The 110,768-nt window shown below is 62.1% G+C and carries 105 protein-coding genes and 2 pseudogenes; 33 read left to right on the top strand and 74 right to left on the bottom strand.

The window, feature by feature from the left end; all coding sequences use genetic code 11:
* Positions 1–105: 105 nt before the first annotated feature.
* The 17 genes from IPI01_20000 to IPI01_19920 all read right to left on the bottom strand — a co-directional run bounded on the left by IPI01_20000 (position 106) and on the right by IPI01_19920 (position 15,255).
* Positions 106–642 (bottom strand): hypothetical protein, encoded by a 537-nt coding sequence (locus IPI01_20000; protein MBK7260039.1) that lies wholly within the window; start codon positions 640–642, stop codon positions 106–108.
* A 457-nt stretch (positions 643–1,099) separates the two neighbouring features.
* Positions 1,100–1,360, bottom strand: a complete 261-nt coding sequence (locus IPI01_19995; protein ID MBK7260038.1) for an oligosaccharide flippase family protein — start codon at positions 1,358–1,360, stop codon at positions 1,100–1,102.
* Positions 1,361–2,022: 662 nt separating this feature from the next.
* Positions 2,023–3,921, bottom strand: a complete 1,899-nt coding sequence (locus IPI01_19990) for a hypothetical protein (protein ID MBK7260037.1) — start codon at positions 3,919–3,921, stop codon at positions 2,023–2,025.
* Between the two features lie 187 nt (positions 3,922–4,108).
* The gene (locus IPI01_19985; GenBank protein MBK7260036.1) at positions 4,109–4,714 is read right to left on the bottom strand and encodes a T9SS type A sorting domain-containing protein; all 606 of its coding nucleotides are present in this window, start codon (positions 4,712–4,714) and stop codon (positions 4,109–4,111) included.
* Positions 4,715–4,730: 16 nt separating this feature from the next.
* Positions 4,731–6,074, bottom strand: coding sequence for a hypothetical protein (locus IPI01_19980; GenBank protein ID MBK7260035.1), 1,344 nt, complete (start codon positions 6,072–6,074; stop codon positions 4,731–4,733).
* 593 nt (positions 6,075–6,667) lie between these two features.
* The gene (locus IPI01_19975) at positions 6,668–7,024 is read right to left on the bottom strand and encodes a hypothetical protein (protein MBK7260034.1); all 357 of its coding nucleotides are present in this window, start codon (positions 7,022–7,024) and stop codon (positions 6,668–6,670) included.
* On the bottom strand, positions 6,996–7,988 hold the full coding sequence (locus IPI01_19970; GenBank protein ID MBK7260033.1) for an oligosaccharide flippase family protein: 993 nt from the start codon (positions 7,986–7,988) through the stop codon (positions 6,996–6,998). Before IPI01_19970 ends, IPI01_19975 begins: the two co-directional genes overlap by 29 nt.
* Before the next feature lie 12 nt (positions 7,989–8,000).
* Positions 8,001–8,867 carry a glycosyltransferase family 2 protein gene (locus IPI01_19965; GenBank protein ID MBK7260032.1) on the bottom strand — a complete coding sequence of 289 codons (867 nt, stop codon included), beginning with the start codon at positions 8,865–8,867 and terminating at the stop codon, positions 8,001–8,003.
* Entirely contained in the window at positions 8,860–9,444 is a 585-nt protein-coding gene (locus IPI01_19960; GenBank protein ID MBK7260031.1) for a class I SAM-dependent methyltransferase, read from the bottom strand. Before IPI01_19960 ends, IPI01_19965 begins: the two co-directional genes overlap by 8 nt.
* Positions 9,423–9,749, bottom strand: a complete 327-nt coding sequence (locus IPI01_19955) for a hypothetical protein (protein ID MBK7260030.1) — start codon at positions 9,747–9,749, stop codon at positions 9,423–9,425. The genes IPI01_19960 and IPI01_19955 overlap by 22 nt, the downstream gene beginning before the upstream one ends.
* Positions 9,750–9,870: 121 nt before the next feature.
* Positions 9,871–10,452 (bottom strand): glycosyltransferase, encoded by a 582-nt coding sequence (locus IPI01_19950; GenBank protein MBK7260029.1) that lies wholly within the window; start codon positions 10,450–10,452, stop codon positions 9,871–9,873.
* Positions 10,453–10,485: 33 nt separating this feature from the next.
* Positions 10,486–10,770: a hypothetical protein gene (locus tag IPI01_19945; protein ID MBK7260028.1), complete on the bottom strand. Its 285-nt coding sequence runs from the start codon at positions 10,768–10,770 to the stop codon at positions 10,486–10,488.
* On the bottom strand, positions 10,764–11,549 hold the full coding sequence (locus tag IPI01_19940; protein MBK7260027.1) for a hypothetical protein: 786 nt from the start codon (positions 11,547–11,549) through the stop codon (positions 10,764–10,766). The genes IPI01_19945 and IPI01_19940 overlap by 7 nt, the downstream gene beginning before the upstream one ends.
* Complete coding sequence (locus tag IPI01_19935) at positions 11,449–13,194, bottom strand: hypothetical protein (GenBank protein MBK7260026.1); 1,746 nt, start codon at positions 13,192–13,194, stop codon at positions 11,449–11,451. The genes IPI01_19940 and IPI01_19935 overlap by 101 nt, the downstream gene beginning before the upstream one ends.
* Positions 13,195–13,208: 14 nt before the next feature.
* On the bottom strand, positions 13,209–13,973 hold the full coding sequence (locus tag IPI01_19930; GenBank protein MBK7260025.1) for a glycosyltransferase family 9 protein: 765 nt from the start codon (positions 13,971–13,973) through the stop codon (positions 13,209–13,211).
* The gene (locus IPI01_19925; GenBank protein ID MBK7260024.1) at positions 13,952–14,311 is read right to left on the bottom strand and encodes a hypothetical protein; all 360 of its coding nucleotides are present in this window, start codon (positions 14,309–14,311) and stop codon (positions 13,952–13,954) included. The genes IPI01_19930 and IPI01_19925 overlap by 22 nt, the downstream gene beginning before the upstream one ends.
* Before the next feature lie 14 nt (positions 14,312–14,325).
* Complete coding sequence (locus IPI01_19920) at positions 14,326–15,255, bottom strand: glycosyltransferase family 2 protein (protein MBK7260023.1); 930 nt, start codon at positions 15,253–15,255, stop codon at positions 14,326–14,328.
* 395 nt (positions 15,256–15,650) lie between these two features.
* On the opposite strand from IPI01_19920, the gene rsmA reads away from it, so the two are divergent.
* The 5 genes from rsmA to IPI01_19895 all read left to right on the top strand — a co-directional run bounded on the left by rsmA (position 15,651) and on the right by IPI01_19895 (position 19,867).
* Positions 15,651–17,432, top strand: a complete 1,782-nt coding sequence (gene rsmA, locus IPI01_19915; GenBank protein ID MBK7260022.1) for a ribosomal RNA small subunit methyltransferase A — start codon at positions 15,651–15,653, stop codon at positions 17,430–17,432.
* Between the two features lie 183 nt (positions 17,433–17,615).
* Positions 17,616–17,927 (top strand): 50S ribosomal protein L21, encoded by a 312-nt coding sequence (gene rplU, locus IPI01_19910; protein MBK7260021.1) that lies wholly within the window; start codon positions 17,616–17,618, stop codon positions 17,925–17,927.
* A gap of 9 nt (positions 17,928–17,936) precedes the next feature.
* Complete coding sequence (gene rpmA, locus IPI01_19905; protein MBK7260020.1) at positions 17,937–18,191, top strand: 50S ribosomal protein L27; 255 nt, start codon at positions 17,937–17,939, stop codon at positions 18,189–18,191.
* Positions 18,192–18,220: 29 nt separating this feature from the next.
* Complete coding sequence (gene mdh, locus IPI01_19900) at positions 18,221–19,144, top strand: malate dehydrogenase (GenBank protein MBK7260019.1); 924 nt, start codon at positions 18,221–18,223, stop codon at positions 19,142–19,144.
* Positions 19,145–19,159: 15 nt separating this feature from the next.
* Positions 19,160–19,867, top strand: coding sequence for a hypothetical protein (locus IPI01_19895; GenBank protein MBK7260018.1), 708 nt, complete (start codon positions 19,160–19,162; stop codon positions 19,865–19,867).
* A gap of 3 nt (positions 19,868–19,870) precedes the next feature.
* On the opposite strand, the gene IPI01_19890 is transcribed toward IPI01_19895, so the two are convergent.
* The 19 genes from IPI01_19890 to IPI01_19800 form a co-directional block, all read right to left on the bottom strand.
* A complete protein-coding gene (locus IPI01_19890) occupies positions 19,871–20,296 on the bottom strand; it encodes an ATP-binding protein (GenBank protein MBK7260017.1) in 426 nt (141 codons plus the stop codon).
* Between the two features lie 8 nt (positions 20,297–20,304).
* Positions 20,305–22,254 (bottom strand): hypothetical protein, encoded by a 1,950-nt coding sequence (locus tag IPI01_19885; GenBank protein ID MBK7260016.1) that lies wholly within the window; start codon positions 22,252–22,254, stop codon positions 20,305–20,307.
* Positions 22,251–23,666, bottom strand: coding sequence for an MBL fold metallo-hydrolase (locus IPI01_19880; GenBank protein MBK7260015.1), 1,416 nt, complete (start codon positions 23,664–23,666; stop codon positions 22,251–22,253). Before IPI01_19880 ends, IPI01_19885 begins: the two co-directional genes overlap by 4 nt.
* On the bottom strand, positions 23,663–24,199 hold the full coding sequence (locus tag IPI01_19875; protein ID MBK7260014.1) for a DUF3267 domain-containing protein: 537 nt from the start codon (positions 24,197–24,199) through the stop codon (positions 23,663–23,665). Before IPI01_19875 ends, IPI01_19880 begins: the two co-directional genes overlap by 4 nt.
* On the bottom strand, positions 24,181–25,740 hold the full coding sequence (locus tag IPI01_19870; GenBank protein ID MBK7260013.1) for a hypothetical protein: 1,560 nt from the start codon (positions 25,738–25,740) through the stop codon (positions 24,181–24,183). Before IPI01_19870 ends, IPI01_19875 begins: the two co-directional genes overlap by 19 nt.
* Positions 25,741–25,816: 76 nt before the next feature.
* Positions 25,817–27,733, bottom strand: coding sequence for a glycoside hydrolase family 97 protein (locus IPI01_19865; GenBank protein MBK7260012.1), 1,917 nt, complete (start codon positions 27,731–27,733; stop codon positions 25,817–25,819).
* Positions 27,734–27,793: 60 nt separating this feature from the next.
* Entirely contained in the window at positions 27,794–28,534 is a 741-nt protein-coding gene (locus IPI01_19860) for a class I SAM-dependent methyltransferase (GenBank protein ID MBK7260011.1), read from the bottom strand.
* 40 nt (positions 28,535–28,574) lie between these two features.
* Positions 28,575–29,057, bottom strand: coding sequence for a DUF456 domain-containing protein (locus tag IPI01_19855; protein MBK7260010.1), 483 nt, complete (start codon positions 29,055–29,057; stop codon positions 28,575–28,577).
* A gap of 1 nt (position 29,058) precedes the next feature.
* Entirely contained in the window at positions 29,059–29,484 is a 426-nt protein-coding gene (locus IPI01_19850; protein MBK7260009.1) for a VOC family protein, read from the bottom strand.
* Between the two features lie 3 nt (positions 29,485–29,487).
* Positions 29,488–29,643, bottom strand: coding sequence for a hypothetical protein (locus IPI01_19845; GenBank protein MBK7260008.1), 156 nt, complete (start codon positions 29,641–29,643; stop codon positions 29,488–29,490).
* 23 nt (positions 29,644–29,666) lie between these two features.
* Entirely contained in the window at positions 29,667–30,167 is a 501-nt protein-coding gene (locus IPI01_19840; GenBank protein MBK7260007.1) for a hypothetical protein, read from the bottom strand.
* Complete coding sequence (locus IPI01_19835; protein MBK7260006.1) at positions 30,148–31,053, bottom strand: Gfo/Idh/MocA family oxidoreductase; 906 nt, start codon at positions 31,051–31,053, stop codon at positions 30,148–30,150. The genes IPI01_19840 and IPI01_19835 overlap by 20 nt, the downstream gene beginning before the upstream one ends.
* A complete protein-coding gene (locus IPI01_19830; protein MBK7260005.1) occupies positions 31,054–31,410 on the bottom strand; it encodes a hypothetical protein in 357 nt (118 codons plus the stop codon). It abuts the gene before it with no gap.
* Positions 31,407–31,847: a GNAT family N-acetyltransferase gene (locus IPI01_19825; GenBank protein ID MBK7260004.1), complete on the bottom strand. Its 441-nt coding sequence runs from the start codon at positions 31,845–31,847 to the stop codon at positions 31,407–31,409. The genes IPI01_19830 and IPI01_19825 overlap by 4 nt, the downstream gene beginning before the upstream one ends.
* 15 nt (positions 31,848–31,862) lie before the next feature.
* On the bottom strand, positions 31,863–33,479 hold the full coding sequence (locus IPI01_19820; protein MBK7260003.1) for a CTP synthase: 1,617 nt from the start codon (positions 33,477–33,479) through the stop codon (positions 31,863–31,865).
* Positions 33,476–34,132: a DUF502 domain-containing protein gene (locus IPI01_19815; protein MBK7260002.1), complete on the bottom strand. Its 657-nt coding sequence runs from the start codon at positions 34,130–34,132 to the stop codon at positions 33,476–33,478. The genes IPI01_19820 and IPI01_19815 overlap by 4 nt, the downstream gene beginning before the upstream one ends.
* A complete protein-coding gene (gene kdsB, locus IPI01_19810) occupies positions 34,129–34,893 on the bottom strand; it encodes a 3-deoxy-manno-octulosonate cytidylyltransferase (protein ID MBK7260001.1) in 765 nt (254 codons plus the stop codon). The genes IPI01_19815 and kdsB overlap by 4 nt, the downstream gene beginning before the upstream one ends.
* On the bottom strand, positions 34,890–35,183 hold the full coding sequence (gene gatC, locus IPI01_19805; GenBank protein MBK7260000.1) for an Asp-tRNA(Asn)/Glu-tRNA(Gln) amidotransferase subunit GatC: 294 nt from the start codon (positions 35,181–35,183) through the stop codon (positions 34,890–34,892). The genes kdsB and gatC overlap by 4 nt, the downstream gene beginning before the upstream one ends.
* Positions 35,184–35,186: 3 nt before the next feature.
* Entirely contained in the window at positions 35,187–35,912 is a 726-nt protein-coding gene (locus IPI01_19800; GenBank protein MBK7259999.1) for a 1-acyl-sn-glycerol-3-phosphate acyltransferase, read from the bottom strand.
* A gap of 443 nt (positions 35,913–36,355) precedes the next feature.
* Here IPI01_19800 and IPI01_19795 point away from each other — a divergent pair, with 443 nt between their 5' ends.
* The gene (locus IPI01_19795) at positions 36,356–38,611 is read left to right on the top strand and encodes an NADP-dependent malic enzyme (GenBank protein MBK7259998.1); all 2,256 of its coding nucleotides are present in this window, start codon (positions 36,356–36,358) and stop codon (positions 38,609–38,611) included.
* A gap of 261 nt (positions 38,612–38,872) precedes the next feature.
* On the opposite strand, the gene IPI01_19790 is transcribed toward IPI01_19795, so the two are convergent.
* The 14 genes from IPI01_19790 to IPI01_19725 all read right to left on the bottom strand — a co-directional run bounded on the left by IPI01_19790 (position 38,873) and on the right by IPI01_19725 (position 55,797).
* The gene (locus tag IPI01_19790) at positions 38,873–39,529 is read right to left on the bottom strand and encodes a hypothetical protein (protein MBK7259997.1); all 657 of its coding nucleotides are present in this window, start codon (positions 39,527–39,529) and stop codon (positions 38,873–38,875) included.
* A gap of 14 nt (positions 39,530–39,543) precedes the next feature.
* The gene (locus tag IPI01_19785) at positions 39,544–40,008 is read right to left on the bottom strand and encodes a ferritin-like domain-containing protein (protein ID MBK7259996.1); all 465 of its coding nucleotides are present in this window, start codon (positions 40,006–40,008) and stop codon (positions 39,544–39,546) included.
* A gap of 234 nt (positions 40,009–40,242) precedes the next feature.
* Positions 40,243–42,315, bottom strand: coding sequence for a S9 family peptidase (locus IPI01_19780; GenBank protein MBK7259995.1), 2,073 nt, complete (start codon positions 42,313–42,315; stop codon positions 40,243–40,245).
* Positions 42,315–42,863 (bottom strand): dCTP deaminase, encoded by a 549-nt coding sequence (locus IPI01_19775; protein ID MBK7259994.1) that lies wholly within the window; start codon positions 42,861–42,863, stop codon positions 42,315–42,317. The genes IPI01_19780 and IPI01_19775 overlap by 1 nt, the downstream gene beginning before the upstream one ends.
* Before the next feature lie 501 nt (positions 42,864–43,364).
* Entirely contained in the window at positions 43,365–44,732 is a 1,368-nt protein-coding gene (locus IPI01_19770) for an aspartate aminotransferase family protein (protein ID MBK7259993.1), read from the bottom strand.
* Entirely contained in the window at positions 44,729–47,170 is a 2,442-nt protein-coding gene (locus IPI01_19765) for an AAA family ATPase (protein ID MBK7259992.1), read from the bottom strand. Before IPI01_19765 ends, IPI01_19770 begins: the two co-directional genes overlap by 4 nt.
* Positions 47,170–48,387, bottom strand: coding sequence for a rod shape-determining protein RodA (rodA, locus tag IPI01_19760; GenBank protein ID MBK7259991.1), 1,218 nt, complete (start codon positions 48,385–48,387; stop codon positions 47,170–47,172). The genes IPI01_19765 and rodA overlap by 1 nt, the downstream gene beginning before the upstream one ends.
* 3 nt (positions 48,388–48,390) lie before the next feature.
* Positions 48,391–50,241, bottom strand: a complete 1,851-nt coding sequence (gene mrdA / locus IPI01_19755; protein MBK7259990.1) for a penicillin-binding protein 2 — start codon at positions 50,239–50,241, stop codon at positions 48,391–48,393.
* A gap of 2 nt (positions 50,242–50,243) precedes the next feature.
* Entirely contained in the window at positions 50,244–50,750 is a 507-nt protein-coding gene (mreD, locus tag IPI01_19750; GenBank protein MBK7259989.1) for a rod shape-determining protein MreD, read from the bottom strand.
* Entirely contained in the window at positions 50,750–51,577 is an 828-nt protein-coding gene (gene mreC, locus IPI01_19745) for a rod shape-determining protein MreC (GenBank protein ID MBK7259988.1), read from the bottom strand. Before mreC ends, mreD begins: the two co-directional genes overlap by 1 nt.
* Before the next feature lie 27 nt (positions 51,578–51,604).
* Positions 51,605–52,630: a rod shape-determining protein gene (locus IPI01_19740; GenBank protein ID MBK7259987.1), complete on the bottom strand. Its 1,026-nt coding sequence runs from the start codon at positions 52,628–52,630 to the stop codon at positions 51,605–51,607.
* Positions 52,631–52,635: 5 nt separating this feature from the next.
* On the bottom strand, positions 52,636–54,177 hold the full coding sequence (gene purH / locus IPI01_19735; protein ID MBK7259986.1) for a bifunctional phosphoribosylaminoimidazolecarboxamide formyltransferase/IMP cyclohydrolase: 1,542 nt from the start codon (positions 54,175–54,177) through the stop codon (positions 52,636–52,638).
* Positions 54,178–54,179: 2 nt separating this feature from the next.
* A complete protein-coding gene (locus tag IPI01_19730) occupies positions 54,180–54,818 on the bottom strand; it encodes a phosphoribosylglycinamide formyltransferase (GenBank protein MBK7259985.1) in 639 nt (212 codons plus the stop codon).
* Between the two features lie 40 nt (positions 54,819–54,858).
* Entirely contained in the window at positions 54,859–55,797 is a 939-nt protein-coding gene (locus tag IPI01_19725; GenBank protein ID MBK7259984.1) for an LD-carboxypeptidase, read from the bottom strand.
* 116 nt (positions 55,798–55,913) lie between these two features.
* On the opposite strand from IPI01_19725, the gene IPI01_19720 reads away from it, so the two are divergent.
* A complete protein-coding gene (locus IPI01_19720) occupies positions 55,914–57,638 on the top strand; it encodes a SpoIIE family protein phosphatase (protein MBK7259983.1) in 1,725 nt (574 codons plus the stop codon).
* Between the two features lie 65 nt (positions 57,639–57,703).
* Positions 57,704–58,594: a prohibitin family protein gene (locus IPI01_19715; protein MBK7259982.1), complete on the top strand. Its 891-nt coding sequence runs from the start codon at positions 57,704–57,706 to the stop codon at positions 58,592–58,594.
* Between the two features lie 200 nt (positions 58,595–58,794).
* Here IPI01_19715 and IPI01_19710 read toward each other — a convergent pair whose 3' ends face one another.
* From IPI01_19710 to IPI01_19695, 4 genes are all read right to left on the bottom strand, one after another.
* Complete coding sequence (locus IPI01_19710; protein ID MBK7259981.1) at positions 58,795–60,459, bottom strand: hypothetical protein; 1,665 nt, start codon at positions 60,457–60,459, stop codon at positions 58,795–58,797.
* 142 nt (positions 60,460–60,601) lie between these two features.
* A complete protein-coding gene (locus tag IPI01_19705) occupies positions 60,602–61,738 on the bottom strand; it encodes a hypothetical protein (protein MBK7259980.1) in 1,137 nt (378 codons plus the stop codon).
* Positions 61,735–62,097 (bottom strand): DUF4148 domain-containing protein, encoded by a 363-nt coding sequence (locus IPI01_19700; protein ID MBK7259979.1) that lies wholly within the window; start codon positions 62,095–62,097, stop codon positions 61,735–61,737. Before IPI01_19700 ends, IPI01_19705 begins: the two co-directional genes overlap by 4 nt.
* Before the next feature lie 92 nt (positions 62,098–62,189).
* Entirely contained in the window at positions 62,190–62,543 is a 354-nt protein-coding gene (locus IPI01_19695; GenBank protein MBK7259978.1) for a hypothetical protein, read from the bottom strand.
* Between the two features lie 391 nt (positions 62,544–62,934).
* Between IPI01_19695 and IPI01_19690 the strand changes: the two genes are divergently transcribed.
* The 10 genes from IPI01_19690 to IPI01_19645 all read left to right on the top strand — a co-directional run bounded on the left by IPI01_19690 (position 62,935) and on the right by IPI01_19645 (position 77,148).
* Complete coding sequence (locus IPI01_19690) at positions 62,935–64,284, top strand: NapC/NirT family cytochrome c (GenBank protein ID MBK7259977.1); 1,350 nt, start codon at positions 62,935–62,937, stop codon at positions 64,282–64,284.
* A gap of 8 nt (positions 64,285–64,292) precedes the next feature.
* On the top strand, positions 64,293–65,504 hold the full coding sequence (locus tag IPI01_19685) for a hypothetical protein (protein MBK7259976.1): 1,212 nt from the start codon (positions 64,293–64,295) through the stop codon (positions 65,502–65,504).
* Between the two features lie 395 nt (positions 65,505–65,899).
* A complete protein-coding gene (locus IPI01_19680) occupies positions 65,900–66,589 on the top strand; it encodes a DUF4405 domain-containing protein (protein ID MBK7259975.1) in 690 nt (229 codons plus the stop codon).
* Positions 66,582–66,752, top strand: a complete 171-nt coding sequence (locus IPI01_19675) for a hypothetical protein (protein MBK7259974.1) — start codon at positions 66,582–66,584, stop codon at positions 66,750–66,752. Before IPI01_19680 ends, IPI01_19675 begins: the two co-directional genes overlap by 8 nt.
* The gene (wecB, locus tag IPI01_19670) at positions 66,749–67,915 is read left to right on the top strand and encodes a UDP-N-acetylglucosamine 2-epimerase (non-hydrolyzing) (GenBank protein ID MBK7259973.1); all 1,167 of its coding nucleotides are present in this window, start codon (positions 66,749–66,751) and stop codon (positions 67,913–67,915) included. The genes IPI01_19675 and wecB overlap by 4 nt, the downstream gene beginning before the upstream one ends.
* Positions 67,916–68,020: 105 nt before the next feature.
* On the top strand, positions 68,021–71,689 hold the full coding sequence (locus tag IPI01_19665; protein ID MBK7259972.1) for a DUF2334 domain-containing protein: 3,669 nt from the start codon (positions 68,021–68,023) through the stop codon (positions 71,687–71,689).
* Entirely contained in the window at positions 71,622–72,026 is a 405-nt protein-coding gene (locus IPI01_19660) for a hypothetical protein (GenBank protein ID MBK7259971.1), read from the top strand. The genes IPI01_19665 and IPI01_19660 overlap by 68 nt, the downstream gene beginning before the upstream one ends.
* Positions 72,023–73,309 (top strand): glycosyltransferase family 2 protein, encoded by a 1,287-nt coding sequence (locus IPI01_19655; protein ID MBK7259970.1) that lies wholly within the window; start codon positions 72,023–72,025, stop codon positions 73,307–73,309. Before IPI01_19660 ends, IPI01_19655 begins: the two co-directional genes overlap by 4 nt.
* Before the next feature lie 183 nt (positions 73,310–73,492).
* On the top strand, positions 73,493–74,806 hold the full coding sequence (locus IPI01_19650) for a hypothetical protein (protein ID MBK7259969.1): 1,314 nt from the start codon (positions 73,493–73,495) through the stop codon (positions 74,804–74,806).
* Between the two features lie 209 nt (positions 74,807–75,015).
* Complete coding sequence (locus IPI01_19645; GenBank protein ID MBK7259968.1) at positions 75,016–77,148, top strand: hypothetical protein; 2,133 nt, start codon at positions 75,016–75,018, stop codon at positions 77,146–77,148.
* A gap of 196 nt (positions 77,149–77,344) precedes the next feature.
* Here the strand turns inward: IPI01_19645 and IPI01_19640 are convergent, their stop codons facing one another.
* The 20 genes from IPI01_19640 to IPI01_19545 form a co-directional block, all read right to left on the bottom strand.
* Positions 77,345–77,728, bottom strand: coding sequence for a DUF302 domain-containing protein (locus IPI01_19640; GenBank protein ID MBK7259967.1), 384 nt, complete (start codon positions 77,726–77,728; stop codon positions 77,345–77,347).
* Positions 77,729–77,743: 15 nt separating this feature from the next.
* The gene (locus IPI01_19635) at positions 77,744–78,127 is read right to left on the bottom strand and encodes a rhodanese-like domain-containing protein (GenBank protein MBK7259966.1); all 384 of its coding nucleotides are present in this window, start codon (positions 78,125–78,127) and stop codon (positions 77,744–77,746) included.
* Entirely contained in the window at positions 78,124–78,531 is a 408-nt protein-coding gene (locus tag IPI01_19630) for a rhodanese-like domain-containing protein (protein ID MBK7259965.1), read from the bottom strand. The genes IPI01_19635 and IPI01_19630 overlap by 4 nt, the downstream gene beginning before the upstream one ends.
* Positions 78,528–79,097, bottom strand: coding sequence for a methyltransferase domain-containing protein (locus tag IPI01_19625; protein ID MBK7259964.1), 570 nt, complete (start codon positions 79,095–79,097; stop codon positions 78,528–78,530). The genes IPI01_19630 and IPI01_19625 overlap by 4 nt, the downstream gene beginning before the upstream one ends.
* Positions 79,090–79,407: a rhodanese-like domain-containing protein gene (locus IPI01_19620; GenBank protein MBK7259963.1), complete on the bottom strand. Its 318-nt coding sequence runs from the start codon at positions 79,405–79,407 to the stop codon at positions 79,090–79,092. Before IPI01_19620 ends, IPI01_19625 begins: the two co-directional genes overlap by 8 nt.
* Before the next feature lie 50 nt (positions 79,408–79,457).
* On the bottom strand, positions 79,458–80,825 hold the full coding sequence (locus IPI01_19615; GenBank protein MBK7259962.1) for a sigma-54-dependent Fis family transcriptional regulator: 1,368 nt from the start codon (positions 80,823–80,825) through the stop codon (positions 79,458–79,460).
* Positions 80,826–80,848: 23 nt separating this feature from the next.
* Positions 80,849–81,289 (bottom strand): OsmC family protein, encoded by a 441-nt coding sequence (locus IPI01_19610; GenBank protein ID MBK7259961.1) that lies wholly within the window; start codon positions 81,287–81,289, stop codon positions 80,849–80,851.
* A gap of 188 nt (positions 81,290–81,477) precedes the next feature.
* Positions 81,478–83,298, bottom strand: a complete 1,821-nt coding sequence (locus IPI01_19605; GenBank protein MBK7259960.1) for a hypothetical protein — start codon at positions 83,296–83,298, stop codon at positions 81,478–81,480.
* Positions 83,299–83,364: 66 nt separating this feature from the next.
* A complete protein-coding gene (locus IPI01_19600; protein ID MBK7259959.1) occupies positions 83,365–83,793 on the bottom strand; it encodes a MerR family transcriptional regulator in 429 nt (142 codons plus the stop codon).
* 165 nt (positions 83,794–83,958) lie between these two features.
* Complete coding sequence (locus IPI01_19595; protein MBK7259958.1) at positions 83,959–84,534, bottom strand: DUF3365 domain-containing protein; 576 nt, start codon at positions 84,532–84,534, stop codon at positions 83,959–83,961.
* Positions 84,535–84,620: 86 nt separating this feature from the next.
* Positions 84,621–86,147 (bottom strand): sigma 54-interacting transcriptional regulator, encoded by a 1,527-nt coding sequence (locus IPI01_19590; protein ID MBK7259957.1) that lies wholly within the window; start codon positions 86,145–86,147, stop codon positions 84,621–84,623.
* Positions 86,148–86,248: 101 nt separating this feature from the next.
* Positions 86,249–86,794, bottom strand: coding sequence for a hypothetical protein (locus IPI01_19585; protein ID MBK7259956.1), 546 nt, complete (start codon positions 86,792–86,794; stop codon positions 86,249–86,251).
* Positions 86,787–87,311, bottom strand: a complete 525-nt coding sequence (locus IPI01_19580) for a DUF2085 domain-containing protein (GenBank protein ID MBK7259955.1) — start codon at positions 87,309–87,311, stop codon at positions 86,787–86,789. The genes IPI01_19585 and IPI01_19580 overlap by 8 nt, the downstream gene beginning before the upstream one ends.
* Positions 87,304–88,080 (bottom strand): N-acetylmuramoyl-L-alanine amidase, encoded by a 777-nt coding sequence (locus tag IPI01_19575; protein MBK7259954.1) that lies wholly within the window; start codon positions 88,078–88,080, stop codon positions 87,304–87,306. The genes IPI01_19580 and IPI01_19575 overlap by 8 nt, the downstream gene beginning before the upstream one ends.
* Positions 88,081–88,171: 91 nt before the next feature.
* Positions 88,172–89,167: a hypothetical protein gene (locus IPI01_19570; protein ID MBK7259953.1), complete on the bottom strand. Its 996-nt coding sequence runs from the start codon at positions 89,165–89,167 to the stop codon at positions 88,172–88,174.
* Positions 89,168–89,259: 92 nt separating this feature from the next.
* A complete protein-coding gene (locus IPI01_19565) occupies positions 89,260–89,412 on the bottom strand; it encodes a hypothetical protein (protein MBK7259952.1) in 153 nt (50 codons plus the stop codon).
* On the bottom strand, positions 89,409–90,569 hold the full coding sequence (locus tag IPI01_19560; GenBank protein MBK7259951.1) for a saccharopine dehydrogenase NADP-binding domain-containing protein: 1,161 nt from the start codon (positions 90,567–90,569) through the stop codon (positions 89,409–89,411). The genes IPI01_19565 and IPI01_19560 overlap by 4 nt, the downstream gene beginning before the upstream one ends.
* A 15-nt stretch (positions 90,570–90,584) precedes the next feature.
* Positions 90,585–91,250 (bottom strand): DNA lyase, encoded by a 666-nt coding sequence (locus tag IPI01_19555; GenBank protein MBK7259950.1) that lies wholly within the window; start codon positions 91,248–91,250, stop codon positions 90,585–90,587.
* The gene (locus tag IPI01_19550) at positions 91,247–92,164 is read right to left on the bottom strand and encodes an A/G-specific adenine glycosylase (protein MBK7259949.1); all 918 of its coding nucleotides are present in this window, start codon (positions 92,162–92,164) and stop codon (positions 91,247–91,249) included. Before IPI01_19550 ends, IPI01_19555 begins: the two co-directional genes overlap by 4 nt.
* Positions 92,161–92,556 carry a (deoxy)nucleoside triphosphate pyrophosphohydrolase gene (locus IPI01_19545; GenBank protein ID MBK7259948.1) on the bottom strand — a complete coding sequence of 132 codons (396 nt, stop codon included), beginning with the start codon at positions 92,554–92,556 and terminating at the stop codon, positions 92,161–92,163. Before IPI01_19545 ends, IPI01_19550 begins: the two co-directional genes overlap by 4 nt.
* A 315-nt stretch (positions 92,557–92,871) precedes the next feature.
* Here IPI01_19545 and IPI01_19540 point away from each other — a divergent pair, with 315 nt between their 5' ends.
* The 15 genes and pseudogenes from IPI01_19540 (at position 92,872) to IPI01_19470 (ending at position 108,286) form a co-directional block, all read left to right on the top strand.
* Complete coding sequence (locus tag IPI01_19540; protein ID MBK7259947.1) at positions 92,872–94,863, top strand: PAS domain S-box protein; 1,992 nt, start codon at positions 92,872–92,874, stop codon at positions 94,861–94,863.
* 224 nt (positions 94,864–95,087) lie between these two features.
* Positions 95,088–96,488, top strand: a complete 1,401-nt coding sequence (locus IPI01_19535) for a sigma-54-dependent Fis family transcriptional regulator (protein ID MBK7259946.1) — start codon at positions 95,088–95,090, stop codon at positions 96,486–96,488.
* Positions 96,489–97,258: 770 nt separating this feature from the next.
* Positions 97,259–98,014, top strand: coding sequence for a right-handed parallel beta-helix repeat-containing protein (locus tag IPI01_19530; GenBank protein ID MBK7259945.1), 756 nt, complete (start codon positions 97,259–97,261; stop codon positions 98,012–98,014).
* Positions 97,947–98,450, top strand: a complete 504-nt coding sequence (locus IPI01_19525; GenBank protein ID MBK7259944.1) for a hypothetical protein — start codon at positions 97,947–97,949, stop codon at positions 98,448–98,450. Before IPI01_19530 ends, IPI01_19525 begins: the two co-directional genes overlap by 68 nt.
* Complete coding sequence (locus IPI01_19520; protein ID MBK7259943.1) at positions 98,423–98,773, top strand: hypothetical protein; 351 nt, start codon at positions 98,423–98,425, stop codon at positions 98,771–98,773. Before IPI01_19525 ends, IPI01_19520 begins: the two co-directional genes overlap by 28 nt.
* Before the next feature lie 6 nt (positions 98,774–98,779).
* A pseudogene (locus IPI01_19515) lies at positions 98,780–99,562 on the top strand (right-handed parallel beta-helix repeat-containing protein).
* Positions 99,550–99,882: pseudogene (locus IPI01_19510) on the top strand (right-handed parallel beta-helix repeat-containing protein). The pseudogenes IPI01_19515 and IPI01_19510 overlap by 13 nt, the downstream one beginning before the upstream one ends.
* A gap of 964 nt (positions 99,883–100,846) precedes the next feature.
* Positions 100,847–103,036 (top strand): T9SS type A sorting domain-containing protein, encoded by a 2,190-nt coding sequence (locus tag IPI01_19505; protein MBK7259942.1) that lies wholly within the window; start codon positions 100,847–100,849, stop codon positions 103,034–103,036.
* 1,410 nt (positions 103,037–104,446) lie between these two features.
* Positions 104,447–105,121 carry a right-handed parallel beta-helix repeat-containing protein gene (locus IPI01_19500; GenBank protein MBK7259941.1) on the top strand — a complete coding sequence of 225 codons (675 nt, stop codon included), beginning with the start codon at positions 104,447–104,449 and terminating at the stop codon, positions 105,119–105,121.
* 177 nt (positions 105,122–105,298) lie between these two features.
* Positions 105,299–105,802 carry a hypothetical protein gene (locus tag IPI01_19495; protein ID MBK7259940.1) on the top strand — a complete coding sequence of 168 codons (504 nt, stop codon included), beginning with the start codon at positions 105,299–105,301 and terminating at the stop codon, positions 105,800–105,802.
* Between the two features lie 21 nt (positions 105,803–105,823).
* Positions 105,824–106,282: a hypothetical protein gene (locus tag IPI01_19490; GenBank protein MBK7259939.1), complete on the top strand. Its 459-nt coding sequence runs from the start codon at positions 105,824–105,826 to the stop codon at positions 106,280–106,282.
* A 96-nt stretch (positions 106,283–106,378) separates the two neighbouring features.
* Entirely contained in the window at positions 106,379–107,035 is a 657-nt protein-coding gene (locus tag IPI01_19485; GenBank protein ID MBK7259938.1) for a right-handed parallel beta-helix repeat-containing protein, read from the top strand.
* 355 nt (positions 107,036–107,390) lie between these two features.
* A complete protein-coding gene (locus IPI01_19480) occupies positions 107,391–107,759 on the top strand; it encodes a hypothetical protein (GenBank protein ID MBK7259937.1) in 369 nt (122 codons plus the stop codon).
* Entirely contained in the window at positions 107,756–107,953 is a 198-nt protein-coding gene (locus tag IPI01_19475; protein ID MBK7259936.1) for a hypothetical protein, read from the top strand. Before IPI01_19480 ends, IPI01_19475 begins: the two co-directional genes overlap by 4 nt.
* Positions 107,954–108,034: 81 nt before the next feature.
* Positions 108,035–108,286 carry a hypothetical protein gene (locus IPI01_19470; protein ID MBK7259935.1) on the top strand — a complete coding sequence of 84 codons (252 nt, stop codon included), beginning with the start codon at positions 108,035–108,037 and terminating at the stop codon, positions 108,284–108,286.
* The last annotated feature ends 2,482 nt before the right edge of the window (positions 108,287–110,768 follow it).

Genomic DNA, 110,768 nt, shown 5'->3' with positions numbered 1-110,768 from the left:
CGACATCCCCGTGCTGATACGGTGTTGCGTCAGCCATGCTGCTCTCCTTGTGACGGGGACAGTCGTTTCCAGAGGATGGCGCCGGTGAGTGAAACGCCGATGATCTCATTGACCAGCAGTGCCAGTGCGGATGCCAGAGGGCCGATCTGCGGAAGAAGGATGACGTTCACGAGCACCACGGCGACCATCTGGGCGAAATTGATCTTCCAGTAGATCCTTCACCATGCCCAGGCTGTAGCCGATGATGCCGACGGGGCGATCAGGATGACGAATGCATAGCCGGAGACACAGAACCTCCCGAGGAGCAGCTTCCTTCGAACGCTTTGCCGAAGAGTAGTGGCGCGAGGATCGGGACGAAGACCGCATACAGGGTGCTGAAGAAGGCGACACGCCGCAGAGCATGAAGGTCTTCTTCATCATCGTGCGGATCTGGTCCAGCGTGAGGTGCGACGATGCGCGCGGCAGAGTGCCCCGCCGATCGCCGTAAGCATGATGGCGAGCGGCGTTGCGAAGCGCGTGGCGATGTTGTAGACCCCGACGTCTTGGCAGGAAGGCGCCCATCAGCCAGACGTCGAGCCGCAGGATGATGAGCACGATGACGGTGGATGCAAGGTTATACCGCGCGAAGGTCGCCGGGGTCATCGCCCTTTCAGCGGCGTGGCAGTGTCCGTTCCTGTGGACAGGGGGTTCTGCCAGACCTTCCTCCAACCTTCCGCGACAGAGCGGGGGAGAGGGTTCCTGCCGATGAGAGCGGCGCGCGGGATCGCCGCTGAAGCAGATCAGCGCGCGCGAGTGCGGCGGCGATGAGCGAGACGAACACGACGGCCTGCACCGACCAGAGATGCATCACGGCGAGGATGATGATGCCGAGCAGCGTGATACCCGTCTGTGCAACGGTGATGCTCGCATTGCGGCCGAATTTCTTCAGCGCCTGGAAATAGATCGACGGAATGGTGGCGAGGGCGGTGAAGACCCGCCGATAAGGCCCACCCGCATGATGGGGGTCAGGTCAGCGGCTTTCCAGAACTCCGCGATCTGCGGGCGACGGTGATGAGCAGGCCTGTGGCCGCGATCGACAGGCGAGGCGAAGGCGGAAGGCCTACCGGAGCACGGACATCTGTCCGTCCGTATCGCCCACGGAGGCGGCACGGGATGCGAAGCGGATGGCGGTCTGGCCGATCCCGAGATCGGAGAGCGACGCGGCAACGCCTGCAAGGCTGAGGATCAGTGTGTATTGTCCGACGCCGTCCGGGCCGAGGCCGCGGGCAAGGAGGACGGAGGTCACGAGCGCAGCGACGACCGTAGCGACCTGGGGGATGATCAGTACGAGGACATCACGGATGCCGCGTTTGGAATCCACGACGGTGTCTGCCAGCCCTGAAAGGCCTCCTGAACGAACGTCTGAAATTCTTTGACCGCGGTGATCAACGAAATGCCACCTTGATTGGCGTGCGAAGGACTGTTGCAGGGGCAAGAGGGCCGACCGGCCCGGCGAACGCCCGGCACGCGCGGTCCGGACCTCTCGGAATGGGCCGGGGAAAATGGCGACACCGCCGGAAGAATTCACCAAGATACGCAACTGGGGAAGAAGGAACAAGAGCAGAACGGTGCTTCACACGGTGCGGAAGCAAAGCCTTAGAGGCAGCAAGGAGATGGGAGATGGCGCCCCGGAAGGGCGCCATCCCGTGGAAGACCTATTTGATGAGTAGCATGGGCCGCACCTGAACCACCGATCCTGCGCGCATCCGGGCGAAGTACAGCCGCTGGGGAGTCCCGCGCCATCGAAGACGATCCGGTGTTCGCCCGGCTGGTACGACCCATCCGCCGCCACCCGTACCAGCTCACCCGCGGCGTTGAAGACTTCCAGACGAACAACGGACGCTTCCGGCACACGGAACGTGATCGTGGTGGAAGGGTTGAACGGGTTCGGATAGTTCGGCTGCAGCGCATATGCTGACGGCGTTCCGGCTCCGGGAACGGAGGTCGTCGTTCTGTAGAACATGTTGTGCAGCCGTACTCTCCCTAGCCATTCTGGTTTCTGCGCGCTCCCGCCAGTAGATGTTCGAGTTCTTCCGGGAACCCTGCCCGCCGTGTCAACGTGTCGGTCAATGTTGAATCCATGGTTCGTTCCGTGAACTCACTGGATGTGGACCATTCGAACCAGTACTTCGTCGGTGCCGGGGCCGCCTTGCACCAGGTGAAGAGAACCGTATCCTTGCTGAAGCTCGTGTAATTGAGGGGGCCCAGCAGCGTCACCGCTCCCACGGGGACCCCCGCCCGAGAATGTTGATCGACACCGCCGGTGTTTCCGGATCGTTGGTCATGAAGGTGATCCAGCCTGAATCCCGCACGTGCGGCGGCCGGGGTGTAGTGGATCACGACCGATGCCGATTCGCGGGGCGATCGCCATGTGCGATGCATGCGGAGCAAAACGGAGGGAAGTGCCGTCAGGGTGCTCACGACAAGGGTATCAAGGCTGCCGCTGTTGTAGAGGGTCAATGTGCGCGATACCGAATCGCCAATGAGCACGGTGCCGCAGTCTATGGGTTCCGTGCGGACAAGCAGGCCCGGGGCGGGCGTACCCGCGGGATGCAATGCTCCCCGGGTGATCGCAACGCGGTCGATGGATCCCTGGAAGTAGTAGGGAAACGATGGATAATCCCACATCCCTATCGTCAACGGCCGGTCGTTCGCAAGGGGATACGGGTAGGTATCGGTGCGGGGGATGCACGCGAGTTGTCCATCGACGTAGAGCGAGACCGTACGCGCGACGCGGTCGCGTATGAGCGACATCCGGTGCCACAGGCCATCGTTGAATGTCCTGGTGCTGTGGAGGATGGTGAGAGTGGAGGCGTGTGCGCCGTCTTCATTGTTGCCGATCACCGCATCGGCATACCCCCCGCTCATGGAGAGGCCGTAGCCGGGGTGCCTTGCGTACCCCTTCCGCAGGAGCTGCATCACGGCGGAGGATGTGGTCTTGAACCACGCCTCGACCGTGAAGCTCTGTGAGGAATCGAAATCCAGCGAGCCGTTCTCCGGATCCCCCGCAACGATATGATCGCCGTTGCCGTTGAATGCGCGACCCGCGCCGGAGATACCATCCCTCACCGTTGTTCCGGTGGCGATACCGCCGTTGTGATTGGCCGATGAATCGGGGATGAACATTCCCATGGGACCGTCGAAATTCCACAGGGCCATGAGCGGTGCAACGACGTGTGGATGCCGGGCGTCACGGGTGATGCGCACCTCGTCGATGACGCCGTCAAAGAAGTACGGGTACACATCGGATTCCCAGCGTCCGATGGTCAGGGGGCGATCGTTGGCGATGGACTGGCCGAATGTATCGGTTACTGGTGCCGCTGCCTGTTCCCCGTCCACATACAGGTAGAGCTGCTGCATCGGACGGTCGCGGATGAGCATGGCATGGTGCCATGCCCCGTCGTTATAGGTGCTGTCGCTCGTGATCGTCAGCAGTGTGTCGGGCGGCGTGCCGTCCGCCCTGTTCCCGATGATGCCCACGACCCTGCCTGCGCTCACGATCAGCGTATATCCGGGCTGGGGCGCAAGGCCTTTGCGTATCAACACCATGGGGGCAGGCGAACTGGTCTTGAACCAGCACTCCACCGTGAAGCTCTCCACGTAGGAGAAGTCCAGCGAATGATTCCAGGAATTGCCCACCGTGATATAGTCCGAGCTACCATTGAATAAGCGGGCCCGTCCGAAGCGGCCGGCGACCACTGTCGTGCCGGTAGCGATGCCGGTGCCCCCGGTGCCGCTGACATCGAAGATCCACTCAGGATTGGATTCATCGCAATGCCAGAGCGCCATGGTGTACGCATCAGGCACGCGCGGAATGGTGATCTGGGCAGATGCTGAGAAGGAAAGGACAGTCACGAGACAGATGAATGTGAGTCGCTTCATTGGTATCCCTGCGTAATGAACGTCGGAGGAATCGCGATCGATAGGTCGTACTATGCCGGAAGGAGTAATCCTCTTCAAGGTACGGAAGGCGCTCTGGATAGTCAAACGGCTGGGGAACGATGCAAATGCGGGTTGAAGGCCGGAATAGCCCGATGGCGCCCCGGGGGGCGCCATCCGGAAGAGGAAGTTATTTCATGAGAAGCATGGGCCGCACCTGAACCACCGATCCCGCGCGCATCCGGGCGAAGTACATGCCGCTGGGGAGGCCCGCGCCATCGAACACGATACGGTGCTCTCCCGGCAGGTAGGGGGCATCCGCTATGACACCTACCAACTCGCCGGCCGCATTGTGGACATCGATGCGGACCAGCGTGGTCCTGGGAACGGTGAACGAGATCGTGGTCGATAAATTGAACGGGTTCGGATAGTTCGGGAGGAGTGAATACGCCGGGGGGGTGCCGGCCTCCGGCACAGACGTCGTTGGTCTGAAGAAGGTCCGCGACAGGCTGTACTCTCCCCAGCCAAGCTGGTTCCCGGCGCGCACTCTCCAGTGAATAGTCGAGTTCTTGGGGAACCCTGATGCCACGTTCATCGTGTCCGTCAATGTCGAGTCTATGGTCCGTTCTGTGAATGAGTGAGATGTGGACCATTCGAACCAGTACTTTGTCGCAGCCGGCGTGGCCTTCCTCCATTTAAAACTGACCGTGTCTCTGGCGGCAGTCGCGTTGTTCAGGGGACTGACCAGTGTGACCATCCGTACGAGGGTCCCGCGCCCGAGCAGGTGGATCGTCACAGAAGGTGTCCCGGGGTCATTGGTCGCAAAATGTTATCGAACCCGAATCCTGCCCGGCTGTGGTCGGCGCATAGCGGATCACGATCGATGCTGTGTCATCGGGACCGATGGCCAATTGCGTTTCCTTCGGAGAGAACACAGAGGGTGTCGCGCCGATACTACTCACCAGGAGTGTGTCGTTGCTGCCGGCGTTGTAGAGTGTCAACCGGCGCACCACCGTATCGCCGATGACAACGGACTCCCAATCGATCGGTTCCGTGCGGACCAGAACGGCAGGGCCGCCGGATGCTCCGGGATGGATCGCGCCGCGATTGATCGCAACGCGGTCGACATCTCCCTGGAAGTAGTACGGCAGGGAAGGGTACTCCCATCGGCCGATCGTCAGCGGGCGGGGGCTTGCGATCGCATACGGGAATGCATCGTCCAGCGGCCGGGTCACGATCGTGCTATCAACGTAGAGGTACACTTTGCGGGTCGTCCGATCCCGCACCAGGGAGACATGGTGCCAGGCCCCGTCGATGTACTGCTTGATGCTTTTGAGGATGAGCAGGGTGTCCGGTGTCACACCGTCCTCCCGATTGCCGATGACGGCAGCGACGTATCCTCCGCTCACGAACAATCCGTATCCCGGATCAGGAGCAAGCCCCTTCCGCAGCAGCTGCATGGCTGTTGCCGATGTGGTCTTGAACCATGCTTCCACCGTGAAACTCTGAGAGGGATCGAAATCCAGCGATCCGTTCTCGGCATCGTTCACGAGGACGTAGTCACCGGCCCCGTTGAATCTCCGCGCTGATCCCGTCAGCCCTTCCACGATCGATGTCCCGATGGCAACGCCCCCATTGAGGTTTGCTGATGAATCGGCCACGAAGCTCCCCTGCGGATCATCGAAGTTCCATGAGGCCGTGAGGGGTGTGGACAAATGGGGATGCCGGGCATCGCGGGTGATGCGTATCTCGTCGATGGCTCCGTCAAAGAAGTACGGGAAGTCATTTTGTTCCCACCGCCCGATGGTGAGCGGACGATCGTTGGAGATGGCATACGGGAAGGTGTCGGTCACCGGTGTCGCCGCCAGTTCCCCATCCACATACAGATACAGCTTCTGCATCGGACGGTCACGGATGAGCATGGCCTGGTGCCACAGTCCATCATTGCAGGTCTCCGTGCTCGTGATACTCACCAGCGCGTCGGGCGGTGTCCCATCCTCACGGTTACCAATGATCCCGATCACCTTGCCGCCGCTGACGATCAGGGTGTAGCCCGGTTCGGGGGCGACACCTTTGCGAATGAGTTGCATGGGGTTGAGCGAACTGGTCTTGAACCAGCACTCAATCGTAAAGCTCTCGGTCGGGGAGAAGTCCAACGCGCCATATCCCTGATCCAGCAGGACGATGTAATCGGACGTCCCATTGAAGGACCTGGCATTGCCGGCGCGTCCGGAAACTACCGTTGTTCCTTGCCGTGCCGGTCAGACCATGTCCGCTGGCGTCCACCATGCTTGCAGGAACCATTTCATCCAGATGCCACAACGCCATCGTGTTCGCATCAGGAGTACGCGGAACCGTGATCTGGGCATATGCTGAGAAGGAAAGGACAGTCAAGAGACACATGAACGCGAGACGTTTCATTGGTATCCCCGCTTAATGAACATCGGAAGGAAGCAAGAACGGTGGGTAGTACAGCGCCGGAGGGATCGCCCTTTTCAAGGTACGGAGGGCTTTCGCGAGAGTCAATCGGATGAAGGGAAATCCACACGAACTTAGACGAAACGTACGCGAAGAACCTCATGTGCGACGTTCGTAAAGAAGCTCATGTAAGACTCATGTGCAGCTCATGTGAAGGAGCTGGATAACGTACGTGAAGAAACTCATGTAAAGCTCATGGGCGACGCACGTTAAGGAGCTCACGTCAAACGCACCTGAGGCAACGGGCCGGTGTGGATGCTATGAGTGTTCGCTATCCCCGTATGTTCTGCAGGCGGCGGAGGATGAATGCCCGGATGTCGTGGCGGCGGGCAAGGACCTCACCTACGGTGAAGGGGATGTAGCTGCGGACCCGCGCAAGAGCGATCCATGCCATGATATACGACGCGACGACCACGGCGATGGCGGCCCCTGATGGTGCCGAGCCACGGGATGATGAGGAAATAGGCGGCAAGCGACACCACCAGCATCTGCGCGCCCAGCACGAAACTCGCGCGCGCGCTTCGCCGAGCCCCATGAGCACATTGGACCCGATCGCAAAGGCCGGCACGGCGATCGACATGAGGCCGAAGACCTGAGGATCAGCACGGCGTCCGGATAGCGCCGCCATAGATGAGGCCGATCATCGGACCGGCGAACAGCACCATGCCGAGCATCACCGGGACCATGCCCACGGCGGAGAAAAGCGTGGATTTCTCCACGACGACCTTCAGCGTGGACCGCTCACCACGCGATGCCAGCAGCGACACCCCGGGGAGGATGAACATCTGGATGATCTGCGTCGCCATGTCGAAGATGCGCGTGAAGATCTTCGCGGAGTTGTACACCGCCACCTGCGCCGGCCCGGTGAACGCGGAAAGGATGAAGGTGTCGGCACGGGAATAGACGAGATAGCTTGCGTTGCCGCCGAGCGAGTATTTGCCGTATTCCCACATGCGCCGCATCTCTCCCCGCGTGGGGCGGAGCCGCCACCGGAACTGCCGCCACGACAACGCCAGTCCGAGCAGCGATGACGCCGACAGCGAAAGGATGTTGATCATGATCAGGTCCTCGGCGGTGTCGAAGAGATGCATCCGCGAGTAGATCCACACGAGGAACGGATCGCCGAGGAAATGCACGGCGTCGACCCAGAAGATGCGGGCGATACCAAAGCGTGTCTGCAGCAGGATGAGCGCCACGTTCCGGATGAGCGAGGCGATCATCATGGCCGGGATGTACAACAACAGCGGTGCAAGCGCAGGCGAACGGAGGACGGCACTCATCGGTGCGCGGAACAGGACGACCAGGAGGGAGGAGACGACGATGAACACGATGTTCAGGAGCATGCCGGCACCGATGATCCCCGCCGGATCGCCGGTGTCCTCGGAGGCGAATTTCAGCATGGGCTGGAGGGCGACGGCGGTGGCGAGGCCCGAAAGGATCAGGAAGATCTCCTGGAGCAGGACGAAATTGCCGAATTCTTCTTCAGGGAGAACGCGGATGACGAGCAGCACGTACCCGAACCCGTACACCACGGGCAGGGCCTTGTCCGCCAGCCCCCAGAGACTCTTGCCGATATGTTTCCCGAATTCCATGGGCTGTCGTGTCTAGGAACGCCCTCGTTGATCCGCGGGGCGTGCGCCCCGTGTCGTGAGGATGTAGCGTGCTGCCGCGAACGCGTTCACGACGATCGACATCCACGGGAAGGTGAACCAGTGGTACCATCGGGCATGATGCGCGAAGAAGCGGTACTGGCTGATCGCCTTGTTCCGCAGCTTGAACGACGACAGATGTCCCCCCGCGCTCACCGACAGCTTGTGCCACACCTTCGACTTCGGTTCATACATCACGCGGTAGCCCGCCCGTTGCACGCGGATGGACCAGTCGGCGTCTTCTCCGTACATGAAATATCGGTGATCCAGCATCCCCACGCGCCGGATCACGTCCGCCGACACCAGGATGCAGCAGCCGGTCGCATAGCCTGTCTCGCCCGCCACGTCGTACTGTCCGCGGTCCACCTCCCGGATGCCGCGGTGACTCATCGTGCCGGTCCAGAAGGAGACATTCCCGCCTGCGAACCAGATCGTGTCGCCGGGAGTATAATAGTAGATCTTGGGAGCCACCATGCCGCACCGCTCGGTGGCGTTGCAGCGGTCGACCAGATGCGTGATGAAGTCGGGGGCGACGGTGGTGTCGTTGTTCAGAAGGAGGACGAAGTCGGTGCCTTCATCGAGCGCGACCTTCATGCCGTGGTTGTTGCCGGCGGCGAAGCGCTTGTTCTCGCCGAGGGCAAGGATGCTGACATTGGGGTAGGCCGCGCGGACGGCAGGGAGCGTGTCGTCGTGTGAGCCGTTATCCACCAGCAGGATGCGCATGGCGGGATAGGTCACCTTCTGCAACGACGCGAGGCAGTCGAGTGTGACCTCTTTGCCGTTCCAGTTGACGATCAGGACCGTGACGACGGGGTCAGCCATTCTTGCGCGCGAAGACGTTGAGACGGTCGCCCCATTTTCCGGTGAGGCGTGTGAGGAGAGCATTCGGATACTGCATCAGTTTCTTGCCCGTCTTCTGTGCGAACGATCCGCGCATGGCGATCTCGCCGGGCGGGATCGCGCCGGCGTCCAGCTGCACGATGCTGAATCCGGTCCGCTCCATGAGCGCACGCATGCTCTCCGGCCTGTACTCAAAGAGATGGTACGGCGGCATGTGCACCGTGACGCTCTTGCCGAGGAGCGCAAATGCCGAGAACCCCAGTCGCGAGAACAGGGTGTTGGTCTGCGTGGGACAGGCGATGACGAGCAGCGCCCCGGGTTTCATGATGCGGTTGATCTCGGTGAACGTGCGGCGCGGGTCGGGCAGGTGTTCGATGACATCGCCGAGATAGACCACGTCGAATGTGCCGTCCACGAACTTCCCGGCGAACACATCGCCGGTGATCACATCGAGTCCGAACCGCGTGCGTGCGAGCTGTGCGGCATCGGGCGACATCTCCACGCCCGTCACCGTGAAGCCGGCGGCCCGTGCGGAGTTCAGAATGTCTCGCCGGCGCATCCGATGTCCAGCATCGTCCCGCCCTGCTGGAATTCCTTGATGCGGCGTACGAGGGGGAGGTCCGTGATATCGGCGAGCGTGGCGTCATCGAACAGGCTGCCGGTGTGCCCGCAGCGGAAGTCGCCTTCGAAGTATTCTTTGGAATAGAGCGCGGTGATCTGCCCGTCGGAAAGCTGCGGATCGAGGAAGATGATCCCGCACGCGCGGCACAACGTGCCCTGCAGGCGCTGGCCTTCGTGGTCATAGCCGAACGGAAGGGCCCTGAACCTCGTGCTGCCGCAAATGAGACATGCCGTTACCTTCATGCTACCGCCCCTCCATCAGGCCACCGATCCCATCGACCAGTGCTTCCCACGTGAACCGATGCTTGTCCCGTTTCATGTTCGCGGCGAACGATGGGCCGAGCCCCTTTGCTGTAGAATTCCGTTAAGCGTGGCGGTGAGCGCCCGGGGATCGTCCGGTGCCACGATCATCCCGTGCACGCCGTTCTCCACCGCCTCCGAGAGTCCGCCCACATCGGTGATCACGAGCGGCGTCTCGAAATGGAACGCGATCTGGGAAATGCCGCTCTGTGGCGGACAGATATGGAAGCACGACCGCGTCGGCCGCGGAAAAGAAGGCCGGGATCTCTTCGTTAGGGACGTACCGGCCCACCAGCGTGATCCGGTCCTGCAGTCCGAGCTGATCGATCTTCGCGCGGTACTCTTCCTCGCCGCCGTAGAACTCGCCGACCACGAGCAATCGTGTCGGCACATCCTGCGGCATCGCTGCGAACGCTTCGAGCAGGATATGAAGGCCTTTGTAGCGCCGGATGTAGCCGAAGAACAGCAGCACGCGGCTCTCCGTGATGCCCAGTTGCTTCCGCGCGGCATCCTTGCCCATCGCGTCGCCGAACCCGCTGTAGATCGGATGCGGCACGAGCTTGTACACGGCCTTCGGCTTGAGCGAGAGGAGGTCCTTCAATACGATCTTCGACTGCACGATATAGCGGTCCGAGAACCGGAGCATGTAGCGGGTGAACAGGATATCGCCCGGCGGCGCTCATGCGGGATGACGTTGTCGCAGATGAGCATCACGCGTGTGGCCGTTGGAACGGGCAAGGGCGGCGATGGTGCCGAAGCACGGCCCGAAGAACGGGAGCCAGTATTTGAAGATGATCAGGTCCGGACGTTCACGGCGGATCCGCAACCCGACGCTGATCCAGTTGAACGGGTTGATCGAATCCATGACCTGCGGCGCCGGCGTGTCGTGTCCCTCGCCGCCGGTCTCCTCCTGCGTTTTGCCGGGGAAGAGGAACGCCGGATACTGGCGTTTGAACGTCAGCACCGACACGTCATGCTTTGTGCCGGAGTGCGGCAACGAGCAGCGGAACAATGCGCGATGCCGCCGCGGAGAGGGAATGCCGTGCTCAGTACGGTGATCGTCATGTCAGGCCCCTGCCGATTCGGTCTGTTGCCGGCTGCGGCGCTCGTTCCAGAGGCTGGCGACGATGCCGCCGCAGCACACCAGGAGGGTGAGCACGCTGATGAGCGCTCCGCGGTTGAACGACGGGGGATCGAAGACCAGTTCCACCGTGTGCGTCCCGGCGGGAACAGGGATCCCCGGGAGACGAAGTTCGTCCGGTACACCGGCGCCTGCGCACCGTCTATCGATGCCCGCCAGCCGGGGAAATACGCTTCGCTCAGCACCAGGAACCCGGCCTGCGGCGTTTCCACGGTGAGGCCGATCCTGTTGATGCGATGGTCGGTGATGCGCACCTGCCAGGCCGATGCCGGCGCGGCGGCCGAGATCGGCGTGTACGTGCTGTCCTCCACAACGGCTTCGTTGCGGGGATCGAAGGACGGTGCCGTCATGCGGGCGCGGACCTCTTCTTCGTTCCGGGCAACGGAGGTGGTGGAGACGAGATACGCGCGCTGCAGATATCCCGGACGCTCTTTCAGTCCGATGGTCCCGCGCACCGAATCCGTCTGGAGATAATACTTGATGTTCAGCAGGTCATAGAAATTATCGGCGGTCGCCGCCGGCGGGAACACACGCGCCGGCATGAGCGGCGTGTAGCCTTCCATGGTGAACACGCGGTCCATGAGCCCCTGGTTCCGGTCCATGATCATCCCCTGGGTGTTGCGGGTGTTCACACGGAAGAGTTCGTTCTGCGACTTGAGGAAGCCGACCAGCGGGCGTGGCCTGCGCGAAATGTTCCTCGGGGTTCTGCGGCGCGGTGTTCTGTTCTGCGCCGATGTAGTACAGATCGAAGAACGTGATCGCCACGAGGAGGATGCCGAGGATCCCGGCGGGCATGCTGCGCCGGATGAGCGCGTAAAAGACAAAGAAGGACGGGATGATGGTCACCAGCGCGATCGCGAGTTCCCTCCGGACGAACGTGCGCTGCTGCTGTTGCGCAAGGAACGGGAAGAGCCCGTCGAAGAGTCCGAGCAGCGCGGCGATGACGATGGCAAGGCACACACCGCTGATCCACACCATGGTGGTGACCCACCGCTTGCCGTCCTTCTCCGTGAACTGTCCCTTCAGGACCGCATCGAATCCGAATCCGGCGAGCATCGATCCGGCGAACGCGACGAACACGCCCATGCGGCCGGGGTTGCGGAACGATGCGAAGCCCGGGATGTGATCGAAGAAGAGGCCGTGGAGGAAGAAGTTCTTGCCCAGCGAGAACAGGAGCGCAAAGAGGGCGAAGGACGCAAAGAACGCGATGTGACGGTTCGTCCGGAAGAACCGGAGGCTGAACAGTGCGAACAGCAGCGGTGCGACGCCGAAAGAGATGCTGGTCTCCCAGTACTGCCAGTACGCTCCCGGACCCCACCAGTTGTAGCCGTGCGCATCCGAGGCGCCGAAGAACTTCGGCACGAGGAGCGTGAGGAGCTGTCCCCACCCGAGCGAACCTTCGGACCCCTTCTCATACGTGATCGTGGCGCGCTGGGAGGGCGCCGAGAGGTCCTGCGTCGGCAGCAGCTGCACCATGATGAACGCGAACGACAGGGCGACGAGCGTCGCCGCCCGGCCCACGAGGACCAGCCCCGGGCGCGTGGTGAGTCCGCGCACGCCCACGGTGGCGATGATCTCTACGGCGACGTAGATGCCGAGGAAGAAGTAGAAGAAGAGGGACATCTGCGGCGAGCCGGCGAAGAAACTGTGGCCGAGCGTGAGCGCTCCGACGAAGACCCAGGTCCAGCGTTTCTCCTGCAGTGCTTTCCGCATCATGAACAGCATGAGGGGATACCATGCGGCGACGCCGATGATCACCTGATGGATCGCGTGGGTCACCATGAACCCGGAGAAGGCAAAGGCCGTACCGGCGATGAGCGCCGACATCCGGCGGAGCGCGAAGGAGCGTGCGAGGAGGTACATCCCGCATGCGGCCAGGAAGTAATGCAGCACGTTCACCAGTTCGAGCCAGTAGACGTTCAGGAGTCCGTTCTTCACGAACAGCGTGAGCGCCAGCATCGGCAGGTAAAGCACTTCGGTCTGGATCTCCGCGAAGAACGGCATACCGCCTACGGTGTACGGGTTCCAGAGCGGGAATTCACCCGCAGCGAGTGCGGTGGCGGCGTACTGCCTGAAGGGGTACCACTGATACACGAAGTCCTCCCACAGGTAGGCGTTCCCGAGGAGGATCTTCAGAAAGAACAGGGCGGTCATGGCCGCAAAGAAGCCGACGGCCTGAAGGTCCGACGGCTCCCACGGGGTGCCGGACGGTGGCCGCTGCCGTGTCTTCGATCTTGGTTGTGCCATGCGAGGGTGGACGGCTAAGTGGGGAGGATCCTTCGACAGCTTTCGAAGACGGTATCGACACGCAGGTACTGCATGCAATTGTTGGGACAGACCGGGGAGTAGTAGCACGGACAGTCGAAGTCCGGTTCGAGGATCTCGCCCCTGCCGTACAGCTCGAACTCGTTCTTGTTGAACGTGCTGTTGAACAGCACGAGCGGCTTCCGGAGTCCGACGGCGATGTGCATGGCCATCGTGACCGCCGAGACCACGAGGTCGCACTGGTCCATCAGGTTGATGAACTGGTTGAGCGGGAAGTATCCGGGGTAGCGTGCGCCGCTCTTCGCGGCGATGCGTGTGTTGCGGGCGTGTTCCTGTTCGCCGCCGAGCAGCAGCGGTTCGTAGCCCGCTTTCTTGAGTTTCTTCGCGAGCGCGACCCAGTTCTTCTCGTCCCACAACCGCGACACCCAGCGCCCGCCGCAGCCGGTGTTGAGGCCGATGATCGGTTTCTTCTTCGGCAGCTTCCACACGAACCCCTTGTCCGCATGGTTGTCCATGATGTACTCTTCGTGCGCGAAGGTGAACCCGGCGACCGCGAAGATCTCCTGGAGGTAGCTCAGCGTGTTGTGCTTGCTCAGGTCATCGAAGACGCCGGTCAGGAACTTCGGCTCCGCATCGGCGTCGATGGGTGCCGGCTTGCCGTTCGCCAGCGTGAAGCCCTTCTTCACATCCGCGCTGACCGTGGCGGTGAGCGCGCACGCCTCGCGGTCCTTGTCCAGGTTCACCAGGAGATCGAAATGCATCGCGTTGAGCGTTGCGACGGTCTGGGGGGTGAACGGAGGATCACATCCACCGCCGACGACGGCACGACCTCGGGTGTGAGGGTGAGCCACCAGATGCGGTGTGCGGGGTGGACGGACTGGAATTTCCGGAGGAGCGGTGTGGTACGGATGACGTCGCCGATGGCGCCGAGCTTGATGATGAGGATATTGCCCGACCGGGGGACGTACTGCGCACAGGCGCTGCCGTCGGCCTCCTGGCAGTGGCACCCCGTCTTCTTGTGCGGTTTGCAGGGGACATCGCCGCGGAACCACCGGCAGTCGCGTCGCAATGCGTCGATGGACGCCCACGGTTGTGTCATGGAGGAACCGTCCCTTACTTGAGGAACTCGCGGATCGAATACTCTTCCGCTGAGGTCCGCGTCTTGCTGATCATTTCTCCGAGCAGGCCGAGGGAGATGAACTGCACCCCGATCACGACCAGGATCGTCGCCGCGAAGAACATCGGCCGGCTGCCGAGGGCATACACATCGGGGCCGAGCAGGAGGCGGTGGATGATCATCCAGGCATCGACGCCGCCGCCGAGCACCATGGCAAGGATGCCGACGGGCCCGAAGAGATGCAGCGGACGGCGGAGGAAGCGTGTGGTGAAGATCGCCGTCAGCAGGTCCAGGAATCCCTTCCAGAACCGGCCGAGGCCGAATTTCGTTTTGCCGTACTTGCGTGCGCGGTGCTGCACCACCATCTCGCCGACCTTGAAGCCTTCCCAGTGGGCGAGGACCGGGATGTAGCGGTGGAGTTCACCGTACACCTTCACGGTCTTGATGACCTCCTTGCGGTAGGCCTTGAGGCCGCAGTTCATGTCGTGGATCTTCACGCCGGTCATCATTGCGGTGACCTTGTTGAAGAACTTGGACGGGATGGTCTTGGTGATGGGGTCGTGGCGGACCTTCTTCCATCCGGAGATGAGGTCGAAGCCGTCTTCGATACGCCGCTTCATCGACGGGATCTCGGCAGGATCATCCTGCAGGTCCGCGTCCATGGTGATCACGATGTTCCCCTGGGCCTTGTCGAACCCGACGGCCAGGGCGGCGGACTTCCCGAAGTTGCGGCGGAAGCGGACGACCTTGATGTGGCGGTCGTTCCGTTTCAGGTCGCGCAGCACCTGGAACGAGCGGTCGGTGCTGCCGTCGTCCACGTACACGATCTCGTAGCGGATGTTCATCCGGCCGAGCACCGAACGGAGCTGCGTGTTGAGCTCCTTCAGGGATCCCTCCTCGTTATAGAGGGGGATGACCACGCTGATGTCAGCCCAGCCCTGCTGCTGTTGCTGGTCGCGCGGTTCTCGAGGTTCTCGTGGTTCCCGCTGTTCCCGCTGCGGTTGTTGCGGGTTCCGCTGGTGTTGCTGGCGGGGTGGCCGCTGGTGTTGGCCTTGGCGCTGCTGCTGTTGGGGCTGCGGTTGCTGCCCTTCAGTCGGCTGGGCGTTCTGGTCGGTGGGTTGGTCTGGGGTCGTGGTCATAGGGCTAATGCGGACAGTGCCGAACGGTTAATTCCAAATAAAGTACAGCTTTCTGATGAGAGAATCAACGAATCCGGGGGCCGCGTTGACATTCGCCCCCCCCTTATCTATATTTCAAGTTCATTTTTGCCCCTCCTCAGGGGGCGATTGCCGTGCCACCGGGACCGGTTGAAAGGGTTGTCGTGAACGTTGTCCCCCCTCTGCGCCCCCGCGCGTCCCTCGGCCAGAACTTCCTGCGTGATCGGAACACCGCCCATAAGATCGTGGCCGCTCTCGACCCCGGTCCGGCGGATACGGTCCTGGAGATCGGCCCGGGCGAAGGGGCTTTGACATTCGAGCTTGCCTCGCTGGCCGGCCGGCTGGTGATCGTGGACCTGGACGAGCGGGTCATCGCCCGCATGCAGGAGGCCTTTGCCGGCAAGCCGGTGGAGATCCTCTTTAATGATGTTCTGAAGCTGGACCTGACGGAGCTGGCGGGGCGGGCGGGCAAGCTCAAGATCGCCGGCAATATTCCGTACAATATCACCTCGCCGATCCTGTTCCATCTCCTGGAGCACCGGGCCGCGATCACTCAGAGCATCCTGCTGATGCAGCGTGAAGTGGCCTACCGTCTGGTGGCGGTGCCGCGCACAAAGGACTACGGGATCCTGTCGGTCTTCTTCCAGCTGTTCTTCGATGTGGAGATCCTGTTCGAAGTGCCGCCCACGGTCTTCTATCCGAAGCCGAAAGTCACCTCCACCCTGGTCCGCCTCCGGCCCGCTCCCCGAGCCGCGCTTCCCCCTGAAGGACGAGAAATTCTTCCGGTCTCTGGTGCGCGGTGTGTTCGGCAAGCGGCGGAAGACCCTGCGCAATTCGCTCCGGTATCATCTGGAGGCGGAACCTCCGGCGACGGGTTTCGACTACGGCCGGCGGCCGGAAGAGCTGAGCCTGGAAGAACTTGTGCGGCTGGGCGACGAGCTCCGCGCGGCCCTGCACGGTGGGAAGGGGGGGGCATGAAGTTCCGTACGCCCGCGAACGGCCTCCATTCCACCGATGTGGTGATCGTCGCGTTCTTCACGTTGCTGACGGTGATCAACATCGTCTTTGCCGGCCGCATCCCGGGATGGTGGATCATGGTCCTCGTGAACTCCGCCATCATCGGGGCGATCCATCTGCTCGGTGCGAAACGCCGCGGCAGCACTTCGAAGGCCCTTGCGGTGATCCACGATTGGTACGTGCCGCCGCTGGTGTTCCTGACGTTCAAAGAGTTGTACTACATGATCAAGCCGATCCATCAGGGGGTCGACTATGACGACTGGCTCATCGTGGCGGACCGGTGGTTGTTCGGCGTGAACCCGACGCAGTGGCTGGAGCAGTTCAGCCATCCCGTGATCACCGAGCTCCTGATGATCGCGTATACGCTGTTCTACCTGCTGTTCCTGATCGTCGGGTATGAGCTGTACAAGAAGCACCCGCGCAGCGAATTCCATTTCTTCATGTTCACGTGCGTGTTCGGTTTCTATCTGTCGTATCTGGGATATTTCGCATTGCCCGCCGTGGGGCCGCGGTACACCCTGCATGATTTCAATTCGCTGGATGCGGAGATCCCCGGGCTCTGGCTGACCCCTGCGCTCCGCTGGTTCGTGAACTGGGGGGAGTCCATCCCGATGGGCGTGAGCAGTGCGGCGGCGATGGCGGCGACACAGCGCGATGTGTTCCCCAGCGGGCACACCATGATGACGCTGGTGCTGATGTGGATGGCGGTGCGTTACCGCCTTGCCTCGCGGCATTTTGTGCTCGTGACGGGTGTCCTGTTGATCATTGCCACGGTCTACCAGCGGTATCATTATGTGGTGGATCTGATCGGCGGGGCGTTGTTCGCGGTGGCCTGTCTGTTCATCGCCCCCCGGCTGTACGCCTTCCTCAGGAAGAAGATCGGGACGATGGACCAGGTGCATCCGTGGGCGGGGGACGACTCCTATTGAGAGTGGCAAAGGCCTGGTATGGTCAATGCCGCGATTTTTGCCTGTTTTCGGGGTGCCGGGGGATGGGGTGGATGGCATCCGGGGGACCGGGGAGGAGATGGTCACCTTTTAGGGGAAGGAATTATTGACTTTTTTGCGATCATTTGGTACATTTACATTCCTATATGAGAGAGGAATACATCGATGTTCGCCGTCGTTGAAGTCGCTGGAAAGCAATACAAAGTGGCACCGAAAGATAAGATCATGGTGCCCACCCTCAATGAGAAACCCGGAACGAAGATCCGCCTGGACCGCGTCCTCATGCTCGGCGATGAAAAGAGTGTCTCCGTCGGCCGCCCGCTCGTGAGCGGTGCCGTCGTCGAAGCCACCCTTGTTGAACACGCCAAGATGGACAAGGTGATCGTGTTCAAGAAGAAGCGCCGCAAGGGATATCGCGTACGGCGCGGACATCGTCAGGGTTATTCTCAGATCGAAATTCTCAGCATCGGCAAGTAGAGGCGCGTCATGGCACACAAAAAAGGTGTAGGCAGTTCCCGTAACGGCCGCGATAGCAACGCGCAGCGTCTGGGCGTGAAGCGCTTCGGCGGCGAAACCGTCACCGCAGGCTCCATCATCGTCCGCCAGCGCGGCACGAAGTTCCGCCCCGGCGAGAACGTTGATATCGGCGGCGATGATACGCTCTACGCAAAGGCCCCCGGCGTTGTGGCCTTCAAGAAGATCAGCAAGTCGCGCCACGTCGTGAGCATTCTCTCCAAGTAACATACCCACCATCAGCACCGGAGACGACCATGAAGATCACGGTGATCGGGGCAGGCAACGTCGGAGCAACCACCGCACAGCGTATCGCGGACAAGGCCCTGGCCAATGAGGTTGTGCTTGTGGATGTGGTCGAAGGCATCCCGCAGGGGAAGGCTCTCGACATGTTCGAAGCGTCTCCGGTAGAGAAAAGCGATGTTCGTGTCATCGGCACGAACGGGTATGACGAGACCGCGAACTCCGACATCGTGGTCATCACCGCAGGCATCGCCCGCAAACCCGGGATGAGCCGCGACGATCTGATGAACACCAACAGCGCGATCGTCAAGAGCTGCGCTGAACAGGCCGTCGCCAAGTCCCCCAATGCCATCTTCATCGTTGTCTCCAACCCGCTGGATGTCATGGCCTGGGTGGCCATGAAGGCCACGGGCCTCCCGCGCCAGCGCGTGATCGGTATGGCCGGCGTCCTCGACGCCGCCCGCTTCCGTTCCTTCATCGCCCTCGAACTGAATGTCTCCGTCGAGGATGTGAACGCGTTCGTGCTCGGCGGCCACGGCGATACCATGGTCCCGCTCGCACGCTACTCCACCGTCGCCGGTATCCCCATCACCGAACTGATGGATGCCCCGACCCTGGAACGGCTGATCACACGCACACGCAACGGCGGCATCGAGATCGTGAACCACCTGAAGACCGGCAGCGCGTACTACGCACCGTCGTCCGCCACCGTCGCCATGGTCGAGTCCATCGTGAAGGACAAGAAACGCATCCTCCCGTGCTCGGTCTACCTCGAAGGCGAATACGGCATGAAGGGCGTGTTCGTGGGCGTTCCCGTGAAGCTGGGCAAGAAGGGCATGGAGCAGATCATCGAGATCAAGCTCAACCCCGATGAAGCCGCCGCTCTCGGCAAGTCCGCCGCGGACGTCGAGTCCAGCATTGCCAAGGTGAAACTGTAGGAGCTTCGTACCATCGTGAAAACGATCAAGGCAACCTTCCGGGTTGCCTTTTTTGTCCTGGGCCTCCTCTCGCTCTCCTGCCGGCAGGATGAGTCCCCCTACGCATCAACGCCTGTCCCCATCACGCCGGTGTTCACCACGGGCGATGTCTTCCTCTATGATGCCCTCATCACCGACGAATTCGGCTACGCGATCTATTCCTCGCGTTCGAAGGCCCAGTGGAAGGTGCTGACCACCGGGTTCGAGGTCCCGGGCATCGGCACCGGTACCGTGATCGTGGACAGCGCGAGCGTGCTGCGGAGCACTGCTGCGGCCGTGGACACGGTCAGATTGGCTGTGTCCCCGGACGGCGACCTCTACCGGTACGGATTCCTCGCGACGATCGCCCGCATCAGAAAACTCCCGGCGCTTCCCGAAAGCTGGGACCGCATCGCGGCGATCTCGGGCGGGTCGAACAGGTCGTTCCTCGTGGGTTACATGGACACGGCACGGACGGAAAACGTCTACGGGCTGATCACCGGTACGCCGGACATGTATTCGGCGAAGGTGAAGGGGCAGCAGTCGGTGTTTCCTGCCCACCGCGTGGACATCGGGGGGGCGCACATCCGGTACACATTCTGGCTCGCTGATGAGCCGACGGCATTCCCGGTCATCTGGCTCGAACCCGACGATGGATTCGGGGGAACGGAACTGACCCTGACGGAGATCAGGGCAGGGGGGTGATCCTTACTTGTTCGTGTTGAGCCAGAGTCGCACCTGCATCCCCTCCGGCGCATGCGTGAACTCGACCTTGTCCATGAGCGTGCGCATCAGGAACACGCCGCGTCCGCTCGCGCGGTGCAGGTTCTCTTCCTTGAGCGGATTCCGGATATGATCCGCACGGAACCCCTTCCCCTCATCGTTGATCTGAAACAGCAACCACCCCGGCAGGACCTCGCAGGAGACCTTCACGCGCTTCGTCGGATCGGAGGCATTGCCGTGCAGGATCGCGTTGTTGACGGCCTCGGTGAGCGAGACCATCAGCTTGTGCATCGCGATCTCATCGAGTCCGACCACGGCATTGATCTTGTTCAGATAGCCCTCAACGCGCATGACGCTTTTCGGGACACTCCGGAGAGTGATGCGGAAGATCGATCGGGGTGCTTTCGGCATTGCTGTGCTCAAAAGTGGAGAAAGACGTGCATCGTCATACTTGCGAGTGAACGGAATGTGCCGTCCGACTGCTTGCGCCGCTCATACCAACCCTGAAACAACAACCGGCTCGCGGTACTCAGGTCCCACCGGATCAGACTCGTCGGTCCCACGCTGCTGAAGAACGTGTCCGGCTTCCGGATCGTGTCCTTGTAGACATACCTCGATTGACTGAAATACCGCATCCCGAGCGCTACCAGCAATGCCGGCACCGGCGCATAGCGTACCTGCGCCGAGAACGTCCGGTCCACCGTGGAGTTCTCGGTCCGCTCCAGGAACTCATCCCAGCGGAGCATCCCACGTTCATACAACTTTAAATAGGCGTAAAAATCAAGTCCTAAGCGTTGGGTAAGCTCCACCGTGGTGGAATCCATCCAGGAAAACTGCCTGTACGAGAAGCTCCGGGCCAGCGCGACCTGCTTTTCGTAGTCGTACACGGTATAATTGGCAAGGACCTCAAATCCGTTGACGCTCGTGAACCAGTCCGCCGGCCGGTAGATGGCCCGGGGGGAGAGGCGGAGGACCCTGTTGATGTTGTTATTGGCGCTCCGCTCCTTCAGCAGATACACCAGGTGGCTGAGCGTCCCATCCACGGAGATCCCGATGTCCACGTGACGGCTCACCCGGTGCCATGTCCCCAGTGCCAGCGCCACCAGCAACTCATCCCGGTCCTCCTGGTTCAGTTCGCTCGGCGTATCGTACCGCAGGATGGTTGCCGACCCGGCGAACATGATCCGGTGAAGGAGCGACAGATCCAGAGAGGTGCCGCCCGAGAGGGAAACCCTCCGTGCGACGTTATCCTTGGACTGCTCCTGGCGGTTCCTTTCCGCGAAGAGGACGGCGATGTTCGGTGCCATCGTCCCGGCGGGTGCCTTGGCGCGATGCGTTTCATTCCGTTCGGAATACCCGAGACGGACGTGTGCCGATGAAGTGGCGTCGGGGCTCTGATACCACACCTGCGCATAGGTGTCCATGCGGAACTCTTCAATGCGCGTATCGAACGTTGCTGCACCCGATGGGTCCGCCCGCAGTCGCCGCATGTCCTTGTCGAGCCCGCGGCTATTCACGTTCACGAACAGATCGGCACCCACCGACCGGCTGACATCGTACGACAGCAGGTTGGCGAACGAGAAGAGATCGTCGGTGCGGCTTTCGATCGTGCTGTCGCCCGCAAAATAGAATTCCCGTCCCGTCTGCTGGAACCCGATCATCAGACTATCGCGTGCCTCCGGGCTGAACTGCTTCTCCACCCCCGCCTGCGCGATGTGGTTGGTGAGGACGCGGGGAGAGAGGTTGTCCCTCCGGAAATGCCCCTCGCCGGCCACCCGGTATCCGTCGAACTCCAGCGGGTGCAATGTCGCACCGAGGTCCAGCGCCAACCCGCGGTCATGGATCGCGCCCTGACGGTCCCAGCGGTACCCCGCGAGCGGGGACAGCGTGATGAAGGACCACGGGGTGACGTCGACACCGGCAAGCAGCGTGTGGTTCGATGCATTGCTCAGTCCGTTCCCCCGGTTATCGGAGAAGACGAGCGACGACCATTGGGTGTGCACAGCGACCGGTTCGCTGATGGGATGGGCGAGGCTCAGCCGGAGATTCTGCTGCGTGCTCTCACTCGTCCGCGCCGCACCGGGCGACGGGTTCTCCGTCTGAATGATGTTCGAGAGATACGTCGCGCCGACACTGAACCGTGTCCGTCCGGCGACCGTATCCACGGCAAGGCGTCCGAGCCAGTTGAAGGTGTTGAGGTTCTTGTCGAAGAGGACGCTGGCGGTGTTCGTTCTCAGCACCGAATCCGGTCCCGTGATCGTCGTCTCTGCCTCCCGGAGGCTTTCCTGCGCATGCGCAGGAAGCCCGGCCATCGCCAGCATCGCTGCCGGGAGGAGGAGCCGGACCGCACGGGAGAGTGCGGGCATCATGCGAGCGGGATGCGTGTCCCGCGCGAGGGGATGAGGACCTCGCCGAATTTCTCCTCGCGGAGCGTCGCCCCGAGTTTTTCGGACTGATCGGGGTCGCCGTGAACGAGGAAGACCTTCTTCAACGGCCGGCGCGGGAACTCGTGAAGGTAGTCGAGGATCTCGGTCCGGTCCGCATGCGCGCTGAAGGAGTTGAGCACCACGACCTCGGCCTTCAGTTCGTGCGGCTCCCCGAAGATGTTCACCATCGGTTCCTTCATGACAAGACGCTTGCCAAGGGTGTGTTCGGCCTGATAGCCGACGATGCAGATGAGGTTCTTCGGATCGCCGACGGAGTTGGCGAGATGGTGGACGATGCGTCCGGCTTCGCACATGCCCGAAGCGGCGATGACGATGAACGGCCCGGGCTTCTGATTCAGCGCTTTGGATTCTTCCAATGTGCGCACGTACGTCAGCCGTTCGAAGCCGAAGGGATCGTTGTGGTCGGGGGCATGCAGGATCGCCAGCGTCTCTTCGTCGAAGCATTCCGTGTGCTTCTTGAACACATCGGTGACGTTCACGGAGAGCGGGCTGTCCACGTAGACCGGGATGTGCGGGAGCTTCCCCGCTTTGTTCAACTGGTGCAGCGTGTACACGATCTCCTGCGTCCGGCCCACGCTGAACGCGGGGATGACGATCTTCCCTTTGCGTTCCATCGCCCGGAGGATCGGCTGGAGGAGCTGGTCCTCCATGTCTTCCTGTGCTGCATGGAACCGGCCGCCGTAGGTGGACTCGCAGATCAGATACTCCGTATGCTCGTTGGCGATCAGCACCGGGTCGCGCAGGATGGGGAGGTGCGGACGGCCGAGGTCGCCGGTGTACGCAAGCGTTGTCCGCGTGCCGTTGGCGCCCAGCTCGAGAGAGACGGACGCTGAACCCAGGATGTGGCCGGCGTCTTCGAAGCGGCAGCGAATGCCGTCCACGACATCGAAGTCCCTGGAGTAGTTGAACGATTGGAACAGGTCCAGCGTGTCCAGGACGTCATTTTCGGTGTACAGCGGCTCCACAAGAGGGAGGCGCTTCTTCTTGTGCCGTCTATTGATGAACTCGGCGTCCTTTTCCTGGATGTACGCGCTGTCCTTGAGCATCACCTGACACAGGCTCTCCGTGGCGGGAGTGCAATAGATGGGACCCGAGAATCCGTGCTTCACGATGCCCGGAAGATTGCCGCTGTGATCGATGTGGGCATGGGAGAGCACGATCGCATCGATGGAAGAGGGATCGAACGGGAACGTGCTGTTCCGTTCGAGCGCCTCATCACGTCTGCCGTGATACATCCCGCAATCCAGGAGGATGCGTTTCCCGTTCACGCGGAGAAGGTGCATGGAACCGGTGACGGTCCGTGCGGCGCCCCAGAACTCGAGTTCGATGCTCATACAAGAACGTCCTGTGATGATGGAGGATCATAGACGATGCAGCCGGCACGGTCGGGATGGTCGAGGACCATCGAGGTGCCGTGCTCGTTCCGGAGGAGCCAGATGATGAGGAGGTCTCCCCCGGCCGCCGCGGAGAACAAGACAGCCGGGAACAGGAGCCACGGCAAGCCACCGAATACCGCCAGCAGGGTCGGAACCAGGCCGAGGGCGATCGCCGGTACCAGCGCGCCGATGCGGTAGGCCTCGACCGTGAGCGCCTCGCGGCAATGCGCGAACGGCGTCAGTGTCGGCCAGTGGACCCCGAAGGTGATGGCGGACAGCGACTTCTGTCCGTAGTATGCCCATGCCGCGCCATGCAGCAGTTCATGAAGGATGATACCACCCGCGAGGATCGCGAGCGAGAGGCCGGGCTGACGGAAGATGCCGACCGTCGCCTTGAAGGCCGCCCATCCGTGCACGCCGGCATACAGGAGCACGATGAGGAGTGCGGGAATGAGGGCGACAGGGATCGCCATCAGGTTGACCTGCCGCATGGAGAGGGAAAGGTCCCGCGCTCCGGGCGGCCGGTATGGATGTCTGGTTCCGTGGTGTCATTTATCGGGTGTCTCGGCCCAGTCTGCCCCCGCGCCACGAAACCGTCTGATGAGTGCTGTTCCGTGCCCCGGTGGTGCCCTCCAGCGGAAACCCGAACCCGAGAAGGCGCTCCGCCCCGGGTTTCCGCCTGGGGGATCCGGGGTTCCACCAGGGTGCCCCGGTTCGCCAGCGTGTACTTGAATGCCATGCGCCGCCAGCCCTTGCTCGAGCCATTCCGGGGCGGCAACCCCAGGATCTCACGCCCGAGGTCGACGTAATACCGGTAGTTCTCGATCGGGGTGCCGTTCGGGATCCGGTGGTCCAGCCCGAATGCGATCCCGCCTTCACGCATCAACGGCTGCAGCTTGTACTCCAGCTCGGCACGGATCGCGGCTTTGTCCGTGCGCAGCACGTGCTTGTCGATGCCGCCGCGGATCGCCAGTTTCGAGCCGTACCGCTTGCGTACCTCGACCACATCCATGCCGGCGGCGGGCTCCATGGGATGCATGGAGTTCAGTCCGCACCCGATGAACGCATCGAGCACGCGCCACATGTTCCCGTCGGAATCCATATCGAAGATGTTCGTACCGCGCGAATGGACCAGGTCCCACACCGACAAAAAGTATGGCTTGATGAAGGCTTCGATCTGCGCCGGCCCGATCATGGGCCCGGCCTTGCCGGCAAGGTCCTCGTGCACGGACAACTGGTCGATCATGAGTGTGTCGGTCACACGTTCGAGTACGCGGAGCGAGGTGTCCTGCATCGTTGCGATGATGTCCTGCATCAGCTCGGGTTGCTCGTAGTATGCCATGCAGGAAAGCTCTTCGCCCATGAGTTCGCGTGGGATGTCGAACCCGCCCGGAATGTAGGCGACCACGAGGGTGCCCTGCTCCTGAGCTGCACGCGCCCGGGCGATGGCGTCCTGATCGATCCGGTCTTCGCGGAAGGTGAACAGGGGCTTGATCTTCAGCCATGAATCCATGTCCTGCACGGGATGGTCCATCGGCAGGGGGATCGTGGCAGCGCTTTTGATGAGCTTCGTCCGACGGCCCATCTCATCCCGGCGGATGAGGATCTCGTCGGTCTCTTCGAGAACGACAGGCGGCGGGCCGCCGAACACGCCGGTAGCTCCGCCGCAGGTGATGACGGGGACATAGTCCCAATCGAATGCTTCGAGGGAAAGTTCATCAGGCGTGGCACCCTGTGCCAGCCATTCTTTCTCCAGTCCGACCAGCGGGCCGAAGAGTTCAACGAACATCGGCCGCTCAGCATGGCCGAAGGTCATCAGGTCGAGGTATTGCTTCCGGTGGAATTGCATGGTGGTAACGGAAATATAGCACTTTTCCATCACCGAAGCCACGGCCGGAGGACGGTGCCCATCGCTGCGCCCGGCAGAACGGACCCTGCTCCATCGCTGGCACCCGGGCTGCAGAACGGCCCCTGCTCCATCGCTGGCACCCGCCACGGCCTGCCCATCGCTGGCGCCACGCCAGAACGGCACCTGGATACGGGTCGGAGAATGCGGCCGATGGATCCTGCTTCCGGATGCACGTGACGTACAGGATCCGGCGAACCGGTCATTTATGGATGCGTGCCACCCACCCGCCGCCGGGCGCCATACGGACTTCCAGTTTGGTGCCGGCGCTCACGGGCTGCGTCACGTGTTTGTAGTCGTTCCCGTTCCTGTCGGCATTGATGCCGTCTTGCCAGATGTCCGCCGTCCATGCCCCCTCACCGAGGAACGAAAGGTCGAGCGGGAGCACCCGCCCTTCCTCATCGGTCATTCCCCCGACGTACCAGTCGTCGCCGCTCTTCCGTGCCATCAGGACGTAGGAACCGACCTTCGCATCAAGGGCGATCGTCCGGTCCCATACCGCGGGGACGGGCCCGAGGAACTTCATGCAGTCTTCTTCACGCATGTAGTTGGTCGGACTGTCGCAGAGCATCTGGAGCGGGCTTTCATACACCACGTACATGGCGAGCTGCTGGCACCGTGTGCCCATGCTTGCCGGGGTCGCCCACATGGGCTTGAAAGACTTCTCGGGGATGTTGATCATCGCCCCGGGCGTGAAGTCCATCGGCCCGGCGACCATGCGCGTGAACGGCAGCGTGACGCAGTGCTTCGGTGTCACGGTAGACCACTTCGCGTTCTCCAGTCCGCGCACGCCTTCACTCGTGAGCATGTTGGGCCATGTGCGGTTCAGGCCCGAGGGCTTGTACGCGCCATGAAAGTCCACGAGCAGCTTCCGCGCCGCGGCTTCGCGCGATGTGTTCCAGTAGTAGTTCACCATCCACTGGTCGTCGCGCTGCATGAAGTCCACCTTGATGCCCTTGACCCCCCAAGAAGCAAACAGGTCCAGCGCCGGCTGCATCTGATCCTCGAGGGTCTTCCAGATCACCCAGAGGATGATGCCGACGTTCCTGCTCTTGCCGTAGGCAACGAGTTCGGGGACGTTGATGCCGGGTTCCTGCGTGAGGAGGTCGCCCAGCGGGTACCAGCCCTCATCCAGAATGACGTACTCGATGCCGTGTTTCGACGCGAAGTCGATGTAGTACTTGTAGGTCTCGTTGTTGATGCCCGCACGGAAATCCACATTGTAGATGTTGTTCGCGTTCCACCAGTCCCAAGCCACCTTGCCCGGCTTGATCCAGGATGGGTCTTTGATCTGCGATGGCTGCGAGAGCAGGAAAACGAGATCGTTCGTCAGCAGGTCGCGGTCATGGTCGGCGATCGCAAGCATGCGCCAGGGGAATACCCGTGGCGCCATCGTCTTCGCGAGATGGTCCGCCCGCTTCACCGGTTCCACATCACGGTCGTTCTTCTTCTTCTCTTCCAGGACGAAGGCCGGCCACAGCCCGTGGAGGGCATTCGCGCCGGTGCCGTTGAGCCACAAGCCGGGGTAGTCTCTCAGGTCCGATTCCGAGATGAGAATGTGTTTGCCGCCCTCGGTGGCGAGCAGGGTGGGGGTGCTGGCGAACTGCTTCTCGGTGATCGTCTTCAGCGCGGCGTGGGTATACAGGCGTTCGTTGTGCGACATGAAGCTGGTCTCTTCCGGGAACCACACCATCGGTTCGCCGGGGAGATCGATGGTGAACGTTTCCGCCGACACGATCGTCTCGCCCTTCCACCCGATGCTCCAGCGGTACGCCACACCGAGATCGTAGGCACGGACGATGAGCGAGGTGCCGTCCTTGAATTCGATGGTGCGTTCGTTGAATGCTTCCAGGACGGTGCTGCTCTTCTGGTGGATGACGCGCGGCACGGTACGGTTCTCGGAGCGCGTGGAGGTGCGCTTCACGGTCGCGTGCACGCCCGCTGCGATCCCATTCGTGAATGTCATGCCGATCGGCGATGGCCGGACGAGGATCACGCCGTCGCGCTTCACCGCAAATGTCACCTGATCGCCGACCGCGATGGTGATCTGCGTCCTGGTGTCGGGGGACGATACGGTATGGCCGTTGTCCGGGGTGCCGGAGGCAAGAAGTGGTGTCATGATCAGTCCACAGAGGATAGAGGTGCACAACGATGAATGCGACACGGGATTCTCCTTAGTTTACGAACGCTGCATGATAGAGAACACATAACCGAACGCCGATGAGCATGATGCATAGACATCGATCTCGTGCTGGAGCGTATCGCACAGTTCCTGCGCCGGAGGATCGTTCCGGTGCGCGGCACGGATCAGGTTGACCTGCTCCTGCATGGGTTCGTAGTACGTCTTCCAGTGGTCTTCGACGCCGATCGGGAAAGAATCCACGAGGGCGTAGCCGGCGGCAGCCACGAGGCTGCGGATATCGGCGGAGCGCATCATGGCGGGATACTCGGTGGCGAAGAACTCCACCGCCTCCGGGGGAGGGGTATCGGTGAGCCACACCATGTCGCTGAACACGGCATAGCCGCCCTTGCGGAGGAACGGGCGGATCATCTTCAGTCCCGCTTCGAACCCCATGATATAGATGGACCCTTCGGCCCAGACGAGATCGAACGAGCCGTCAGGGAAGGCGAGCGTGCGCATATCGGCATTGCGGCAGTCCACCGTTGCCCGGAGTTCCGCTGCCGCCGCCCGGGCTGCGAGCGTATTCAGGAACGGCTGATGGTTGTCCACGGCCACGATGTGCCCGGCACAATGGCGTGCGAGGGTGATCGTCTGTGCCCCCGCGCCACATCCAATGTCCAGAATGGACATCGGGGGAGGAGGAAGGGTGACCGAGGACAGGGCGCGGAGAGTTGCGCGGACCGATCCCGGGGCCTGGCGGGGGAGCGCCTCGAAGAGTTCGAAGAAGAGTGAGTCCATGATGGCGTTCGGACGGAGAGGCCGGGTGCTCGTCCCGGCCTCAGATGAGATACGCGATAAGGAAGATCCCTATCATGACGAAGACGAGTGCGATCTTGACCGCGGTGCCCAGGAGGAGGCCGATCCATGTGCCGACCCCGGCCTTGCCCGCTTCGATGAAGTTCTTGCGCACCAGCCATTCCACGAGCAGCGCGCCGGCGAACGGGCCGATGATGATGCCGGGCAATCCGAACCAGAAGCCGATGAACATGCCGATGCCGGCTCCCACGGCGGCCCACCGGCTTGCGCCGAAGCGGCGTGCGCCATAGGTGGTGGTCACAAGGTCGGCTCCCCACGCGGCGGCGCCGATCACCAGAAGGATCGTCAGGGTGATCCATCCGACGCGTACGAAATCGTCGGACCAGGCAACAAAGAACAATCCCAGATAGATGAAGATGACCCCGGGCAGGCCCGGAATGATCACACCCGCGATCCCTGCGAGGACGAGCAGGATACCGCCGGCAAGGAGGAGTCCATCGGTCATGTCAGTGCTTTCCTCTCGGCACGTGGTGCTGTGCGGGTTTGGGTGGTTCGATCAGTGCCATCACGGCGCCCGCGGGATCTTTGATCACGCAGAACCGGCCGAAGGAACCCATGCCCCGGGGTTCGGCGATCACCATGCCTCCGTGCTTTGCGCATGCTTCGATGCTTGCATCGAGATCGGCGACCGTGATATACACGAGCCACTGGGACGGGAGGTTGGCGTTGGCGCCGCGCGCATGGCAGATGCCGGCCACGGGCTGATCCGTTCCCGGGAGGTTCATCTGAAAATCCGAGTAGGCACCCATGGGAACGGGGACCGCTTCCCAGCCCGCGACCGCCGCATAGAAATCGCGTACCTTCGGGGCATCATGGACCGTCAGATCGGCCCATGCCATCACGCCGTACGGCGTTGGCTCGTTCGTACTCATGGGTCATTTGCCCTTTTCGTTCTTGCTCTTCCTCTTCAGGTCGGCGCCGTGCGCGCGCTTGTAGGTCTGGATGTCCACGAAGCGTCCCTTCGCATCCCGTACTGCGTACAACTTTGTGCCGGAAGCACTGCGGTGCGTCGTCCGTTTACGTGCGGCCATACTCCCTCCTGGTGTGAGTGGTGTCAGAGCGTGATGATGCGGCCTTCGTTCCTGCTGCGTTCTGCGTCGAATGCCATCTTGTGGCTCTCCATCGAAACGGCGAGTGAGGAAGAGATGAACGACGGGTCCTGGTACTGGACGGCCTTGATGAACGCCTCGAGCAGCCCGTAGTCGCCGCCGCCGTGCCCGCTGTTGATGCCGGTGTCGGCCTTCTCGGTATCGATGGACTCTTCGGTGCCGTTGCGGAAGTTCGCGACCCTGATGTAGCGTGTGTCGCCGATGGCTTCACCCATCGTGCCCATGATGCGCGTGCGGCGCGAGCCGGTGGTGAAGGCGCTCATGGTGAGCGATGCCGTCCGCTCGTTGCCGAACTGCATGTTCACGACCTGATGGTCGACGACGTCGTTGTCGCAGTGGTACACGCAGCGGCCGTAGGGGCCTTCCTTCAGCGCACGGAGCCGCCCTTCCTTCGAGAGGTCGGCGGTGATCACATTCACGGGCCAGTCATTGTTCTTCATGTTCATGTAGAGCTTCAACGCGGAATACGGGCACTCCGGTTCCACCGCGCAGCCGTCCGTACAGCGCAGCGTACTTCCCGTGCGGGGCGTTCTCCTTCCGGAAGTGCTTGAGCGAGCCGAAGGAGGAAACGGAGAGGCACGATGCATCGGCCAGCCATCGGATGATGTCGAGATCGTGACAGCACTTCGAGAGGATCATGGGCGACGAGGTGGCCTGGTTGCGCCAGTTCCCGCGCACAAAGCTGTGTCCCTGATGCCAGTATCCGACTGGCTCGCAGTGTTCGATGTTGACGACCTCGCCGAGCACACCGGACGCAACGATATCCTTCAACTTCCGGAAGTACCGTGTATAGCGGAGGACGTGACAGATCGCAACGATGCGCGGGTAGCGCTCATGGTGGACAAGGATATCCTCGCATTCCTTCCACGAGGTGGCGATGGGTTTCTCGAGCAGGATGTCGTAGCCGAGTTCCAGTCCGCGGATCGCCGCCGGATGGTGGAGCAGATCCGGCATGGTGATCAGGATGGCATCGGCGAACTTCGGCAGGGCAAGGGCATTGTCCCAGCTCGGGAACCGGTTCGCGTCGGGGATGTCGTACGTGCGGGCAAAGCGTTCCTGACGGTCCGCGATGGGTTCCGCGACCCCGACGATCTTCATCTGATCCGGATGGAGTTTCGACCACGCGGAATAGGTATTGCCGCGGCTCCCCGCTCCGAGGATGATGCAGGTGACGGGCTTATTGGTGAAGGGGCGGACGGACGGTGTATCGTCCGGTGCGATCGCCGGAGCGGCATCACCGAGGGAGGGGGCGAGGGTGCTGCCGAGGGCAAGGGCCCCGAGCCCCTTCAGTGCGTCGCGGCGGTTGATCGAACCTTCGGTGGCGCTCATCATCTATGCCTCGTATTTACGTATCGTTCCGGACAACAACAGTGTGCCCAGCAGCGTCGCCACAACGGCGCCCAGGATCCCCCAGCTTATCCGTGCGAACGGTGTCCCCGTGAACACGAACCACGCACTCAGCGCAACGAAGATGCCGAGGTAGACCATGGCCAGGAGCCGGGCGGTGGGCCACCGCAGAAGGATGCCCATGCCCGTCACGATCCCGCCGAGCATGATCGCGATCGCGGCACTGACCGGGATGCCGAACACGTCCGGCATGATCGCCGGCAATGCCGCTGTTCCCGTCAACGCCGACGCGAAGATCAATGTGAAGAAGTATCCCGGGCGGAGCAGGTTCGATGGACTCATGGATGTACATCCTTCTGCTCGATGGGGAACGGATCGCCAGGACCAAGGACCCAGGCGCTCGGATGCTGTGTGAATCCGATCCGCGGATAATACTGTACTGCCGCCGGCGCCGAAAGGAGGACGATGCGGGTTCCCGGTGTGAGGGCTTCCCGCGTCCGCCGGATAAGTTCAACGCCGATCCCCCGGCGCTGGTATGCATGGTGGACGGCAAGATCGGAAAGATACGCCACATACACGAAATCGGTCATGGACCGTGCAATGCCGACAAGCCGCGGGCCGTCGCGTGCCGTGATGATGAGATTGGCGTGCGCAAGCATCGCGCGCATCGTCTCGCGGTCGTTCACCGGCCTGCGTTCGCCCAGCGTGGAGGCGACATAGAGGGCGATCACCTCATCGAGGTCGAGATCATTGCCGGTATGGTAGCTGAGGGCTTCCATGGCGCGATCGCCGGCTCAGGTGCCTGTGTGCTCCACCGCTGCCCGGACGAAGTCGCGGAACAACGGATGTGCGGTCGTGGCGCGCGACTTGAGTTCGGGATGGAACTGGCAGCCGACGAACCATGGATGGTCGGGCAGTTCGATCATCTCCACCAGTCCGTTATCCGGACAGAGACCGCTGACGATCAATCCCTTCTTCTCCAGCGCCTCTTTGAACGCGTTGTTCACTTCGTACCGGTGGCGGTGGCGTTCCTGGATGAGGTCGGACTTATAGGCCTTGTGCGCCTTCGTGCCGCGCTCGACCTTGCAGGGATACGCGCCCAGCCGCATGGTTCCGCCGTAATCCTTCACCTTCTTCTGTTCCACCATCATGTCGATGACGTTCTGGTCGCTCTGCTTGAATTCGGCGCTGTTGGCATGATCGAGCCCGCACACATTCCGCGCGAATTCGATCACCGCACACTGGAGTCCCAGGCAGATCCCGAAGAAGGGGATGTTCTGCATGCGGACGTACTGCACCGCGGCGATCTTCCCTTCGATCCCGCGTTCGCCGAACCCCGGTGCGACGAGCAATCCGTTGACGTCGCTGAGGTGCTTCTCGGCGCCGTCGCGCTCCACATCCTCGGCGCGGACCCATTTCAGGTCGACCCCGACATTATTGACGGCGCCCGCGTGCACGAATGCCTCGGCGATGCTCTTGTACGCATCCTGATGGTCCGTGTACTTGCCACAGATCGCGATGCGGACGCGGCCGCCAGGGTTCTTCACGCGGTCCACGAATTTCTTCCACTCGCGGAGGTTCGGGCGCGGACAGGTCATCTCGAGTTTCTCGAGGACGATCTCGTCCACTTCCTGTTCCGCGTACACGAGCGGCACTTCATAGATCGTCGAGACGTCGCGGCCGTCGACCACCGAATCCGGGTCCACGTTCGTGAAGAGTGCGATCTTCTCGCGGACCTCTTTGGAAAGGGGGCGGTCCGACCGGCAGATGAGGATATCCGGCTGGATCCCGAGTTCCAGCAGCGCCTTCACGCTGTGCTGTGTGGGTTTGGTCTTGATCTCGCCCGCCGAGGTGATATACGGAACGAGTGTCACGTGAATGGCGATGGCGTTCTGCCGCCCCCTCTTGTACATGAATTGGCGCATGGCTTCAAGGAACGGCTGGCTCTCGATATCGCCGACCGTGCCACCGACCTCCGTGATCACCACATCGTAGTCGCCCGTCTCGCCCAGCGCTTCAAAACGGCGCCTGATCTCATCGGTGATATGGGGGATCACCTGCACGGTCGCGCCGAGGTAGTCGCCGCGCCGCTCCTTGGTGATCACCTCGTGATAGATCTGTCCGGTGGTGGAATTGTTCTTGCGCGACGTGGTGATGTCCAGATACCGCTCGTAGTGTCCGAGGTCCAGATCGGTCTCCGCCCCGTCATCGGTCACGTACACCTCGCCGTGCTGGAACGGATTCATGGTCCCCGGGTCCACGTTCAGATACGGATCGAACTTCTGGATGGTCACCCGGAGTCCGCGTGCTTTGAGCAACAAGCCAATGGATGCGGACGCGATCCCTTTCCCGAGGGAAGACACCACGCCTCCGGTGACAAAGATATATTTGACCTGCCGGCGTCTGCTCACGGGGTGGTCCTTTCATGACTGACAAGTGAATGACCGCTCAGGAGTTCAGGTACGACGATGCCCCCTGAGAGGACCAGTTTCAAACCTTCCTCGATGCTGAGATCGAGTTTGATCGCTTCCTGTTTGGGAACCAGCACCAGCATCCCGGATGTCGGGTTGGGCGGATTGGGGATGTAGATGTTCAGGAACTCGGTGATGGTGCCATCGGGCATGCGGCACTTCATTTCATTGGTCACGAATCCGATGCAGTACAACCCCTTCCGCGGGTATTCGGTCATGATCACCTGGCGGAAGGTCTTCCCTTTGCTCCCTCCGGCAAATGCCGTGACGAGGTCCTTGATCGCCGAATAGACCGAGCGGACGACGGGGATGGACCGGAGCACGTTCTCGAACCATGCGAGGAACAGCCGCCCGAGGAGATTCCGTGTGAGCAGTCCGACGATCATGATCACGCCGAGAACGCTGAGGACGCCGAGTCCGGGCACCTTGTGGCCGATCCAGTTCTCGAGGTGCGGGCGGAGGATACCGTCCACGGCATTGAGCAATGCCTCAAAGAACCAGTACGTGAGCCAGAGCGGGATCATGACACCGATACCGCGCAGGAACGTGGTGCGGAGATGGCCGAACAGTGTTTTCTGGATAGGTTCGTTCATGGGCGTGGGTTCATCAGAGTGCGCACGCGGTCGAGATCGGCGGGAGTATCGACCGCGATGCTGACGTGTGCCGTGACCGCTGCGTGAATGGCATAGCCATGTTCAAGGATACGGAGCTGTTCCAGTTTCTCGGCCTGCTCGAGGGGCGTTTGCTCCAGGGCAGCATACCGCATCAGGAAATCCCGCCGGTACACGTACATGCCGATGTGCCGGTACACCGGGCAGCGTTCGATCAGTTCCGCCGGGGTGAGATCGCGCCCGAACGGAATGGGCGAACGGGAAAAGTACAGACACCGGCCCCCGCGGTCCAGCACGGCCTTCACCGTGTTCGGATCCAGCAGTTCCTCTGTCGTCCGGATCCGCGTGACCAGTGTTCCGACCGGCAGTGACGGGTCCTGGAGCAGTGGTGCAACGGCCTCGTCGATCATGGCCGGCGGGATCACCGGTTCATCGCCCTGCACGTTCACGATGATCTCCGTTGCGGTGAGGCCGCGCGCCACGAGGGCGATCCGGTCCGACCCGCTCGGGCAGTCGGCCGGCGTCATCACGGCCGTACCGCCGAACGCATACACCGCATCCATGATGCGTTGATCGTCCGTTGCCACGATCACGTCGTTCACCAGCGTTGCCATCCGTGCACGTTCCACCACATGCTGGATCATCGGCTTGCCGTTGATATCCGCGAGCGGTTTCCCGGGCAGGCGGCTCGATGCATAGCGCGCGGGGATGACCACCACGACCCTGTGGGGGTGGTGCTTCATCGGTCGGCGATCACTTTCGGAACGGTGAAGAAATCGTCGACCCTGCCGGGTGCGTTCTGCAGGGCATCGTCCGTCGACAGCCCCGGTGTGCGCACATCCGCGCGGAACACATTCTCGAGTTCGATCACATGGGAGAGCGGTTCCACATTCTCCGTGTCGAGGCCGTTGAGCTGGTCCATGTACGACAGGATCGTGTTGAGCTCCGCGGTCAGGCGCTGCTTCTCCCCGTCGTTGAACGACAGGTGTGCGAGCCGGGCGACATGGTCGACATCCTTCTGGGTCACGGACACGGGTCAATCCTCCTGGACGACATAATGGCTTTCGATGGCACTCCGGACGCGTTCCATGAGCACGGATTCGGCTTCGCGTTCGCTGCCCGCACCCTCCACCCGGATGGGTGCATCGAAGTGCAGGTGCACGGTCCCGGAGCGGATGCGCAGGGAGTGCTTCGGCACGAGTGCGTACGTGCCGTTGATGGTCAGTGGTATCACGGGAACACCGGAACGGGCCGCGAGGTTGAATGCCCCGCGCTTGAACGATTGCAGCTTGCCGTCGGACGTCCGGGTCCCTTCCACGAACAGGAGCACCGACGCGCCGCGCCGGATCTTGTCGACCGCTTCCTCGAGGCTTTTGCGTGCTTCCGTCCCGCGCCCCCGGTCGATACCGATGTAGCTCCCGTATTTCAAGCCCCATCCGAAGATGGGGATCTTCTCAAGTTCTTTCTTATAGACCAACCGGATATCATCCGGGACCGATGCGATCACCACCGGGATATCGAGCATGCTCGCGTGGTTGGCGGCATAGATCACGGAGGCACCGTGGGCGCAATGTTCGGCGCCGTGCAGTTCCACGCGTACGCCGCAGATCCGCAGGAGAAGCCGGGCCCAGACGCGGCCGACCCGGTGGTACAATTTCTGGTTCCGGTTGAAGGGCAGGGTAACAAAGGCGACGACCGCGATGATCGCGGTGACGATCGTGCTGACCAGGAACCGGAGGATGCTGAGAAGGAGGGACATCATGCCTCCCCACAGAGCAACGGGATGCGGGTGACGCGACGCGCAGAGTTCGGATCGGAGACACTGCTGACGTGGGATCGGGCCCCACAGGATGCCGGTACTATGACTGGTGTCCGGAGGGTGGTCACCGCGCAGCGTCTGTAGAATGGTACGTAGTGGTTTGTCTATCTTACGTAAAACACCCTTGAAAAGCAAGGTAACCGGGCCTGCCCTCTGGCATCCCGCTACGAACATCGCGGCGGGATGCTCACCCCAACACTGATGGTGCCTGCACGTCGTTTGGCAACATCAGTTGGTGTGGCACTATTCATCCCTTTCTCGTATCTTGCACCATAACCACTATGTCCCCGCCGCGGTCCGTCATCCGTACGTTGGTGTGAGTGGATGTCCGTGCACCGCGCTGGTCCTACCTGTTCCTGACAACATAAGGAGCTCCCATCATGGCCATGATCCGCAAGCAGGATGCGCTTGACTATCACAGCCTCGGCCGCAGAGGGAAGATCGAGGTCATCTCGAGCAAACCCTGCGCGACCCAGCGCGACCTGTCGTTGGCCTACACCCCGGGCGTCGCAGAACCCTGCCGGGAGATCGAAGCGAATCCCGATGATGCCTACAAGTACACGGCGAAAGGCAACCTTGTCGCGGTGATCAGCAACGGCACCGCCGTACTCGGGCTTGGCGACATCGGTGCGCTGGCCGGCAAGCCGGTGATGGAAGGCAAGGGTGTGCTCTTCAAGCGCTTTGCCGATATCGACGTGTTCGACATCGAACTCAATACGCACGATCCGGAAGAGATCATCAGGATCGTGAAGGCCCTCGAGCCGACGTTCGGCGGCATCAACCTCGAGGACATCAAGGCACCCGAGTGCTTCCATATCGAGGAGACACTCAAGGGGATGATGAACATCCCGGTCTTCCACGACGACCAGCACGGCACGGCCATCATCTCCGGTGCGGGCCTGCTGAACGCGCTCGAGATCGTCGGCAAGAAGATCGATCAGGTGAAGGTGGTCTTCAGCGGTGCCGGCGCCGCGGGCATCGCCTGCGCCAAGTTCTACATCACCCTGGGCGTGAAACGCGAGAACCTCATCCTCTGCGACACGAAGGGCGTGGTGTACAAGGGTCGCAAGGAAGGGATGAACCCCTACAAGGAGTTTTTCGCGATCGACACGACGGCCCGCACCCTGGCCGATGCCATGAAGGGCGCCGATGTGTTCGCCGGCGTGTCCGTGAAGGGCGTGGTGACGAAGGATATGGTGAAGTCGATGGCGAAGGACCCGATCATCTTCGCCATGGCCAACCCCGATCCGGAGATCATGCCCGAGGATGCGCTGAGCGCCCGGCCCGATGTCCTGATGGCCACCGGCCGGTCGGATTATCCCAACCAGGTGAACAACGTGCTCGGCTTCCCGTTCATCTTCCGCGGTGCGCTCGACGTGATGGCGTCCGCCATCAACGACGAGATGAAGATGGCCGCGGCACAGGCCCTTGCCAAACTCGCCAAAGAGGATGTCCCGGATTCCGTGATCAAGGCCTACGGCGGTGCGAAGATCAGATTCGGCAGGGACTATATCATCCCCAAGCCGCTCGATCCGCGCGTGCTGTTGTGGGAAGCCCCGGCGGTCGCGAAAGCCGCCATGGATACCGGGGTCGCGCGCAGGCCGGTCGCGGACCTCGACAAATACCGCGATTCCCTCGAAAGCCGCCTGGGCCGCTCGAAGGAGATCATGCGCGTGTTCATCCACAAGGCGCAGGAAGCACCGAAACGCATCGTGTTCCCCGAAGGCGTTGAAGAGAAGATCCTCCGTGCCAGCCAGATCATCCTGGATGAGGAGATCGCGACGCCGATCCTCCTGGGGAACAAAGAAGTGATCGAAGGGAAGATCAAGGCGCTGGATCTTGACCTCACCGGTGCGGAGATCGTGGATCCCAGGACGTCGGGACAGTTCGACGCCTACGTGCAGAAGTACTTCGACATGCGGAAGCGGAAGGGCATGACGCGGAACGATGCGCAGGATGCCCTCCAGCATTCCATCCCGTACGGTATGATGATGGTGAACGAAGGTGCGGCGGATGGACTCGTGGCCGGACTCACGCAGAACTATCCGGGCACCATCCGTCCCGCATTGCAGATCATCCGTCCGCGTGACGGCATCTCGACGATCGCCGGCATGTACATGCTGATCTTCAAGAATGACGTGCGGTTCATCGCCGACGCGACCGTGAACTTCGATCCGACGGCGGAGCAACTGGCGGACATCGCGATCCTCGTCGCGGAGAAGGTGCAGAGCTACAACATCGACCCGCGCATCGCCATGCTGTCGTTCAGCAACTTCGGCGGTACGCAGCATCCTTCCGCCCTGAAGATGGCAAAGGCGACGGACCTGGTGAAGAAGCGGGCACCGCATCTCATGATCGACGGCGAGATGATGGCAGACACGGCGGTCTCGACGGACATCCTCGAATCGCTCTATCCGTTCAGCTCGCTGAAGGGAAGCGCGAACGTGCTGATCTGCCCGAACCTCGAATCGTCCAACATCGCGTACAAACTGCTCGGGAAACTGGGCGGCGCGGAGCTGGTCGGGCCGATCCTCGTGGGTATGAAGAAGCCGGTGTACCTGGTCATCCCCGGGAACGAAGTGGCGGATATCGTGAACGTCACCGCCATGGCCGTCCGCGACGCGCAGGAGACCAAGAAGTAGTCGTCGGCAGGTTGCACGGTGTTAACAGACGCGGGGACCACGATGTGGTCCCCGCTTTGCATCTCTGCCGGTGAGAGCGTCGCTCGTTCTGCGGGTGACACGGTCGTCCGTCCGGATGGTACACTGGTCGGGGGTCCGGAGGTATGCCCCTCCAGCGGAAACTCGCGTCGGGTCCGGCTGGATGTGTGGTCTCTCCGATGTGGCTTCCCCAAGATCCGAGTTTCCGCTGGAGGGGCATACCTCCGGGCCCATCCGATGCCGCTACGGCGAATCGATGAGATCGCGAAGCCACGCCGCGGTGTCCCCGATGCACTCCTCGGCGAGGTAGTGCTCCGACGGATACTCCGTGTAGGTGAACGGCGCGTTCGCATGTTCGAAGAGCGATCTCGTATGGCGCGCGAATGCGATCGGGATCACAGGGTCGTGGATGCCGTGGGTGATGTGGAACGAGGTGCCGGCCAGTTCCTGCCACTTGAACGTGAGGTGCGGACCTTCGGGCACATAGCCGCTGTTGGCCGCAACGCCCCGCACCGAACCCGGATGGCTCAGTGCCTGCGCGAACGACATCACACACCCCATGCTGAAGCCGAACAGGAACAGCTTGTCCGCCTGCACGGGATACTGCGCCTTCACGTCGATGATGAACTGCGAGAGACGGCTGCAGCTTTCGGGGAAGCGCACCGGGTCGGGTTCGCCGATGGCACCGACGTCGTACCAGGTGTATCCGCCGTATTCATACGCGAACGGCGCACGCACGCTGATGACGAAGAGCCGTTCATCGAATGCCGAGGTCAACCCCAGCAAGTCTTCTTCATCCGCTCCGCGGCCGTGAAGGAAGATGAGTGCAGGATGCGGCCCCCCGCCGGATGATTCCGGCGGGAGGATCCGGTGAAAGAGTGTTGAGTCGATGGTCTTCATCGCGGGTGAGGGCGTCAGCCCTTCGGATACTCCTTGAGGTAGCCGCCGAACTCGACACGATGGCCTTCTTCATCGCCCAGCGTGGTGATGCACAGGTCCTGCGTCACATAGTCTCCCGCCTCGCCGCTCAGCTCGATGAGCTTACCGTAGTGCTCGATGGCGGCATCTTCGGCCGCGATGACGCCGCGGATGACCGCGGCCACGTCGGTGGTGTCCGTCGGCGGCTGCAATGCCTTCTGGTCCGGCTTGAACTGCAGTGAACCCGGCACCACCCCGCCGATCTGCTTGATGCGCTTCGCAAGAAGCTGTGCATGGCCGATCTCGGCGGTCACGTCGAGCGCCAGGCTCTTCTTGATCTCTTCGGCGCGCACGCCGTCCAGGTTGACGGAGTTCGCGATGTAATTGGTGACCGTTTCAAGCTCCATCCAGTAGGCACGAGTGAGCAGGTCGATGATCTGTTGGCGATACTGTTCTTTCATGGTGATCTCCTTTGTTTCGTTATCGGTGAATGAGCATCATGGGAGAGTGGCGCCTCCCGCAAGGGGTACAGTGCCTTGACGTCCGGATATGCGTGCCTTCCCGTTACGGCGCCAGGTCGAGAATTCAATGATCGTCCATGAATTCAGCGCCTTTGTCCCTCTGCGAGAAGGCCTGCGGCTCCCCCGTCTATGGTCTTCTAAGAACACCATCGGGCCCGCCGGGGTTCACTCCCCCTATTTCAGGTATTCCGCAAGCCAGCCGAAGACCGTCCGGTGCCAGAGTTCGCTGTTCGCGGGCTTGAGTACCCAATGGTTTTCATCGGGGAAATACAGGAATTTCGACGGAACGTTCTGGCGCTGCAGGGCCGTGAAGAGCTGCATCGCCTCGGTGTACGGGATCCGGTAATCGAGTGCCCCATGGATGACCAGGGTGGGGGTCCGGAAGTTCTTCGCGTACACGTGCGGTGAGAACCGCCGGTATTCCTCAGGCTTGTCCCACGGCGCTCCGCTGTGGTCCCATTCGTCGAACCAGACCTCGTCCGTGGACCCATACATGCTTTCGAAATTGTAGACACCATCATGGGTGATGAGTGCGCGGAACCGTTCGCCCCCGTGCCCCAGGATCCAGTTCACCATGTATCCGCCGAACGAGGCACCGGCGGCCGCACGGCGTGTGGAGTCGACATACGGGAACGACGAGACCGTATCCAGCCCCTTCATCAGATCGATGTACACCTTGCCACCCCAGTCGCCGCTGATCTCATCCGTGAACTTCTGCCCGAATCCCGTGCTGCCGCGCGGATTGGGTGCGAGCACGACGTATCCCTGCGCCGCCCAGAGGACCGGGTTCCAGCGATAGGACCATCCATCGCCCCACGCTCCCTGCGGGCCGCCATGGATCATCAGGACCAGGGGATATTTCTTTGCGGGGTCGAACTGAGGCGGTTTGTGCAGCCATGCCTGCACGCGTGCACCTTCCGCGCCGGTGAACGTGATGTACTCGGGCTCCGGCATATTCAACTGCGCGAATACCGCATCGTTCACGCCGGTGACGGGCCTGAGGCCCTTGCCATCGACGCCGGCCGTGTAGATCTCCACGGGACGTGTGACGCCGACACGGCCGAACACGAGGAACGTGCCTTTCGGATCGATGCTGAGATCATGGTTCGTGCGGCCATCCACGACCTTCTTCACATCGTTGCCCGCGATCGTGACCGAGAAGATCGGCGTGCGCGCCCGCTCTTCGGCATCGAAGTACAGCTTCTTGCTGTCGGGCGACCACACCGGAGTCCCCACCGCGGCATCGAAGGACGACGTGAGGCTCTTCGTGGTCCCGGCTTTCCGGTCATACAGCATCAACTGCCAGCGGTCGCCTTCAAAGCCCGGGCGTTCCTGCGCCCGGTAGGCGATGTATTTGCCGTCCGGTGAATAGCACGGGTAGCCGTCGGCCGCCGGGTTGGTGGTGAGCTGACGCGGCGTGCCGCCTGCAACAGGAATGGTATAGATGTCGTGGTTCGTGTTCCACGCCTCTTCCCGGATGGGGACAGGCGTGGCGGTATAGGCGATCTCTCTGCCATCCGGGGAGAATGCGAAGTCGGTCCCGGCGGAGAACGTCGACGACGAAGGCACCGCATCGCGGTCGCCCGGCGTAAGGTTGCGCGGCTCTCCGCCGGCCAGCGGCTGGAGGAAGATGTGCTGGCGCTTCCCCTCGACCCAATGGTCCCAATGCCGGTAGAGGAGGCGCGTGAAGATCTGTGCCTTCACCTTGCCGCTCTCCAGTTGCTCGAGCTTCTTCTTGTTCTGTTCGTCGCTCTCCTTGAACGGAAGGTGCGAGTACTCGGGGAAGACCTCCGACACATACGCGAGGATGGTGCCGTCGGGCGACCACACGGCCTGCGATGCGCCGGTGGAGAGCGTGGTGAACTGCCGCGGTTCGCCGCCATTCAGGTTGATGAGCCAGATCTGGTTCTCGCCGGAGCGGGACGACTCGAACGCGATCTGCGCGCCATCAGGCGACCAGACCGGGTTGCGGTCGGAGGCGGCATTGGTGGTGAGCTGGCGATGGGTCTTGCCATCCACCGAGGAGATCCAGATATCGGCGCTGTTCTTGTTCGCCTTCACATCGGGCGTGCTGACCGTATAGGCCACCCATTTCCCGTCGGGCGAGAGGGCCGGGGCTGCGATACGTTTCATCGTGCCCATGTCTTCGATGGTGACCGGCCGCTTCGTCTGCGCCATGCCCGTGAGGGACAGGGCGAGCATCAGAACGAGCAGCAGTGCGGTGGAGCGGGTCTGGCGGATGCGCATCATTTCTCCTTTGGCAGGAAGTTCTTCCACATCATGGATTCAACCGGTTTGTCGGTGCGGGCCGCATACTTCGCGTTGGCCTTGGCGCGGTACAGGGTGGCGACGTCTCCCGCCACTTCAAAATAGATGAGCTGGCCGATGGGCATCCCCGCATACACGCGCACGGGCATCTTTACCGAGATCTCGAGGGTCCAGGTGTTGCAGAAGCCGATGTCGCCTTTGCCCGCGGTGGCGTGGATGTCGATGCCGAGCCTGCCGATGCTGCTCTTCCCCTCGAGGAACGGGACATGACGGTGCGTTTCGGTGTACTCCTCCGTGACGCCGAGATAGAAGCGGTGGGGGAGGAGGATCATCCCCTCATCAGGGATCTCGATGTAGTCCACCTTGTTGTGCGTCCGGGCGTCCAGCACCTCGTCGCGGTATGTGGCGAGGGTCCTGCCGAGGTGGACGTCGTACGAGTTGGAGCCGAGGCTCGCGGGGTCGAAGGGCTCGACGACGATGGTGCCGCGCTTCATCTCTGCGAGGATCTGGGAATCGGTCAGGATCATGTGACCCCTGGTGTGGTGCTCATGTGGATCGTGGATGGTGTGCTCGTTTCGGCGCCGGGGAGTGCCCCTGATACGGAACTCGGATCTTGATGAAACAGCGTGTGCTCGGTTCTGGCGCCGGGGGAGTGCCCCTGAAACGGAAACTCGGATCTTGAAACACCAGTGTACGTCATCTACAACGGGCCGGGGTATCTCGCGCGAGTTTCCGTTTCAGGGGCACTCCCCCGACGCTTCCACCAGCGTCGCCCGACTCCGGCTTTCCCAAACGCTGGCAAACCGGTGTGGCGGCCCGGTGTATGCCCCTCCAGCGGAAACTCGCGTCGGGCGCGGCTGGATGCCTGGGAGCCCCGATGCCGCTTCCCCAAGATCCGAGTTTCCGCTGGAGGGGCATACACCGGGCCGCAAGGCAACGACCTCCCCACGGAGTTTCCGCGAGGGAGATGATCCGCGCCCAAGGCAGCATCGACGTGCGACTGGCGGACGATCCTCTGCCCGGCAGCGTCACCGATGGCGGACGTTCGTCTGGCCGATCACCAGGCGCAGCGTGTACCGGCCCGCAAGCTTCGTGTGCGTCAGGAACATCGTCCCGTCCGCGTTCAGCAGCGCGTGCAGCCGCGTATTCAGCGCGTCAAGCGCCACCGGGTCCGTTACCGACGGCGGCGCGTACCGGAAACAGATCACGTTCAACGGCACGGGGGCAAGCAGTTCGAAGTCCGGCGTCGCCCGCATGGTGTCCGCAAGCTTCTGTGCCATGGCGATATGGTTCCGCAACACCGCCTGCAGCCCGGAGACGCCATAGCTCCGTATCACGAACCACAGCTTCAGCGCGCGGAAGCGCCTGCCGAGCTGGATCCCCCAGTCACGATAATTGTTCACGCGGTCGCCTTCGGGGGTCTTCAGATACTCCGGCAGGATCTCGAACGTCCGCACAAGCGCGCCCGGATCACGCACGAAGTACGCCGAACAATCGAAGTTCGTGAGCATCCACTTGTGCGGATTGAACACGACGGAATCCGCTGCGTCGATGCCTTCCGCGATCCACCGGCACTCGGGGAGGATGAGTGCGTTGCCCGCGAACGCTGCGTCGCAATGCAGCCACACCCTGTGCCTCCGGCAGATATCCGCGATGGCGGGTACCGGATCGAGCGCTGTGGAGCCGGTGGTGCCGATGGCAGCAACGACACAGAGCGGCGTGAGGCCCTGCCTGATGTCCGCGGTTATGGCGGCGTCCAGCGCGGAAGGATCCATCGCGTACGCACCATCCACCTGGATCTTCCGGAGGTATTCCCGTCCGATGCCGGCGATCTTGACGGCCTTTTCGACCGAGGAGTGGGCTTCGGACGAACAATAGACGGTGTACCGCATGTCCGGAGCAAAGCCGCGCTCATTGACCGCATATCCCGATCGCTGCTCGCGTGCCGTGAGAATGGCGCACAACGTGGCGGTCGATGCCGTATCCTGGATGACCCCGGTGAAGGTCGGTGGAAGTCCGATCATGGACCGCAGCCACTCCATCACGCGCTGCTCGAGTTCTGTGGCGGCGGGCGATGTGGCCCAGCTCATGCACTGCGCCCCGAGTGTGGCGGTGAGCATCTCGCCGAGGACCGACGGCGGACTGCTGTTGGCAGGGAAGTACGCGAAGAACGACGGATGCTGCCAGTGCGTCATCCCCGGAAGGATGATCGAACGGAAGTCGTCGAAGATCCGGGGGAACGGTTCGGGTGCCTCCGGAGGAGCTGCCGGGAGCTGGTCGATGATCGCGCGCGGCGGGATGTCCGGCTTGACGGGCAGCTTCTCCACCCCCGCCATGTAGTCCGCCATCCAGTCGACGATCTCATGTCCGTATGTGCGGAACTCTTCCGGCGTCATTGACCGAATGTCTTGTTCTTCCGTGCGTATTCCGTGAGGCGCTTGTCCACGAGTGCGTGCATGCTTCCCGGCGTGTATCTGCCGCGGCCTTTGCGGCTCCCCGCCTTGCGGCCGGTCAGCAATGCGATCCCCTCGTCAATGGTCGTCACCGCATAGATGTGGAAGCGTCCCGCCTCCACCGCCGCAACGACGTCGTGGCGCAGCATGAGGTCCTGGACGTTCTGCACCGGAATGAGGACGCCCTGGCTGCCGGTCAGCCCGCGCGCGGCGCAGACATCGAAGAACCCCTCGATCTTATGATTGACGCCGCCGATGGGCTGGATCTCGCCATGCTGGTTCACCGATCCGGTGACGGCAAGGTCCTGGCGCAACGGCACATCCGCAAGGCTCGAGAGGAGCACATAGATCTCCGCGGAGGACGCGCTGTCGCCGTCGACCCCGGAATACGACTGCTCGAACGCGAGGCTGGCACTCAGCACGAGCGGCTTATCCTGCGCGTACTTCCAGCCGAGATAGCCGCTCAGGATATACACGCCCTTGTTGTGGATCGGGCCGCTCATGGCGGCTTCGCGCTCTATATTGATGATGCCCGCACGGCCCATCATGGTCTTTGCCGTGATACGGGACGGGCGGCCGAATTCGTGTTCGGCAAGCTGATACACCGAGAGGCCGTTGATCTGTCCGACCACCGCCGTACCGGTGTCGATCATGATCGAACCGTCCTCGATCATCTCCTGGATCTTGTCCTCGACCATGTTCACACGGCGCGTACGCTCGTCGATCGCCCGGCGCACATGCACATCCGACACGCGCTCTGCCCTGTCTTTGGAGGCCCAGTGGCTCGCCTCGCGGAGCACGTCGGCAAGGAGGCTGAAGCGGGTGGAGAGTTTCTGCTGGCGTCCGGCGAGCCGTGCACCGTACTCCACCATCTCCGCGGCGGCGCCGAGCTCGAGCGGGAGGAGTCCCTCCTTTTCACAGAAGGAGCGGATGAAGGAGACATACGAACCGATGGACTTGGCGTCGTTCGCCATCTCGGTGTCGAAGTCGGCGCGGACCTTGAAGATCTTCTTGAAGTCCTCATCGAGACCGAACAGCAGATGGTAGATGTGCGAGTCGCCGATCATCACGACCTTCACATTGATGCTGATGGCTTCCGGCTGCAGGGCAGAGCTTGTCCCGAAGAAGCCGTTCTCGTACGACTGGATCTCCATCTGACGGGTGCGGAGCACGCGCTTCAGCATGTTCCATACGCCAAGCTCCGTGAGGGCGTCCGTTGCATTGATCACGAGATACCCGCCGTCGGCCTTGGCCACCGATCCCGCGCGTACCCTCGTGAAATCCGAGCGCCAGACACCGTTGCGGTCCACGACGCGTTCGATAGTACCGAACAGGTTCTTGAAGCGCGGATTGGCCTCGAAGATCACCGGGGTGCCGGTGGTTTCGGCATTGTCCACGATGACGTTCACTTCATACTCCATGAACGTCTCTTCCTCGGCCGGTTCCCCCGGTATGAGCGAATGATGGGAAGGGTCATCGCGCTGCTGGAACCGGTGGAGGTTGTCGAGGATGTCCCGCTGTGCATCGGTCAGATAGTCCTGCACCCGCGGCATCGTGTAGCGGTTGCGGAGTTCCTCCATCATCTCTTCCACGACCGGGACGATGATGCGGTGGTTGAGGTCGTCCAGGGACTTCTTCGCCTTGCGCTCGATGTTGCGCATCTCGCGCATCACGAGGTCCATCTGTTTCTCGAGCTCGCCCTGCCGCACCTCCATGAGCTTCAGCTCGTCGGCGGACATGTCGCCCGCCTCCACACGGGCCGCAAGCTGGTCCATGGAGGAAGGCGCGCCGTCGATGAGCGGGGCGATCTCCGGGCGGTTGCCGCCGCCGGCCTGCATCTGCACCACTTCGAAGCCCCGTTCCTTGACCTTCTTCTCGAAATCGCGCAGGACGCTGCGCTGACGGTTCTGGAAATGTTCGAGGGTGCTCTTCCGCTGTTCGGCGTAGCGACGGCTTTCGAAGACGGACGGGATCGCCTTCGTGAGCTCGGTGAGCATCGTGCTCATGTCCTTTTTGAAGTCGCGCCCTTTGCCGGCGGGGAGGGTGATGAGCACCGGTGAATCCGGATCGCGGAAGTTGTGCACGTAGCACTTGTCCGTCAGTTCCGCCGGACGCTGCTCGATCTCCTTGAGCAGGCGCCTGATGGTCGTCGTGCGCCCGGTGCCCGAGAACCCCGTGACGAAGACGTTGTAACCGTTGTGCTTGATGTCCAGCCCGAGTGCCAGCGCCTGGAGCGCGCGGTCCTGGCCGATGATGTCGTGGAGCGGCGTCACATCGTCGACCTTCTCCACCCCGATGGCGGCAGTGGTGCACCGCCAGCGGAGCGACGACGCCGGGAGTTCGAGGGGATGGCGTGTGCGGGTCGCGGGTGTTGTTTTCATCAGTACTCTTTGCGGTTGGTGTACAGGTTCATCAGGATGCCGACCATTGCTGCATTCGAGAGCAGGGACGATCCTCCGTAACTCAGGAAGGGGAGAGGGACCCCGATGACGGGAAAGAGGCCGAGGGCCATGCCGATGTTGATGAACACGTGCGTGGCAATGGTGGCGGTCAGCCCGATCGCCACGTAACTTGCGTACTTGCTTTTCACCTTCGAGGCCAGCGTCACCCCGCGCATCAGGAAGACCGCGAAGAGTACCAGCACCGTGGCCGCGCCGATGAACCCGAATTCCTCGCCGGGCACGCAGAAGATGAAGTCCGTCCACTGCTCCGGGATGAAGTTCAACTGCGTCTGGGAGCCGTGCAGGTAGCCCTTGCCGAACACCCCGCCCGAGCCGATGGCCACTTTGGATTGCAGGATGTTGTATCCCGCGCCGAGGGGATCGGCCCCCGGATCGAGGAACGTGTCGATACGCCTCTGCTGATACGGCTTCATGCCGTCGTAGATGAACTGGACCGAGATCCCCACCAGGACCATGAACGAGAAGACGACGGCGGCGACGAGCCGGTGTTCCTTCGTAAGATAGATGAGCACGCCCATCACCGCGACCACGATCAGGAAGGGCGTCGTGCCGAACAGCGCGCCCACTGCCGCTGCCGCCGGGGCTACGACGGAAAGAAGGGTGAACTGTGATGCACCGCCCCAGTACATGACAGCGAATGCCATGCCGCCGTAGATGACGGCGGTGCCGAAATCGGGCTGCATCATGATCAGCGCCACCGGGGCGAGCACGATGCCACCGGCAAGGAACAGGTCGCGCGGGTTCCGCAGGCTGACATCGCTGCGCGACAGGTACGACGCCAGTGCCAGCACGGTGGTGATCTTGGCGAACTCCGATGGCTGGATGCGGAACGATCCGAGATTGAACCAGCTCGTCGACCCGGACACGGTCTTGCCGAGGAGGAGGACGATCACCAGCAGGAGAAGAGAGAAGAGCCAGGCCGGTATGGAGATGGTCTGCAGCAAACGGTACGGGAAGAGCGCCATGGCGATGAGCACGACCGTGCCGGCACCCGACCAGGCGAGCTGCTTGAAGAAGATATCCGACGCGCGCGCATCATAGGTGGCGCTGTACACCGAGACGAGCCCGATGATCGTGAGCAGGAGCGACGAGATGCCTATCTGGAGGTCGAAATGGCGCTGAAGATAATTGAGCATGCGTCAATCACCTCCGGTGATGGACGGTGTCTGATGCGTTGCCTCGGCGACCGCAGGGCGGGGCGCAGCCTTGGCGGGCGGTGGCGATGCACCCGCGGGGCCGAACAGATAGCGTTCCATGCACTTGCCGGCGACGGGAGCGGCGTGCGAACCACCGAACCCTGCATTCTCGACAAGGACACAGATGGCGATGCGCGGATCGTCGAACGGTGCAAATCCCACGAACCAGGCGTGGTCCGGGCCGTGCGGATTCTGCGCCGTGCCGGTCTTGCCTGCAACCTCGATGCCTTTGATCCTGGACATGCCGCCCGTGCCGCCGGGGAGTTCAACGGCACGCCGCATCCCTTCACGGACGATGGCCCACGTGGGGATGGCGACGCTGAGCCGGCGGCTCTGGAATGCAAGCGTGTCCACGGTGCCGGTGCTCCTGCGGCGGAAGCCCTGCACGGCGTGCGGCTGATGATAGTCGCCCCAGTTCGCAAGCACCATCGCATACGCGGCCATCTGGAGCGGCGTCACGCCGAGTTCCCCCTGGCCGATGCCGAGGCTGGGGAGGAACCCGCGCGTCCAACCGCTGGGCCCGTAGCGCCTGTTCATGTATGCCGTGGACGGCAACAGGCCGGGGTTCTCTTCCGCGATGTCGATGCCGGTCAGCATCCCGAACCCGAGCTCACGGCCGTAGTACGCCCACTCATCGAGTCCCGTTTTCAGCATGAGCTGATAGAAGTACACGTTGCACGATTGCTGGATCGCGCTGATCATATCCACGGAACCGTGGACGTGCAGGTCTTTGAAGACCTTGTTGCCGAGGCGGAATCCGCCGGTGCAATGGACGCGCCACTGCGGGGTGACCTTCCCGGTCTCGAGCGCGGCGATCGCAAGCACCATCTTGAACGTCGACCCCGGAGGATAGCGGGTGAGGGTCGCACGGTTGAAGAGCGGCCGCTCGGTGTCGCTGTTCATCGTGCGCCAGATCTGCGGGGGAGTAACGCCGCTGAAAACGGACAGATCATAATCCGGCGAGCTGACCATGGCGAGCACACCGCCGTCGCGCGGGTCGAGGGCGACCACCGCGCCGCGCCTGCCGGCCATCAGCGACTCCGCGAATGCCTGCAGGCCAAAATCCATGGTGAGCGCAAGGTCCTTGCCGTCCACCGCCTGGACATCGAGCTTGCCGCTCTCGAATCCGCCCACCACCTGTCCGCGCACGTTCACCGTACTGAACTCCGCGCCCTTCTTGCCGCGGAGGCTTCCCTCATAGCCGCCCTCGAGCCCCGAGGAACCGACGACGTCGCCCTGCGTGTATTCGCCGCCCAGTGCGCGGATCTGGTTCTCCGAGATCTCCTTCGTGTAGCCGAGGATGTGCGATGCATGGGCGGGTGTGACATACCAGCGTTTCGATTCCACCTGGTAATCCACGCCGGGGAGGCGGTCGCGGTTCTCTTCGAGCACGGACAATTCGCGGAAGTCGATGTCGCGCTTGATCTTCACCGGCGCGAAGCGGGAGTATTCCTCGCCCTGCTTGATGCGGGTGCGGATGAACGTGGTATCGAGCGAGAGGACCCGCGCGATGAAGCCGAGCTTGCGCCGGTCGAACTCGTAGGGCATGATGGTCACCGTGAACGACGGGCGGTTATCCACCACACGGGCGCCGTTCCGGTCGTAGATGTAGCCGCGGATCGGCTCGCGGGGGATGACGCGGATGCTGTTCTCTTCCGACTTCTTGCCGTACTCATCGCTGTAGAACATCTGCAGTTGGAAGAGGCGGCCGAGGAAGATGATGAAGACGAAGCCGATGACCACGTAGAGCGCCCGGCGCTTCTCATAGATCTGTATGTCATCCTGCAGGGCCATGGTCAGGAATGCACCCGCCGTGAGAAGATGAACATGGGCAGCAGCGCGAGAAGCCCCGTGTAGATCGTGGCGGGGATGCCGTAGCGGAGCACGACGGATTCGAGGGGGATGTCGGACCCCTGGAGGGAGACCAGGAAGTAGAACTGGTTGTGCACCAGGGCCGTGATCGCAACGATGATCGGGAAGCGCGATGTCGAAAGGGTCTGCAGTGTCTTGTTCTCGCTGAACGCGTACCCGGCGAGGAACCCGGCAAGGGTCTTGGTGAATGCCGAAAGTCCGAGCATGCTGTCGCCGCCCATGAGGACATCCAGGATGAGCCCGAGGAAGAATCCGGCGGTCGACCCGGCGATGTGTCCGCGCGTGATGGCAAGATACACGATCCAGATGAGCACGGCATCGGGGACGATGGTGCCGACGGCCACATAGGGGAGGATCATGGTCTGGAGCAACAATGCCGCCAGCGAGATGAGGACCAGGAGGGCGGGCCGTATCACGGGAGCGGAGGTCATTACCGGGCCTTTCCCTCGAGCACGATGCGGTTGGAATCCGGCAGGACGGTCGCCACGAACACTTCCTCCATGCGGTCGAAATCCACGGAGGGTTTCACCATGATCTCCTGGAAGAGGTCGCCGGGCACATCGCGTGTGGAGGAGACCACGCCGATGCGGATACCGCCGGGGAAGAGGCTGCTGAATTCGGACGTGATGACCACGTCGCCGGTGGTCACATCGGACGTCTTCGGGACGTTGATCATGCGCAGTTCCCGGCCGCCCGTCCACCGGATGATGCCGTTCACCCTGCTCCGCTGGATGCGTGCGCTCACGCGGAGGTCCTGATGGAGGACGAGCTGCACGATGGCATAGTGCCCGCTGGTGGAGGTCACGCGCCCGGCGAGCCCGTGGTCGGTCACCACCGGCATGCCGGCTTTGATCCCGTTCTCGGTTCCGGCGTTGATGGTGACGGTATTCGTGAGGGCCTGCATCTGGGTCCCGACCACGAGCGCGCTGACGTACGCGAATGCCGGGCGTTCTTTCAGTCCGACCATGGCGCGGAGCCGGATGTTCTCGATCGCCGACTCACGGAGCATGTTCACTTCGTCCGCGAGGAGGATGTTCTGCTCGCGCAGGGACCGGTTCTGGCCGGCGAGGGCGAAGTAGTTCGGGATGAAATCGAAGGTGTTCTGGAGGAGGCCGGCCGCAGCGAGCAGATTGCTGCGGATACCCTTCACCTGATGGCTCGTGTTCTGCGCGAACAGGACGAGTGCGATCAGGAGATAGAGCGCGAGAAGGGCGTACTCTTTGAATTCGACAAGAAGATCGTAGGCACGTTTCAGCATGGCGCCGTCATTGCTCCGGCATGTGCCTCAATAGCGTTTGCTCTTGAGAAGCACCTTCGAGTATTTGTTCAGGTTCTCGAGAATGCGCCCGGTGCCGCGGACCACGGCAGAGAGCGGATCTTCGGACACGTGGACGGGAAGCTGGGTCTCGAGGCGCAGGCGTTCGTCCAGCCCGCGCAACAGGGCCCCGCCGCCGCTGAGCATGATGCCGCGGTCGAGGATATCCGCCGACAACTCCGGCGGGGTGCGTTCAAGGGAAAGCTTGACGGCTTCGATGATCTGGGACACGGGTTCGCTGAGCGATTCACGGATCTCGACCGAGCTCGCTTCGGTGGTCTTGGGGATGCCGTTCACGAGGTCGCGGCCCTTGACGCGGATCGAGACCTCTTCCTTCAGCGGCATGGCGGAACCCACCTCGCACTTGATCGCTTCCGCGGTACGTTCGCCGATCAGGATGTTGTGATTCTTCTTGAAGAACTGGATGATGGCGTTGTTCAGCTCGTCGCCCGCGATGCGGATGGATTCTTCATTCACGATGCCGGAGAGCGCGATGACCGCGATCTCGGTCGTTCCGCCGCCGATGTCCACGATCATGTTGCCGACCGCCGCCTCCACATCGAGGCCCACGCCCACCGCTGCCGCCATGGGTTCGGCCACGAGATGCACCTCTTTGGCGCCGGAGTGCTCCGCGGCGTCGCGCACCGCACGCTTCTCCACCTCGGTCACACCGCTCGGCACGCTGATCACGATGCGGCGGCTGGGCATCCAGTTCGCATGGATCTTGCGGATGAACTCGCGCAGCATGCCTTCGGCGATCTCGAAATCGGCGATCACGCCGTCGCGCATGGGCCGGATCGTCCGGATATCCCGGTGCGTTCTCCCGAGCATCTGCTGCGCCTCATGCCCGATCGCGACGATCTTCTTCGTGTTGCGGTCGAAGGCCACGATCGACGGCTCGTTGAGGACGATCCCCTTGCCCTTCATATGGATCAGGGTATTGGCGGTGCCGAGATCGATGGCGAGGTCGGCGGAGAAGAATGAGAACAGGCCCATGGGCGTTAGTGTCTGAAGTGTCTGGTACCGGTGAATATCATGGCGATGTTGTGTTCATCCGCCGCGGCTATCACCTCATCGTCGCGTACGGATCCCCCGGGCTGAATGACGGCTGTGGCACCTGCGCGCACGGCTTCCAGAAGCCCGTCGGCGAAGGGGAAGAACGCATCGGAGCCTACCACGGAACCCTGCAGCGACAGGCCGTAGTCGGTCGCCTTCCGGACGGCGACGCGGGATGCATCCACGCGCGACATCTGTCCCGCGCCCACACCCAGCGTACGGTCGGGGCCGGCGTAGACGATGGCGTTGGATTTCACATGCTTGGCGATCTTCCACGCGAAGCGCAGCGCACGCGCCTCGTCGTCGGTGGGTGCACGTTTCGTGACCACCCGGAATCCTTCTTCCACCGGCGGACGCACATCCGGTTCCTGCACCAGGAAGCCACCGGGAACGCTGCGCACATCGGGATCGCGGCGCTGCCGGAGGTCGCCGCGCAGCGTGATCAGCCGGCGGTCCTTCTTCTTCTTGAGCAGTGCGAGGACATCGTCCGGGAACGCCGGGGCGATGATGACCTCGGTGAAGATCTTGTTGATGAGCTCCGCGGCCGAGAGGTTCAGGGGGCGGTTGACGGCCACGATGCCGCCGAACGGCGATGCCGTGTCGGTGGCGAAGGCGCGTTCGTAGGCTTCGTCCAGCGTTGCACCGGTGCCCGCACCGCAGGGGTTCGTGTGCTTCACGATGATCGCCGCCGGCTCGTCGAACTCCGCGGCCAGTGCCGCCGCCGCCGAGACGTCGATGATATTATTGAAGGAGAGCTCCTTGCCGTGGAGCTTCTCGAAGAGCGATGTCCATGTGCCGTACAGTGCTGCCTGCTGGTGCGGGTTCTCGCCGTAGCGCAGGGGGAGCTCGCGCGGCGCGGCGACCTGGAACGACGTCGGGAACACCGCGTCCGGTTCCGCCTGACGGTCGAGATACCCGGAGATCACCGCATCGTAGGCTGCCGTGTGCCGGAACACCTCGCGCGCGAGCGCGAAGCAGGTCTCTTCGCTGATGCTGCCATCGCGTGCCTGCAACTCCTGCATCACCGCTTCATACCGGTCCGGGTTGGTGATCACGGCGGTATGGCGGAAATTCTTCGCTGCCGAACGGAGCATCGACGGCCCGCCGATGTCGATCTGTTCGATGGCGTCCTCGAGTCCGATGCCCGGCTTCGCGATCGTCTCCGCGAACGGATAGAGGTTCACGACCACCATGTCGATGGGCGTGATCTTGTGTTCTTCAAGCTGGCGCACATGCTCGGGGTTGTCGAGCACGGCGAGCAGTCCGGCGTGGATCACCGGATGCAGGGTCTTCACGCGGCCGTCGAGGATCTCGGGGAAACCGGTGACGTCCGAGACCTGGCGCGCGGAGATGTTGTTCTTCTGGAGGAACGAGAGGGTACCGCCCGTGGAGATGATCTCGACGCCGCGTGCCTGCAATGCAGAGGCAAAGGCGATGAGCCCGCGCTTGTCAGAAACGCTGATGAGAGCCCGGCGAATGAGAGGCACAGCTACTCCTGGGATGAACGTATATGAACGTGGGTCCGGCCCGGTTCTACCGTGATCCGGCCCTCTGCAACCAAGCGTACGGCTTCGGGAAGGATGTGATGCTCCATCTCCAGAACGCGTGCCGCGAGCGATTCGGGGGAATCGGATGCCAGCACCGGCACGGTCCGCTGGATCACGATCGCACCGTGGTCGTACTCTTCATCCACCATGTGGACCGTCGCACCGGTGAGCGGCTCGTGCGCGGCAAGGACCGCACGGTGAACGTGCAGCCCGTACATCCCGGTGCCGCCGAACGACGGCAACAGCGCCGGATGAATATTCAGAATGCGGTTTCGAAAGGCGGCAATGATGGGAGCGGGAAGGAACTTCATGTACCCCGCCAGGACGATCAGATCTGCACGCGCCTCCCGCAACGCAGCAAGCATCGCTGCGCAGTACGCTTCGTCCGATGCGTACGTCTTCCGGCTCCACTGGAGCACTGCTATTCCATGCCGGCGTGCATGCTCGAAGATACCGGCATCGGCGTTGTTGCTGACAACGAGAACACACCGGACATCCCGCAGGCGACCGGCATCAATGGCATCCAGTAAGGATTTGAAGTTGGACCCACGTCCCGATCCAAACACGGCGATATTCAGCATGCTTGCATTGTAGCACTATTTTGACAGAGATTCAACCTGGCTATTTTACCGCGCCTTCGAGGAATTCGAGGGTTCCTTCGCCTGCATCGAGCTTCGCCCGGACACCCATCGGAATGGTCATCTTGTGCGCCTCATGGCCGAAGGGGAGGTGCGCAAGGAAGGGGGGCGGGCACATCCCGCCGAACTCCCGGAGGACCTCGTCCACGGTCAGGGTCGGCTTGGAGGCGTCTTTGATCTCACAATCGGTGAACTGCCCGCCAAGGACCCCCTTCACCTGGTCCAGGATCTTCGCGTGCCGCAACTGGGTCAGCATCCGGTCGATCCGGTACGGCTCTTCCCCGATGTCCTCGATGAACAGGAGGGCGTCCTTGAAGGAGGGCATGTATGCCGTCCCCACCGCCCCGGCCAGATGGGCCAGGTTACCGCCAAGGAGGCGCCCCGAACCTTTGCCTTTCCGGAGCGTCACGGACGGGTTGCCGGCGGGGATGACCGACCCTGCCTTCTTCGGCGACGTGAGGAGGCGCCAGAACAGCTCTTCGGTGGAGGCGTCGAGCCCGTCCGGCATATCGACCCCCACCATCGGTCCCTGGAACGTGACCAGCCCGCACTTCTTCCACAGGGCAAGCTGCAACGAGGTGATGTCGCTGTAGCCCACGAAGACCTTCGGGTTCCGGGCGATCAGCCGGTAGTCCAGCAGCGAGAGCAGTCGGGGGGTACCGTAGCCGCCGCGGATGCACATGATGGCCTTGACCTCCGGGTTGGCGAACATCCCGTGCAGGTCGGCCACCCGTTCCTCGTCCGTTCCGGCAAGGTACCCGTAGCTGTTCAGGATGTTCTTGCCCGTGGTGGTGCGGTAGCCGAGACGCTCCAGATAGGCGATGCCCTGCTCGATGCGTGCAGGATTGGCGATACGGCTTGCGGGGGAAATGATGCCGATGAGGTCACCGGCCTTCAATCTGGGTGCCTTGAGGGGTTCCACGGGTTCTCCGTTTGGTAGGGAATGAGCACAAAATACTCAGCATTCGCGGCAAATGCAAAGGGCCGTCCGCTTTCCCCTTGACTTTGCAGGCCGTTGCCTTTATGTTGGCATTCACCATGCCTCCACCGAAGAATAGCACCGCCCCCAAGCGGCTACGTTACAATGTTCTCCTCGAGACCCTCACCGATGAGGAGTTCCAGGATGTCCGCGAGAAGTTCATCGAACGGACCTACGCCCCGGATGAGGTGATCATCGAGGATGAAGGCTACGGCGATGAGGTGCACTTCCTGGTGGAAGGGCGCGTGCGCATCTCCAAACGCATGGCCGGCGGCGATGACCAATTGCTCGCCCTCCTGCATCCCGGCGACACGTTCGGCGAACTGGAGCTGATCGCCGGCCGGCCACGGTCGGCACGGGTCGTTGCGCTGGAGCGCTGCATCACGTACGTGTTGCGCAAGGCGGACTTCGAGCAGTTGCTGTATCGTTCGCGCGAGCTCGCGGTGCGCCTGCTCCAGGTGCTGAGCATCCGGCTGCGTGCGACGAACAACCGCTTCGTCCATGAATCCGCCCGCCGCGCGGAACAGAACCGCCTCGAGGTGCACAAACTCGAGCAGCTCATCGAGGCCGCAAAGAGCCTGAACTCGACGCTCGACCTCAACGAGCTGCTCGACATGCTCGTGGACTTCGCGCTCCGGATCACCGACGGCGACCGTGGCACCGTGTACATCATCGATGAAGCGACGCAGGAAATGTGGACGCGGGTGGCGAAAGGGCTCGATGGCCTGAGCCGCGTCACGATCCGCATGCCCATCGGCAAAGGGATCGCGGGGTACGTTGCGGCGACGGGCGATACGATCAACATCCCGGACGCCTATTTCGATCCGCGCTTCAATCCGGATTACGACCGGCAGACCGGGTACCGCACGGCATCGATCCTCTGCCTGCCGATCCGCGTGAAGAGCGGCAAGATCATCGGCGTCTTTCAGCTTCTCAACAAGCACACCGGCGTCTTCACGGAGGATGATGCGCGCATCATGAGCGCATTCTCCGTCCATGCCGCGATCGCGCTGGAGAACGCGCGGTTGTACGAACAGGAGCGCGAGAAGATCCGCATCGAACGCGATCTGCTCGCCGCACGCGAAGTGCAGATGGGCCTGCTGCCGGCACACATGCCGGCGATCCCCGGATACGAATTCGCCGCGACCGCGATGCCGGCGCGTGAGGTCGCGGGTGACCTCTATGATTTCATCCGGCTCGACCCCGCGCACATCGGCATCAGCATCGGCGATGTCTCGGGCAAAGGACTTCCCGCGGCACTCCTGATGGCGCACATCCAGGCCTCCGTCCGGGATGTCGCACATGAAGCTTCGGATGCCGGGTCCTGTCTCACCATGCTGAACCAGCGCCTCGTGGTCAGCACCGCACCGGAGAAGTTCGTGACCCTGGTGTATGGTATCCTGGATTCGCGGGACCATACGTTCCGGTACTGCAACGCCGGACACAATCCTCCGTATCTCGTCTCGGCGGGCGGGGAACTCCGCCAGCTCGAGGCCGGGGGAACGATCCTTGGCATCGTCGACGGCATGGAGTACACGGAGCAGTCCATGGTCTTTGCGCCGGGCGACATGCTTGTGCTGTACACGGACGGGATCTCCGAGGCGATGAATGTGCGGAAGGAGCTGCTCGGCGACGAACGGCTGCAGGAGATCTGCATCGGTCAGCAGGCCATGCCGGCCTCCGCGGTACGCGACACCATCCTGGATGCGGTCATGAAGCATCAGGCGGGTGAACTCGCGGCGGACGATATGACCGTCCTGGTGATCCGCCGCCTCCCCGCATAACGTCGTATCCATCACCGGCGGCGCCGGCCGGCGCACGCCATAGCCATCATTCAGAGGAGCATACCATGCTGTTCATCCTGAGTATCGTCGTCGCGGTGATCGCCTTCATTTCCTGGCGCGCCGCCGCAAAGAAGGTCAAGGAGGGCAACCCGACGTTCCGTTCCCTCGCCACGATCACCGTTCTCGTGTGCACGTTCTTCACCGTCGTTGCGCTGACGCAATTTTTCACCCAGATACCGGCGGGACATGTGGGCGTCGTGGACCTCTTCGGTATCGTCTCGGACAGGACACTGCCGCCCGGGATCAATGTGGTCAATCCGCTCGCGCGTGTGCATGAGTTCTCCGTACAGACCCGCGAACACAAAGAAGCCATGGAGGTCCTGTCGCGGGAAGGCCTCACCATCGGGCTGGAGATCAGCGTGCTGTACCGCCTGAATCCGGATTCCGCGGCGCGCGTGTATCAGACCATTGCCGGCGGCGACTTCGAAACGATCGTCCTGATCCCGCAGTTCCGGTCCATCAGCCGTTCCGTGACCGCCAGTTTCCAGGCCAGTGCGCTCTATTCGACCGAGCGTGAGAGGCTGGGCATGGCCGTGCAGGAAGAGCTCGCACGCACGATCGCCCCCCGCGGCGTGATCGTGGAGACCACCCCGCTGCGGAACGTTGCGCTGCCCACGCAGTTGACGGAAGCGATCGAGCAGAAGCAGCGTGCGGATCAGGAAGCCCAGCGGATGGAGTTCATCCTGCTGAAGGAACGTCAGGAAGCGGACCGTAAGCGGATCGAAGCGAAGGGTATCGCCGATTTCCAGACGATCGTGGCGGCCGGCATCAGCGAACAGCTGCTGCGGTGGAAGGGCATTGAAGCGACGGAGAAGATCGCGCAGTCGCCCAATACGAAAGTCGTGATCGTCGGTGCCGGGCGGGATGGGCTGCCGATCATCCTGGATACAAAGTAAGAGCGCTTCGCGCGAGGAAAAGAGAGACGGAAGCCGGGGAGGCCTAGTCCGCCTGAGCATCAGGGCCTGAAGCGCCGGGAAGAAGGAAGAAGGCATAAAGTAGAAAGCGTCAGGTACAAGGAAGAAGGTAGAGGGATGAAGGGACCGCGTACGGCAGCCGGTGAGGCTTCCTTCGCCCTTCCTCCTTTTGCCTTCTTCCTCTATTGTATGGGTATCGTCACCCTGCACACCGTCCCTTCCCCCTTCACACTCTCCACATCCAACGTCCCCTTGTGCTGTGCAATGATCTGGTGCGCCATCGGGAGCCCCATCCCCGTGCCGTCCGGCTTCGTCGTATAATAGAGGTTGAAGATCTTCTCCATCGCATCGGGTGGTATCCCGTGGCCTGAGTCTGCCACGGTGATCGACAATCCGTCGGCATCGACGCGCGATGCCAGCGTCACCGTGCCGCCGGCAGGCGTTGCCTCCAGTGCGTTGAGCAGGAGATTCAGCAACGCCTGCGTCATCTGGCCCCGGTCAAGAGGCACGGCCGTGTCGCCCGCCGATGTGGCACTGAAGCGCACCCCCTTCGCCTTCATCTGGCTCTCGACGAGCGTGGCGCAGTGGGTGATGAGTTCGCCGGGGACCACCGGTTCGAGCTGGAGGCGCGGCGGGCGCGCGAACCGGAGGAACGTGCCGATGATCCCGTTGACGCGGTCCGCCTCGCTCCGCAGGACGCCGGTGAGCGTCCTGTATTCTTCGGCATCCTGCGCCGGTGTGAACTCGTGCGCGAACCGTTGCGCGATCATGGCGATCGCATTCAGGGGATTCCGGATCTCATGCGCCACCCCCGAGGCAAGTTCACCGAGGGCAGAGAGCTTCTCGGCGCGCTGCAGTTCGCGCTGCACGCGCTGATAGTTGCGGTTGGCAATGATCGCCACCGTGGCCAGGGAGGCGAGGAGCAGGAGGACGAACAGGACGATGATCATCCTCCGTTGCATCCGGTCCTCGGCGGCGCGGACCTCTTCCATGGAGAGGCCGAGGCGCAGCACGCCCAGCATCGACCCTTCGATGGCCAGCGGGTGCACCACCTCAAAGACCGTGGTCTCGCCGAAGTCCGTCTCGCGGGTCAGCGTCGTGTCCGAGGACATCGCCAGGTCCAGGAACGGGTCCGCATCGAACGACGAGAGTTCCTTCACCTCGCCGCTCGCCGCGATGATGCCCTGCTGATCCTGCAATGCCGCGAACACGATCCCGCTATTGTCCCCCAGGTCCCGGATCAGCTTTCCGATGCCGATGCGCTTGCGGAACTCGAGCAGCTCGGCGGCGTCCAGGTTCAGGACGATCGCGCCGCCTTCCGGGCGGTGGCGGCGGACGGCGACGGCGTAGCGTTGCCCCTGCTCCATCCGGGCATCCTTCAATCCGATGACCATCACCGTGGTATCGCCGCGGAGAATGGGTGCGATCACATCCGCGGGCCGGTGCCGTCCTGCACCAATGCCGTGCCCTTCCTCTGCACGATGGTTGGAGAGCACCTTGTTGCCGGCAGGATCGAAGATGTTGATGCGGAAGATATGGTTGGCCTCTGCTATCGCCGCGAGGCGCTGTTCCGTCAGGGGCCCGGTGCGGTCAAGCTCGGCGATGAACCATGCGTTGTTCAGCAACCGCTCGGTCAGCAGGGCTTCGTTCTGTTCGGTGGAAAGGATGGTGTTCACGGAACTCTGATGGACCACTTCGACGAGCCCGAGGGCCTCTTCGTGGACGACATGGGAGAGTTCCTTCTTGCTCCGGTCGAGTTCCCAGAACGCGGAGAAGACGAGAAGGGTCCCGACCGTTGCCGTGACGGCGATCAGGACCCGGGGGCGTATGTTGACAGCGAAGGGCATGGGGATCGTGCTGCCAATGTAGCAAAATTCCGGCGCACTTTCAGGTCGCGGCACCGTTCAGGTCACGCACTGTCACGTGGCGTCAGGCCGCGGCCGTTCACGCTGCCGTTCAGGCGTCCTCTGTCAGGCCGCGGCCGTTCGGTCACTTTTCAGGGAAGGAGAGCTGGACGGTGAATGCGTTGTTGGTGTATGCGTAGAAGGGATCGTTGGACGCATTCCAGATGTGGTCGTAGGCGAGCCCGAGCGTGCACCGGAGTGCCGGGAGCGGCACGGTGAAGGTGACATTGACCGCGGAGCGGGTGTCCAGACGCTGCGACGCGATCTGCGTACCCGCTTCGTCAAATGCCGGCTGTGTCGAATACGTCCGCCATTGCCAGGTCCCCGTCAACCGCGCCTTGATGTCCCACGGAAGGATCTGTGTGAGCATGAGCGTGGTCTGCGGGCCTTCGTACCCGTAGTGGTCGTCGAAGATCTCATCGTCGGCGATGAGGCCCGACGTCGATCCGAGGTAGCGCGTGTCTTTGCGCAGGTTGAGCTGATAGCCGCCGGCAACGCTGAGTCCGGTCTGCTCGAACAGTGACTGCCCGATGCGGACGCTGCCGGCCAGCTGCGTGACGCCGGGGCTGGAGAGGGCACTCGAGCGGCGGCCACGTCCCGTGGCCACTACCGTGGTGTCCTCATTCGGCGTACTGTACAATTTCATGCCGAGGTCCACCTGGCCGATGATGGTCGTGCGCGACGGCAGAAAGGCCGAGCCCTGGATGAAGAACTGATGTTCGGCATGATCGAACGACGAGAGGTTCGGGAACCGCATGAGCCTCATCGTATAGCCGGTGCGGCCGACGAACATGTCCGAGAACTGATGCTTGAGCGAACTCGACAGCATGGCAGCACTGTTGTCGTAGTACGCGAACTCCTCCCGGTCGGTCCGCACGCTGTAACTCGCAGCGGCGTTCCACAGGGTCTCCTCGTCATCGCCAAAGAGCTCCGCGAAGGTGATGCCGCCGGCATGCACCTGATTGCTGCGTCCCGGGACCATGGTGAAGTAATTGTAGCCGCCGTTGTACTGCAGCGTCGTGTTCGTGCGGTCGGTGGTCCAGTCATACCCCGCCTGCAGACCCGCCGATATGATGCGGTCCGACAGGCGCAGGCTGTTGTTGTTCACGTTGTCGTCCACCATGGTGCCGACCTCGGCTTCCACCGAGAACTGAGCAGTTGCCGGAATGACGGAAAGAAGAGAGCCGAGGATGACCCCGGCAAGAACGTTCGTGTGTTTCACTTCTTCCCTCCCTGTCCGTACCGGTTTCCCGTGCCATTGCCTTTGCCCTGGCCTGCACCCGGCTGGCCATTCATTGCTCCCCGCTTGAACCCGAGTCCGCCCGCACGGCCATCGCAGATCCCATCGCCATCGGCGTCCACGAACCGGTCCTTGCGTCCTGCCTTGCCGTTCCCCTGGTGCTCGATCCGGTCGTCAATGCCGTTGCCGTTCTCGTCGCGGAAGCCTTCCTGTCCCGCCCTGACACGTTCGCGCTTCTGCTCTGCTGTGCGGTTGGCGGCGGTGGTGTCGCGCGATTGACTCGCGGCGGAAGCCGGCAGGAGAGCCAGCGTGGCGATCAACACTAACGTTCTGGAGTTCATGTGTCTACCTTTGTCTCAAGCCCGACGAAAGAACAACCGGGTGACGCAGGGCGGCATCGGAGGATCCGGTGCCGACCTGCGTCACCATGAACTTACTTGCCCCGTCCGCGTCCCTTGGGACCCGTACCGTCGCACACGCCCGTGCCGGTTCCGGTGCCCGTGCCGCAGCTGCCGTCGCGAAGGCCCATGCCCTTACCCTGTCCCTTGCCGAGCCCGCTCTGCGTGCCGTTCATCTTGCCGAACTTGTTGCCCGAGCCGTTCGCCGGCTTCGTGTAGTCCGCATCCTGTCCGTTGGGGATCCCGTCGCCATCGGTATCGACCGGACCGTGCTGGCCCATGGAGGTCTTGCCCGTCTTGCCGAGGGTCTGTGCCGCTGCATCCGTGTGCAGTGCGCCGAGGAACACGACCAGCGCGAGTGTGAGGAACAATGCCGTGATGCGTTTCATGATGATACTCCTTGTGTGATACCCTGTTCTTGAAAATTTGTTGTTTGTGAGAATGCTCATGAGCTTGCCCCTTGTCATTCAATGTCCGTGCCACAATTCCGTGCATACCGGTAACACCATGTCGTGTATGAAGTTGAATGCAATGTGGGGCCGCGGTGCCGCCGTTGGCCTCCACGAAACGATGGTCTCCCGCGTGTCTTCTCGACACTATTGTCGAGATTCCTCGTCAGGAGTGCCGACCTTTCCCATCTTTGCGAACAGTCGCGAAAACACCCCCGGAACCACGCGTAATCAACGACTATTTGATACCCATCTCTGGCACTACGTTTGAACAGAATTCCCTATCCTCTGTACGCTCTGATCCAGTACGACCATCACAAGGGACCGCACCATGAAAACCTTGTTCGTTCTCCTCCTTACCATAGCACTTACCCCTGCACTTCCAGGCCAGCAGAAAAAATCCGGCGATGACGCTCTGGGGACGCATCCCTATGATGCGTTCGAGAAGCCGAAGAGCTGCGGCACGGCCTGCCACAAGGACTTCTTCCAGCAATGGCAGCAGTCGATGATGTCGCAGGCATACACGCATCACTGGGATGAGATCGAGTACTTCAAGCTGGCCGTGCCGCATGCGGAGAAGGACCCGAAGGTCGCGGGCGTGAAGGCCGGGTGCAACGGTTGCCATTCGCCGATCGCTTTCATGGCGGGAGATGTGCCGCCGCCGAAGCCGGAAGCCAACAGCCGCGCGAATGAATCGGTCTCCTGCGACGTCTGCCATACCATCACCGGCTTTGCGGGCGACACGCCGTTCAATTTCAACTACATCAGCGAGCCGGGCAAGATCAAATACGGCCGCCGCGAGGGTGTGGTGTCGCCGGTACACGAGACGCGCAAACTCGAGTTCATCTCCAACCCCGACTTCTGCGGAACCTGTCACAACGAGAAGAGCCCCTATGGCGTCTGGGTGAAATCCACCCACCTCGAGTGGAAGGAAGGGCCGTACGCAAAGGAAGGCGTGCGCTGCCACGATTGCCACATGACGAAGGCCGAAGGCCAGATCGTCTCGCTGAAGCCGAAGGTCCCCGATGCCATGCAGCATCTGTTCCACGGTGCACATGACCCCGGCAAGGTGCGCGGTACGATCGAAGTGCGCATCCACCCCGATGGCCGGGAGGTGGAACCGGGCGAGAAGGTACGCTTCACCGTTGCCCTGTTCAACCAGAAGACCGGACACAAATTCCCGACCGGCTCCGCGGAAGAGCGAATGGTGTGGCTGCATGTGGAAGCCACCGATGCGAAGGGGAATGTCTATCACCTCCCCGTGGACAAGAAGGGATTCGTGGGAGAGGAATACACCATCGCAGCGAACACGCTGGCGTATCAGGATATGGGCATTCCGTTGAACCTGCCGGACTTCAAGGGTATCCAGCGCGACGGTGTGCCTCTCGGCGACAGGATCTTCCGCCTGCCGTATCTCGATCCGCAGGGGCGCATGACGATCATGCAGTGGAACACCGCATCGCAGGCGGTGGATTACCGCATCGGACCGCGGGAGACAAAGATGGAGAACTTCACCTGGGTGGTGCCGGGTACGTGCGCGCCGGGGCCGTTGACGGTGAAGGCAACGCTGAATTACCAGAAGCTTCCCACGCCGGTCACGGAATTCCTCGGCGTACCGATGGAAGAAGCCGAGATCATCGAGGTCAATACACACGCGACATCCGTCACCATACTCCCATGAGCATACCCATGAAACGCACTCTCTTTTTCACTCTGTGTACGCTGATGCTCCTGTCCGTTCTGGCCGTGGAAGCATCCGCGATCCCTGCGTTCGCGCGCAAGTACGATATGTCCTGCAATACCTGCCACCGTCCCGCCCCGCGCCTGAAGGCCTATGGCGAAGAATTCGCGGGGAACGGGTTCGTGCTCGCAGACAAAGAAGCGCCGCGTGCCTACCGTGACACCGGCGACGATGAACTGATGTTGCTCCGGGAGGTCCCGCTCGCGCTCCGGCTGGAAGGGTACGGGAGCTGGAAGTCCGGGGATGCCGGCAAGGCCGATATGCAGTGGCCGTACCTCGTGAAACTCCTCTCCGGCGGACAGATCGCCAAGGACGTGTCGTACTACTTCTACTTCTTCTTCGGCGAGAGGGGAGAAGTGGCGGGGCTCGAGGATGCATTCGTGATGTTCAACAGAGTCTTCAACAGCGAACTCGATATCTATCTCGGACAGTTCCAGGTGTCGGACCCGCTCTTCAAACGCGAGCTGCGGATGACACTGGAGGACTATCAGGTGTACCGTGTGAAGCCCGGGCTCTCGTCCGCGAACCTCACGTACGACCGCGGTGTGATGCTGACGTACGGGTTCGAGACGGGCACGGACATCACCGTGGAGCTTCTGAATGGCTCCGGGATCGGCGCCGCGGATGCATCGCGCAGCTTCGACTCCGACAAGTACAAGAACACCATGTTCCGGCTGTCGCAGGAGCTCGGCGAGCATTTCCGCGTGGGCGGGTTCGCCTATTTCGGGCGCGAGCAGGGGGAAAACCTTGACCTGGCCCCGAGCTGGAGAGGGGTTGCCACGAACGAGATGTGGATAGCAGGGCCTGACGTCAGCGTCGAATTCGGGAACGTACAGGTGAATGCGCAGTACGTGGCGCGGAGCGATGAGAATCCGTTCTTGTACACGCCGGGCTGGATCGCGGGGACAGGCCCATCGAAGGTGAAGACCAACGGCGCCTTCGGTGAAGTGATCTTCACGCCGGGCGGCGACGCAGGGAAGTGGTACGGTGCGGCGCTGTATAACTGGGTGGATTCCGAACAGAACTCGCTCGATTACCAGACGATCACGGGGCACGTGGGGTACATGCTCGCACGCAATTTCCGCGTCGTCGGTGAGGTCACGCACGACACGATCGCCAAGACCACGAAGCTGTCCGTGGGTTTTGTGAGCGCGTTCTAAGAACACTGTTCGGTTGCGTGAGATCAGCGGGCTGGATTCCATTCCGGAGCGACCGTCTTTGTGTAAAGTGCAGCGTTGCTTTCCACAAAGACTGTTGTTCACATCCTGCTTAACACAAGCCGGGAGCAGCGCGTCACTCCCGGCAATTTTTTGCCCCCCTGGAGATGGATGTCCCGGCTCCGCCCGTTCCTCGCGACACCGTCGCTCATCCACAGCATTTCTCCTCCCGCTTCCGTATCTTCTATCCATTGTGAATCCGACAAATTCGTCGAACAAGGGGCAAATTCGCCGAGCGTGATCTGCAGGAGCCGCGATTTTCGCGTGGATCGAGCGCTTTCCATGGCACGGTACGTGCAATTTGGTCAGGGAACCATTGAACGGATCCCGAGCAGACCATGACCATTGCCAAACCTGATGCGAAACCATTCTCCTGGAGAGCCTTCGTTACCTTCTACGTCGTGCTCTCGTTCCTCGTTATCGCTGTCACCGGGATCGTCCTGTTCATCACCCCGCCCGGACGCATCGCCAATTGGTCCGACTGGCGCCTCCTGGGGTTCTCGAAATCGCAGTGGCAGACCGTCCATACCATCTTTTCCTTCATCTTCGTCGTCGCGGCATCCTTCCACCTCTTCTTCAACTGGCGGGTCATTCTGGGCTACATGGCGAAGAGGATCCATGAAGGCATCAACAAGCGTCGTGAACTGGCCGGCGCGGTCACCGTCGGCATCATCGTGTTCGTGATGGCGGCCGATGGGATGGTGCCGTTCGGGACGGTGATGGCATGGGGAAGAGATCAAGAACAGCTGGTCGACACCCGCGACGGAACCTCCGGTCCCGCATGCGGAACTGCTGAGCGTCGCACGGCTCGCCGGCGAGATGAAGCTCCCCGTGAACGAACTCATGCAGCGCCTCTCCGCCGCGGGCATCGTTCCCGACAGTGCGGGGATGTCCATCAAGGACCTCGCATCGCGGTACTCCCTGACGCCGAAGCAAGTGTACGACCGCGCAGGCATCCAGCCTCCACCGGCCATGCCGGCCGGGGGCGGACCTGGCTACGGGCGCAAGAGCGTTGCAGCGTTGTGTGAGGAAGCAGGGATCTCCATCGACGAAGGTATCGCCCGCCTCGGTGCGGCAGGGCTCAGCGCAGAACCCGGGACAACGATCCGTACGGTCGCCGGGGCAGCCGGGATGTCGCCGGCAGATGTCGTCGCTATCATTCAAGGACAACCTACACGCAAGGAAGAATGAAGAAGAAGACCGTTGCCGTGATCTTCGGGACCCGTCCCGATACCATCAAGATGGCACCCATCATCCTGAAGCTCCAGGAGGAGCAGGAGTGGTGCCGGGTGGTCACCATTGCCACTGCACAGCACCGCCAGATGCTGGACCAGGTGCTGGATGTCTTTCACATCACGGCCGACCATGATCTCAATATCATGCAGCCGAAGCAGAGCCTGGCAACGATCACGCACAACGCCATCGAGGCATTGGACAATGTCCTCGTGCAGGAATCGCCGGACATGGTGCTGGTGCAGGGCGACACGCTGACCACCTTCGTGGGAAGCCTCGCGGCGTTCTTCCGTCATGTGCCTGTCGGCCATGTGGAGGCCGGACTGCGCACGAACGATAAGACCCAACCGTTCCCGGAAGAGATCAACAGGCGGCTGACGACGGTGATCGGCGATCTCCACTTTGCACCGACCGACACCGCGCGGAAGGCCTTGCTGCGTGAACGCGTCGATCCACGGACCATTCACGTGACCGGCAACTCCGTGATCGATGCGCTCCACATCGCGGTCGGGCAGAAACACACGTTCTCGACACCTGAGCTCCAGAGAGCGGCGGCGGACAAGCGGAAGTTGATCCTCGTGACCATGCACCGCAGGGAGAACTGGGGCGAACCTATGCGTGGCGCCGCACTCGCGCTGCGCCGCATCGCGGAATCGTCGCCCGATGCGCTCGTCGTCTTCCCGATCCATAAGAACCCGATCGTCCGCGATGCCGTGATGCCCGTGCTCAGCGGGATGGAGAATGTGATGCTGATGGAGCCGCTGGATTACATGGACTTCGTCCACATCATGGCGCGGTCGCACCTGCTCATCACGGATTCGGGCGGGGTGCAGGAGGAAGGGCCGGCGCTGGGCAAGCCCGTGCTCGTGCTCCGCGAGGTGACCGAACGCCCCGAGGCGGTGAAGTACGGCACGGTGAAGCTTGTCGGGACCGATCCGGAGAAGATCTATGCCGGCGCGAAGAGGCTCCTGGGTAACGCGGCGGCGTACAGGAAGATGGCCGGTGCGGTGAATCCGTACGGCGACGGCAAAGCCTCGGAACGTACGGTGGATGCGATCAAGCACTTCTTCGGTTTGCGAAGGACGATGGGGAAGGAATTCGTCGCGAAGAAGAAGCGATAATGGAAGATGGAGGATTGAAGATCGAGGATCGAGAAAGACCGCACTTGCCGGTCGTCGATCGCCACTTGCCGATCGTGAATGGGGAAAAGAAAGAAGTGACGCGATATGGAAGAGTTGAAGACGAGGGGGAACGTGGGACGGCGGAGATCTTCCGGGGCGTGGTTGTACCTTTCACTTCTCGCGCTTCTGCTGCTTTTTGCTGTCGCTGCTCCCGCATCGGCGGAGCCGCCGAAGAAGGTCCTCATTGTCGTTGAGGGGAGGACCGACCCCACCAGCTTTGCCATTGGTGATGGACGCCATCTTGCCGCACTGCTCGGTCATTTCAATGTGACATCCACCGTGATCGGCGTGGACGACTACGCGTCCGGCCGCATGCAGGCATTCGCGCAGGTCTTCTATATCGGATTCCATGCAAAGAATGCGGTCCCCCGCCCATTCCTCGACGATGTGCTCGCCGGGTCGACACCCGTGATGTGGATCCATACCGGCTTCCGGGAGTTCTCGGCATCGCACGACCTGAAGAAACGGTTCGGGTTCACCGTCGGCGGCATGGATTCCACAGGCGTCTACACGGTCGTCGAGCGCGGCACCGACCGCTTCACCAAGACCGAGCCGATGTTGAATGTGGTCACGATCACCGATCACGCCCGTGTGCGGGTGTTCGCGACCGTCTACGCGCCGAAGTCCGGCCGCCGCCTTCCGTATATCATAGGCTCCGGAACGTTCCTGTACTGTGCCGACTCGCCGTTCTCGATGACCGGGCCATCCGACCGGTACATCATGTTCGCGGACATGCTGCACGACATCCTCGGCGAGGACCATGATCATTCCCACTCCGCACTCATCCGCATCGAGGATGTGAATCCGATGGAGCAGCCGGACCGGCTGCGTGACGTCGCCGATGTGCTTTCCTCCCGGGGTATCCCGTTCCTGGTGGGGGTGTCGCCGTTCTATGTGATCCCCGCCGAAGGCGTCCGCGTCAGCCTCTCCGACAAGCCCGATCTTGTCGATGCCCTGAAGTATATGGTCAACAACGGCGGCACGATCGTGATGCACGGGATCACCCACCAGTACCGGGGCACCACCGGGGCGGACTACGAGTTCTGGGATGAGAGTACGAACCGTCCGATCGCCGGTGAGACCGAAGAAGGGGTCCGCCGGAAGGTCGAGCTGGGCATCCAGGAGTTCATGCGCAACGGATTGTATCCACTGGTCTGGGAGACCCCGCACTACACCGGGTCGTTCACGCTGTATAACGTGATCGGCGACTATTTCACGACCGCGATGGAGCAGCGGCTGACCATCGAGAATGCCGACTACAGCCAGTTCTTCCCGTACATCATCCGCCGGGATCTCTTCGGCCAGATGATCTATCCCGAGAACCTGGGATACGTTCCGCTGAGCACCGACCCGGCCGTCGGCCGTGCGCGGATCCGGGAGATGGCGCGCGATGCACGCACCAATCTCGCGGTGCGTGATGGGTTCGCCGCGGGGTTCTTCCATTCGTTCGTGGACCATGCGCTGCTCGAGGAACTCGTGGATTCGCTCCGCGCGATGGGCTATACGTTCCTCGATGTGCGCGAGGATCGCCACCGCGTCGCCATGCGCGACCGCGTGATCCTCACGGGATCGCAGGACTACAGTGTCGCGCTCACCGACCAGTATCTTGCCGAGACCACCTTTGACCGCAACGGAGAACCGATCGCGCGCGTGACGTCCGAAGAGCGGCTGACCGGCACGAGCACGCATTCCGTGACCTTGAACCCGGGGGAGTGGTACAAGGCCGAGCCGACAGAATTCCGGGAGCGCCAGTTGTCCACGATGGACCGCGCATGGTTGAAGGTCCGCCAGGCAACGGCAGCCATCCTCGCTCCGGGAGGGGGCTGGCGTGAAGCCAGGCCGGCCGTGCTCTGGAACCAGTATGCCCGCGGTGCGGCGTACAATGACCAGGCCTCGTTCGCGGCGTTGTTCGCGAGCGTCAGCATCCCGGTGGATACGATCTTCGTCGGCGAACCGGTGGATCCGGGCCAGTACAATGTCATGGTCGTCCCCTACGGATTCGTGGACTCCCTCCGGCTGGAGGAGTATGATGCTCTCGTGCGGTGGGTGAAGGCCGGCGGATGCCTGATCACCGATACGCACAACTATCTGATCGAGGAGATGGGGTTCCACTTCACCGGGACGTTGATCCGGGTGAACCGCGTGCAGGACCGGATGTTCCCCGAGGAGCGCATCTCCTGGCGCATGGCGGAACCCCTTCCGAAGTTCGAGGTGGGGGATGGGGATGAGGTCTTCTGCATGGACAACGAGACGGAGGCGCCGCTCGTTGCCGGCAGGGAGTTCGGCAAGGGGAAGGTCATCTTCATCGGTACGCGGTTCGACCCCCACTCGCAACTGGGGTACAGCCACTATCCGTTCATGATGGAATACATCCGCACCTTCTTCAGCGTTGCGCCGGTGTTGCGCCGGGAGGCGCTCGAGATGTACTTCGATCCCGGCTTCCGGCACTCGCAGAGCATCGAACAACTCATCAAGCTCTGGGTCCAGCAGGGCATCCGGCGCATCCACGTGGCCGGCTGGCACATGTATCCGAAATACACCTACGATTATGAACGGCTGATCACTCTCGCCCACGCGAACGGCATCCTCGTGTATGCGTGGTTGGAACCGCCGCAGGTGAGCCAGAAGTTCTGGCTGGAGCATCCGGAATGGCGCGAGAAGAACTATCTCGGCCAGGATGTGCGCCCCTCGTGGCGCTACCCCGTGGCCATGACCGATTCGCGGGCGCGGCAGGCGATGCTTGCCGAGTACAACGCCTTCCTCCACAAATTCGATTTCGATGGCGTGAACATCGCCGAGCTGTACTTCGAGGCGGGGTTGGGCCTGTCGGAACCCGCGCTCTACACGCCCATGCATCCGTCGGCGCGGCGGGACCTCCTTGCGTTGCTCGGTCAGGATCCGGCCGGACTCTTCGACCCGCGTTCGTCGATCCACTGGAAGGAACACCCCGCTGTGCGGAACCTCGTCAGCGCGTACCGCGTCCGGACCCTCGACCGCGTCTATCGCGAGATCCTGGGCGTTGCACAGGCGATCGGGAAGGAGCGGGAAGGATTCGAGGTGATCGTGACGGCGATGGACAGCTACGGATCGCCGGAACTCCGGGAGCAGATCGGCGTGGACATGGACGGCATCATCCGCCTGCAGAAGGAGTTCGGGTTCGCCCTGCAGGTGGAGGACCCCGAACGGCGCTGGTCCACGGACCCGATGCGCTATGAGTCGATCGGTGCCGACTATGCCGGGCGCCTCGGCTCCGCGGAGAAGCTGCTGCTGGACCTGAACATCCTGTCCTTCCGCAGCAAGGATGTGATCACCCCGTTCCCGACGATGATCCAGACAGGCACGGAGTGCTTCCAGTTGGTCCGTGCTGCGGCGCTGGGCGCTCCGCGGTCAACGATCTATGCGGAGTCGAGTGTGAACCCGCAGGACATGCTGCTTCTCTCCGCGGCCTATGCGGGGGCAGCGTCCATGCACCATGAGGGCGGGGGCTATCACATCGAAACCCCGCACCACCTGATGCTCAAGCTGCCTCCGGCGGTCAAGGAAGTGTATCTGGATGGGATACCGCTTGCGCCGGTGCGCGACAATCTGTACATGATCCCCTCCGGCAACCACATCGTGGCGCCGGTGAGCGATGTGACCGGCCTCGATGTCGCCCCACCAGTTCTTTCCGCACATCCTTTCCATCACCGGCACGCTCCATGCGATCGACTATGACATGCGGACGCTCAGGTTCCAGTATACCTCGGACGGACGCTGCCTGGTGATGGTGAACCGCGAGCCGCATGGCCTCCTGATCGATGGCGTGGAGCATCCGTTCGCGGTGATGAAGGGCAACGATGGGTTCACGCTCTTCCTTCCCGCCGGCGCGCACCGGGCCGAGATCGTTGCGGGGGACATGTTCTCGTATGGCGTCAACCTGACAAGTTTCTGGTCTTCCACCGCCATCGCCTGGTTCGGCATCGCATCGGTGGTTCTGCTGCTCGGCATGTACGCCGTGGTCGTTGTGCGCCGCAGGTCCGCGGTTGCCCCTGAGAGGAGTACCCCGGCATGACGCTTCTTGAAGTTGACCTGAGCGCTCTGTTCGTCGTTGCGGTCATCCTGATATGGTTCATGATCGGGTATCAGTTCCTGCTCACCGTGTTCGGCTACATCAATTTTCTCCGCTCGGCACGGGAACGAAAGGACGTCGATGGCATCTCCTTTACGTATCCGACCTGCACGATCCTCATCCCCGCACACAATGAGGAGATGGTCATCCGCCGCACGGTGGAGTCCATGTGCCGGCTTGTGTATCCGCGCGACCGCCTGAAGATCATGGTGATCAATGACGGATCGAAGGACCGGACACGGGAGATCGTGCTCGAGCTGGCGGCGCAGGACGACCGCGTCGTGCTCTTCGATGTGCCGCAGGGGCAGGGCGGGAAGGGGAAATCGCGTGCGCTGAACCTGGGCATCCGCCAGGTGGATGCGGAGATCATCGCGATCTATGATGCCGACAACACGCCCGATCCGGACGCGCTCCGGTATCTCGTGGCCCAGCTCATCCTCCACCCCGAACTGGGTGCGGTGCTCGGGAAGTTCCGGACGGTGAACAAGAACGCCACGTTGCTGACGCGCTTCATCAACATCGAGACCCTCGGGTTCCAATCGATGCTGCAGGCCGGCCGGTGGCAGATGCATCACATCGCGACCCTGCCGGGGACGAACTTCGTCATGCGCGCCGCGCTCATCGCGGAGCTTGGCGGGTGGGATGAGGAAGCGCTCACGGAGGATTCCGAGCTGAGCATCCGCATCTACGAACACGGCTACCGGATCAAGTACATCCCGTATGCCGTCACGTACGAACAGGAGCCGCAGGAATGGGCGGTGTGGATCCGGCAGCGCATGCGGTGGGTCCGGGGGAACAACTATGTGATCGGGAAGTTCTTCCGCCACATCCCCCATTTCAAGAACCGGCGCCTTGCCTTCGATCTGCTCTATACGCTCGCATTGTACTATGTCTTCTTCATCGCGATCGTCATTTCGGACATCCTGTTCGTTGTCAGTGCCTTGAGCCTGGTGAGCATCGCGCTCCCGGGGCCGTACACCGCGGTGTGGATCCTGGCGTTCTTCCTGTTCCTGGGGGAGATGCTGGTCACGCTCTCCTACGACCGCGAGGATACGCTCAGCAACCTCGGTCTCGCGTTCCTCATGTACTTCACGTACTGCCAGCTCTGGATGTATATCGTCATCAAGGCGTGGTGGTCGGATTATGTGCGGAAGGAGAAACGGGTGTGGGCGAAGACCGAACGGTTCGCGGTGGGAGCGGCGGAACAAGTGAAGACCGAAGAGTGAAACTCGACGTGTGAAGGTTGAAGATGTACGATCGAAGGTTGAAGTCCAAAGACCGGAGATCGACGTGTGAAGATAGGGGCGTGAAGGTTGAAGCGTAGCACTCGCAGTGCGCTCTTGAATGAGAGAACGAAGGACACCCGGAAGAGATGGTGAACACGTGAAGTGTTTCAGGATGGGAATCAAATGAACAAGAGAATGTGGTGGTTGCTGCCTGTGTTGCTCGTAGCGGGGGCCCGCGGTGGGGCTCAGGCGCAGTTCAATGGGTTCGCTTCGGCGTCGTACGGCTATCACAGCGATCCCCTTTACAATTATGAGACCATCCCCGACCAGCTCCGGCAGGGGTACCTCGAACTGCAATACCTTCAGCCGGTGGGAAAGGGAACGCTGTCGGCCGCCTACGTCGGCGGGTTGATGGTGTTCAACACATTCACCGACCGCAACTATCTCGAACATTCCGTACGTCTCGGTTACCGGAATGCGTTCGGGATCCCGCCGCCCCTCCCCCGGCGCCCCGGCATTCCTCCGGCGGCGACGAAGGAAGAAGGCGATGAAGAGAACGGGGAAGAGGAAGAAGAAGAGGACGACCGGCCTGTGGATCCGGATTCCGTGCGGACATTCCTGGACCTTCAGCTGCGGGGCTCGGCACGGCACGACAAGCAGGCGTACCGCGAATTCGACAATACCGGCATTGCGCTCACCGCCGTCCTGCGCATGCCCGTGCGCCGCTGGTATATCCGGGTCCTGAATGATGTCGGGATCCGCTCCTACACCGATCTTCCCGAGCTCTCCAATCTCACGGAACATCTCACCCTCCAGACCGGCCGCGTGTTCAGGAATGGCCTCAGCGTCGGGTTCGCCGCGTCGGGCGGCATGAAATATTACACGACGGACCTTGTCGATACCACGCAGTTCGAGTCGGTGCGGACGTACGTCGAAAAGGAGAACGGCAAAGGGAAGGGCGGTGCGAAGCTGGTCGTGCCTTCCGACAAGAAGATCCTGACGAACGCAACGACGACGATCTCATGGCAGGTCGCTGCGGGCATCTTCGGTGGATTCACATGGGATGGCGGTTCGGTGCTTGCTGATGGCTGGTACCGCATCAATCCCGGGAACGGCACACGCTACCTGGCACAGTATGCGAACTCGTCGATGCTGAGCGAGGACATCTACACGGATTTCTTCTCGTATGATGGCCCGGAAGGCAGGATCATCTGGAAGCAGGGCCTGCCCCTGGGCCTGCAGTCGATCATTACCTGCGGCATCGCCCGCAAGCAGTTCGAAGCGCCTGCACTCGACCTCAACGGGACCGACGCCGGTGTGTCGCGCCGGGATGTGCACAGCTATGCCGAGATCTGGCTTTCACGCTATATCACGCTCAGCGACGGGCTCGGGCTCGATGTCGCGCTGAGCGGCGCGGTCGTGCGGAACCAGTCGAATGATGCCTACAATGACTTCGGGCTGTATCAGGTGGGGGTGAGTATAGGACTCGGATTCTAGAGGAGACGCAATTGAGGATCGTCCGTTGCCAGTTGTCGATTGTCGATGGGAAGCGAAGATACCCGGTGATGAGAACAAGTGAAGAGAACATCTGAAGATGGAAGGTCGAAGAGCGAGAATTGAAGATGGAAGGTTGAAGAGCGAGAATTCCAGATGGAAGATCGAAGGTCGATGATCGAAGTGCAAGAATCAGCAATTGAGGATCGACAATGAGGGTTTGGGGAGCAAAGAGTATTCTGTTCGTGGTGATCATGCTGGCAACCAATGCCACCGGCGTTGCGGGTGATTGGCAATGGCAGTATCCGCTTCCGCAGGGGAATACGCTTGCGAAGATCGCGTTCGCCGACGCATCCACAGGGTACGCCGTGGGCAACGATGGCACGATCATGGTCACACATGATGCCGGCCTCCACTGGGACGTGCAGTACATCGGCGTCACGGACCATCTCCGGTCCCTGTGCGTCGTTGACGTGAACACCGTCTGGATCGTGGGCGACAACGGGACGATCCTCCATACGACGAACGGCGGTGCCCTCTGGTCCGAACAGTCCAGCGGAACGGTGAACGGCCTGAATGGCGTCTTCTTCCTCGATACGGCACGCGGTTGGGCGGCCGGCGATGTCCGCACGATCATCAGGACGACCAACGGAGGTACGACATGGTCCACGGCAACGATGCCGACGGGACAGGGAAATGCATCCATCAATAGCGTGACGTTCACCTCGGCAACGGCGGGCTGGGCGACGGGCTCCGGAAGTGCAGGGGCCGGATCGCTGTATAAAAGTACCGATGGCGGTGCGTCGTGGACCCTCGCGCAAATGTTGACCGCGTCGGGGCAGGACATCGCGTTCGTGGAAGGGGGCCAGACGGGATTCATCGTGGGTTCCGGCGGGCTCATCATGACGACAACCACCGGCGGTGCAACGTGGACACCGGCTGCTTCCGGTACGACACGCGGACTGAACGACATCTTTCCGGGGAACGGGCAGGAGTGCTGGATCGCAGCGGATGATTCCGTCCTGCTGCACTCCACGAACGGCGGGGCCTCATGGAGCACCGAGGCCCTTCACGGCACCTACGCAACGATCAACGGTGTGGCCGTTGCGGGCACATCGGTCGTGGCGGTGGGCGAGTACGGATTCGTCGCGCGGAAGCCATCGGGCGGAAGCTGGACGATGCTGAACAGCGGCACGACGCCGGCGGTGAACTGGCTGGCATTTTCCGATGCGATGAACGGCATCGGGGTCGGACAGTGGGGCTTCATGATACGGACGACCGATGGGGGGAAGGTGTGGACACCGGTGATGAACGGACTCACCGGAGACTCATTCTACGGCGTGGCCTGCATCGGATCGAAGGTCTGGGCCGTCGGCGATCTGGGCGTCCTGCTCCACTCCACCGACCGGGGCGAGCATTGGGCTCAACAGACCACCGGCACGACGATGACACTTCTTGGCGTCTCGTTCACCGATGAATCGCACGGCTGGGCCGTTGGCGATGGCGGTGTCCTGCTCCGCACGACCGACGGCGGTGCACATTGGATCGCGGGCGTCAGCGGCACGACGAACACGCTGTACGGGATCGCCATGCGGCCGGGACCCAGAGGATGCGCCGTGGGAGAGTCGGGTGCCATCCGGCACAGCGCCGACGGTACCACGTGGGCATCCGGATCCGCACCGGTCTCCACCGTTCTCTGGAGCACCTCCTTCGCCGATGATGTGCACGGCTATGCCGCCGGCGGGAGCGGTGTGATCCTGTACACGGCCGACGGGGGAGGGACATGGCTCAAAGGCACGACGGGCACGGTCCGGAACATCTACGTTGCTTCAGGCGTCTCGGCGGCCACGGCATTCGCCATCGGGGATACCGGCCTCGTGCTGTCGACGGTGAACGGCGGATCGGTATGGACACCGGGGTATGCCAAAACCAGCAATGACCTGTTCGGGCTCCATGTGCTTTCCGATACGGTCGCATGGGTCAGCGGCGACAATGGATCGATACTCTGTATGGGTACCCCGACGCTCTCCGTGCCTGTGAACGTCCGCCAGGAGGCGGCCGGCACGGTCCCCTCTGTGGCCGTGCTGCACCCGAACTATCCCAATCCGTTCAACCCTTCCACGACGTTGCGGTACAGCATTCCGGCGGGCGCGCATGTCGTGCTGAAGGCGTACAGCGTGCTCGGGCAGGAGTTTGCGACACTTGTGGATGCATGGCAGCCAGCGGGGATGCACCAGATCGTCTTCGATGCAGACCGGAGCGGTATGAAGAGTTCAGGAGTGGTGATCTTCAGGCTGGAAACGTCCGGAGCAGTGGTGGTAAGCCGGGGAGTTCTCGTGCAATAGCTGCAGACTCTCGGGGTCGAAGTGATGGCCCACGGAGTCATCGGAGATCGGCCCGGAGGCCCGGCGGCCCGGCGCTGGGGGCCAGGCGTCGTGCGATCGTTGGGAACTCACAGGCCGAGGGGCTCCTTACAACACAAAGGAAAAAGGACGATGGTCTGCCTTTTTCCCTTTGCCGCTACTCCCGCGAAGCGTGGTGCTACATGGCCGCGATCACGCGGTCGAGCCGCGCCTTCACTTCCAGTGCCACGGGCACCATGTCGTTGTTCTCGATGATGACGCTCATGATCATCGGGTCGAACACCGACACACGCGTGCGGCCGTCCTTCTCGTACACGATCACGTTGCACGGCAACAACAGGCCGATCTCCTCCTCGACCTGGAGCGCCTTGTGCGCGAAGGGGGGATTGCACGCGCCAAGGATGACGTAGCGCGGAACGTCCACGTTGAGCTTCTTCTTCAGCGTCTCCTTTACATCGATGGTCGTCAGGACCCCGAACCCTTCCTTCTTCAGCTCTTCCGTCACCTTCTCGACCGCCTGCTCGAATGGCAGGGCAACCTCTTTGGATGTGCCGTAGCGCATTGTCGCCTCCCTGTGTTATCGGTAAAGGAAATTCCATTCCGCAATGCCGCCATCGAGGCTCGCCGTGCGGTACCCGAGCTTCTTCAGCCGCGCCGCGCCCATGAGGCTCCGGCTGCCCGACTGGCAATAGCACACGATCTCGCGATCGATATGCTTCTTCAATTCATCCGTCCGTGTGGCAAGCTCCTGCACGGGGATATGGATCGCGCCCTTCATATGTCCGCCGTTGTATTCGCCGGCCGTGCGCACATCCAGCAGCACCACGCCGCCTTCCTTGAGGCGGTCCGCCAGTTGCGACGGTGTATACCGTGCGACGGACCGGGTGAGCAGGAACTTCCGCGCGTAGATGAAGATCAGGAACGCAAGGATGCCATAGAGTACGATCTGTGATGTCGTCATTTGTTCTCCGTGTGTTGGACGGGCAATCCTTCCGAATTCCAGCGGTTCATGCCGCCCGTCATATTGCGTGCTTCAAATTTCTGTTCGCGCAGGAAGCTCGTTGCCATGCCGCTGCGGTTCCCGGAACGGCAGATGGCGATGATGGTCCGCCCCCTGTACGGGGCAAGTTCTCCCACCCGCGCCTCGAGTTCCTGCACCGGGATCAGGATCGATCCGGGGACGTGGCCTGAAGGGCCATCGAACTCCTGCTGCGTCCGGACATCAAGGAAGAGATAGAGCGAATCGTTCCCGAGCTGCGCATGTGTTTCGGCAGGGGTGATCACCGGGATATCCGGGCCCTGGCATGCCGCGAGGCTGGTCAGGAGGATGCCTGCGATGAGGAGAAGCAGTGTGTTCCTTGTCATGGGCGTTTCCCCTGCTGGAGAACAATATAATAGTGGGAAGCATTCAGCGCCCCATGCTCGAGCACGGTATAGTGCCCTGCTACCTGAGCAAGAAGGCTGCTCTCCGCGAGGCGTTCGGATTCCGGCGGGCCTTGTTCTTCGACCTGCCGCTTCCATTCCACGATGGCGATCCTTCCGGCAGGGCCGGTCAGCCGCGCCGCTTCGCCGATGAACCGGAGAAGGTCGGGGGTCTCATGCGCCACGAACGCCATGAATGCCATGTCTGCGATCCCGTCGGAGACCGGCACCGTGTACTCGTCCGAGAGGATCAGGGTCATGTTCGCAGGCACACCCTGGCCTTCCATGAACGTGAGCATCCCCTGGGCGATATCGGCCGCGAACACACGCCCTTCCGGGCCAACGATCTCTGATGCGGCACGGGCAAAGAACCCCGTCCCGGCACCGATATCCACGAACGTCATGCCGGGTTTCAACCCGAGCTTCTGCAGCGTCTCCACCGGGGGGATGAGCTGGTACCGCTCTGCACGCTCGAGCCGCGCGGCGTTGCCTGGTTCGAACTTATGCATGCGCGGACCTCAGCCAGCCATACGTACCGCCCTGCAGATTGTGTACCGCGGTGAACCCTTTCCTGTCCAGATAGGAGGCGACCTCCGCCGAACGTGCCCCGCTCTGGCAGATCACCACGAGCGGGATCGACCGGTCGTCCGGGAGGTCCTGCATACGGCCCGTCACTTCATCCATGGGGATGTTCACCACCCCGGGAACCGCTCCGAACGCCTGCAGTTCGAACGGCTCGCGCACATCCAGAAGGAATGGCGCGGGAGCCTGCGTGAGAAGGTCTTTCAGTTGCTGCGGCGTGATGTTCTTGACGCTCATGCGATATCCGGTCCCTGTGAACGATGTCGTGAAGGTGAATGATGCCGATCCTACTTGATGCCCCACTTCTTGAGGCGATACCGGAGGTTGCGCTCCGATATTCCCAGTTGGCCTGCCGCGCGGGACTGGTTCCCTTTGTGTAACCGCAATGCCTCCAGCACAAGTTCCTTCTCCAGGCGGTCCACCTGCCCGGGCAGGTCCGCCACCTCGCGACCGGCGGATGCGGGCGGCTCCGGCTGCAGGTTCTTCATGACCGGCGGCAGATCCTCCATCGTGATCACATCGCCGCGTGCCAGGATCACCGCACGCTGGATGATATTCTCCAGCTCGCGCACGTTGCCCGGATACGCATGGCGTTGCACCAGTTCCCATGCCTCGCGCGACCACGACATCGCGCTCCGCTGATTCTCCTGCGAGAAGCGCACGGTGAAATGTTGTGCGAGCGGTGCGATGTCCTCGCGCCGTTCGCGCAACGGCGGGATGTCCAGGGTGACGACGTTCAGCCGGTACAACAGGTCCTCACGGAACGTGCCGGCCTTGATCATGGATTCCAGGTCGCGGTTCGTGGCCGCGATGAGCCGCACATCCACTTCGATCGGGGCCGTGCCGCCGACACGCTCGAACGACCGTTCCTGCAGCACCCGCAGCAGCTTCACCTGCATGGAGAGCGGGATGTCGCCCACCTCGTCAAGGAACAACGTCCCGCCGTCGGCCGCTTCGAACCTCCCGCGGCGCTGACGGTCGGCCCCGGTGAAGGCGCCTTTTTCATGTCCGAAGAGTTCGCTCTCGAGCAGATGTTCGTTCAACGCGGCGCAGTTCACAGCGATGAACGGCTCCGCCGCGCGCGGACTGTTATAATGGATCGCGCGCGCGATGAGTTCCTTGCCCGTGCCGCTCTCGCCGCGCACCAGCACGGATGCCCGGCTCTGGGCAACGCGCCCCGCGGTATTCAGTACGGTCTCCATCGCCGGCGAGCCCGCGATGATGCCGGTCAGCGCATAGCGGTTCACCAGCTGCTCTTTCAGCAGCCGGTTCTCGGAGATGAGCTGTTCGCGTTCGCCGATGCGCTGCATGAGCACGTCGAGTTCGCCCAGATCGATGGGCTTCGTCAGGTAGCTGTAGGCGCCGTCCTGCATCGCCTGCACGGCCTGTTCGATCGTGCCGAACGCCGTCATGATGATCACGGTGGTATCCGGGCTGATCTTCCGGACCTCCCGCAGCAGATCGAGCCCCGTCCTGTCGGTCATCCGCATATCCGTCAGAACGATGTTCGGGACTTCCTGCGCAACGAGCGTGAGTGCTTCGCCAACGCTTCCCGCTTCACGCACGGTATGCGCCTTCTTCCTCAGGAATCCGGCAAGCACGGTACGTTGTCCGGGCTCATCGTCCACAAGGAGGATCGAGAAACGGGGCGTCATGGCCATGGTGTGTCCGGTGGCCTTCAGGCCGCGACCTTCGGTGGTTCGATCTTGAATGAATGGGTGAGGGCGACACTCGCCTTCAACATTGCAGAGACGGCGCAATACTTGGTCGTCGACAGTTCGATGGCGCGTTCAACATCCGCCGGGTTGATGCCGGTGCCGTAGAAGACGTACTCGACGTGGATGCTCGTATAGACCTGCGGATGTTCCTCGGCCTGCGTTGCGGTGAGGTTCATTTCGAAGTCCTGCACCGGTACGCGCTTCTTCCTGAGGATCGCCACCACATCGCTCCCCGTGCACCCGCCGAGCGCGAAGAGGATGAGCTCCTTGGGGCGTGATGCGGCATTGCTTCCGCCGAAATCCGCCGGCCCATCCATGTTCACCCAGTGTCCGGAATCGCCCTTCGCCATGAAGGTGACACCATTGTTCACTTGCTTCACAACCGCCTGTTTGGTCGCCATTGGAGCCTTTCTGAGTCGCTGAAGTTCAGTCTTTTCAATAAGATGCAGTGATCGGGCGAAAGGGGGCACTTTTGTCGAATGGCCTGCAAGGGCTAAAAAATGCCCAAAACAAGCCGGATCAAGGGTGTTCCGGGACCGACCGGACGGCGTCCATGAGCGCGTCGGCGATCTGATCCGCCATGACGATCTTATGCGCACCGGTGGTTCGATGGGCGTCGGCGGTTTGAGGCGCCCCGGTGGTCCGATGGGCGTCGGCGGTTTGAGGCGCCGGGTCCATGGGCGAGCGTGGGCGTGCGTGTGGCCCGTGTGCGGGCGGCTCCATGGGCGTCGGCCGCCCCTCCAGACACGTTCCAAATCTTCGCCGCTGTGAATCCAAACTTCTCCTGGACAGGCCCGACCAGGTCGGGGCGCACCGTGAGGAGTACCGTTGCCGAAGGATCCCGCAGAAGGGCACGGAGGGCCGGTGCCCAACCCATCCCTTTCATCTCCAGGGGGCCGACCTCATCCACGAAATGGACCACGCCCTTTCTCTCTCCCCCGGGGGTAAGCGCCGCGAGTCCCGCCGCGATGCCATCGCCGTTGAACGTGAACCGGCCGACGAACTCCCCGGGAGACACCCCGTGGATCCTGCACAACGGCAGGCGTTGTTTGGTATGAATGATCCCGATGTCATATCCCACCCGCAAATCGCCCTCATACACAACATGCGAGAGAAAGCCCCGTGCAATGCCGCCGCGCTTCCCGATGCTGGCGATCACTTCCGACACACGTGTGGTCTTTCCTGCGCCCTGCGATCCGCTCACGATGAACACGGTGGCACCGCGAAGGGCGCGCATCGCGTCGAGCCTGTGGATGATGATCCCCAGCATGCGGCGCATGGAGCGGAAGGGGTGACGGAAGCCGGAGCCTTCCTGTGATACTCCCTGGAGCATCGAAGGGAGCGCCTGGAACGCCACGCGCATCGCGAGGGAGAGCGTGCCGAGTCCGCGTTTGAAGAACCACGCCATGATGACGGGGTTGCGGAGCTCGATGCCTATCGCGCCGAACGCACCGATCACGATGATGGCGCGGGCGGTCATCACCACGCCGCTCTGGAGTCCCGTCCACCAGGTCCCTTTGCCTTCCGGTGCGATCACGCCGAGCAGGATGCCGGCAAGGAGGGCGACCGCGGCGAGCTCAAGCCAGAGGCGCACGCGGCGGAACTTGGGGCGGAGCGCGGGATAACGGACGAGCACGGCCGCGAGATAGAGTGCGGCAGGCACGGGGGCGGCGAGCGGCGGGAGCAACGGCAGCAGGATGAGCCCTGCGATCATGAGCACGGCATGGGCGACGAGCCATCCCATGGAGAAGCGTGTCGTGGTGCTGTGCAGCAGGTCGGGAGCGGCCTCATCCGCGCCGGCCCACGCATCGGCCGCCGGCGCATCCGCGGGCACACTCCGTGCGATCGCGATCCCCACGGCGGCGGCCACGGCACCCGGAAGCGCCTGCACGGCAACGAACCAGAAGAGGATATGTGCGGGATCGGCACCGGCAACGCCGAACGTGTTCGCAAGGAAGGTGAACAGCGATCCGTACATCCGTGCGGCATCCATCCCGTACGTGAGGAGGATGGCGACGAGCTTCTGAATGATCGGTGCCACGGTAGCGAGCATGCCGCCGATGATGCAACCGGCGATAGTGAAGCGGAACGATCCGGCCGCCGCGGCGATGATGAACGCTTCCAGCATGATCCCGATCATCGGGCCGAGGATGACGGCACTGGGCGAGATCGATTTCATCAGCGCGCACACGACGCCCGCGCGCCAGATCACGCCGGCATCGCGCCAGAGGCGTGCGCCCGCAACGAGCAGCGCCGCGGCCATGGTGGCGAGGACGGTGCCCGCGAACGGAAGCTGGAGGTTGTGGAGAAAACTGCCGAGGATGATCTCGTTGGCGGCCCACAGGCTGCCGAGAAGTGCGGCACGTTGCCACCGCAGCGAAAGTACCGCGGTCTCCGCACCGGTCGTCATCCTCGTACTCCCGCGGCGCATCCGCGGATCGTGAGGCACTTCCGGCGGGAGAATGCGTTCATGCGATCACCCCTTGTCGATGGTGAACTGTGCGATCGTGCGTTTCAATGCGGTGCAATCGGTGACATGATTGTACACCGTACAGTTCCTGCAATCGGCATCGCTGCAGGCGACCGGCCTCGGTGAGACCTTCCAGCACGGCGTCTGGTCGTCGCTGAATGCGGGACACGTCTCGCGGTCGGGTGCTTTGCACTCGTGCACCTTCCAGCAGGGGATCAGGGCGAGCATGCGCCGCATACCGGCGATGCCCACTTTGTCCTGGTTGATGCTCTTCCGCAGGCAGCGAATGCGCTCGAGATCGGAGGGAGCGTACAGGCGGTGCCGGGATTTTTTCCGGATGGGAATGATGAGTCCTTCGCGCTCGTAGAGGCGAAGCGTTGGTACCGATACCCCCAGGAGGTCAGCGGCTTCCCCGATGCTGTAAAGGGTTTCCATTCTGATATCGCCCTGTTGAGGAACAAACGAGAGCTAGCGTGGTATGAAATCTCCATCTGAAATTAACAGATAATGTGCCAAGCCAAATGATGGAGAAAAACCTGCGAATCAGGCAGATGCGGGGAGGTGGTTTCCTAATTGTGAGAATTTCCGAAGGAGGAAAGCTTATCGCACCTTTTCGGCCACCCGGATGGCCCCGCGGAGATCACCAGGGGCATAGCCGCTTGCCCTGTCGTCCGGATAACGTTGTTTGAGGATCCTCCGGAGCTCCGGCGTAAATGACTCCTGCTTTCCGTGGCAGGTGAGGCAGAAGGGGCCGGTAAGGATGGGGACATAAAGACGCCGGGCACCGTCCGGATCTCCAATGGAGAGGGTGGTGCTGTCAGCGAGAACGCCGGAGGTCTTCAGCCGCTCGAACTCCGCGAGGGCGCGCAGGTCTGTGGAATCGGGCGCATTCTTCGGGTTCCGCGCCCGTGTGCTGACGCGCTGCACGGTCAGCCCGGTGGCGGAGCAGACCGCGGCGGTCAGGATCTGCGCGCTGTCGGCGCAGACGGTGACGGCCGCAGAGGGGCCGCCTGCGGCCATGTGGCGCGCGAGTGCTCCCTTCAGTTCCATGCTGAGCCGCAGTGCAGCCTTCCGTGCCTCCGTCGGGAACGTGTCGGCAGAATGTTGGGCGCGCATCGGCAGTGCGACAAGCAATACCGATACCGCGAAGATGCAGATGGGTGACGATCGTACCATTGGAGGAGATCCTCATGTGAACAGTGAGACAAGATAGGGCATTGCGGGGAAAGTGTAAAGCAAGGATGTGCTTGCGAGACGGGCCACTAGAGAGGCCGTTCGATGCCAAGCCGGATGATCCGCCCGCGCAGGGTGCTGGGTTTGATCCCGAGGCGCTTTGCCGCTCCCCGGGCCCCTTCGATGATCCAGTTGGCCTGGCGCAGCGCCGTTAGGATACGCTCGCGCTCATCGTCCTGTTGCCCGGCCGATCCGGGCTCCGGTACCGGCGCGATACCATGTGCTTTCACGGTGGAAAGCGGAAAATGTTCCGGCCCCAGGGTGGTGTCGTCGCAGAGGACGACCGCCCGTTCGATGAGGTTCTCGAGTTCGCGGACGTTGCCGGGGAACGGATAGCATTCGAGCCGTTGCAGTGCCTCGCGCGAGATCTGCCGCACCGGTTTGTGGAACCGGCGCGAATACTTCTGCACGAAGGCCGTGGCAAGGAGCGGGATGTCTTCGCGCCGCGCACGGAGGGGCGGGATGGCGATCGGCACGACGGCGAGGCGGTAGTACAGGTCGGCGCGGAACGTCCCCGCCGCCACCATCTCCTCGATCGGCCTGTTGGTCGCCGCCACGATGCGCACGCTCACGTGCAGCGGTTCGTGTCCGCCCACGCGGGTGAACTCGCCTTCCTGCAGCACGCGCAGCAGCTTCACCTGCATATCGAGCGGCAGCTCGCCGATCTCGTCGAGGAAGAGCGTGCCGCCGTCGGCCACTTCGAACAACCCGACGTGGCGGTGCACGGCGCCGGTGAATGCGCCCTTCTCGTGTCCGAAGAGCGTGCTTTCGATGAGTCCGGACGGGATGGCGCCGCAGTTGACGCGTACGAGCGGACGGTGTGCCGATGCGCTGCGGGCGTGGAGGGTGCGCGCGAACAGTTCCTTCCCCGTGCCGGTCTCGCCCACGAGCAGCACCGATGCGTCCGTGGGGGCTGTGCGGGCGATCTGCTGCATTGCCTCGTCCATGAGCCGGCTCGCGTAGATCAGTCCGCCCACATCCGCCGCACGGTCGATCTCTTCCTTGAGGTACTGTCCTTCTGCTTCGAGGCGCATCCGGAGGCGTGCGTTCTCCTGATGCAGTTGCATGTTCTCGATGGCGAGCCCGATCTGGATCCCGAGCTGATCGAGGAATGCGATATCGTCCGCGGTGTACGCATAGCCGGCCGAGTTGAGTCCGGCGGCCACGCCCAGCAGGGTATGATCGCGGCCGAACACCGGGAGGACGACGATATGCGTCGACTGTCCGGCGGGTGGGGTATGCAGGCCCACGAGGCGTGCGAGTGCCTGGCGTACGCGGGTTTCATCGAGCTGCACCGCCACGCCGGCGTTGCAGATCTCTTCGAGGGCGGCACCGGTGCGGGGGATCGGTTCGAGGCTGAGGATATCGCCGCCTGCGACCATGGCCATGCCCCGTACGAACGTATCCGTGCGGTGATCGTAGTACGAGATGCCGAAGGCATCGACGGGGAAGATCTCGCGGAGGTGTCCGGCAACGGCGGTGAAGAGCCGTTGGGGATCATAGGCCCCGAGGAGTGCGGATGTTATGGCCAGCAGTTGGTCGTGACGGGAGTTCATCGTCTTCGCAGCAGTTACACACGATCAAACAAACCGGAGGATTCCCCGCGCATGCGAGGTCTCCTCCGGCGATTGAGCATTCAATTAAGAATTACGAATTCTTAGTTCTTAATTTCCATAGGCGGAAGAGTCGGCCCTTCCGGCGTCTTCTCTTCTTTCTTCGGCTTGTACACGGCGTAGCCGATGAGTCCGCCGATCAGGCCGAACAGCGGCAGCGTGATGAACGAGCCCAGCACGTTCATCGGCGAGATCGTATCCTGATGCATCTGGCTCTTCATATCGTCCAGCGCCTCGGGCGGCATCTTGTCCAGGATCCCGGCCTTGTCGTAGCCCCAGACGACCACATCGTACACCATGCTCGCGGCAACGTTGCCGATAGTGAGCATGAACCCGGCCGAGATGATGTTGGAGAACAGCGCACCGAAGAGTCCGGCCAGTGCACCGAGTGCGAGCGCGTCGTTGTTCGTGAGCGGCGGGGCGTCCGGCGGAAGGTCCTTCTTGTAGAAGAACACCGCGAGGAAGCCGCCGATGATCACGCCGGCGCAGCAGATGCAATTGATGAGGCTGATGAACGGGATACCGGACAGCAGGCCGATGATGATGCCGCCGTACAGGGCCGGCATGAGTTTACTCGGCTTTTCAGGCATCGGTGGATCCTTTCTGCAGTTGGGAGATGGGTGGTTGGTGTGCGTTGAATTCATGAACGGCCCCCAGAACAACAGGCATGACAACATATGGAACGAGCAGGCCAAAGAGCGCACCGGTGATGAGCCGCGTGCCGATGGTGGCATCGTGCAGGCCGGCAACGCCCAGCGCCACATCCAGGACCATCGGTGCCAGTGCAACGATGAGCATGGTGCGCGACGGCGCGTGCGGTGTGCCCACGCGCCGGAAGAACGGATAGATCAGCGCTCCGACGAAGAAGCCGGCATAGATCGCCGAGCAGCGGGAGCAGACCGCCAGCGGTTCACCGAACAGCAGCAGCGACCGCCCTTCCAGCTGATGACAGATCGGGTGGAAGAACGTGTACAGATGTCCGCCCCAGGCGGCCGACGCCCCGCCCGCATGCGTGAGCAACGGCGCGGCCACGATCAGGGCGAACCAGAGCGCTGACCCGGCCACAACGGCCGCATACGCCATCCATGCCCTGGCGCTGTTACTCATGCCTGAGAAGTTTCTCATATTCTTTCTTGTAGCGGACGATGCCCTGATACAGTGCCTCGGCCATGCGGGCCTGACTCGTCTTGCTGCGCAGCAGTTTCTCGTCCTCGCGGTTCGAGACGAATGCGGTCTCCACCAGGATGTTCGGCATGGCGGCACCCACGAGGACGTAGAAGCCTGCCTGGCGGACGCCCCGGCCGCGGAGTCCGGGAACCTTCGACATTTCCCGATGCACCTGCTCGGCAAGGACCTCGCTGGAGCGCATGTACGCGGTCTGCGCCATGGTGACGAGGATGAAATTCTCGTCGGTCAGCTCCTGATACCGGTCCTCGTATCCTTCCTCGAGCGTGATAACGGCATTCTCCTGTTCGGCGATGGCGATCGCCTCTTCCGAACGGTTGGGGCGCAGCAGATACACCTCGGTGCCGCGGGTCGGACTCGGCTTACGCGGCGTGGCATTGCAATGGATACTGATGAACAGCTTTCCGCCCGCTTCGTTGGCGATCTGTCCGCGGCGGTACAGAGGGATGAACACGTCGGTGGATCGGGTGTACACCACCTTCACGCCGGGGAAATTCTTCCTGATCAGCTCGCCAAGCTTGAGCCCGACGCTGAGGGCAACATCCTTCTCCCGCAGTCCCGTCACCCCGATCGTACCGGGATCCTTCCCGCCGTGGCCGGGATCGATCACGATCACATCCAGGTCCCATCGGCGTTTACGTTCTTCAAGGTCCGGCATGGCCGGTGCGGCGCCCGTGGGCTCATCCTTCACCCGTGGCTCTTCGTTCTGAACCGGCGGATCGTCCTTCTTGCCCTGCGGGTTCTCGTCTTGAACCTGGGGCCTGTCTCCCCTGCGTCTCGTCCTACCTGCGGCCGTCCTTCTCCTGCGGAAGCTGCACCGCCGGCGGTTTCACCGGGGGGACCTGTACCGGCGCGGTCTGTGCGGGAGATGTCTGTGCCGGTGCCTCCTGCGCGCCCTGCGTGCGGATGGCGATGAGGATGTCGTTGGAATCGTCCTCGCGCAGGATCTCGCTTGCCGCGATCGTGCCGGTGAGCTTGAACGTGAGCTGCACCGAGGTGGGCGACTGGATGGCGATGATATCCTTGACGACCCCGCTCGCTTTGATGGCATTGATCACGGGGACGTTCGCCTTCACATCCATCAGGGTCACGTACAGCCAACCGTCCTGCCGCAGCCAGCTCTCCACATCCTTCACGCGTTTCGTGGAGCGGATGCGGATCAGCATCCCGTTCGCCTTCGGTTCGAGGTCCACCGTGGGGATCTGGTACACGGACGACGGCGGTGCCGGCGTGACGCGCAGGGTGTTGCTGGTGATCTCGAACGAGCCGGTCTTGTTGAAGACCAGTCCGAAGAACGGGATGAACGACTGCAGCGGCACGAAGAACGAGCGCGCGGCATAGAGCACATTGGCGGGGAGCTGGTAGACCGTCTGGTTCCCGCTCTGGTCCGTGACGACGATGAAGGGGCTTCCGCCGGTGACCTTGATGCGGTACAGTCCCTGCTTCACTTCCATCTTCGCCATCTGATGGTTCTCGAACGGCGTCACGCGGAACGTGGCCGCGAGGTCGGTGAGCGAGGCGTACAGGATGCCCTTCGACTGGAACACGCCGATCACGCCGCCGGCCTGCGGGTCGCCGTCCACCACGATACGGACGGTATTCTCCTGGGCACAGGCAAGTGCCGGCACGAGCACCAGGACCGCCAGACAGGAACGCAGGATGGGGCGATACCCTCCGTGTACGGAACGTGCGAACTCCCGGTGGCGCGCCAGGGCAGCGATACAGGAGAAAGCAACAAGCAGTGCCAGAGCCACGAAGCGCGACCGATCCGGCCGCATCGTACCGCTTCCAGACCTGGATGGCCGTGCTGTTCCGGCGCACAACCAGTTCGACCGCGTCTTCTCTTCGCTATGTACGGAACGCGGACTCATCACCGGAACTTGATCTCGAAGAGGGCACGCACGAGGATCTTCACCAGTTCCCACCGCGGACTCGCTGTACTGACGACATAGTGGTGCTGGATGTCGCGCCCCTCGCGGGCATCGCGGGTGCTGATCATGACCGACAACGGAACCATGCTCATGGAGTGTTTTCCTGAGAGATCTGCGTGCTGATGATGATGCCGCGCTTGCGGAGTTCGGCGATCATGATGGTGCCGGGGACGCACTCCTCGGGCGGGAAGACGCCCCGCCGCGTGATCCGCCCTTCTGCGAGGAGAATGGCGGCGATGGATGTCGGGAATGCGGTGGTCCGCATCATCGCGGTCATGCGCGTCTCTTCATCATACACATCCACACATTCATACACAAGTGTCTGTTTCCGGGCATTCTTCATGCCCTTCAGCGTTGCGCGGGCAAGCACCACATCGGGGCCATCGTCGTTGAGCCGCCGTTTCAGCAGTTCGGTGAAGAGTTCGCGCGAGGTGCGCACCGACCCACCGGCATTCAGGATCGGCTCGGAGGTGGCAAAACCGAGGTCCAGGAGCATCCTGAACCGCTCGCAGTGTCCGGGGTAGCGGATGGTCTTGTAGTCCAGCCGCCGCACTTTCCTGTGCATCGTGCGGGTCAGCGTGGAGAGGCCGCCCGACGTATAGAACGCCTCGAGCCGGCCGTAGGGCGCCGGAAAATCCAGCTCTTCCAATCCGGTCATCGACGGCACCGACTGCAGTTCGCCGCCATCCAGGATCTCGGCGGGTTCGATGTATTCGTTCAGCAGCCCTTCCGCGGAGAACACGATCTGGTAGTTGAGCGGCGGGCGCGGGTTCCGGGGGAGTCCGCCCACGCGCAGGGCGATCGCATCCACCGTATCGAACGACTCCATCCCCGCGGCGGCGAGGATGTTGATGAGTCCGGGTGCGAGCCCGCAGTTCGGCAGGACCGTCACGTTGCGGTCTTTTGCCTTCGCATCCATCACCATCTGGCGGTCGACCACGTCATTGTTCCCGCCGAGGTCGCACATATGCACGCCGGCCTCGATCGCTGCGCGCGTGATGCGCTCGTTCACGGAATAGGAGACCGCGCTCACCACCACGTTGCAGCCCTTCAGGAGGGCGGCCAGGGCGGCGGAGTCGTTCACATCCAGCTTCTGCGGCAGCACATTCGGACCGATGGCGCGTGCCGTGGTGCGCGCAGCCTCCTCATTGATGTCGGCGAGGAGCACCGTGTTGTCGGGGGAAGCCATTGCGAGGTCGTAAGCAACGGCGCTGCCCATCATGCCGGCACCAAGTACGAGAAAGCGCATAGACGTGCTCCAGTATTATTTTCTGATCTCGCCGGTCTCCCGGCTCCAGAACAACAGGTCGAGTTCATCCATATCGATGCCGGTGTCCGCGGCGAACTGCCGGACAAGCCCCTCTATAATAGAGTAGCGCGCCGGGGTGAGAGACGTTGGCATCGTACGAAGCACCCCATGATACGTCAGGTTCCGCAGGATGTGACGGTCCAGGATCGCCAGACCGCGGTACCCTATATTACGAAGAAAATGTGCAGCTTCCTTGCGTCCGAGACCATTTACGTGGGCGATCATCCAATCGCGGAGGGCAAGGACCTCCTCCGTTGGTGCCCCCGTCGGTGTCCCGTGTGGGGTTGCCGCAAGCCGGGCCGCGATCACCGGAAACTGTTCACGCACCGTCAGGAGTCGCCGCGCCTTCGTGTTGTGAAAGCGGATGTACGCATCGCGCTGGCGGAGCACCGGTGTGGGGTCTCCACCCCGTTCGAAGAACGAGAGCTCTTTCAGCCGGGCGACCGCCGTGTCCGCATTCACCGCACTGGATTGCGGTGTGAGCAGGCAGTACGCCAGTTCGTAAAAGTACTCCGTGGGCGGCACCCTGGCAAACTCGCGCAGCCGTTCCCGCGCCCGCTCACCGCGTTCCGCATGGTCGCGGTGGACCTGCTCGATGTCCTTGTAGCGCTTCGGCTTCATGCAAGGCGGACCGTCATCTTCCCGCCGGCGGACGAGATGCGCACGAGGCCATCGCGTTCGAGATCCTTCATCAGCCCTTCCAGCCATGCCGTATGCCGCGCACCGAACTGCGGGAGGATCTTCGGTCCGATGGTGGAGAGGGGGACGGCACGCCGGGCGCCGCTGTGCCGGAGCTGCTCGATGATGCGTCCGCGGTAGATGCGGTGCGGGATGCCCTCGAGCGAGCGTTCGGGTTTCTTCTTCGCCGGCGGCGGTGCCGCCATGGATCCGGCCGAGGCGCAGAGTGAAGCGAGGGGGCATGCCGTGCAGAGCGGTGCGCGGGCGGTGCAGATCGTTGCCCCGATGTCCATCAGTGCCTGGTTCCAATCGTACGCGTGTGTGCGGTGGAGGGCCAGCTCCGCCACTTCGCGGGCCGCGGGTTCGGGCACCATGTGGCCCGTGTCGGGCATCTTCCAGAAGACGCGTGAGAAGAGGCGGCGGATGTTCACATCCACGAACGACACCGGCATGCCGAACGCCGAGCAGAGCACAGCGCGGGCGGTATAGGTGCCGATCCCCGGGAGTGCGGTGAGTGTCTCTTCGGTGGCCGGGATGCGTCCGTTGTGCTGTGCGATCACGGCCTGCGCGAGGGCGTGAAGGCGCACCGCGCGGTTGTTGTATCCCATGCCCTGCCATGTGCGGACGACATCCGCGCGGCGTGCGCGTGCGAGGGCGGCGATGGTGGGGAAGCGTTTGAGAAAGAGCGGATACTTCACGAGCACCCTGCTCACCTGTGTTTGCTGGAGCATGATCTCGGAGAGCAGGATGCGGTACGGGTCCCTGATCCCGCGCCAGGGGAGGGTCCGACCGTGACGGCGGTACCAGGTGCGTATGGCCCGGTGGAGGAGGCGAAGATCGATCGCTCTCCGTTTCACCCGTGGCTCTTCATGTCGTTGGCCATGCGTTCCACCACTTCCCGGTTCCCATCGAGGATATCCATCGTCAGCAGTTCGTCCAGTGGAACCCACCGGATCTGAGCGAACGTGCGGTTCTCCGGCTCGCCGGTGAACGCATGGACGGGGAAATAGTAGACCCGCCAGGCGCGGTCGCCGTAGTCCCACTCCTGGCGGTGGTATTCGGGTCCGGGCACTGCATGGATCCCCAGTTCCTCGTCCAGTTCGCGCACAAGTGCTGCGGTTGGAGTCTCACCCGGCTCCAGTTTCCCCCCGGGGAATTCCCACTTCAGCGGGTAGCGGGCGGTATGCTTTCGTTGACCGGTGAGAACGGTACCATTGCGGAAGATGATGCCGACGGCGACTTCTTTCATAGAGAGAAGGTACGAAAAACAACTTTAATCTCCCAGGCTTCTGCAACAGTATGCAAATGCGACGAAAGATAGAGCATGAAGCGAAAGCCATTCATGCACCAGTAAACTGTAGTTTCAGCAAAAAGTTCGAATGTGCGTGAAATTTCGTGTAGTCCACGGACTACACGAAAACTTCCGCAAATTCTGACACGAGAATCAGATTTTCGGGAATTGACTGGTGAACTAGAATTGACATTATTGTATCCCGAATTTTCTCGAAAGATCGGACGCAGAAGCAGCAACGCTCGAGACCAGCACGTGTTGGTTAGTCCAATCATGAAACCCCGCATATTTGTCGTCGAAGATGAAGCCGTGGTTGCCCTGGATATCCGGCATCGCCTCCAGCAACTCGGTTACGACATAGCGGGCATGGCGTCGTCAGGGGAGGACGCTATGTCCGCTGTGGGGGCTTCGCATCCCGATGTGGTATTGATGGATGTCAACCTCGGGACGGGCATCGATGGCATCGAGACCGCCGCGCGGATCAAAGAGCATTACAACATCCCGGTCGTGTACATCACCGCCTTTTCCGATGCCGAGCTGATCGCCCGCATCCGGCTCACCGAGCCGTTCGCGTACGTCCTTAAGCCGTTCGAAGAAGCGGAGTTACATGCCGCCGTCGAGATCGCGCTTCTGCGCAACCGGCTCGAGACCACCATCCGCGAGCAGAAGCAGCTCCTGGCCGCCACCCTCGACAATATCGATGACGGGGTGATCGTTGCCGGCACGGACGGTGCGGTACGGTATATGAACCCCGTCGCCGAAGCGCTCACCGGGTGGACCGTGGACGAGGCCATCGGGCATCCGTTGCATGACGTGTACACCGTGCTGCCGCCGTCCACGCTCCTGTCGCGCGACGGCAGGCATTACGAAGTGGACTACCGTTCCAACATGATGGTGGATGACGCGGGGACGTGGTCCGGGTTCGTGCATACGTTCACCGATGTCTCGGAGCGCGAAGCCTCGCGCCGGGCGCTCGAACAGCGCGAGCGGGAATACCGCATGCTCATGGAGCAGGCGGCGGAACCGATCATCATCGGCAACGGGGAGCAGCGGATAGTGGCGGTGAACTCCCGTGCGTGCGAGCTGCTCGGATTTCCGCGCGAAGAGCTCCTGGCGATGCGGTTCTCCGACCTGATCGAGGCGGACCATCTTGCCGCCGAGCCCATGCGGATCCGGGAGTTGCAGAATGGTGGAAGGGTCACCTCGGAACGGAGCCTGGTCTGTGCCGATGGCCGGCGGGTGGACGTGGAGATCAGTGCGCGGGGGATGTCGGACGGCCGGATCCAGGTGATCCTGCACGACATCACCCAGCGGAAGGTTGCCGAGGCGGAGTTCCGGCATGCGGTGCGGAGCGAAGCGGTGGACAAGCTCCTCACGAAGCTTCATGCGTTGCGGCATGGCGAAAGTGCGGCGATGAATCTGAACCGCATCGCGCTGTTCCTTGAGAATCTCGACTCGTTGTGCATCCCGCTCTCCGGCGGCGGTGTGGGCGGGCCCTCGCCCGTGCAGCGTTTCCGCATCGCCGCGCAGGAATTCGACGAGACCACCACGCACCAGCTCCTGCTCATCAGTTCGTTGATGCATATTCTTGCCACCGACACGGCATTCCGGGATGCGGTCCGTCCGATAGCCTCGGACGCCCTCAAGCTGCGCCACGCCACGAACAGCATGCGCGCTGCATTGCCCGAGATCCTTGCGTTGCTGGGGGACGTGAAGCTGCAGGACCGGCTCGCATCGCTGGCACGCGAGGTGGTCCGTGCCGTTGCGGAGATCAAGGTCCTCACGTCCGACCTGCACGCGCTGCTGCGTGTGGAATTCACCTGCGACGTGAACGCCATCGTCCGTTCCGCCGTAGCGAAATTCCGGTGCACCGGGACGCAGGCGGTGATCAATTGTAACGAAGACCCCGCGCCGCTGCCGGTGGTCATGCGTACCTCCGAATTGAACGAAGTGCTTTCCACGCTTGTGACGAACGCTCTGGAGGCCAGTGCGGGCAGCGACCGGAGCGACATGCCCACCATCGCATTGCGTGTAGTGCAGGGTGCCGGACAGCGTGTGTTGATCGAAGTAGAAGACAATGGCCCGGGGATCTCCGAAGAGATCCGCACCCACATCTTCGAGGACCATTTCTCGACGAAGGGGAGCGGGCGTGGATTCGGGCTCGGGCATGCACTCCGGTGCCTGGAGGGGTGCGGCGGTACGCTGCGTCTGGACAGTACATCACCGACCGGCTCACGTTTCATCGTCGAGCTGGCTCGCCTGTAGGAAGACTCAGAACGCGGTCGCTCGTGGTCCGGAAGCGTGCTTTCCGGGGGGAGATCATGCCCGGTCGGGGGACCGGTGGTATGCTCCTCCAGCGGAAACTCGCGTCGGGAGCGGCTGGATGTGTGGTATCACTGGTGCAGCTTCCCCAAGATCCGAGTTTCCGATGGAGGAGCATACCACCGGGACCCACTGAAACTCATCGATTTTATCTATAGAAAAGTCCAATGGACCGAGTACTGATCATCGACGACAGCGTCGCATTCCTCAACGATGTAGAATCGTTGCTGCGCGACCGCTATCACATCCGGACCGCAACCACGGCCAAGAAGGGACTGGAGATGGCGCGGCTCGAAGGGCCGGCGGCCGTACTGCTGGATCTCCGTCTCCCCGACCAGGACGGCAGCGAAGTGTTGCTGGCGCTGCACCGCGATGTGGATCCGTTCCTGCCCGTCGTGATCGTCACCGACCATGCCGACACCGAAACCGCTGTCGAGCTCATGCGCCTCGGCGCGTACGATTTCGTGTCCAAGAGCTTCAACCGCGACATCCTTGCCGCAAAACTCACCAAGGCTCTCGAGCGCCGCACGCTCGAGATCAGTGTGCGCGCGCTCCAGAACAGTTTTGCCGAGTTCCACGACCGTCTCGTCTTCGCCAGCGAGGGGATGAAGAAAGTGCACTACGAGATCACCCGGCTTGCCGGGCTTTCGTTCGATGTACTCATCCATGGCGAGACCGGCGTAGGGAAGGACCTGTGTGCGTTCGAGATCCATCAGCGGAGTGCGCGGAGGGACAAGCCCTTCATCCCGCTGGCCATGCGCGTGCTGAGCGAATCCATCATCGAGAGCGAGCTCTTCGGGCACGAAAAGGGGGCATTCTCGGGGGCGGACAAGGCCAAGATCGGGAAGCTCGAGGCGGCGAACGGGGGGACGTTGTACATCCCCGAGGTATCGTGCCTCACCGAGACCGTGCAGCTCAAGCTGCTGCAGTTCATGCAGTACAAGAGCATCGCGCGTGTGGGGCAGGACCCGCGGCGGCCGGATACCCGGCTGGATGTGCGGGTGATCATGGCCACCAACGAGAAGCTTGAGGACGTCGTATCGAAGGGGAGGATGCGCGAGGACTTCTATCACCGCATCTCCGGCGTGAAGCTGAACATCCCGGCCCTGCGTGAACGCCGGGAGGACATCGCCCCGCTTGCGGGGTATTTCCTGCAGAAGTTCGGGGGGCAATCGGATGGCCGGCAGTACTCCATGTCGCCCGAAGCGATCAGGGCGCTGGAGGGGCACCGGTGGCCGGGGAACGTGCGGGAGCTGGAGAACTCGATCAAAGGGGCACTTGCGTATTCGCAGACGGGCGAATTGCAACCGGTGGATTTTCCGATGCTGGGGATCGTGAAGCGTGACGGGGAAGGGGACCGGTGCAGGGAGTGTCTGGCGACGCGGTACGACGAATTGCCCAATTATCGCAGTGCCGAGGAGGTGTTCAAGCGCGGGTATTTTTCGGAATTGATGCGGCGGGCGAATTTCAATGTCGCGAAGGCAGCCGCGATGGCCGGCATCACCGGTCCGGGCTTGAGGAAGGCGCTCAAGACGAACAAGGTGGTGCTGCAGCGCGACGAGGAGTAACATCCCATACCTTGCTGTGTAGTCCCCCTGAAGGCAACTTCGGTTTTGTCCATGCAAACCCGGGCTCTTTCCCCGATACCAACCGCCTTAGAAATCCCCTTTTTTAACTGGTTTTGAAGTGCCCGCCGTGGCACGCTTCTAGCATATAACTCCAACACCTCTTGATCATCGAACCGCACAAGACGCTGCGGCTTCACAGTCACTAGCAACGATCATTTCTCGGCCGGGTATCGCCGGTTCGCTCGGCGTACGGGCGTCCGGTCCCGGCAGGTTATTTGTCCATTGCATGTGCACGGCAAGACGCCGGGGGGTATCCTGGGGAACAGCGGTCCTTTTGCGTAGCCACGTGAACGATCGCGCCGGTGTCTTTTATCTGGGGATGCATTCATCGGGGAAGACACCTCCGCTTTTTGTGCGGCAACGCAGAGCAATCTGACTGTCCACCATCCTTTGTTCCTGAACATATACAATCCACTTGTTCCATCATCTGCGATAGGTGAAACCATGAAACACGTCTTCACCACGATCCTTGTCTTCGCTCTTGTAGCGACGATGTGTACCGGGTCGGCGTGGGGTGCGGATGCGAAGAATGTTCGCACCGGGGCCCAGGTCATCGGCGTTACCGATGACACACGCGATATGACACCGGTCTCTCCCGAGTCAAAAGTCGCCGCTGCCAAACAGGCGCGGATATCCTCTGCCCCCCGGTTGTCGGGGACAGCAGCGGCCGAGGTTTGGGTCGACGACAATTTCACGGCAGCGGATCCCGGTTGGGGGACGACCCATTTGCAACGATCAATTCTGCCCTGGCTGGAGTCGATGCTGGCGGAACGATCCATGTTGCGGCCGGAACCTATGTGGAGAATGTCATCGTCACGAAGGCGGTCACCCTTCTGGGACCGAACGCACTCATCGATCCGAACACAGGATCGCGCGTGGCTGAAGCAGTGCTCATGACCGCCGTCGCCGGTGCGTATCAATCCGGATCTGACGGTGACCAGACGATCATGGACATCCATTCGGGAAATGTGACCGTGAAGGGGTTGACCTTCGATGGCAACAATCCAGCCCTCACCGGCGGAGTGCTCAGCAACGGGATCGATGTGGACGCTTCGTCCGCGATCTGGAGCTACGTGGGTGGATCCAACATCGTCGTCGAGAACAACATCATCACGTCGTTCTCGTATGCGGCCCTCCAGTTCTACAACTGGGACAATGGCGGGGCGGCATCCTCCGGCAACGCCATCCGGAATAACAAGCTGGACAACATGATGCCGCCGTCGTGGGGCATCGGCATCCTGCTCTACAACAATTTCTACGCTGAAGTAACCGGTAACGTTTTGACCCGTACCCGCACGGGCATCCAGACGGGGAATTATTATCAGGCCAATACCGGGCGCGGCGCACAGCATCTCGAACAACGCGATCCAGACGAACCGGCTGGGCATCTTCTTCAATTTGATGTATGCCGACTGTTCGACGTTCACCGTTGCGAACAATACCATCACGGCGGTCCCGGGCTATAGCCCGACCCGTGGCATCCTGATTTCCTCTATCCAGGGGACCACCGGCGTCAACGTGCTGAACAATACGATCACCGGGTTGGGGATCGGCATCAACCTGTGGAACGATGCCACCACCAGCACCGTCACGATCACCGGCGGAACGATCAACGCATGCGGCATCGGTATCCGCATCGATAACTACGATGGCTACGGCCCGAGCAATGGCGAGTCCACCACCGGCAACATCAGCGGCGTCACGATCTCGAACTGCACGATCGCAGGCATCCAGATCAAGGATAACAAGCTCAATACGAACAATGCCACCGTGAGCGGCAACATCCTCGCCGGAACAGTCTTCACGGGCAATGCCGTGGATGTGATGCTAGACGGCCTCGGTGTGCCATACCGTCGGCGATCCCCGGCGTTACCGTGGGCTATGCCGGCATCGTCACGGTGAGCGCACCTGCAGGGACGTTCGCCACCATTCAGGCGGCCATTGACGCTGCGACCCCCGGAGCGACCGTTACGGTTGCGGCCGGAACCTTCGCTGAAGACGTGAATGTCACCAAGCAGCTCACCCTGCGCGGCGCGGGGATCGATCAGAGCATCATCCTGGGTCTCAAGGCCGCAGGGACCCCGACGCTGAACCTGGGCGCGAACAATATCCTCGTGGAAGGCTTCACGATCACCCGCGACGGCAACAACACCACGGATTGGGCAGCCCATCCGAAGACCACAGGCGTGAACGTCGGACAGCTCACCTCCGGCAACATCCTTTAGAAGTGCAAGCTCACGGGCAACCGGACCGGCGTATACTTCAATAACTCACAGGGGAACATCGTCCGCGAGAACATCATCACCTTCAACCGGACCGGTATCCAGCTTGTGAACAATGTGTCGAATACGGTGATCCAGAACAACGAGATCACGGACAATTGGACCGTCGGCTTCGTCATTTATTATGGTTCGGTAGGAATGACGGCCACCACGAACTTGAACGTGACCGGGAACAACATCTCCGACAACTGGTACAGCCAGATCGATTGCAAGACAGTGGAAGCGAACTCTACGACGGCATACAACTTCTCCGGCAATTGGCTCGGTTCCAATATGCTGAACATCACCTCTACCCCGGGTGGCGAACCGGGCTATGCTGCGCAGATTCCGGTCGCATACGGCGGAACGGCAACGAACCCCGGCACCGGCGCTTCCCGCATCTCCGGCGACCTCGTGGCGCTGATCGACTACTCGCCGTGGCTTGAAGCAGGTACGGATATGGCCCCGGCACAGATCGGCTTCCAGGGCGATCTCTCCGCGGTGCGCGTCAGCCCCACGAGCCCGGTCAGCGGCGCAGTTGCCCGCATCCAGGAAGGCGTGGACATGGTCACCGGCAGCACCGTTCGGCTCCTCGCCGGAACCTACACGGAAGGCGTGAACCTCAATAAGCCGAACCTCCAGTTGATCGGCGCAGGCATGGAGACTACTATCATCAATATCGCCACTTTGCGAGCTCCAACAACGGTGCAGGTGTCGATGCTGTCGCGAACAATGTCACGATCAAAAACCTGACCGTCCAGGGCTCATCCACAGCAGCCCGCTACGGCATTCAGTTCAGCAACGCTGCGGTGCTGAGCGGTGCCCTCGAGAACGTGAAGGTCCAGAACTGCTATCGCACCGGCATCAACATGAACGGTGCGAAGAATATCACCCTGACGAATGTCGCCGCATTGAACAACGGTGGGAATGGCATCCAGATGGGCGATGCCGAGAACATCACGATGACCGGCATCACGACCTCGGGGAACTCCTGGGGCGGCATCGGCGTGTTCACGTGGGGCCGGTACTATCCGCGAGGCACGAACGGCATCGTTATTCAGGGTACGAACTCCTTTGGCGAATCGGCCACAGGCCAGGGCGCGCTCTATCTTGAGAGCGCCGATTGGGCAAATCCGACCGTGCCGGGTGTGATCACCTTCAGCACGAACGCGGGCGACCATGCACAGGTCACGCTGTCCGCCATGGACTTCGGCTTTGCCGTAAGCGGGCCGCAGGAGACGGAAGCCTACAACAGCATCCCGTACTCCTTCACCCGTACGCGGTTCTACCAGACGCTGGACCAGGCAAAGGCGTTCGCAGGGTTCCCGGGGATCGCAGCGCACATGTTGCCCGTGGACCGCTATCTACACAACGTCACGGACAACGCCTCGGTCCGCACGTTCCGGGTCTATGATTATGCCGGCGATCTCATGAGCATCAAGGCGGCGATCGCCGCAGCGAAGAACGGCGACATCATCAACGTGGACCCCGGAACGTACGTCGAAGGCCCGCAGGTCGTCGTGAACACGAACGTCTCGGTCGTGGGCGCCGACAAGAACACGGTCATCATCACCCCGTCTGCCAATACCGGCGGCTCCGGTGACGGCCGCGGATGGTTCCTCGTGAACCCCGGCAAGACGTTCAATCTCTCCGGCGTCACGCTGGACGGCGCAGGGAAGCTCGTGAACATCGGTATCCTCTCCAAGGGCCCCGGCACCATCTCCGGCAACATCCTCAAGAACATCGGCTACAACCCGAGCGGACCGGATTATGCCGGACGCGGCATCGCGTTCTATGAAGCAAATATGACCATCAGCGGCAACACGCTGAGCAACATCGGCCGCATCGGCATCTATATGTATGGTGCCGGTGTCACGAACGGCCTCGTCACCAAGAACACTTTCACCGGCAAGGGCGCGGGCAACTGGCTCGACTACGGTATCGAGGTGGAAGGTGGCGCACACGGCGACCTGACCGGCAATACGGTCACGGAATGTAAGGGGTATTGCCTCGGTCGACGGTTCGACCTCGGCCGGCGTGCTTGCGACGACCTACTGGGCCGCCGGAACGCAGGTCACCGCGACGGACAACAACTTTACCAACAACACCAGTGGCCTGGCGATCGGGTATGCGGCAACGGATGTGACCGTTGCAACGATCACCGGCAACGACTTCACGGGTTGCGACTATGGCGTCACTTCGACCGGACCGGTCGCTGATGCCCGCCGCAACTGGTGGGGGAGCGGTAGCGGCCCGTCGGGCGGTGTTGCAGATCCGACGACGGCTGTTGTGGCCAATGGTACCGGCGTGCAGGTCAGCGAACATGTCCGCTTCGATCCATGGAACGGCAAGTCCGAGATCGTGAACGTCCCGGCGGCAGGCAACTACTCCTGGCCGGAAAGCGGCGTATCGATCACCTTCGGTACCGTGCCTTCGGGTGGCGGAAGCGTGACCGTGCAGCGCCTCCTCGGCATGCCGCCGAACCCGCCGTACCCGGCCCCGCCGGCAGGCGCAACGTACATCCCGCTCTGGTTGATGATCAGCTCCTCGATGCCGAACTACAGCTTCAGTGCAACCGTCACGGTGGATGTGAGTGACATCGCCGGATTCGGTGCGGGAAGCCAGATCATGTACCTCAACAGCATCACGAACTCCTGGGTCCCGGTGGGCGGCACGTACAATGCGATGGCGAAGACCTTCACCTTCACCACCACCCACTTCACCCCGTTCGCGTTCGTGAACACGCCGGCAACGGCATTCCAGCTCTATCTCAGCAGCACAGCAGCGGCCGTGAACAGCGGCATCTACCCGAACGACGCGTGGGCACTTCCGCCGGCACCACTGCCGGCAGGGTATCCGGCATTGCCGAACGATTGGGGATACACCTCCACGCAGACGTTCGATGTCTACATCGTGCCTGAAGCAGGCACGGAGTTCGGTGCGGCAGACCTGACCCTGGAGTGGGATGCGGCACATCTTGCCTACTCCGCGGTATCGTTCGATGGTTCGCTGTTTGAATCTGGTGGGAACACGCTCCATGCGAGCGCTGACCACCTCGGTACGAACAACCGCGTTCGCATCAACGCAAGCCTCCAGAGCCCGAACAACGTGACGGCAGTGGCAGGCAACTACATTGCGAAGCTGACGCTCCGTACGGTGAAGCCCGGACACAGCGCCATCACGGTGATCGCATCCGACCTCCGGAAGTATGAAGGTGCGGGTGCACCGCTTGGCGTGTATGTGACACCGCATCAGGCCGATGTGCGTGCGTATCTCGGCGATGTGGCCAATATCGCGAACGATGCAGCGGCAGATGGCAAGATCGACTTCTCCGACTTGAACCCGTGGGCAACCGCCTACTGGTCCGGCGTCCCGGGCTATGTGGGTGGCATGTCGTACTACAAGGTGAAGTTCGATATCGGTCCGACCGCTGACCACTACGTGTTCTCCGCTCCGCAGGTGGACGGCAAGATCGATTTCGAGGACCTCATCATCTTCTCGATCGGCTACGGCCTCAGCGCCAACCATCAGTTGCCGAAGCAGGCGGTGGAGCAGGCGGAACCGGTGACGGTAGCGATCGGTGATGTGAAGGCGGGCGGCGGCGAGACCCGTGTGCCGGTGATGCTCGAAGGCACGGTGAACGACCTCCGCGGCCTCTCGATGGCATTCAGCGGTTCGCATGGCCGGTTGCTGGGCGTCGAGAAGGGCGCCCTCCTGAGCGGCTACGAGACCCCGGTGCCGGTGATGTACAGCGAACGTGACGGCAAGGTGTATGTGGACCTCGCCATCGCGGGTGCGGATGTGGAGGCGCTGAAATCGGCGGGTGAGCTCGTGGTGCTGCGCTTCGAAGGCAAGGCATCGATGGGCCTCACGGCGACGGATGCGCGAACCAGCACCAACGCAGTGCTTGCAACGAAGATGCGCACCCCGGCAGTCAGCGATGTGCCGACCGAGTTCGCGCTGCAGCAGAACTACCCGAACCCGTTCAATCCGACCACGACCGTGAGCTGCGCCCTGCCTGCGCCGGGTGAAGTTCGCATCGCGGTGTTCAACGTCCTGGGCGAGCAGGTCGCCTCGCTCGTCAACGGTGCACAGGAAGCGGGATATTACACGGTGCAGTGGAACGGCACCGACAACCGCGGCCAGCAGGTGACGTCGGGCGTGTACTTCCTGACGATGCATGCAGGCGAGTTCACAGCAATGAAGAAGATGATGCTCGTGAAGTAATGATGTTGATGTACCGGTGCCGCGCCTTCACGGGCGCGGCACCCCCTTTTCCCTCATTCGTGTTCACATCCCAACAGGAACCATCATGAAGAGACTCTTCGCGTTGATGCTATCGGTACTTCTTGTGCCGGTCATGCTCTTCGCAGGGAACTCGCGGCAGCCGGCCCAGCCCTTTACCGACGGTAAGGCCGACCGCCCCGTGTTCTCCGCTGGCACCACCCGGTTGGCGCAAGCCCCGGTCACGACATCCACAGCCACGATCCCTCTCTCATCCGGCGGTTCATGGCTCCGGTCGCAGCAGGTGGCCTCAGGCGGCTTCCCGTGGTCCATCGGCGATGTCCCCCAGGGCAACGTCCAGGGGCCGGCAGGGTACGGCATCCTGAGTGCGTATCAGTACACCGGGACCCCGGAGTTCCTGACCTCGGCCATCGCCAACGGCAACTTCCTTGTCCCGAACTATCCGCGGCTGTTCTCGGACAACGATCCCCGCTTTGCCACGTTCGATGCCTACTACCTCGAAATGCTAGGCGCGGCCACCGGCAATGCCTCCTATGCGGCGTTCGTGCAGACCAACTACTGGGACAAGCTGAACAGCGGGACGTACGGCGAAACCAATGATATGGATGCTGCCGAGTACGGGAGCGCCGTCATTGCGGGCCGTGCGGGGATCGTCGAGCTCCTCCCCTGGGACCTGGGTGGCGTTGCTATCGGTGCGCAGGCCGCGGGCGAGAACGGTGTGAAGGCCGCGATCATGGCCAAGGTGCTCGAGGCGCTCAATGCCACGACGACAGCATCGAATTCCTATGACATGATCGGTCTGGCGGGCGCGGTGTGGGCCTCCGCAGTCACGGGCATCGATCTCGATCCAACGGCGGGGATGTACGCCGCGGACAATTCCACGGCCGACCTTGCCGCACGTCTGGCAGCCCTGCAGCAGTCGAACGGCGCATGGATGTGGAGCGCCACGAATCCTGCCTGCGTGGCAACGGATCCCACGAACTTCGATACACAGGTCACGGCGTTCGCCGTCCTGGCCCTCAATGCCGCCAACCGGGCACAGTACCTCGCGCAGATCACCGCGGGGGCCGGATTCCTCCTTTCGATGCAGCAGCCCGACGGACAGATCCTCATCTATCCGGGTGCAGCGCCAACGGCAATGGGTGGGGTCGAAACCCACGCCGAAGCCACGACCGCACTCGTCGCCGCCCGCCCGGCGGATGTGTTCGTCGATGACAACTGGGTCGGATCCACCGGCGGACAGGTCGTTGCTGCCGGGAAGGTGTTCGGTTTCAACGCGTTCGCATCGGTCGAGGATGGCCATGGTGCAGTAATGGCAAACGGCCTCATCGATGTTGCAGCTGGCACGTATCCTGTTGCCAATGATATCCAGATGAACAAGGCTAGACAACATTGCAAGGGTGCGCGCCAACAACCACGGTCACCGTTTCCGGGACCGGCTACAGGTTCAGCGTATCCGCCTCCGGTGTTACGATCAAGGACCTTGCGATCCAGAAGACGGACAAGACCGGCGAACAGAATATCATCTGGATGAATGCCGACAACTTCACGCTGAAGAACACGGTGGTCTCCGGGCAGTTCGTCATCGGCGACGGTGAGGTCAGCCGGGCTATCGTGGTGTCGGGGGGCCACAGCGGCATGCTGATCGAAGGGAACACGTTCCATTCCCTCCGCCAGCCGATGTATCTCACCGGTCCGACCACGGGTCTTATCAAGAACAACTACACCTACGGCACCAAGGGATGGGTCCTCGAGGGTGGCGACGTCACCTTCACGGGTAACACCTGGGGTTCAGGGGCGGGCGTCAATGTACGACATCGCCATCCTGGGCTCGGCACCCGCTCCCGCGTATGCCGATATCGCTGCCGCGAGCAACGCCAACAACGAAGCGGTGATCGAAGACCAGCGGGTGTCTCCAGCGGTCCTTTCTGTACTGTCGTCGATGCGGCAGTGGCATTCGCTAAGCGACCTCGGCGGCAAGTATCATCCCTATACCACGATCACCCCGGCGATCGCACGGGTCGTGACCGGTGGAAAGATCTATGTGGCAGCAGGCACCTACAATGAGTCTGTCGCCATCACCAAGCGCCTCACCCTCGATGGCGCCGGCAGGGGCACCGATCCGCTGGCGAATACCGTGATCACCGGTACCGGCACGGCATGGCATCAGCGACCGTGGCTGGAGCGTCCGCGGCATCACGCCCTGGTCGAAAGATGTGCGCGTGACGAGCTTCGAGTCCGGCGTTGTTGCTCGAGTTTCAACACGCTGGAAAATGTGGCGTCGGTCGGCAACTCAATTATGGCCTCGACCTCAATCCGCTCGATGACCTCATTCTCACTAACTGCAAGTTTGATGGCAACATCGTCGGTCTCAAGATCGCCACGACGGCGGGTGTGACCCATGTAACCGATCAGCAACTCTTCCTTCGACGGGAACACGCAGGGGTGGTACATCGCGGCGACGAAACCTCTGAACGGCTCGACATTCTCCAATGTGACTGTCACCAATTCTACGTTCAGCAACAACCTCCAGAAGGGATCTATGCCGAGAAGCTGGAAGATGCGCTGTTCGATGGCATCACGGTGACAACAGCGGCACCGATCCGGCTACAATCACAACAATGCGGGATTGACATCAACCTGAAGTACGGGACGTATCAGAACATCCAGATCATCAATTCCACGATCACCGGATCGGGGGCAACGGGACAGCGACGGATCCCACCGACGCTGCTGCCGCCACGATAAAGGCGCGGAACGATGGCAGCTATGCGCAAACCCCGCCATCCTGAGCGATGTGCGATCCAGAATTCCACCATTGCCGGCCCGCAGAATGCCCTTCGCTTCGGCGAGTCGGGAAAGGTCAATGCAGGCCCGACGGGCGTGGTGATCAAGAACTCCACCCTCAACGGCAGCGGCCCGTATCATATCGTCAACCGGACCTCTGCGAACATCACGGCCAACGAAGCCAACACATTCACCGGCTCCACGACGATGTCGCAGATCGAATCCAAGATCATGCACGGACTCGATGACGCCGCCCTCGGCGTCGTGAATTACGGCCAGATGGCGGGATCATATAGTGAGATCTGGGTGGACGATAGCTGGGCGGGCACCCTCCCCGGTGCGCTGGTGAGCGGACACTGGTTCGGCGCGAACGCGTTCGCTACGATCCAGGAAGCTGTCAATGCGGTCGTTGTCCCGGGCACGATCAATGTCGCTGCCTAGCGCCTATGCCGAAGCAGTGACGGTCGGGAAAAAGCCAGCTCGTGATCAAGAAGCTCGGCGCGGGTGTGGCAGCGGTGACGGCCCCGGAACTCCTCGGTGGACGTCCTGACCCTCGCCGGCAATCAGCTCACCATCAGCGGACTCACGCTGACGGGCGGGCGGAATGGCGTGTACGGCACCACGGCGAATTCCAAGCTGACCTCGCTGACGGTGAACGGCAACGCGGCCAACGGTATCCAGCTGGTTGATGCGGACAACAACTTCCTGCAGGCCCTGACCGTCTCCGGACAGGCGGCAGGCGCAGGTATCCGCCTCAGCGGCGCACGGCAGAACACCATCTCCGGCAATACGGTGCAGGGCAACCGGGTCAACGTGCTGGTGGAGATCAACGCGGCACGCCAGGCATCGGGCAACATCATCCAGGGCAACACCCTCCTGGATCCGGGGCAGTGGAGCGTGAGCGTGGCGAATCAGGCACTCACGACGTCGGTGAACTTCAACGTCTTCAACACCGCCACGACCTCCGACAAGTACATCCAGAACACCGATCCGGCCCTGTTGAATGCGCGGTACAACTGGTTCGGCGGCGAGAACCCGCCCCAGGGTTCCGATTTCAGCGGGAACATCAATACGGCGAACTTCTATGCCACGCTCCCGACGGTGTCGATCTTCCCCGGTGACCCACCACATGCCGCAGAACTCCACCGTGAACGTTTCGGTGATGGCACTCATCCCGGAACGGCACCACGGTGAAGGCGTCGATGTGAACATGGCGGGGACAACGATGGGGTGATCCGCGACGATGGCGATCCGGTGGAAGGGCCGTTCTTCTCCAGCGTGAAGCAGCTTCTTCGAATTCATCAAACCGGACGGCTCCAGCATGCGCGTCAATCAGTCGCTGCTGTACCCGGCGGCGTGTCCGGCAGCCTGATTCCGTATGTGAACGTCCTGTTCAACCAGGCATTCACGTCGGGTGCAGCGGACGGCGCAGCACATCCTGCTGACCTCCGTGCAGATGCGCGATGCATCCAATGCGCCGATCACGATCAACCTCGATCCCGATCCGACGCCGCAGGCGACCTGATCGTGGATGGTACGGCGCTGAGCAGTGACCGTAACGCTGGACAATCAGACGATCGCGTGGACCGACGCCTATCTGAAGAACGGCGACGCCATCGGCATCACCGCGGGCATCGTGGAAACCAATCCGTTGACCACGGGCGACATCACGGCCAACGTGAGCGGGTTCTACGCCAGCAGGCCACACCGCCGACAATCCGACGACGTTCGCTTCCCGCACGGCAACGCGGCCGACCGTCGCGAAGCGCGGTGTGTAATCCGCCTGGTGTTGGCACGATCACCGTCATGGGACGGCGACGGACATCCTCGGAACGTTGGTATCGGCACGAAGACGATCTGCGGAATACGAAGCCGGTGCATGTGGCGAACTTCCGCAACCCGGGACACAAGAAGGTGAACCTGACCTGGGACAACACCACCGGTCTGGATGCCAACCTCCGTGGCGTGCAGGTGCAGTACACGAAGTGGGCAGGGTATCCGGTGTATGTGGCGCCCGCTCCGGCATATCCGACCTCAGAGGCGGATGGGATCGGCGCGACGCTGGTCACGGTGCAGCAACGACAGGCGGCACGCACGGTTCGCCACGGATGACCCGCGGTATCTCTCACTACCGTGGCATCGCGGGGGTGGACATGGCAGGCAACTACGCGGACATCGACGGCCCGCGCAACGATGCGATCGTTCCACGAACGGCATCCTGGGCAGATCCCCGGTTCCGGCCCGGGGAACATCGGCAGCAGCGCCTACGATGGCATGGTGAATTTCCAGGACCTGAGCCTCTTCTCGTTCCTGTATTTTGAACCGGAAGCCAATGGAGCAGGCTGGCCGTATCCGGCAGCACAGGAAGCGGATTTCGGTCCGACGTTGAACAACAAGACCGCACCGGCAGGGCGCTTCGGCATCCCGACGGCCTCCGTCGGTTGAGTTCGAAGACCTGATGATCTTCTTCACGAACTACGGCTTCATTGCACCGAAGCTTGCCGTTCCTGCGAAGATCGACAAAGGCGACCACGTTCGCGATGAACCTCGCCGCAGCGGGCGGAACCTCCGGCACCTATGCCGTCACGATCCATTTCAGCAACGATGGCCGTCCGGGGATGGGGGCACGTCGGTGGGAATCTGAGCTACGACCGTTCGGTGCTGCAGGTGACGGGCGACGCGTGGCGATCTGTTCGGTACCGAAGGCCGGGCATTCAGGCCAACCATCGGCGAAGGCACCGTCCGCGTTGATGCGGCAGTGCTCGGCAGGCACGTTGAAGTGGGCAATTCCGGCGGTCTCACCGGTGCACTCAAAGTGCTGAAGCAGGGGCGATCATGCCTGGAAGCCGAGAACGTGACCGTACGCAACGCCACCAACACAGCGATGGCCAGTGGAAGGGCGAAGACGGTGCGGAACTCCCCACAACCTTCTATCTGGCGCAGAATACCTGAATCCTCCAACCCGAGCACCACGGTGAAGTACCAGGTGCCGGCATCGGTCGCGGTGGAGGTCACGGTGTATAACGTGCTCGGCGAGCGGGTTGTGACGCCTCGTCAACGAAATGCAGCGGCGGGGTATTATACTGTACAGTGGAATGGCCGCGATGCGCGTGACCATGCCGCTCCTCCGGTTTGTATTTCTGCACCATGCGTGCGGGCGACTTCTCATCAGTGAAGAAGACGATGCTCGTGAAGTAAGCGATCTGCGTGGCTCTGCCACGATTCGGAATTGTTTACGGAGTCCGGAACCAGTAGGGCGGACGGCTTCGTCCGCCCTCCGACCGCCAGGAGGAGACGGCCATGGGACGGTTGGTTCTTGTGATGCTTTTCTGCTTTCGTGATACTTCCCGCCCAGTGCACCGGCGGTACGATAACGCTCACGGCAGACCCGGCCAAACGGGGTCGACAACATCATCGCCGTCGTCGTGACGGCGGACCAGCTCCGGCGTGCATGGCTACAGTGTCGCGGTCTCCTGCAGACCCGCGCGCCTCGTTGTGTGCGTGCCGTGAAACGGACATTCCTGTCCGGCAAACCCTATTCTTTGCGACCATCGACAGCATCGCCCGTACCGTACGTATCGATGGGCGATCCTCGGAACCGGTGTGCAATCCGGATCGGGCACCATGGCCCTCGATCGAGTTCAGGGACGCCAGCCGGGGTCCACTTCTGGAGCTTCACGGGAGCCGATGTACGCGATGCAGCGAACCAGGGCATCAGTGTCACCACCGCAGGGAGCATCCTGACCATCACCGCCGTCCGACGTGCGGGGTGATCAGACATTCCTCGCGGTCGAGCTCAGGCAGAACTACCAAACCCGTGCAATCCGTCGACCGTCATACCGTACACGCTTCCTGTGTCCGGACATGTTGCCGTCGACATCATCAGCGTCACCGGCGAGCGTGTCCCGCGTCACTCGAGCGAGGTCCAGGCGGGGGGTGCACGGCGTAGTGCGGTGGGACCCGTCCTGCATCCCGGATGACCTCTTCGGGCACATATTTCTGCATCATGCGGGTAAACTACTACCGCGCAACGACGAAGATCTCCCGCAATAAAATGATCAGCAATGGATGGGGGGTTGAGCGTCCATTCCGTAAAGGAGCAAGCAATGGAAACAGTGGATATGATATGCATGCTGGCGGCCCTGACGCTGTGCAAGAGGGGCCCATGCTTAATGGCGGGGTGTTTGACAGCGTCTCCCCGTCCGGGTGTCGACCGTCGACCAGCAGACATTCAATGTGGATGTCCGTATCGACGAAGCAACCTGCTCACGATCGAGCATCGTCGTGCTTTGACAACAGCATCATTGCCTTGCCGACGCGGGGACGGGGATGTACACTGCCGTCCAACCCAGTCCCATCTTCTGGTGGAGGCCGCCGTTGCCAGGCGGAGCCGATAGCGTTCTGTGACCAGGCCATACTCGGGGCAGCCACCTATACAGGGTCAGGATCCTCTTCTCGCTCTCGTTCACCGCATTGTGCCAGCGCATCACCCCCTCACGCTCTCGTATGTGGATCTCAACAACACCAATCAACCCATCCTGCACACACGAAGGCACGGCAGCGTCTGCGTCCGTTCAGGTTGTTGCCAATGTGAAGGCTTTCCTCCAGGGGCCGTACAGCGGCGGTGCAATGCTCACGGGTCTGAACACCGCGGGCATCTCGCCCGCAGTCCACAGCGTGGCGCCCTGGTCACGTGTCTCGTGCCGTAGCGAGCATGCCACTGGCTGTCAGGACGGTGCTTGTGGAACTGCACTGGTACCGCGGCGGCAACGAAGCCGCTACGCGGGCGGCATTCATCAAGAGGCCGAGCGGTCAGACCTGACGGCACATCGGCCGTCGGGTTCGGCGTGCTGCCTACAGGATCGTATCACACGGTACCGCGCCAGGAACCATCTGGCACATGTCCGCGTGGAGCCCGTGGCTCTCA

It is taken from the genome of Ignavibacteriota bacterium (assembly GCA_016707525.1).
Classification (GTDB): Bacteria; Bacteroidota; Ignavibacteria; order UBA10030; family UBA6906; genus JAGDMK01.
This window is presented reverse-complemented; position numbering and strand designations above follow the sequence as displayed.

Excerpts from the sequence above, each read along its gene's own strand:
- IPI01_19680 (MBK7259975.1), top strand. The coding sequence starts at position 65,900 with ATGACCATTGCCAAACCTGATGCGAAACCATTCTCCTGGAGAGCCTTC.
- IPI01_19960 (MBK7260031.1), bottom strand. The coding sequence starts at position 9,444 with ATGCGCCGGCGAGACATTCTGAACTCCGCACGGGCCGCCGGCTTCACG.
- mdh (MBK7260019.1), top strand. The coding sequence starts at position 18,221 with ATGAAGATCACGGTGATCGGGGCAGGCAACGTCGGAGCAACCACCGCA.
- IPI01_19655 (MBK7259970.1), top strand. The coding sequence starts at position 72,023 with ATGACGCTTCTTGAAGTTGACCTGAGCGCTCTGTTCGTCGTTGCGGTC.
- IPI01_19660 (MBK7259971.1), top strand. The coding sequence starts at position 71,622 with ATGTCGCCCCACCAGTTCTTTCCGCACATCCTTTCCATCACCGGCACG.
- IPI01_19785 (MBK7259996.1), bottom strand. The coding sequence starts at position 40,008 with ATGAAAGAACAGTATCGCCAACAGATCATCGACCTGCTCACTCGTGCC.
- IPI01_19720 (MBK7259983.1), top strand. The coding sequence starts at position 55,914 with ATGCCTCCACCGAAGAATAGCACCGCCCCCAAGCGGCTACGTTACAAT.
- IPI01_19800 (MBK7259999.1), bottom strand. The coding sequence starts at position 35,912 with ATGATGTCCCTCCTTCTCAGCATCCTCCGGTTCCTGGTCAGCACGATC.
- IPI01_19470 (MBK7259935.1), top strand. The coding sequence starts at position 108,035 with ATGCGATCGTTCCACGAACGGCATCCTGGGCAGATCCCCGGTTCCGGC.
- IPI01_19890 (MBK7260017.1), bottom strand. The coding sequence starts at position 20,296 with ATGCCGAAAGCACCCCGATCGATCTTCCGCATCACTCTCCGGAGTGTC.
- IPI01_19880 (MBK7260015.1), bottom strand. The coding sequence starts at position 23,666 with ATGAGCATCGAACTCGAGTTCTGGGGCGCCGCACGGACCGTCACCGGT.
- IPI01_19765 (MBK7259992.1), bottom strand. The coding sequence starts at position 47,170 with ATGAAAACAACACCCGCGACCCGCACACGCCATCCCCTCGAACTCCCG.
- IPI01_19600 (MBK7259959.1), bottom strand. The coding sequence starts at position 83,793 with ATGGAAACCCTTTACAGCATCGGGGAAGCCGCTGACCTCCTGGGGGTA.
- IPI01_19950 (MBK7260029.1), bottom strand. The coding sequence starts at position 10,452 with ATGCTCCGGTTCTCGGACCGCTATATCGTGCAGTCGAAGATCGTATTG.
- IPI01_19845 (MBK7260008.1), bottom strand. The coding sequence starts at position 29,643 with ATGGCCGCACGTAAACGGACGACGCACCGCAGTGCTTCCGGCACAAAG.
- IPI01_19640 (MBK7259967.1), bottom strand. The coding sequence starts at position 77,728 with ATGCGCTACGGCACATCCAAAGAGGTTGCCCTGCCATTCGAGCAGGCG.
- mreD (MBK7259989.1), bottom strand. The coding sequence starts at position 50,750 with ATGACCTCCGCTCCCGTGATACGGCCCGCCCTCCTGGTCCTCATCTCG.
- IPI01_19650 (MBK7259969.1), top strand. The coding sequence starts at position 73,493 with ATGAACAAGAGAATGTGGTGGTTGCTGCCTGTGTTGCTCGTAGCGGGG.
- IPI01_19715 (MBK7259982.1), top strand. The coding sequence starts at position 57,704 with ATGCTGTTCATCCTGAGTATCGTCGTCGCGGTGATCGCCTTCATTTCC.
- kdsB (MBK7260001.1), bottom strand. The coding sequence starts at position 34,893 with ATGAAGCACCACCCCCACAGGGTCGTGGTGGTCATCCCCGCGCGCTAT.
- IPI01_19780 (MBK7259995.1), bottom strand. The coding sequence starts at position 42,315 with ATGCGCATCCGCCAGACCCGCTCCACCGCACTGCTGCTCGTTCTGATG.
- IPI01_19855 (MBK7260010.1), bottom strand. The coding sequence starts at position 29,057 with ATGACCGATGGACTCCTCCTTGCCGGCGGTATCCTGCTCGTCCTCGCA.
- IPI01_19565 (MBK7259952.1), bottom strand. The coding sequence starts at position 89,412 with ATGAGCATGGTTCCGTTGTCGGTCATGATCAGCACCCGCGATGCCCGC.
- IPI01_19770 (MBK7259993.1), bottom strand. The coding sequence starts at position 44,732 with ATGACGCCGGAAGAGTTCCGCACATACGGACATGAGATCGTCGACTGG.
- IPI01_19940 (MBK7260027.1), bottom strand. The coding sequence starts at position 11,549 with ATGGACCGGAACCAGGGGCTCATGGACCGCGTGTTCACCATGGAAGGC.
- IPI01_19620 (MBK7259963.1), bottom strand. The coding sequence starts at position 79,407 with ATGAGCGTCAAGAACATCACGCCGCAGCAACTGAAAGACCTTCTCACG.
- IPI01_19840 (MBK7260007.1), bottom strand. The coding sequence starts at position 30,167 with ATGAACATGAAGAACAATGACTGGCCCGTGAATGTGATCACCGCCGAC.
- rpmA (MBK7260020.1), top strand. The coding sequence starts at position 17,937 with ATGGCACACAAAAAAGGTGTAGGCAGTTCCCGTAACGGCCGCGATAGC.
- IPI01_19860 (MBK7260011.1), bottom strand. The coding sequence starts at position 28,534 with ATGGACTCACTCTTCTTCGAACTCTTCGAGGCGCTCCCCCGCCAGGCC.
- IPI01_19965 (MBK7260032.1), bottom strand. The coding sequence starts at position 8,867 with ATGGCTGACCCCGTCGTCACGGTCCTGATCGTCAACTGGAACGGCAAA.
- IPI01_19935 (MBK7260026.1), bottom strand. The coding sequence starts at position 13,194 with ATGGCACAACCAAGATCGAAGACACGGCAGCGGCCACCGTCCGGCACC.
- IPI01_19975 (MBK7260034.1), bottom strand. The coding sequence starts at position 7,024 with ATGGCGGCGCTATCCGGACGCCGTGCTGATCCTCAGGTCTTCGGCCTC.
- IPI01_19930 (MBK7260025.1), bottom strand. The coding sequence starts at position 13,973 with ATGCATTTCGATCTCCTGGTGAACCTGGACAAGGACCGCGAGGCGTGC.
- IPI01_19585 (MBK7259956.1), bottom strand. The coding sequence starts at position 86,794 with ATGCCTGAAAAGCCGAGTAAACTCATGCCGGCCCTGTACGGCGGCATC.
- IPI01_19815 (MBK7260002.1), bottom strand. The coding sequence starts at position 34,132 with ATGAACGAACCTATCCAGAAAACACTGTTCGGCCATCTCCGCACCACG.
- IPI01_19835 (MBK7260006.1), bottom strand. The coding sequence starts at position 31,053 with ATGATGAGCGCCACCGAAGGTTCGATCAACCGCCGCGACGCACTGAAG.
- IPI01_19925 (MBK7260024.1), bottom strand. The coding sequence starts at position 14,311 with ATGACACAACCGTGGGCGTCCATCGACGCATTGCGACGCGACTGCCGG.
- IPI01_19955 (MBK7260030.1), bottom strand. The coding sequence starts at position 9,749 with ATGAAGGTAACGGCATGTCTCATTTGCGGCAGCACGAGGTTCAGGGCC.
- IPI01_19685 (MBK7259976.1), top strand. The coding sequence starts at position 64,293 with ATGAAACGCACTCTCTTTTTCACTCTGTGTACGCTGATGCTCCTGTCC.
- IPI01_19615 (MBK7259962.1), bottom strand. The coding sequence starts at position 80,825 with ATGACGCCCCGTTTCTCGATCCTCCTTGTGGACGATGAGCCCGGACAA.
- IPI01_19730 (MBK7259985.1), bottom strand. The coding sequence starts at position 54,818 with ATGCTGAATATCGCCGTGTTTGGATCGGGACGTGGGTCCAACTTCAAA.
- IPI01_19970 (MBK7260033.1), bottom strand. The coding sequence starts at position 7,988 with ATGGAATTCGGGAAACATATCGGCAAGAGTCTCTGGGGGCTGGCGGAC.
- IPI01_19795 (MBK7259998.1), top strand. The coding sequence starts at position 36,356 with ATGATCCGCAAGCAGGATGCGCTTGACTATCACAGCCTCGGCCGCAGA.
- IPI01_19825 (MBK7260004.1), bottom strand. The coding sequence starts at position 31,847 with ATGGAAGCCCTCAGCTACCATACCGGCAATGATCTCGACCTCGATGAG.
- rodA (MBK7259991.1), bottom strand. The coding sequence starts at position 48,387 with ATGCTCAATTATCTTCAGCGCCATTTCGACCTCCAGATAGGCATCTCG.
- IPI01_19595 (MBK7259958.1), bottom strand. The coding sequence starts at position 84,534 with ATGGTACGATCGTCACCCATCTGCATCTTCGCGGTATCGGTATTGCTT.
- IPI01_19590 (MBK7259957.1), bottom strand. The coding sequence starts at position 86,147 with ATGAACTCCCGTCACGACCAACTGCTGGCCATAACATCCGCACTCCTC.
- rplU (MBK7260021.1), top strand. The coding sequence starts at position 17,616 with ATGTTCGCCGTCGTTGAAGTCGCTGGAAAGCAATACAAAGTGGCACCG.
- mrdA (MBK7259990.1), bottom strand. The coding sequence starts at position 50,241 with ATGGCCCTGCAGGATGACATACAGATCTATGAGAAGCGCCGGGCGCTC.
- IPI01_19695 (MBK7259978.1), bottom strand. The coding sequence starts at position 62,543 with ATGAAACGCATCACGGCATTGTTCCTCACACTCGCGCTGGTCGTGTTC.
- IPI01_19850 (MBK7260009.1), bottom strand. The coding sequence starts at position 29,484 with ATGAGTACGAACGAGCCAACGCCGTACGGCGTGATGGCATGGGCCGAT.
- IPI01_19545 (MBK7259948.1), bottom strand. The coding sequence starts at position 92,556 with ATGAAAGAAGTCGCCGTCGGCATCATCTTCCGCAATGGTACCGTTCTC.
- IPI01_19740 (MBK7259987.1), bottom strand. The coding sequence starts at position 52,630 with ATGGGCCTGTTCTCATTCTTCTCCGCCGACCTCGCCATCGATCTCGGC.
- IPI01_19645 (MBK7259968.1), top strand. The coding sequence starts at position 75,016 with ATGAGGGTTTGGGGAGCAAAGAGTATTCTGTTCGTGGTGATCATGCTG.
- IPI01_19630 (MBK7259965.1), bottom strand. The coding sequence starts at position 78,531 with ATGACAAGGAACACACTGCTTCTCCTCATCGCAGGCATCCTCCTGACC.
- IPI01_19605 (MBK7259960.1), bottom strand. The coding sequence starts at position 83,298 with ATGACGACCGGTGCGGAGACCGCGGTACTTTCGCTGCGGTGGCAACGT.
- IPI01_19540 (MBK7259947.1), top strand. The coding sequence starts at position 92,872 with ATGAAACCCCGCATATTTGTCGTCGAAGATGAAGCCGTGGTTGCCCTG.
- IPI01_19610 (MBK7259961.1), bottom strand. The coding sequence starts at position 81,289 with ATGGCGACCAAACAGGCGGTTGTGAAGCAAGTGAACAATGGTGTCACC.
- IPI01_19570 (MBK7259953.1), bottom strand. The coding sequence starts at position 89,167 with ATGCGGCCGGATCGGTCGCGCTTCGTGGCTCTGGCACTGCTTGTTGCT.
- IPI01_19690 (MBK7259977.1), top strand. The coding sequence starts at position 62,935 with ATGAAAACCTTGTTCGTTCTCCTCCTTACCATAGCACTTACCCCTGCA.
- IPI01_19775 (MBK7259994.1), bottom strand. The coding sequence starts at position 42,863 with ATGATCCTGACCGATTCCCAGATCCTCGCAGAGATGAAGCGCGGCACC.
- IPI01_19710 (MBK7259981.1), bottom strand. The coding sequence starts at position 60,459 with ATGCCCTTCGCTGTCAACATACGCCCCCGGGTCCTGATCGCCGTCACG.
- IPI01_19560 (MBK7259951.1), bottom strand. The coding sequence starts at position 90,569 with ATGCGCTTTCTCGTACTTGGTGCCGGCATGATGGGCAGCGCCGTTGCT.
- IPI01_19990 (MBK7260037.1), bottom strand. The coding sequence starts at position 3,921 with ATGAAGCGACTCACATTCATCTGTCTCGTGACTGTCCTTTCCTTCTCA.
- IPI01_19875 (MBK7260014.1), bottom strand. The coding sequence starts at position 24,199 with ATGCGGCAGGTCAACCTGATGGCGATCCCTGTCGCCCTCATTCCCGCA.
- IPI01_19580 (MBK7259955.1), bottom strand. The coding sequence starts at position 87,311 with ATGAGTAACAGCGCCAGGGCATGGATGGCGTATGCGGCCGTTGTGGCC.
- wecB (MBK7259973.1), top strand. The coding sequence starts at position 66,749 with ATGAAGAAGAAGACCGTTGCCGTGATCTTCGGGACCCGTCCCGATACC.
- IPI01_20000 (MBK7260039.1), bottom strand. The coding sequence starts at position 642 with ATGACCCCGGCGACCTTCGCGCGGTATAACCTTGCATCCACCGTCATC.
- IPI01_19555 (MBK7259950.1), bottom strand. The coding sequence starts at position 91,250 with ATGAAGCCGAAGCGCTACAAGGACATCGAGCAGGTCCACCGCGACCAT.
- mreC (MBK7259988.1), bottom strand. The coding sequence starts at position 51,577 with ATGCTGAAACGTGCCTACGATCTTCTTGTCGAATTCAAAGAGTACGCC.
- IPI01_19625 (MBK7259964.1), bottom strand. The coding sequence starts at position 79,097 with ATGCATAAGTTCGAACCAGGCAACGCCGCGCGGCTCGAGCGTGCAGAG.
- IPI01_19830 (MBK7260005.1), bottom strand. The coding sequence starts at position 31,410 with ATGAGTCCATCGAACCTGCTCCGCCCGGGATACTTCTTCACATTGATC.
- IPI01_19635 (MBK7259966.1), bottom strand. The coding sequence starts at position 78,127 with ATGACGACATCACAGATCGTACTCTATGGCATCCTTGCGTTCCTGATC.
- IPI01_19790 (MBK7259997.1), bottom strand. The coding sequence starts at position 39,529 with ATGAAGACCATCGACTCAACACTCTTTCACCGGATCCTCCCGCCGGAA.
- IPI01_19865 (MBK7260012.1), bottom strand. The coding sequence starts at position 27,733 with ATGACACCACTTCTTGCCTCCGGCACCCCGGACAACGGCCATACCGTA.
- IPI01_19490 (MBK7259939.1), top strand. The coding sequence starts at position 105,824 with ATGCGCAAACCCCGCCATCCTGAGCGATGTGCGATCCAGAATTCCACC.
- IPI01_19665 (MBK7259972.1), top strand. The coding sequence starts at position 68,021 with ATGGAAGAGTTGAAGACGAGGGGGAACGTGGGACGGCGGAGATCTTCC.
- IPI01_19535 (MBK7259946.1), top strand. The coding sequence starts at position 95,088 with ATGGACCGAGTACTGATCATCGACGACAGCGTCGCATTCCTCAACGAT.
- IPI01_19885 (MBK7260016.1), bottom strand. The coding sequence starts at position 22,254 with ATGATGCCCGCACTCTCCCGTGCGGTCCGGCTCCTCCTCCCGGCAGCG.
- IPI01_19700 (MBK7259979.1), bottom strand. The coding sequence starts at position 62,097 with ATGAACTCCAGAACGTTAGTGTTGATCGCCACGCTGGCTCTCCTGCCG.